103 protein-coding genes and 3 tRNA genes (2 of these 106 running past the window's edge) are annotated in these 115,343 nt (G+C 61.8%); 44 read left to right on the forward strand and 62 right to left on the reverse strand.

The window, feature by feature from the left end; all coding sequences use genetic code 11:
- From serS to GQ59_RS20465, 10 genes are all read right to left on the reverse strand, one after another.
- Positions 1-1,072: the 5' portion of a serine--tRNA ligase gene (serS, locus tag GQ59_RS20420; protein WP_037084542.1), read on the reverse strand. The gene continues 212 nt to the left of window position 1, outside the view; the window shows 1,072 of its 1,284 coding nt (coding positions 1-1,072); the start codon lies at positions 1,070-1,072; the stop codon falls past the left edge of the window.
- Between the two features lie 55 nt (positions 1,073-1,127).
- Complete coding sequence (tatC, locus tag GQ59_RS20425; protein WP_037084544.1) at positions 1,128-1,952, reverse strand: twin-arginine translocase subunit TatC; 825 nt, start codon at positions 1,950-1,952, stop codon at positions 1,128-1,130.
- On the reverse strand, positions 1,949-2,662 hold the full coding sequence (gene tatB / locus GQ59_RS20430; RefSeq protein WP_084683235.1) for a Sec-independent protein translocase protein TatB: 714 nt from the start codon (positions 2,660-2,662) through the stop codon (positions 1,949-1,951). Before tatB ends, tatC begins: the two co-directional genes overlap by 4 nt.
- A gap of 33 nt (positions 2,663-2,695) precedes the next feature.
- Positions 2,696-2,920: a twin-arginine translocase TatA/TatE family subunit gene (locus GQ59_RS20435; RefSeq protein WP_037084545.1), complete on the reverse strand. Its 225-nt coding sequence runs from the start codon at positions 2,918-2,920 to the stop codon at positions 2,696-2,698.
- 467 nt (positions 2,921-3,387) lie between these two features.
- Entirely contained in the window at positions 3,388-4,074 is a 687-nt protein-coding gene (gene scpB / locus GQ59_RS20440; RefSeq protein WP_084683245.1) for an SMC-Scp complex subunit ScpB, read from the reverse strand.
- 26 nt (positions 4,075-4,100) lie between these two features.
- The gene (locus tag GQ59_RS20445; RefSeq protein WP_174459629.1) at positions 4,101-4,919 is read right to left on the reverse strand and encodes a segregation and condensation protein A; all 819 of its coding nucleotides are present in this window, start codon (positions 4,917-4,919) and stop codon (positions 4,101-4,103) included.
- A gap of 60 nt (positions 4,920-4,979) precedes the next feature.
- Positions 4,980-5,996 carry a beta-N-acetylhexosaminidase gene (nagZ, locus tag GQ59_RS20450; protein WP_037084551.1) on the reverse strand — a complete coding sequence of 339 codons (1,017 nt, stop codon included), beginning with the start codon at positions 5,994-5,996 and terminating at the stop codon, positions 4,980-4,982.
- Between the two features lie 80 nt (positions 5,997-6,076).
- Complete coding sequence (locus tag GQ59_RS20455) at positions 6,077-9,244, reverse strand: SPOR domain-containing protein (protein ID WP_037084552.1); 3,168 nt, start codon at positions 9,242-9,244, stop codon at positions 6,077-6,079.
- Positions 9,245-9,310: 66 nt separating this feature from the next.
- Positions 9,311-11,068, reverse strand: coding sequence for an arginine--tRNA ligase (gene argS / locus GQ59_RS20460; RefSeq protein ID WP_037084553.1), 1,758 nt, complete (start codon positions 11,066-11,068; stop codon positions 9,311-9,313).
- A 62-nt stretch (positions 11,069-11,130) separates the two neighbouring features.
- A complete protein-coding gene (locus GQ59_RS20465; protein ID WP_037084554.1) occupies positions 11,131-12,348 on the reverse strand; it encodes a deoxyguanosinetriphosphate triphosphohydrolase in 1,218 nt (405 codons plus the stop codon).
- A 136-nt stretch (positions 12,349-12,484) separates the two neighbouring features.
- Here GQ59_RS20465 and erpA point away from each other — a divergent pair, with 136 nt between their 5' ends.
- Both erpA and xth read left to right on the forward strand, forming a co-directional pair.
- Positions 12,485-12,814: an iron-sulfur cluster insertion protein ErpA gene (erpA, locus tag GQ59_RS20470; protein ID WP_037084555.1), complete on the forward strand. Its 330-nt coding sequence runs from the start codon at positions 12,485-12,487 to the stop codon at positions 12,812-12,814.
- Between the two features lie 82 nt (positions 12,815-12,896).
- Positions 12,897-13,685: an exodeoxyribonuclease III gene (gene xth, locus GQ59_RS20475; protein ID WP_037084556.1), complete on the forward strand. Its 789-nt coding sequence runs from the start codon at positions 12,897-12,899 to the stop codon at positions 13,683-13,685.
- A 27-nt stretch (positions 13,686-13,712) separates the two neighbouring features.
- On the opposite strand, the gene exoR is transcribed toward xth, so the two are convergent.
- The 7 genes from exoR to GQ59_RS20510 form a co-directional block, all read right to left on the reverse strand.
- Entirely contained in the window at positions 13,713-14,507 is a 795-nt protein-coding gene (gene exoR, locus GQ59_RS20480; protein ID WP_037084558.1) for an exopolysaccharide production regulator ExoR, read from the reverse strand.
- Positions 14,508-14,987: 480 nt separating this feature from the next.
- Positions 14,988-16,232, reverse strand: coding sequence for an OmpP1/FadL family transporter (locus tag GQ59_RS20485; RefSeq protein WP_037084560.1), 1,245 nt, complete (start codon positions 16,230-16,232; stop codon positions 14,988-14,990).
- A gap of 363 nt (positions 16,233-16,595) precedes the next feature.
- A complete protein-coding gene (locus GQ59_RS20490) occupies positions 16,596-19,427 on the reverse strand; it encodes a valine--tRNA ligase (RefSeq protein ID WP_037084562.1) in 2,832 nt (943 codons plus the stop codon).
- Positions 19,428-19,547: 120 nt separating this feature from the next.
- Positions 19,548-20,456: a DUF2497 domain-containing protein gene (locus tag GQ59_RS20495; RefSeq protein ID WP_037084565.1), complete on the reverse strand. Its 909-nt coding sequence runs from the start codon at positions 20,454-20,456 to the stop codon at positions 19,548-19,550.
- 269 nt (positions 20,457-20,725) lie between these two features.
- Positions 20,726-21,379, reverse strand: coding sequence for a protein-L-isoaspartate O-methyltransferase family protein (locus GQ59_RS20500; RefSeq protein ID WP_174459628.1), 654 nt, complete (start codon positions 21,377-21,379; stop codon positions 20,726-20,728).
- Positions 21,380-21,531: 152 nt separating this feature from the next.
- Entirely contained in the window at positions 21,532-21,729 is a 198-nt protein-coding gene (locus GQ59_RS20505; RefSeq protein WP_037084568.1) for a hypothetical protein, read from the reverse strand.
- A gap of 171 nt (positions 21,730-21,900) precedes the next feature.
- Positions 21,901-21,974, reverse strand: a tRNA-Cys gene (locus tag GQ59_RS20510).
- Positions 21,975-22,239: 265 nt separating this feature from the next.
- Here GQ59_RS20510 and GQ59_RS31335 point away from each other — a divergent pair.
- Entirely contained in the window at positions 22,240-22,500 is a 261-nt protein-coding gene (locus GQ59_RS31335; protein WP_244448021.1) for a DUF982 domain-containing protein, read from the forward strand.
- A 314-nt stretch (positions 22,501-22,814) separates the two neighbouring features.
- On the opposite strand, the gene GQ59_RS20515 is transcribed toward GQ59_RS31335, so the two are convergent.
- Positions 22,815-23,099, reverse strand: a complete 285-nt coding sequence (locus tag GQ59_RS20515) for a hypothetical protein (RefSeq protein WP_037084570.1) — start codon at positions 23,097-23,099, stop codon at positions 22,815-22,817.
- Between the two features lie 425 nt (positions 23,100-23,524).
- On the opposite strand from GQ59_RS20515, the gene GQ59_RS20520 reads away from it, so the two are divergent.
- Positions 23,525-24,166 carry an exopolysaccharide biosynthesis protein gene (locus GQ59_RS20520; RefSeq protein WP_244448013.1) on the forward strand — a complete coding sequence of 214 codons (642 nt, stop codon included), beginning with the start codon at positions 23,525-23,527 and terminating at the stop codon, positions 24,164-24,166.
- A gap of 12 nt (positions 24,167-24,178) precedes the next feature.
- On the opposite strand, the gene GQ59_RS20525 is transcribed toward GQ59_RS20520, so the two are convergent.
- Positions 24,179-24,433 (reverse strand): hypothetical protein, encoded by a 255-nt coding sequence (locus GQ59_RS20525; RefSeq protein ID WP_244448022.1) that lies wholly within the window; start codon positions 24,431-24,433, stop codon positions 24,179-24,181.
- Positions 24,434-24,625: 192 nt separating this feature from the next.
- Here GQ59_RS20525 and GQ59_RS20530 point away from each other — a divergent pair.
- A tRNA-Asn gene (locus GQ59_RS20530) sits at positions 24,626-24,700 on the forward strand.
- A gap of 289 nt (positions 24,701-24,989) precedes the next feature.
- Here the strand turns inward: GQ59_RS20530 and GQ59_RS20535 are convergent.
- The 3 genes from GQ59_RS20535 to GQ59_RS20545 are packed head-to-tail and all read right to left on the reverse strand — an operon-like array spanning position 24,990 to position 28,834.
- Positions 24,990-26,093, reverse strand: coding sequence for an amidohydrolase family protein (locus GQ59_RS20535; protein WP_037084576.1), 1,104 nt, complete (start codon positions 26,091-26,093; stop codon positions 24,990-24,992).
- 5 nt (positions 26,094-26,098) lie between these two features.
- A complete protein-coding gene (locus GQ59_RS20540; RefSeq protein WP_037084746.1) occupies positions 26,099-27,151 on the reverse strand; it encodes an amidohydrolase family protein in 1,053 nt (350 codons plus the stop codon).
- A 54-nt stretch (positions 27,152-27,205) separates the two neighbouring features.
- Positions 27,206-28,834 carry a GMC family oxidoreductase gene (locus tag GQ59_RS20545; protein WP_037084578.1) on the reverse strand — a complete coding sequence of 543 codons (1,629 nt, stop codon included), beginning with the start codon at positions 28,832-28,834 and terminating at the stop codon, positions 27,206-27,208.
- Positions 28,835-29,161: 327 nt separating this feature from the next.
- On the opposite strand from GQ59_RS20545, the gene GQ59_RS20550 reads away from it, so the two are divergent.
- Positions 29,162-30,751 (forward strand): ABC transporter substrate-binding protein, encoded by a 1,590-nt coding sequence (locus tag GQ59_RS20550; RefSeq protein WP_051904096.1) that lies wholly within the window; start codon positions 29,162-29,164, stop codon positions 30,749-30,751.
- Between the two features lie 82 nt (positions 30,752-30,833).
- Here GQ59_RS20550 and GQ59_RS20555 read toward each other — a convergent pair whose 3' ends face one another.
- The 11 genes from GQ59_RS20555 to GQ59_RS20605 all read right to left on the reverse strand — a co-directional run bounded on the left by GQ59_RS20555 (position 30,834) and on the right by GQ59_RS20605 (position 42,774).
- Positions 30,834-31,745: an ABC transporter permease gene (locus GQ59_RS20555; RefSeq protein WP_037084579.1), complete on the reverse strand. Its 912-nt coding sequence runs from the start codon at positions 31,743-31,745 to the stop codon at positions 30,834-30,836.
- On the reverse strand, positions 31,742-32,662 hold the full coding sequence (locus GQ59_RS20560) for an ABC transporter permease (RefSeq protein ID WP_244448014.1): 921 nt from the start codon (positions 32,660-32,662) through the stop codon (positions 31,742-31,744). Before GQ59_RS20560 ends, GQ59_RS20555 begins: the two co-directional genes overlap by 4 nt.
- A 215-nt stretch (positions 32,663-32,877) precedes the next feature.
- Positions 32,878-34,443: an ABC transporter substrate-binding protein gene (locus GQ59_RS20565; RefSeq protein ID WP_084683238.1), complete on the reverse strand. Its 1,566-nt coding sequence runs from the start codon at positions 34,441-34,443 to the stop codon at positions 32,878-32,880.
- Between the two features lie 40 nt (positions 34,444-34,483).
- On the reverse strand, positions 34,484-35,551 hold the full coding sequence (locus GQ59_RS20570) for an ABC transporter ATP-binding protein (RefSeq protein ID WP_037084582.1): 1,068 nt from the start codon (positions 35,549-35,551) through the stop codon (positions 34,484-34,486).
- Positions 35,548-36,579, reverse strand: a complete 1,032-nt coding sequence (locus tag GQ59_RS20575) for an ABC transporter ATP-binding protein (RefSeq protein WP_037084584.1) — start codon at positions 36,577-36,579, stop codon at positions 35,548-35,550. Before GQ59_RS20575 ends, GQ59_RS20570 begins: the two co-directional genes overlap by 4 nt.
- Positions 36,580-36,789: 210 nt before the next feature.
- Complete coding sequence (locus tag GQ59_RS20580; RefSeq protein ID WP_037084586.1) at positions 36,790-37,614, reverse strand: inositol monophosphatase family protein; 825 nt, start codon at positions 37,612-37,614, stop codon at positions 36,790-36,792.
- Entirely contained in the window at positions 37,611-38,438 is an 828-nt protein-coding gene (locus GQ59_RS20585; RefSeq protein WP_037084751.1) for a glycerophosphodiester phosphodiesterase family protein, read from the reverse strand. The genes GQ59_RS20580 and GQ59_RS20585 overlap by 4 nt, the downstream gene beginning before the upstream one ends.
- 38 nt (positions 38,439-38,476) lie before the next feature.
- Complete coding sequence (locus GQ59_RS20590) at positions 38,477-39,583, reverse strand: ABC transporter ATP-binding protein (RefSeq protein WP_037084588.1); 1,107 nt, start codon at positions 39,581-39,583, stop codon at positions 38,477-38,479.
- A gap of 2 nt (positions 39,584-39,585) precedes the next feature.
- Complete coding sequence (locus tag GQ59_RS20595; protein ID WP_037084590.1) at positions 39,586-40,503, reverse strand: ABC transporter permease subunit; 918 nt, start codon at positions 40,501-40,503, stop codon at positions 39,586-39,588.
- 3 nt (positions 40,504-40,506) lie between these two features.
- On the reverse strand, positions 40,507-41,397 hold the full coding sequence (locus tag GQ59_RS20600) for a carbohydrate ABC transporter permease (RefSeq protein WP_037084591.1): 891 nt from the start codon (positions 41,395-41,397) through the stop codon (positions 40,507-40,509).
- A gap of 69 nt (positions 41,398-41,466) precedes the next feature.
- Complete coding sequence (locus tag GQ59_RS20605; protein ID WP_037084753.1) at positions 41,467-42,774, reverse strand: extracellular solute-binding protein; 1,308 nt, start codon at positions 42,772-42,774, stop codon at positions 41,467-41,469.
- Positions 42,775-42,984: 210 nt separating this feature from the next.
- Between GQ59_RS20605 and GQ59_RS20610 the strand changes: the two genes are divergently transcribed.
- On the forward strand, positions 42,985-44,139 hold the full coding sequence (locus GQ59_RS20610; protein ID WP_037084592.1) for an ROK family transcriptional regulator: 1,155 nt from the start codon (positions 42,985-42,987) through the stop codon (positions 44,137-44,139).
- Positions 44,140-44,153: 14 nt separating this feature from the next.
- Here GQ59_RS20610 and recQ read toward each other — a convergent pair whose 3' ends face one another.
- Entirely contained in the window at positions 44,154-46,013 is a 1,860-nt protein-coding gene (recQ, locus tag GQ59_RS20615; RefSeq protein WP_037084593.1) for a DNA helicase RecQ, read from the reverse strand.
- A 217-nt stretch (positions 46,014-46,230) separates the two neighbouring features.
- Here recQ and GQ59_RS20620 point away from each other — a divergent pair, with 217 nt between their 5' ends.
- Entirely contained in the window at positions 46,231-47,376 is a 1,146-nt protein-coding gene (locus GQ59_RS20620) for an NAD(P)-binding domain-containing protein (protein WP_201772429.1), read from the forward strand.
- 6 nt (positions 47,377-47,382) lie between these two features.
- Here the strand turns inward: GQ59_RS20620 and GQ59_RS20625 are convergent, their stop codons facing one another.
- The 8 genes from GQ59_RS20625 to GQ59_RS20660 form a co-directional block, all read right to left on the reverse strand.
- Complete coding sequence (locus GQ59_RS20625) at positions 47,383-47,766, reverse strand: DUF983 domain-containing protein (protein WP_051904107.1); 384 nt, start codon at positions 47,764-47,766, stop codon at positions 47,383-47,385.
- A 128-nt stretch (positions 47,767-47,894) separates the two neighbouring features.
- Positions 47,895-49,298 (reverse strand): aminotransferase-like domain-containing protein, encoded by a 1,404-nt coding sequence (locus GQ59_RS20630; protein ID WP_037084594.1) that lies wholly within the window; start codon positions 49,296-49,298, stop codon positions 47,895-47,897.
- Positions 49,299-49,448: 150 nt separating this feature from the next.
- Positions 49,449-49,850, reverse strand: coding sequence for a monovalent cation/H(+) antiporter subunit G (mnhG, locus tag GQ59_RS20635; RefSeq protein ID WP_051904098.1), 402 nt, complete (start codon positions 49,848-49,850; stop codon positions 49,449-49,451).
- Entirely contained in the window at positions 49,847-50,128 is a 282-nt protein-coding gene (locus tag GQ59_RS20640; protein ID WP_037084596.1) for a K+/H+ antiporter subunit F, read from the reverse strand. The genes mnhG and GQ59_RS20640 overlap by 4 nt, the downstream gene beginning before the upstream one ends.
- Complete coding sequence (locus GQ59_RS20645; RefSeq protein WP_037084759.1) at positions 50,125-50,601, reverse strand: Na+/H+ antiporter subunit E; 477 nt, start codon at positions 50,599-50,601, stop codon at positions 50,125-50,127. Before GQ59_RS20645 ends, GQ59_RS20640 begins: the two co-directional genes overlap by 4 nt.
- Positions 50,601-52,232 carry a monovalent cation/H+ antiporter subunit D gene (locus tag GQ59_RS20650; protein WP_037084597.1) on the reverse strand — a complete coding sequence of 544 codons (1,632 nt, stop codon included), beginning with the start codon at positions 52,230-52,232 and terminating at the stop codon, positions 50,601-50,603. The genes GQ59_RS20645 and GQ59_RS20650 overlap by 1 nt, the downstream gene beginning before the upstream one ends.
- Complete coding sequence (locus GQ59_RS20655; protein WP_037084598.1) at positions 52,229-52,567, reverse strand: Na+/H+ antiporter subunit C; 339 nt, start codon at positions 52,565-52,567, stop codon at positions 52,229-52,231. Before GQ59_RS20655 ends, GQ59_RS20650 begins: the two co-directional genes overlap by 4 nt.
- On the reverse strand, positions 52,567-55,488 hold the full coding sequence (locus tag GQ59_RS20660) for a monovalent cation/H+ antiporter subunit A (RefSeq protein WP_037084760.1): 2,922 nt from the start codon (positions 55,486-55,488) through the stop codon (positions 52,567-52,569). Before GQ59_RS20660 ends, GQ59_RS20655 begins: the two co-directional genes overlap by 1 nt.
- A gap of 91 nt (positions 55,489-55,579) precedes the next feature.
- Here GQ59_RS20660 and GQ59_RS20665 point away from each other — a divergent pair, with 91 nt between their 5' ends.
- Entirely contained in the window at positions 55,580-55,891 is a 312-nt protein-coding gene (locus GQ59_RS20665) for a helix-turn-helix domain-containing protein (protein ID WP_037084599.1), read from the forward strand.
- Positions 55,892-56,011: 120 nt separating this feature from the next.
- Here GQ59_RS20665 and GQ59_RS20670 read toward each other — a convergent pair whose 3' ends face one another.
- Positions 56,012-57,907, reverse strand: coding sequence for a bifunctional sugar phosphate isomerase/epimerase/4-hydroxyphenylpyruvate dioxygenase family protein (locus GQ59_RS20670; RefSeq protein WP_037084600.1), 1,896 nt, complete (start codon positions 57,905-57,907; stop codon positions 56,012-56,014).
- Positions 57,908-58,118: 211 nt separating this feature from the next.
- Complete coding sequence (locus GQ59_RS20675; protein ID WP_037084601.1) at positions 58,119-58,760, reverse strand: alpha/beta hydrolase family protein; 642 nt, start codon at positions 58,758-58,760, stop codon at positions 58,119-58,121.
- Between the two features lie 163 nt (positions 58,761-58,923).
- Between GQ59_RS20675 and GQ59_RS20680 the strand changes: the two genes are divergently transcribed.
- From GQ59_RS20680 to GQ59_RS20690, 3 genes are all read left to right on the forward strand, one after another.
- Entirely contained in the window at positions 58,924-59,625 is a 702-nt protein-coding gene (locus GQ59_RS20680) for a DUF899 family protein (protein WP_037084602.1), read from the forward strand.
- A gap of 85 nt (positions 59,626-59,710) precedes the next feature.
- A complete protein-coding gene (locus GQ59_RS20685) occupies positions 59,711-60,100 on the forward strand; it encodes a DUF1236 domain-containing protein (protein ID WP_037084603.1) in 390 nt (129 codons plus the stop codon).
- A 158-nt stretch (positions 60,101-60,258) separates the two neighbouring features.
- Positions 60,259-60,501, forward strand: a complete 243-nt coding sequence (locus GQ59_RS20690; protein WP_007772754.1) for a DUF982 domain-containing protein — start codon at positions 60,259-60,261, stop codon at positions 60,499-60,501.
- 27 nt (positions 60,502-60,528) lie between these two features.
- Here the strand turns inward: GQ59_RS20690 and GQ59_RS20695 are convergent, their stop codons facing one another.
- Positions 60,529-61,170, reverse strand: a complete 642-nt coding sequence (locus tag GQ59_RS20695) for a ChrR family anti-sigma-E factor (RefSeq protein WP_037084604.1) — start codon at positions 61,168-61,170, stop codon at positions 60,529-60,531.
- 342 nt (positions 61,171-61,512) lie between these two features.
- On the opposite strand from GQ59_RS20695, the gene GQ59_RS20700 reads away from it, so the two are divergent.
- The 6 genes from GQ59_RS20700 to GQ59_RS20725 all read left to right on the forward strand — a co-directional run bounded on the left by GQ59_RS20700 (position 61,513) and on the right by GQ59_RS20725 (position 65,847).
- Positions 61,513-62,550, forward strand: coding sequence for a cysteine synthase A (locus GQ59_RS20700; protein WP_037084761.1), 1,038 nt, complete (start codon positions 61,513-61,515; stop codon positions 62,548-62,550).
- A gap of 23 nt (positions 62,551-62,573) precedes the next feature.
- Entirely contained in the window at positions 62,574-63,311 is a 738-nt protein-coding gene (locus GQ59_RS20705; RefSeq protein ID WP_037084606.1) for an alanyl-tRNA editing protein, read from the forward strand.
- A gap of 24 nt (positions 63,312-63,335) precedes the next feature.
- The gene (sseA, locus tag GQ59_RS20710; RefSeq protein ID WP_037084607.1) at positions 63,336-64,202 is read left to right on the forward strand and encodes a 3-mercaptopyruvate sulfurtransferase; all 867 of its coding nucleotides are present in this window, start codon (positions 63,336-63,338) and stop codon (positions 64,200-64,202) included.
- 5 nt (positions 64,203-64,207) lie between these two features.
- Complete coding sequence (locus GQ59_RS20715) at positions 64,208-64,765, forward strand: GNAT family N-acetyltransferase (protein WP_037084762.1); 558 nt, start codon at positions 64,208-64,210, stop codon at positions 64,763-64,765.
- Positions 64,765-65,235: a hypothetical protein gene (locus tag GQ59_RS20720; RefSeq protein WP_037084608.1), complete on the forward strand. Its 471-nt coding sequence runs from the start codon at positions 64,765-64,767 to the stop codon at positions 65,233-65,235. The genes GQ59_RS20715 and GQ59_RS20720 overlap by 1 nt, the downstream gene beginning before the upstream one ends.
- Before the next feature lie 108 nt (positions 65,236-65,343).
- On the forward strand, positions 65,344-65,847 hold the full coding sequence (locus GQ59_RS20725) for a DUF1203 domain-containing protein (RefSeq protein WP_037084610.1): 504 nt from the start codon (positions 65,344-65,346) through the stop codon (positions 65,845-65,847).
- A 67-nt stretch (positions 65,848-65,914) separates the two neighbouring features.
- Here the strand turns inward: GQ59_RS20725 and GQ59_RS20730 are convergent, their stop codons facing one another.
- Positions 65,915-66,601 carry a PadR family transcriptional regulator gene (locus GQ59_RS20730; RefSeq protein ID WP_051904099.1) on the reverse strand — a complete coding sequence of 229 codons (687 nt, stop codon included), beginning with the start codon at positions 66,599-66,601 and terminating at the stop codon, positions 65,915-65,917.
- 182 nt (positions 66,602-66,783) lie between these two features.
- Positions 66,784-67,902, reverse strand: a complete 1,119-nt coding sequence (ald, locus tag GQ59_RS20735) for an alanine dehydrogenase (protein ID WP_007760804.1) — start codon at positions 67,900-67,902, stop codon at positions 66,784-66,786.
- A 154-nt stretch (positions 67,903-68,056) separates the two neighbouring features.
- Between ald and GQ59_RS20740 the strand changes: the two genes are divergently transcribed.
- The 6 genes from GQ59_RS20740 (at position 68,057) to GQ59_RS20765 (ending at position 74,293) form a co-directional block, all read left to right on the forward strand.
- The gene (locus GQ59_RS20740) at positions 68,057-68,518 is read left to right on the forward strand and encodes an Lrp/AsnC family transcriptional regulator (RefSeq protein WP_037084612.1); all 462 of its coding nucleotides are present in this window, start codon (positions 68,057-68,059) and stop codon (positions 68,516-68,518) included.
- Positions 68,519-68,610: 92 nt separating this feature from the next.
- Complete coding sequence (locus tag GQ59_RS20745) at positions 68,611-68,940, forward strand: PilZ domain-containing protein (RefSeq protein WP_037084613.1); 330 nt, start codon at positions 68,611-68,613, stop codon at positions 68,938-68,940.
- Between the two features lie 377 nt (positions 68,941-69,317).
- Positions 69,318-70,865 (forward strand): sensor histidine kinase, encoded by a 1,548-nt coding sequence (locus tag GQ59_RS30695; protein ID WP_051904100.1) that lies wholly within the window; start codon positions 69,318-69,320, stop codon positions 70,863-70,865.
- Positions 70,862-71,230: a response regulator gene (locus GQ59_RS20755; RefSeq protein ID WP_037084614.1), complete on the forward strand. Its 369-nt coding sequence runs from the start codon at positions 70,862-70,864 to the stop codon at positions 71,228-71,230. Before GQ59_RS30695 ends, GQ59_RS20755 begins: the two co-directional genes overlap by 4 nt.
- 158 nt (positions 71,231-71,388) lie before the next feature.
- A complete protein-coding gene (locus GQ59_RS20760) occupies positions 71,389-73,377 on the forward strand; it encodes a bifunctional 2',3'-cyclic-nucleotide 2'-phosphodiesterase/3'-nucleotidase (RefSeq protein ID WP_037084616.1) in 1,989 nt (662 codons plus the stop codon).
- Between the two features lie 79 nt (positions 73,378-73,456).
- A complete protein-coding gene (locus GQ59_RS20765; protein WP_037084617.1) occupies positions 73,457-74,293 on the forward strand; it encodes a PhzF family phenazine biosynthesis protein in 837 nt (278 codons plus the stop codon).
- A gap of 89 nt (positions 74,294-74,382) precedes the next feature.
- Here the strand turns inward: GQ59_RS20765 and GQ59_RS20770 are convergent, their stop codons facing one another.
- A complete protein-coding gene (locus GQ59_RS20770; protein ID WP_037084618.1) occupies positions 74,383-74,943 on the reverse strand; it encodes a DUF2087 domain-containing protein in 561 nt (186 codons plus the stop codon).
- 300 nt (positions 74,944-75,243) lie between these two features.
- On the opposite strand from GQ59_RS20770, the gene GQ59_RS20775 reads away from it, so the two are divergent.
- Positions 75,244-76,272, forward strand: a complete 1,029-nt coding sequence (locus GQ59_RS20775) for a CorA family divalent cation transporter (protein WP_037084620.1) — start codon at positions 75,244-75,246, stop codon at positions 76,270-76,272.
- Positions 76,273-76,308: 36 nt separating this feature from the next.
- On the opposite strand, the gene GQ59_RS20780 is transcribed toward GQ59_RS20775, so the two are convergent.
- On the reverse strand, positions 76,309-77,277 hold the full coding sequence (locus GQ59_RS20780; protein WP_037084766.1) for a LysR family transcriptional regulator: 969 nt from the start codon (positions 77,275-77,277) through the stop codon (positions 76,309-76,311).
- Between the two features lie 162 nt (positions 77,278-77,439).
- Here GQ59_RS20780 and GQ59_RS20785 point away from each other — a divergent pair, with 162 nt between their 5' ends.
- On the forward strand, positions 77,440-78,057 hold the full coding sequence (locus tag GQ59_RS20785) for an FMN-dependent NADH-azoreductase (RefSeq protein WP_037084621.1): 618 nt from the start codon (positions 77,440-77,442) through the stop codon (positions 78,055-78,057).
- Here GQ59_RS20785 and GQ59_RS20790 read toward each other — a convergent pair.
- The 3 genes from GQ59_RS20790 to GQ59_RS20800 all read right to left on the reverse strand — a co-directional run bounded on the left by GQ59_RS20790 (position 78,054) and on the right by GQ59_RS20800 (position 83,070).
- Positions 78,054-79,337: a GGDEF domain-containing protein gene (locus GQ59_RS20790; protein ID WP_037084623.1), complete on the reverse strand. Its 1,284-nt coding sequence runs from the start codon at positions 79,335-79,337 to the stop codon at positions 78,054-78,056. The two genes, GQ59_RS20785 and GQ59_RS20790, sit on opposite strands and share 4 nt — an antisense overlap.
- 85 nt (positions 79,338-79,422) lie before the next feature.
- Positions 79,423-82,614, reverse strand: coding sequence for an ammonium transporter (gene amt / locus GQ59_RS20795; RefSeq protein WP_037084624.1), 3,192 nt, complete (start codon positions 82,612-82,614; stop codon positions 79,423-79,425).
- Positions 82,615-82,746: 132 nt separating this feature from the next.
- Positions 82,747-83,070, reverse strand: a complete 324-nt coding sequence (locus GQ59_RS20800; RefSeq protein ID WP_037084625.1) for an HlyU family transcriptional regulator — start codon at positions 83,068-83,070, stop codon at positions 82,747-82,749.
- A 104-nt stretch (positions 83,071-83,174) separates the two neighbouring features.
- Here GQ59_RS20800 and GQ59_RS20805 point away from each other — a divergent pair, with 104 nt between their 5' ends.
- Together GQ59_RS20805 and GQ59_RS20810 are read left to right on the forward strand one after the other, a co-directional pair.
- Positions 83,175-84,191, forward strand: a complete 1,017-nt coding sequence (locus GQ59_RS20805) for a glycerophosphodiester phosphodiesterase family protein (protein ID WP_051904101.1) — start codon at positions 83,175-83,177, stop codon at positions 84,189-84,191.
- Positions 84,192-84,270: 79 nt separating this feature from the next.
- A complete protein-coding gene (locus GQ59_RS20810; RefSeq protein ID WP_051904102.1) occupies positions 84,271-85,263 on the forward strand; it encodes an alpha/beta hydrolase in 993 nt (330 codons plus the stop codon).
- Here GQ59_RS20810 and ilvA read toward each other — a convergent pair.
- Positions 85,256-86,521, reverse strand: a complete 1,266-nt coding sequence (ilvA, locus tag GQ59_RS20815) for a threonine ammonia-lyase (RefSeq protein ID WP_051904109.1) — start codon at positions 86,519-86,521, stop codon at positions 85,256-85,258. The two genes, GQ59_RS20810 and ilvA, sit on opposite strands and share 8 nt — an antisense overlap.
- Before the next feature lie 132 nt (positions 86,522-86,653).
- Here ilvA and GQ59_RS20820 point away from each other — a divergent pair, with 132 nt between their 5' ends.
- A complete protein-coding gene (locus tag GQ59_RS20820; RefSeq protein ID WP_037084627.1) occupies positions 86,654-88,108 on the forward strand; it encodes a TrkH family potassium uptake protein in 1,455 nt (484 codons plus the stop codon).
- On the opposite strand, the gene GQ59_RS20825 is transcribed toward GQ59_RS20820, so the two are convergent.
- From GQ59_RS20825 to wrbA, 3 genes are all read right to left on the reverse strand, one after another.
- Positions 88,105-88,752, reverse strand: coding sequence for a metallophosphoesterase family protein (locus GQ59_RS20825; RefSeq protein ID WP_037084628.1), 648 nt, complete (start codon positions 88,750-88,752; stop codon positions 88,105-88,107). The two genes, GQ59_RS20820 and GQ59_RS20825, sit on opposite strands and share 4 nt — an antisense overlap.
- Before the next feature lie 67 nt (positions 88,753-88,819).
- Positions 88,820-88,905, reverse strand: a tRNA-Leu gene (locus tag GQ59_RS20830).
- Positions 88,906-89,065: 160 nt separating this feature from the next.
- Positions 89,066-89,665 carry an NAD(P)H:quinone oxidoreductase type IV gene (gene wrbA / locus GQ59_RS20835; protein WP_037084630.1) on the reverse strand — a complete coding sequence of 200 codons (600 nt, stop codon included), beginning with the start codon at positions 89,663-89,665 and terminating at the stop codon, positions 89,066-89,068.
- A gap of 246 nt (positions 89,666-89,911) precedes the next feature.
- On the opposite strand from wrbA, the gene GQ59_RS20840 reads away from it, so the two are divergent.
- From GQ59_RS20840 to GQ59_RS20890, 11 genes are all read left to right on the forward strand, one after another.
- Positions 89,912-90,697: a competence/damage-inducible protein A gene (locus tag GQ59_RS20840; RefSeq protein WP_037084632.1), complete on the forward strand. Its 786-nt coding sequence runs from the start codon at positions 89,912-89,914 to the stop codon at positions 90,695-90,697.
- Positions 90,698-90,821: 124 nt separating this feature from the next.
- Positions 90,822-91,661, forward strand: coding sequence for a universal stress protein (locus tag GQ59_RS20845; protein ID WP_037084634.1), 840 nt, complete (start codon positions 90,822-90,824; stop codon positions 91,659-91,661).
- Between the two features lie 78 nt (positions 91,662-91,739).
- Positions 91,740-92,237, forward strand: coding sequence for a xanthine phosphoribosyltransferase (gpt, locus tag GQ59_RS20850; RefSeq protein ID WP_037084771.1), 498 nt, complete (start codon positions 91,740-91,742; stop codon positions 92,235-92,237).
- Positions 92,238-92,635: 398 nt separating this feature from the next.
- Positions 92,636-94,483 carry a methyl-accepting chemotaxis protein gene (locus tag GQ59_RS20855; protein ID WP_084683240.1) on the forward strand — a complete coding sequence of 616 codons (1,848 nt, stop codon included), beginning with the start codon at positions 92,636-92,638 and terminating at the stop codon, positions 94,481-94,483.
- Positions 94,484-94,543: 60 nt separating this feature from the next.
- Entirely contained in the window at positions 94,544-95,125 is a 582-nt protein-coding gene (locus GQ59_RS20860; RefSeq protein ID WP_037084635.1) for a hypothetical protein, read from the forward strand.
- Between the two features lie 917 nt (positions 95,126-96,042).
- The gene (locus GQ59_RS20865) at positions 96,043-99,852 is read left to right on the forward strand and encodes a vitamin B12-dependent ribonucleotide reductase (RefSeq protein ID WP_037084637.1); all 3,810 of its coding nucleotides are present in this window, start codon (positions 96,043-96,045) and stop codon (positions 99,850-99,852) included.
- Between the two features lie 292 nt (positions 99,853-100,144).
- Positions 100,145-101,368: a nucleotidyltransferase domain-containing protein gene (locus GQ59_RS20870; protein ID WP_037084640.1), complete on the forward strand. Its 1,224-nt coding sequence runs from the start codon at positions 100,145-100,147 to the stop codon at positions 101,366-101,368.
- Complete coding sequence (locus tag GQ59_RS20875) at positions 101,365-103,080, forward strand: ThiF family adenylyltransferase (protein ID WP_037084641.1); 1,716 nt, start codon at positions 101,365-101,367, stop codon at positions 103,078-103,080. The genes GQ59_RS20870 and GQ59_RS20875 overlap by 4 nt, the downstream gene beginning before the upstream one ends.
- A gap of 11 nt (positions 103,081-103,091) precedes the next feature.
- On the forward strand, positions 103,092-103,544 hold the full coding sequence (locus tag GQ59_RS20880; RefSeq protein ID WP_037084643.1) for a Mov34/MPN/PAD-1 family protein: 453 nt from the start codon (positions 103,092-103,094) through the stop codon (positions 103,542-103,544).
- 6 nt (positions 103,545-103,550) lie between these two features.
- On the forward strand, positions 103,551-104,630 hold the full coding sequence (locus GQ59_RS20885) for an SAVED domain-containing protein (protein WP_051904103.1): 1,080 nt from the start codon (positions 103,551-103,553) through the stop codon (positions 104,628-104,630).
- 120 nt (positions 104,631-104,750) lie between these two features.
- Positions 104,751-105,683, forward strand: a complete 933-nt coding sequence (locus GQ59_RS20890) for an RpnC/YadD family protein (protein WP_037084644.1) — start codon at positions 104,751-104,753, stop codon at positions 105,681-105,683.
- A 1-nt stretch (position 105,684) separates the two neighbouring features.
- On the opposite strand, the gene GQ59_RS20895 is transcribed toward GQ59_RS20890, so the two are convergent.
- Genes GQ59_RS20895 through GQ59_RS20905 form a run of 3 tightly spaced genes read right to left on the reverse strand, consistent with a single transcriptional unit; the run spans position 105,685 to position 108,493 of the window.
- The gene (locus GQ59_RS20895) at positions 105,685-105,999 is read right to left on the reverse strand and encodes a hypothetical protein (protein WP_037084645.1); all 315 of its coding nucleotides are present in this window, start codon (positions 105,997-105,999) and stop codon (positions 105,685-105,687) included.
- Complete coding sequence (locus GQ59_RS20900; protein WP_037084646.1) at positions 105,996-107,867, reverse strand: AAA family ATPase; 1,872 nt, start codon at positions 107,865-107,867, stop codon at positions 105,996-105,998. The genes GQ59_RS20895 and GQ59_RS20900 overlap by 4 nt, the downstream gene beginning before the upstream one ends.
- An 11-nt stretch (positions 107,868-107,878) precedes the next feature.
- A complete protein-coding gene (locus tag GQ59_RS20905) occupies positions 107,879-108,493 on the reverse strand; it encodes a hypothetical protein (protein ID WP_244448015.1) in 615 nt (204 codons plus the stop codon).
- A 391-nt stretch (positions 108,494-108,884) separates the two neighbouring features.
- Between GQ59_RS20905 and GQ59_RS20910 the strand changes: the two genes are divergently transcribed.
- Positions 108,885-111,875, forward strand: coding sequence for a GTP pyrophosphokinase (locus tag GQ59_RS20910; RefSeq protein WP_037084648.1), 2,991 nt, complete (start codon positions 108,885-108,887; stop codon positions 111,873-111,875).
- A 140-nt stretch (positions 111,876-112,015) separates the two neighbouring features.
- Here GQ59_RS20910 and GQ59_RS31340 read toward each other — a convergent pair whose 3' ends face one another.
- Complete coding sequence (locus GQ59_RS31340) at positions 112,016-112,186, reverse strand: SDR family oxidoreductase (protein ID WP_244448016.1); 171 nt, start codon at positions 112,184-112,186, stop codon at positions 112,016-112,018.
- A 69-nt stretch (positions 112,187-112,255) separates the two neighbouring features.
- Here GQ59_RS31340 and GQ59_RS20915 point away from each other — a divergent pair, with 69 nt between their 5' ends.
- Positions 112,256-113,104 carry a pPIWI-associating nuclease domain-containing protein gene (locus GQ59_RS20915; RefSeq protein ID WP_037084649.1) on the forward strand — a complete coding sequence of 283 codons (849 nt, stop codon included), beginning with the start codon at positions 112,256-112,258 and terminating at the stop codon, positions 113,102-113,104.
- A 323-nt stretch (positions 113,105-113,427) separates the two neighbouring features.
- Here GQ59_RS20915 and GQ59_RS20920 read toward each other — a convergent pair whose 3' ends face one another.
- Positions 113,428-113,631 carry a hypothetical protein gene (locus GQ59_RS20920; protein ID WP_051904110.1) on the reverse strand — a complete coding sequence of 68 codons (204 nt, stop codon included), beginning with the start codon at positions 113,629-113,631 and terminating at the stop codon, positions 113,428-113,430.
- 219 nt (positions 113,632-113,850) lie between these two features.
- A complete protein-coding gene (locus GQ59_RS20925) occupies positions 113,851-114,042 on the reverse strand; it encodes a hypothetical protein (protein WP_037084651.1) in 192 nt (63 codons plus the stop codon).
- 101 nt (positions 114,043-114,143) lie between these two features.
- On the opposite strand from GQ59_RS20925, the gene GQ59_RS20930 reads away from it, so the two are divergent.
- Both GQ59_RS20930 and GQ59_RS20935 read left to right on the forward strand, forming a co-directional pair.
- The gene (locus GQ59_RS20930) at positions 114,144-114,701 is read left to right on the forward strand and encodes a type II toxin-antitoxin system VapC family toxin (protein WP_051904104.1); all 558 of its coding nucleotides are present in this window, start codon (positions 114,144-114,146) and stop codon (positions 114,699-114,701) included.
- A 344-nt stretch (positions 114,702-115,045) separates the two neighbouring features.
- Positions 115,046-115,343 carry the 5' end (the start) of a DNA cytosine methyltransferase gene (locus GQ59_RS20935; protein ID WP_037084652.1) on the forward strand. The gene runs 1,718 nt beyond the window's last position, so the window shows 298 of its 2,016 coding nt (coding positions 1-298); its start codon is at positions 115,046-115,048; its stop codon lies off the right edge, out of view.

Genomic DNA, 115,343 nt, shown 5'->3' on the forward strand with positions numbered 1-115,343 from the left:
CGCCGCAGACGGAGCAGGACGAGATTTCGCGGTAGGTATCCTGACCCGGCAGCCAGACCTCGATGTCATAAGTCTTGCGCGCGCCAAAACCCATGTCGCCGGTGCAGAGCGTCATGGTGCGGAAATGCAGGCCGAGGCGCTTCAGCATGTTCTCGGCGCATTCGGTCATCCGCTCGTGCTCCGCGATCGACGATTCCTGGTCGGTGATCGACACGAGTTCGCACTTCCAGAACTGGTGCTGGCGCAGCATGCCGCGGGTATCGCGGCCGGCGGAACCAGCTTCCGAACGGAAGGACGGCGTCAGTGCGGTGAAGCGCAGCGGCAGCTTTTCCTGCTCCAGAATTTCCCCGGAAACGAGGTTGGTAAGGGTCACTTCCGCCGTGGGGATGAGGTAACGGCCATCCGTCGTCTTGAAGAGGTCTTCCTCGAACTTCGGCAACTGGCCGGTGCCGTACATGGCGTCCCCCTTCACCATCAGCGGCGAAGAGACCTCGGTGTAGCCATGCTCGGTCGTGTGCATGTCGATCATGAACTGGCCGAGCGCCCGCTCAAGCCTGGCGAGCTGGCCAGTGAGAACGGTGAAACGCGAACCGGAGAGCTTGGTCGCGCGCTCGAAATCCATCATTCCGAGCGCTTCGCCGATCTCGTAGTGCTCCTTGGCAGCATGGTTCCAGCGCGGCTTTTCGCCGACGACATGCTTGACCACGTTGTCGTGCTCGTCCTTGCCGACCGGTACGTCGTCAAACGGAATGTTCGGGATGCGCGACAGGGCATCGTCGAGCGCTGCGACGGCGTCGCGCTCCTCCTGCTCGGCGACCGGCATTGTCTCCTTGATGGTCGCGACTTCGGCCTTCAGCCTTTCAGCGAGCTCGGAATTCTTCTGTCCGAGTGCAATACCGATCTCCTTGGAGGCGGCGTTGCGGCGGGACTGCATATCCTGAAGCTTCTGGATGACGGAACGGCGCTTGTCGTCCAGCGCCAGGAGGGTTGCCGCCATGGGCTCTGCGCCGCGCTTGTTGAGCGCCGCATCCAAAGCCCCTTCGTTTTCACGGATCCACTTGATATCGAGCATCTTGCCTTGCCTTTAGAGCGGAACGCCGCGGACTCGCAAAGCAGGCCGGAAGGCTTCAGGCCTTGTCCGTCTCCGCAACATCCGAAGGTTCCTGCTCCGAAAGCTTGTCCTCGGCACGTTTGCGCTCGACGAGTCGTGCGGCGTAGATGGAAATCTCGTAGAGAAGGATGGTCGGCAGTGCAAGACCGATCTGGGACATCGGATCTGGCGGTGTCAGCACGGCTGCGACCACGAATGCCAGCACGATCGCGTATTTGCGCTTCTCCCGCAGCCAGTCGCTGGAGAGGATGCCGACGCGTGCGAGCAGCGTGGTAACGACCGGAAGCTGGAACACCAGACCGAAAGACAGGACCAGCGTCATGATCAGGCTCAGATATTCCGAGACCCGCGGCAGAAGCGAAATGCCGACTTCACCTTCCGTCGGCGCCTGCTGCATGGCGAGGAAGAACCACATGACCATGGGAGTGAAGAAGAAATAGACCAGCGCGCCGCCCATCAGGAAGAGGACCGGCGAAGCGACCAGGAACGGCAGGAAGGCCGCCCGCTCGTTCTTGTAGAGGCCCGGCGCCACGAACTTGTAGATCTGCGAAGCGATCACCGGGAAGGCGATGACCAGCGCCCCGAACATCGCCACCTTCACCTGGGTGAAGAAGAATTCCTGTGGAGCGGTATAGATCAGCTCCGACTTGGAGAGATCGAGGCCGGCCCAGATGACAGCCCATTTATAGGGAACGACAAGCAGGTTGAAAAGCTGCTTGGCGAAGAAGAAACAGACGACGAACGCGATGAAAAATGCGCCGATCGACCACATCAGCCGGGTGCGCAGTTCCATCAGATGCTCGATGAGCGGCTGCGGCTTGTCTTCGATGTCACCGCTCATGCGTCGTCCTTCGGGGTATCAGCTTTTTTCGGCGTGCGCTTGCCGGCCGGAGCCTTGACGATCGCCTCATCCACAACCTGGGCAACGGGAGCCGGTTTCGCCGCCGCGCGACTGCGTTTCGGTTTTTCGACGACGGCGACCGGAACCTCGGCGGTCTCGACGGCGGGTTTTGCCTTTGCGGCGGTCTTGCGGACAGGCTTCTGCTTTTCCACGACGGTTGCTGCCGCTGCTGCCTCAGGCGAGGCAGGCGCGGATTGGGCCGGAGCCGGTACAGGCGCAGCTGTCGGGGATGCAGGCGCTGCCAGCGGGAAGTTTGCGGGAACCTCCGGAGCGGCCTCGACGCTCGACGTGCCCTCGACAGCTTGCCGGGCCTCGATATCGGTCTCGCTTACGGCCGGCGTCGGCATCTGCGTCGCCTTCTGCAGATCGGCGCGGATTTCCTGCCCCATCTGCCGGAGGGGATTGATCGCATCCCTCAGCGCGTTTGTCGGGTTCAGCCGCTGCGCATCCGAAATCGTCTTGCGCACGTCGTCGAGTTCCGATTCCTTCAGCGCCTCGTCGAATTGCGAGCGGAATTCCCCGGCCATCTTGCGCAGATTGGTCGTCATCTTGCCAAAGGCCCTGAGCATGGGCGGCAAATCCTTCGGACCAACCACGACGATCAGCACGATCGCAATGACGAGAAGCTCGGTCCAGCCGATATCAAACATTCAACGAGGCTCCTGGAACCCGCCACTCGGACATTACGACCGGGTGGTTTCCTTGGCCTCTTCAGCCTTGAGATCAACGGTCTTCGTCGTGGTCGTCGCGCCGTTCGCCTCCGGGGCGTCCTCGTCGCTCATGCCCTTCTTGAAGCTCTTGATGCCCTTGGCGAAATCGCCCATCAGTTCCGGAATCTTGCCGCGTCCGAAGAGAACGAGCACGATGACCAGAACGATCAGCCAATGCCACACACTGAAAGAACCCATAAGTCCAACTCCATTAGTACCGTTTCATCGATGTAAGCTCTTTATGATGCTTTTTCAAACACCAAAATGTCGTCAGTGGACACCTTATCGCGACGTCCTTAACCGTGGACGGCAACTCGTCGGCGCGGATCCGGCCACGGCCCGGCTGACTGGCCTAGCGAACCAAGAACGTCCGGGATTCCCAGGCCGCCGAGGGGATCGTCCCGACTGAGTCCCGCCGCAAGCTGGCTAACTTGGAGGCACGGCCGCATCGCCTCTTCGGCATCGTGGCCGACTGCGATCACCGTCGCGACGCTCTCTATCAGGGTCGCCGGCGTTTCGGCTCGGATAAGTTCCTGTAGCCGAGAAACGAGGCCGGAAAACGGCCCTTCCGTCAGAAAACCACCTGCCAAGGAGTCGACGTGACGCCGGAGAGCGCATGGCGTGACGGACAGACGCGCTCCTGGACCGCAACCGCTCCGGCGAAATCACTCTTCAGCTTCGCCGCCCGGCGTCAGGAGGCCAAGTTCCTCAAGATCGAGTTGCGTGATCGGGTCCTCGTCCTCGGAAAGATCGTCGACATTGAGCGGGACGGGTATCGCAAAGCCCGGCGGGATGCGGCCGGAAAGCAGACCGGCGCCCTTCAATTCTTCGAGACCGGGCAGATCGCGCAGCTCCTCCAGGCCGAAATGGTCGAGGAAATCGGGCGTCGTGGCGAGCGTCACCGGTCGTCCCGGGGTGCGGCGGCGGCCGCGGAAGCGGACCCAGCCCGCCTCCATCAGCACGTCCAGCGTGCCTCTGGACGTCTGTACCCCGCGAATCTCCTCGATCTCGGCGCGGGTGACGGGCTGGTGATAGGCAATGATGGCAAGCACTTCGAGTGCGGCGCGCGACAGCTTCTTCGTCTCATTGTCTTCCTGATGGATGACGAAGGAGAGATCGGCGGCGGTGCGGAAGGCCCAGCGATCGCCGCTGCGGATCAGGTTGACCCCGCGGGGGGCGTAGACCTCCGCCAGCCGCAGCATGACGGCGTTCACATTGGTGCCGCGCGGCAGGCGTTCGGCCAGAAACGTTTCAGAGACCGGCTCGGCCGAGGCGAAGACCAGCGCTTCCGCGATCCGCTCGACTTCCGCCGATGAGAAGGATGGGAGCTCCGCCTCTTCTTGCGCGGCGATCGGCGGATCGTCGTCCTCTTGCGGCGTCAATCAACGCCTCCCTTAGCGGGCTGTGGCGGAGCGGGCTGCTGCGGTCCGGTGCCCCTGCGCAGAAAGATCGGTTGGAACGCGCCGTCCTGGCGGATCTCGAGCTTGCCTTCGCGCACCAGTTCGAGCGACGCGGCAAAGGCGCTGGCGGTTGCCGTGACGCGATCCTCCGGCGGCAGATAGGGCAAGAGATAGTGCTGCAGCGCCGTCCAGTCGACGATCTCGCCGAGCATACGGGTCAGCAGCTCGCGGGCATCGACCAGCGACCAGACCTTGCGCCTCTCGATCGTCACCTGGGTGACGGCGGTGCGCTGGCGCAGGTTCGCATAGGCCGAGAGAAGATCGTAGAGCGTCGCATCATAAGCGGATTCAACGCGATGCGGGATATGTTCCGGCGCCCCGCGGGCAAAGACCTCGCGGCCGAGCCGATTGCGGTTGACCAGCCGGGTCGCCGACTCCCGCATCGCCTCGAGGCGCTTCAGGCGGAAAGCGAGCGTCGCCGCCAGTTCCTCGCCGCTCGGGCCGTCGTCGCCCTTGGCTTGCTGCGGAATGAGCAGCTTCGACTTGAGATAGGCGAGCCAGGCGGCCATGACGAGATAGTCGGCGGCAAGCTCGATGCGGACCCGCCGGGCGCTGTCGATGAACAATAGATATTGCTCGACCAGTGCCAGAACGGAGATGCGGGCGAGATCGACCTTCTGGGTGCGGGCCAGATGAAGCAGCAGGTCGAGCGGACCTTCGAAACCGCTGACATCGATGACGAGTGCCGGATCGTCCGTCGCACGTTCGGCGCCGGCATCCTGCCACAACTTGTCCATCGGAATGGCGTTTTGCGATGTCGTCGTTGCCATTCCCCAACCTCTTGCTGTCGACAGCCGTCAGGAAACGGCGAGAAGACCCTGGAACTCCGCGCGGACCGCCTCCTCGCTCAAGCCGTCGCCCCGGCCGAAGGCCGCTTCCACCGCCTTCGCACGCCGCAACGCTTCGCCGCCAAGCGGTATCGCTTCCTTCACGACGGCCTTCATTTCGTCCATCACGCCGTTGCAATGCAAGACAATATCGCAGCCGCCCCCAACGATTCTCGCCGCGCGCTCACCGATCGTGCCCTTCAGGGCGTTCATCGACGTGTCGTCGGACATCAGCAGCCCGTCGAAGCCGATATGGCCGCGGATGATTTCGTCGATCACCTTGCGCGAAATGGTCGCCGGCTCGTCCGGGTCGATGGCGGTGAAGACGATATGGGCGCTCATCGCCATCAGCTCGTCCTTCATGGCGACGAAAGGCAGGAAGTCATGCGCTTCCAGATCTGCGCGCGAGACGGTGACCACCGGCAGTTCGTGATGGCTGTCGGCCATGCCGCGGCCGTGGCCCGGCATGTGCTTCATGACCGGCAGCATGCCGCCCGCCTTGAGGCCGTCAGCGGCGGCCTGGCCCATTTCGGCAACCGTCTTCGGATCGAATCCATAGGCGCGATCGCCGATAACGTTGCTCGCCCCTTCGATCGGCACGTCGAGCACCGGCAGGCAATCGACGTTGATGCCGAATTTCATCAGGTCGAAGGCATGCAGGCGCGACATCAGCCAAGCCGCCCGCAGCCCCTTCTCGCGATCCTGCCGGTAAAGCTCGCCGAGCACGGCGGCCGAGGGATAACGCTCGATCATCGGCGGGCGGATGCGCTGGACGCGGCCCCCCTCCTGGTCGATCAGCACCGGGGCATCCGGCCGGCCGATGGCATCGCGCATGGACGCGACGAGATCGGAGATCTGCGCCGGCTCGACGCAATTGCGGGCAAACAGGATGAAGCCCCAGGGCCGTTCATCCCGGTAAAGCGCCACTTCGTCCGCGGTAAGGGTCGGGCCGCTGGAGCCCAGGATCATTGCTTTTGATTCGCTCATGGTCCGATCTTAGATCATTGGAGGGCCAACGAAAAACGGGGCGCCCAGGCGCCCCGCTCGATTTCTTCGGATTTCAGCCCTTACCGGCCGACCAGGCAGGTACCGCCGGCGGCGCGATAACGCTCGCAGAGCGCTACGGCTTCGTTCTTGCCGCCTGCCGGAATACGGACGCGGTAGAATGTGCCCTTGCCGGCGATCTCGGCGGGCTTGATATCGACACCCCGGCCGCCGATGACGCTGCCGAACTTGGCCGAGAGGCTCTGATAGGATTTCTGGGCTTCCGCCTGTGACGGCAGAGAGGCGATCTGGATCACATAGTCACCGGACCCCAGCGAAGCCACCTGGTTCGAGGCGGAACCCGTAGCGGCTGCCGCCGCCGGCTGGGCCGGTGCACGGACATTGCCCTGATCGGTAACGGCGGCGACCACATTGACCGGCTGCTCGGCCGGACGTGCGATCGGAACCGGAGCCTTGCCCGCAGGTGCAGAGGCCTGAACCGGAGCGACGGGCGCCGGAGCCTGCGCGGCGGGCGGGCTGGGAGCCACGGCCGGCTGGGCAGGAGCGGCTGCGACGGGCGGCGTGACCGGGTTCGTTCTCACCACGTTGACGTGTTCTGCTGGAGCGGCCGGATTGGCAGGTGCCGAGACCGGAAGGATACCGCCATTTCCGGCAGTCGAGTTGGCCGGCAGGGGTTGAGTCCGGGCCGGTGTCGCCGGCACGGAAGCCGGGATTTTCTCGGGGAAAGCAGCGGCCGTTTCAACCGGCTTTGCGCCGGCGGCCGGCAGCTTGGCAGTTTCCGGCGCCGCAAGCGCCGGTGCTGCAACTTCCTGCTCGACCAGCTTGCCGTCGGGGCGGACGATCATCGTCTTGACCTTGCGCGGCATGACGGTCACGGGCTGCTGCTCAGCAGCAGTATTGGTCTGCGCGGTGCGATCCTGCGGCAGGAGACGCGGATCCTCCGTCTCGCCAACATCGGTCGGCTCGATATCGTTCTCGCCTTCGAGCGGCAGCGTGTCGGGCATCAGGGTCTTCTGCACGACGTCGATAGGCTCCTCATTGGAGGAGATCAGGGTGCGCTGCTTCGGATCTTTCGGCGAAACGCCGGCGACGCGGTCGTAGACCGCCTTGTCCTGGTTCGGGACCGTCTTGCCGCCCGGATTTTCCGGCGCAATCTTGATCGGTTCGTTGTCTGCGGCAATGATGACCGGTTCGCCGCCCGACACGACACCCGACACGCCGCTGCCGAAGAACGCGTAGGCGCCGACACCTCCGAGGATCACAACCCCGGCAAGAACCAGCGGCACAGCCCAGCTGCGGACGGAACGGCGGGCGTTCTCGACAGTCGCGACATAGTCTGCGTCGGAATAATGCAGTTCCTCGTGCTCAGCGGCCGGCAGCGGCGTCGTCAGGCTGCGTCGGAAATCCTCTTCCAGAGCCCGCTCGAAATCGTCGAGATCCGTATAATTCGGCGAACGGGCGGCTTCGGCGGCGGCCTGTCGGCCTCTCGGCGCGATATCGATATCCGGCTTGCGTGCCGGCGACGGCTTGCCGGGCGCAGCCAGAAGCGTCGCAAGCTCGGCATCGATGTCGAGCTCGTAATCCGGACGATAGGCCGGCGGCTGTTCCGGCTCTTCTGCCGGTAGCGACGGTACGTCGAGTTCGGCGATCACCTCCACCTGGTCTTCCGAATCGGCAATCTGGGCCGGATCAAACGGCAGGTCGGCAATCGATTCCGGCTCTTCTACGATCTGCGTCGCCACGACTGGTGCCGCCGCAGCGGTGACGGGCGCAACGCGCGCCACCGGCGCCACGGAAGGAGCGGCAGCAGGTGCAGGTTCGGCTTTCACAGGGGCTGCCGCCGGAGACGGTGCCTGAACCGGATGTGCCTGCGCCTCTTCGACGACGATCTCGGCAAGATCGAGTTCGAGACCATCGAGCGCCAACTCGAATTCCTCGTCGGAGAACGGATCTGTCTCGTCCACAGACGAGACCTCGGCGACCGGCGATTTGGCAACCGGCGCATCGACAACAGAGGGTGCGGCCGGCGCGACAAATGCGGCGGCCTGCGTCACGGCCGGCTCGGGCTTCGCCACAGGCGTCGCGAGCGGCTGCCCGTTCGATATCGGCAGCGTATAGCGCTGGACGTCGTAGATTAGTTCGTCAAGCGCCGAGAACCGATCCTTTTGCGGCGCAGCGGCCGGTACGGCAGCGATCGGCGCAGCGGTGACCGGCTCAGGCTGCGGCTCCGTTGCTAAGACCTGCGGCCCGGCTGCCTGTGCCGGCTCGATATTCGGGCTCGGGATATCGTTCAGGACCGGCGGCTCGAAGGCATATTCGTTCGATGCAGGCGCGGTCACTTGAGAAGCGGTTACCGCCGCCTGTGCGGAGGCCGCAGAGACGTCTCGTGCCACGCTGAAATTGCTGAGCGGCATCCGGAAGCCGGGAATGTAGGCACCCTTGCCCCTCTCCGTCTTCGGCTCAAATTTCGCTTCGGGTTCCAATTTCGCTTCAGGCTCGAACGCGACCTCGGGCTCGGTGGCCGCCTCAGGTTCGAATGTCGCCTGAGGTTCGAACCGGACTTCCGGCTCGAATCGCGCTTCGGGCTCAAACGTACCTTCCGGCTCGAATGCCGCAACGGGCTCGGCCGCGATCGAGTTTTCCAGCTCCGCGGCGAGATCGAACTCCTCCGCCGGGTCCTCTACCGACGCGGCAGACGACATCGAGCCTGCAGCGGGGAAATCGGGCAGATCGAAAATGGGCTCCATGCGTGCGGCTTCGAAAGCCGGCTCGAATACCGGTTCCTCAGCAACGCTCCCGTCAACGGCATCAACCGCCCGCGGCGGTTCCTCGTCGCCGAAAAGGTCGGCGCGCTCGCTGACGACACTATCGGCCGACGGCAATACCTGCGGCACATCTACCGCGGCGGCTTCGGCCGGAACGAACTCCAGCTCCTCCGGTTCTACCGGCGGCGCGTCGAACGGCTGAGGGACATCGTCGAGAGCGATATCGTGAATGGGGTCGAGATGCGGGGCGTCATACCGTTCGAACTCCTGAAGAAGCTCGTCTTCGAGATTGAACGCCGGCTCCTGCCGCGCAGTCGATGAAGTATCGGCGGAAGATGATCCAGGCCTGGCAGCGACGGGGAGATCGTCGTAGCCTACGATGCGGGCGAGCTCAGCCAGCGGATCATCATCTGCAAAGAAGTCCGGTAAATCATTCCGGCTACGCGCAAGGTTGTTATCGGCCATTACCTCGTCCACTCACCTACATTACAACGCATATGCCAGTGCAATGTGGGGAAATGGTGGCGATATCTACCGCATTTCTTCCGGTGCCGCAGTGCCCGTGATCCCAAGTCCTGACTTCAAAACAGAGGCGACAGCATGCACCAGCCCAAGCCTGGCAATACTCAATTCTCGGTTTTTATCGTTAACAAAGCGTAATTCCGGTTGTTCTTTACCCTTATTCCAATGCGCATGGAAGAAACTTGCCAGATCATAGAGGTAAAAAGCAAGCCGATGAGGCTCCTGCGCCTGGGCCGCAGCCTCAATGATCCTGGGGTATTCCGCAAGTTTGGCGACCAGTTGCATCTCGTTCGGATCGCTGATCAGACTGCTCGAACCTTTTAGGTCGAGCGAATCGAAATCGAGACCGGGAAACGCTTCCTTTGCCTGCCGGAACACCGACGAGCAGCGCGCGTGGGCGTACTGCACGTAGAAGACAGGATTGTCCTTCGACTGTTCGGTCACCTTGGCGAAGTCGAAATCGAGCGGTTCCGAGCTCTTCCTGTAGAGCATCATGAAACGCACCGCGTCGCGGCCCACCTCGTCGACCACTTCGCGAAGCGTCACGAAGTTGCCGGAACGCTTCGACATCTTCACCGGCTCGCCGTTACGGTACAGCTTGACGAGCTGGCAAAGGAGCACGGTGAGCTTCGCCTTGCCGCCGGAGACGGCGCGCGCGACGGCTTCCAGGCGCTTGACGTAGCCGCCGTGGTCGGCGCCGAGCACATAGATCATCTCGTCGTAACCACGATCGAACTTGTCCTTGAAATAGGCAACGTCCGCCGCAAAGTAAGTATAGCTGCCGTCCGACTTGATCAGCGGCCGATCCATATCGTCCCCAACCTCGGTGGAGCGGAACAGCGTCTGCTCGCGGTCCTCCCAGTCTTCCGGCAACTGGCCCTTCGGCGGCGGCAGCGTGCCCTTGTAGACGTGCCCCTTGAAGGTGAGGTCGTTGATCGCCTGGCGGATGCGCTGTGCGCCATTAGCGTGCAATGCCCGCTCCGAGTAGAAGACGTCGTGATGGACGTTGAGCGCCTCGAGATCGTCGCGGATCAGCGCCATCATCGCGTCGATCGCGGTGTCCTTGACGATCGGCATCCAGGCGTCTTCCGGCATGTTGTGCAGCCGCGGACCGTATTCCTCCGCCAGGGCCTGCCCGACCGGCACGAGGTAGTCGCCCGGATAGAGGCCCGAAGGAATCTCGCCGATCGTCTCCCCGAGTGCCTCGCGGTAACGCAGGAAGACCGAGCGGGCCAGAACATCGATCTGGCTGCCGGCATCGTTGATGTAATATTCCTTTGTCACGTCGTAGCCGGCAAACTCCATCAGGTTCGCCAGCGCATCGCCCACGACAGCACCACGGCAATGGCCGACATGCATCGGGCCGGTCGGGTTGGCCGAGACGTATTCGACATTCGCTTTCTTCTCCGCACCGACCTTGGAGCGGCCGTAGTCCGTGCCTTCGGCAATGATCGATGCGAGCAGACGCTGCCAGTAAGGCGCACCAAGCCTGATGTTGATAAACCCGGGACCGGCCACCGAAACCTCGCTGACATCGGTATCCGAACGCAGCGCTTCAGCGATGATATCGGCAAGCGCACGCGGATTGGTGCCAAGCGGTTTTGCCAGAACCATGGCGGCATTGGTCGCCACATCGCCGTGGCTCTGGTCCCGCGGCGGTTCGACTGCGATACGGCCAAAATCAATCTCGCTTCGCTTTTCCTTGATGACATCAAGGGTTTCCAAAGCGTTCTTAATTCTTGTTTCGAAGTCGGCAAAAAGATTCATGTTCAATCATCCCCAAGACATGCCCGAGGACCCTTGCTGGCCAGTGTCATTGGTGGCGGTGCCTAGCGCAAATCCGGAGTCTGGTCAAACAGCTCGCCATGCGCCTTGATTGCGAACGTGTCTGTCATCCCGGCGAGATAATCGCCTACGTGACGCGCCCTCGCCGTCTCGCCGAGCCCGGCGATATGATTGACCCAATAGTGGCTGCGCATCAGCGACGGGTCGTTCATATAGGCGCCGAACAGGTCCGAGACGATCTGCGAGGCGCCGGCGCGGATGCGCATGATGTCGGGATGCCGGTAGATGCGCGAGAACAGGAGCTTCTTGATGCAGCGGTCTGTCTCGGCCATCTCCTGCGAGAACGTGGCGATGACATGCCCCGCGGCACGGACGTCTTCAGCGCTCTGCGGGTCCAACTTACCGAGATTGTGCTGCGCCACGTCGATCACGTCCTCGACCATGTGGGTGATCTGCCGGCGCATGATCTCATGGGCGAAACGGCTCGGCTCGAGATGCGGATAACGTGCCCTCACCTCCGCCATCAGCCTGGCGAGGAACGGGACCTCATCCAGCATCTCGAAGGTGAGCAGGCCGGAACGCAGCCCGTCGTCGATATCGTGGGTATTATAGGCGATGTCGTCGGCGATTGCGGCGACCTGGGCTTCAAGGCTGGCATAGCTCGCGAGCTCCAGATCATGCAGCTCGCAATAGTCGCGGATCGGCTGCGGCACGGGGCCACGGGTTCCCTCGCCGGTGGCGCTCAGGAGCGGACCATTGTGCTTGACCAGGCCTTCGAGGCTTTCCCAGGTGAGATTGAGACCGTCGAAATCCGCATATCGGCGTTCGAGCTTGGTGACGATGCGGAGAGACTGGGCGTTGTGGTCGAAACCGCCATAGGGCTTCAGCATCTCGTCCAGTGCATCTTCGCCGGTATGGCCGAACGGCGTGTGGCCGAAGTCGTGGACCAGCGCCACGCCTTCGGCGAGATCCTCGTCGAGCTTCAGGGCGCGGGCGAGCGCGCGGGCGATCTGCGCCACCTCGATCGTGTGGGTCAGCCGGGTGCGGTAGTGGTCGCCGTCGGGGCTGATGAACACCTGCGTCTTGTGCTTCAGCCGCCGGAATGCCGTGGTGTGGACGATGCGGTCGCGGTCGCGCTGGAATTCGGAGCGCGTCAGGCTGCCGTCCTCGGGAAACAGACGCCCGCGCGACGCCCAGGGGTTGGCGGCGTAGACCGCCCGTTCGCCACTGCCGAAACCCAGCGCCCTGGTATCGATCGTCATGCCGTCACCTGTTTGTTCATCCGCCGCCTGCCGCCCATTGACGTGCCGTTCACGTCTTCATACCTATAGTGAAGCTGTGCGCAATGCCGGTGACAGGAATCTCTCCGGGCCTTGAACCCGGCAGGAGGCGGATAATATGGAAACCAATGTAACTCTTTCAAATGCGGCGGCCAAGCGTATCGCCGAAATCGTCGGCAACGAAGCCGGCAAGCAAGCGCTGCGCGTCTCGGTCGAAGGCGGCGGCTGTTCGGGCTTCTCCTACAAGTTCGATCTCGCCGAAGCGCCCGGGGACGACGACGTGGTGATCGCCAACGGCGATGCCAAGGTGCTGATCGACAGCCTCTCGCTCGTCTACATGGCGGGCTCGGAGATCGACTTCGTCGACAACCTGCTCGGCCAGTCCTTCCAGATCAAGAACCCCAACGCGGTCGCCAGCTGCGGCTGCGGCACCAGCTTCTCGATCTGATAACCCTTCCTTCCACGCAGTTCGCCCTTCCCAACGGTTCCTCTTTCGCTAAAAGAGGAAGCGAACATGGAGGCAAGGGCCGATGAAGATCGCCACCTGGAACATCAACGGCGTCAAGGCGCGTATCGACAGCCTTCGCCAGTGGCTGACCGATTCCTCCCCGGACATCGTCTGCCTGCAGGAAATCAAGTCCGTCGACGAAACCTTCCCGCGGCTCGAGATCGAGGCGCTCGGCTATCATGTCGAGACCCACGGCCAGAAGGGGTTCAACGGCGTTGCATTGCTGTCGAAGAGCAAGCCGGACGAAGTGATGCGCGGCCTGCCGGGCGATGAGGGCGACGAACAGTCCCGTTACATCGAAGGCGTCTTTTCCGTTCCGGGCGCCGCGATCCGCGTTGCCTCCATCTACCTGCCGAACGGCAATCCGGCCGACGATCCGGTCAAGTACCCTTACAAGCTGGCCTGGATGGAACGGCTGCGCCTGCATGCGCAGAATTGCCTTCTCCTCGAAGAACCGCTTATTCTTGCCGGCGACTACAACGTCATTCCCGAGCCGCATGACTGCTTCGACCCGGCGGTCTGGGCGACGGACGCGCTTTTCCTGCCGCAGACACGCGCTGCCTTCCGCAGGCTCGAAAATCTCGGCCTCGTCGATGCGGTGCGGGCCACGACCGACGCTACCAAGCTCTATTCCTTCTGGGATTACCAGGCCGGCGCCTGGCAGAAGAACAACGGCATCCGCATCGACCATCTCCTGCTCTCGGCGGAGGCCGCCGACAGGCTGAAATCCACGGCGATCGAGAAACATGTCCGGGCCTGGGAAAAGCCTTCGGACCATGTGCCCGTCATCGGCATGTTCGATTTCGGCTGATCGCCCGAAGGATCGGCGAGGCGTCGGTTATTCGACGCCTCGGGCGAACTCCTGAGACAGGGCGACTGCACCGCGGCGATCCTCTTCGCCGACGACCGAAAATGCCTGCTCCTGCAATTGCTGCATCCAGACACATTCCTTGGCGGTGCACTTGTCGAGCGCCGCCGTCATGAAGGCGAGCCCCCGCACCGTCTGGCCTTCCTGGAAGAGGACATTGCCGAAAACCGACATGGCGCCCGGATGGCCGCTCTTGCGGGCCTGGTTCAGCCATTTCTTCGCCTGCTGGATATTGGCAGTACCGCCCTCGCCTGCGAGAATCATCCGGGCGAGCTGGAACTGGGCTTCCGCCACGCCGAATGTGGATGCCGCCTGGAAATAAAGTTGCCGTGCCTGCGAAAGATCAGGTTTCACCGGGCTGCCGGGAATGCCGCGGCGATAATAGTTGGCCAGCGACAGAAGCGCGTTGACGAAGAAACCCGTATCTTCCGAACCGGGCTCGACGCCCTGTGCCGCGATCTCGTTATAGATCTTGAAGGCCTCGAAATCGTCCTTCGCGACGCCGTCGCCGTAGGCGTACATATTGGCAAGCGCCCAGCGCGAACCGGTATGGCCCTTCTCGGCGGCATAACGGTAGGCCTCGACCGCATCTTCCTTCTGACCGTTCTTATAGGCCTTGAAGCCGAACTTGAAGAGATCGAACGGGCCGGACTCCTTCGTCACGCCCGACTTGATATCGAAGGCCGCCGCCGATCCCGCCAAAATCGAGGCGAGCGACGCTCCAAGAAGCAATACTCTCATGGATCCAAAACCAGACTTCGGCATGATTCAGTTTCTTTCACTCCGCGCGCGACGACCCGCCGCAGCGCGAGCATCGCTCGCTGCCGGAACAAGATTTGTCCGGGAATATCCCGCGCCTGCTCCTCCCGAGAGACGGATGAAACTGTAGCCGCCGTTTTCGGCAAGACTAGGACCCATAACCGCAGCGATTGCGGCAGGACAGGACGACATCAGAATCCGCCTGCCTGAGCGCAAAAAGCCCAGCTTTTCATAAAGAAACCCGCCCATGATACTCCAATTACGCGCCCCGCCCCCGCGTTCCGCGCCTGTTCTTCCTCTATCGCTGCTCCCCGTTTGTGGCGGGAAGTGGACAGAAACGCCCCTCTCAAGGCACCTGACAATAGTCTCGAAAAAGTGTTGCTAAATCGTCACAAGAGAAACGACGAGTCTGTTCCTCTTTGAATTAAAATTCGCCACAAAAAAGCCCGGTCGCAACCGGGCTTTCAAAGCTTCCATCAAGTGAAGTCAGAACTTGACCTTCAGAGACGTCGAGAGAGCAGCGACCAGATCGTCCCCAAACCGGTATGTTGCTTCGTCACCAGCGGCAACGCCGTCGATGGTCACGGCACCTGAACTGCCGCTGGTCAGGATGCCGAGCACGCCGGCCAGACGGATCTCGACGTTCTTGTTCGGCGAGTAGGCGACACCTGCGCCGACGGTCCAGGTATCCGTGAGGGTGCCAAAGCCCTGCGAAGTCCCGCGATCCCAGGTCAGGCTGACCGCGCCGCTCCACTGTTCGTTGAACTTGTGACCTACGCCGCCGGTAACCGTCCAGCCGTCCCGGTATCCGAGTTCAAGCGCGGTGACTTCCACGCCGCCGGCATTGTAGAAGGGGATTCGCTGCAAGACGCTCCAATTGGTCCATTTGACCGATCCGAACGCGAGCCAATCGGGAGCGACACCGGATTGCAGCTTGAGTTCGATAGCCTCCGGCATGGCGGTCGAGCCCTCGACCGGAATGATCGTGCCGGCACCCGGGACCAAACCACCCAGAGCCGCAGGGATATTGGTGAGGTCGACTTCGCCGGTGACGCTATCCAGTTTCACCTGACTATAGTACATCAGGCTGGCACGGAGCGCGTATTCCGGAATTTCGTAGGCCACACCTGCCCGCCAGCCCCAGCCGTCACCTTCAAGATCGAGGCGTCCCACACCCGAGCCCGTCATGCCTAGACCGGCGATAACTTCCGGCGCGACGACCAAGCGTTCCTTGAAACCGTCCATCTGGAGATAGTTGGTACCGCCGATGATACGCAAGTCGCCCGGACCAGCATCGAACTTGTAGGAGCAGGTCAGCGCGTAGTTGTCGCTGTTGATCTTTGTTTCGATGTTCTGGTTCGCCCCGGCCCAATTGGCGCCCGGGTTGGTATGAGCGCCATAGGGCTGCGAGTAGTCGACCAGGCAGTCGAACCCCTCGAAGCCGGCCTTGGCCCCGATACGCGGCGACCAGTAGTCTTCCGTCTCCTCCACCGAGCTGGAATACCCCAACGTGTTGAGCGCGCCATCCCCGGCGATTGTATCGGTGACGTTCTTGAGTTTCCTCTGGGGCATCACGAAGGTAGCCGTGGACTCGATCGCGACCGAAGACGGATCAAAAAGCAGATCGATATTGTATCCGCCCCGCTCGATGCCGCCTGCGAGCGCAGGCGACTGAAGGGTGCATCCAGCTACGAGAGCAAAGACGCCCCTTGAGATTAGTTTGCTTACCATAAATTCTCCCACTCCCTGGTAAGTGACCGAAATCACTCTAGATGGTTCGCTCTAATTGACAACTTTCGGCTGTCCGGGGCTTCGCGGCGCAAACGCTCTATAGATTTACGTAAGCAAACCAGGAACCGGGGCTTCGATGCCGATTTCGGCACAAAATTGCTCCTTCCACCTTAACCGGATCGTTAAAATTAGAATTTTATTATTTTAAGCCGGCTACCTGTGTCAATGTGGCAACAATGCGGCTTTCTGCAGGTGAGCAGTTGCACACATGCGACCCGAGACCCACAGCCGGTTGCGAAAAAGGAAATGCCGCCCGTTTCCGGCGCGGCACCCCTTATTTCCATTGATTCACGATGAAGATGGTCAGCCTGCTTCGCTGATGCGCAGAAGAGCAGTCTTCAGGTTCGCCATCTGAACTTCCAGTTCGGCAAAGCGCTCGCGCTCGGCAGCAACCACTTCGGGATCGGCATTGGCGACGAACTTCTCGTTGGCCAGCTTCTTGCCGATACGGTCCATCTCGGCCTCGGTCTTGCCAACCGCCTTCTCGATGCGCGCCTTTTCGGCCACGAGGTCGATCAGGTTGCCGAGCGGCAGGCAGGCGGTCGCCTCGCCGACGACGATCTGGGCGGAACCCTTGGGCGCCGCGTCGGCAAGCTCGATGGTTTCGACACGCGCAAGGCGGCGGACGGCCGCCTCGTGACGCCGCAGACGCGCCTGGGTCAGCTCGTTGGCACCGACGACGATCAGCGGTGCGACAGCCGATGGCGGCACGTTCATTTCGGCGCGGGCCGAGCGCAGACCGGTGACGAGATCAACCAGCCAGTTGATCTCTTCCGCAGCCGCCTGATCGGCGAATTCCGGCGCCGGCCAGTCGGCGTGGCAAAGCAGGCCGTCGCGGGTTTCGGTGTGGGCCCAGAGCTCTTCCGTCATGAACGGCATGAACGGATGCAGGAGCTTGTAGGTCTCTTCCAGCACGTAGGCCGCGCAGGCCTGGGCCTCTGCCTTGGCACCCTCGTCCTCGCTCGCGAAGATCGGCTTCAGAAGTTCCAGATACCAGTCGCAGACTTGGTTCCAGACGAAACGGTAGAGCGAACCGGCTGCCTCGTTGAACCGCTGGGTCTCGATGGCCTCCGTGACGTCGCGGATAGTCTCGGAGAGCTCCGTGAGGATCCAGCGGTTGACGGTGAGCTTCGTTGCCTCCGGCTGGAAGGCCGGATCGCGCTTGACGCCGTTCATCTCGGCAAAGCGGGTGGCATTCCAGAGCTTGGTGCCGAAATTGCGGTAACCGGCGATGCGGGCCGGATCGAGCTTCACGTCACGCCCCTGTGCCGCCATGATCGCCAGCGTGAAGCGCAACGCGTCGGCGCCGTATTCGTCGATCAGGTCGAGCGGATCGATGACGTTGCCCTTCGACTTCGACATCTTCTGACCGTTCTTGTCGCGAACGAGCGCGTGGACATAGACGGTGTGGAAGGGCTCGACCGGATTGCCATCCTCGTCCTTCATGAAATGAAGGCCCATCATCATCATGCGGGCAACCCAGAAGAAGATGATGTCGAAGCCGGTGACCAGGGTGCTGGTCGGATAATATTTCTCAAGTTCCCTGGTCTGGTCCGGCCAGCCAAGCGTCGAGAACGGCCATAGCGCCGAAGAGAACCAGGTGTCGAGCACGTCCTCATCGCGGGTCAGGATCTCGCCCGGTTTGAAATTCTCCAGGAGATCCTCGACAAGAGCCTTCATCGGCCCTTCGTGCGAAAGATAGTGCTGGATGGCGGCCTGCAGCGCCTCTTCCTCGGTCTTTTCGACAAACACCTGACCGTCGGGGCCGTACCACGCCGGGATCTGATGTCCCCACCAGAGCTGGCGCGATATGCACCAGGGCTGGATGTTCTCCATCCATTCGAAATAGGTCTTGTCCCAGTTCTTGGGCACGAACTTGGTGCGTCCTTCCTTGACGGAAGCGATCGCCGGCTGTGCCAGGGTGTGGGCGTCGACATACCATTGTTCGGTCAGCCTCGGCTCGATCGGCACGCCGCCACGATCGCCATGCGGCACCATGTGCTTGTGCGGCTCGACCTTGTCGAGCAGGCCTGCTTCCTCGAAGATCTCGACGACGATCTTGCGGGCCGTGAAACGATCCTGGCCTTCGAGCCGGTCCCAGGCGCCGTGAAGCGCAGCCGGATGGTCGAGTCCTTCAAGGAAATCCTCGTTGTCCTTGATGGTGATCGTACCGTCGATGTTCATGATGTTGATGGCGCGCAGCCCCGCCCGCTTGCCCACTTCGAAGTCGTTGAAGTCGTGCGCAGGGGTGATCTTGACCGCACCGGTGCCGGCCGTCGGATCGGCATAGTGGTCAGCGACGACCGGGATTCTGCGGCCGACGATCGGCAGGATGACGTGCTTGCCGACGATGGCCTTGTAGCGCTCATCCTCGGGGTTCACGGCAATGCCGGTATCGCCGAGCATGGTTTCCGGACGCGTGGTCGCGACGACGATATAGTCACGCGTCTCGAATTCGGTCGCATTGCCGTCTTCGTCGAATGCCACCGGATACTGGTAGATAACGCCTTCCTCAAGCGGATAGCGGAAGTGCCAAAGATTGCCGTTAACCTCGTGCTGCTCGACTTCGAGGTCGGAGATCGCAGTCAGCAGCTTCGGATCCCAGTTGACGAGGCGCTTGTCCTTGTAAATTAGGCCCTGCTTGTAGAGCGTGACGAAGACTTCCAGGACAGCAGCCGACAGGCCCTCGTCCATGGTGAACCGTTCGCGCGACCAGTCGCAGGAGGCGCCGAGGCGCTTCAACTGATTGAAGATCAGGCCGCCGGATTCCTCTTTCCATTCCCAGACCCGGTCAATGAAAGCCTCGCGGCCCATTTCGCGGCGGCCCGGAAGCTGGCGTTCCATCAACTGACGCTCGACGACCATCTGGGTGGCGATGCCAGCATGGTCCATGCCCGGCTGCCACAGCACGTCCTTTCCGCGCATCCGCTCGAACCGGATCATGATGTCCTGCAGCGTGTTGTTGAGCGCGTGGCCCATATGCAGCGAACCGGTCACATTCGGCGGCGGGATCACGATCGTGAAGGTTTCCGCGCCCGGCTTGGCGTTGGCGCCGGCGCGGAAAGCGTCGGCCTCGTCCCAGGCCTTGGCGATCCTCGGTTCTACTTCTGCGGAATCATAGGTCTTTTCGAGCATTTCCTGACCCGTTTTTGTTCTTTGAGAGCTATCGGGGTGTAAATAGGATGGGGTGTTCCAAGTCAATAAAAAAGCCGCCCCGTCGCCGGAGCGGCCGTCTTGGTCGACCTCAAGAACGGTTTAGCGGCGCGTGCCCCGAGATACGCGTTCGATTTCCTCGCGCACCAGGCGCTCGACCAGCGTCGGCAGATTGTCGTCCAGCCATTCCTGCAACATCGGGCGCAGCATGTCGCCGGCCATGTCTTCGAGCGAACGGCGTTCCATGCCGTTGAACACCGAGGCGAGCTCGCTGAAGGACTTTGCGACCTGGGCGCCGGCTTCGGCGGACAGAAGGTTCGCGGTCTCCTCGATCTTCGCCGGCAGGCTGCGCGGGGCCGGTTCTGCGGCGAGTTTCGGTTCTGTTTTCGGTTCGATTCTCGGTTCGGGCCGCACCGGTGCTTCGGCCCTGTGCGGAGCCGACAGCGGCGGGTCGAAGACCGGCATCATGACACGCTGGACCGGCTCCGGCTGCGGCGCGACCGGCTGCGAAACCGGAGCGGCCTGGGCGACCGGTTCGCGGAATTCGGGCATGCGCGGCATCTGGCGAATCTGAGCCGGCTCCTCCTGGCGCGCCGCCGGTGCGGGTGAGGACGGCGTTTGCGCGGAAGAGGCAACCGCCGACGGGGCCGGCACAGTCGAAGCGGCCGAAAGGCGCACGGGCCCGGTCTCCTGCTGGCGGGTGGAAGCGGCCCGGACCCTTGCGGCGACGTCTGCGAGCGACAGGGTACGATCCTGCTGTGCGGTCTGGCCCGACGATCCCGTCGCGTAGCTCATCGGCTCGCTGCGCGACGGCGCGCCGCGATCATTGGCAGCCATATCGGGAACAAAGCTCGTCTCTTCGACGTCTTCGATCTCATCGTCGCCATAGACCGGGGGAAGCTGGCCGCTGAGCGCGTTCTCGGCATTCGGCTCATTGCTTTCAATGATCCGGCGAATGGACGCCAAGATTTCTTCCATGGAGGGTTCACGCGCTACATTTGGCTGAGCCATTTTCATCCCCGCTGTTACCGGCACTCGAATCGGCCCCGTGGAGGGTGAACCGAATCGACGTTACTCTAAGGTGTTGGGGGGGCTGGAAACAATGACAAGTGCCCCAGGCCTCCTACCGATACACAGTTTTGTTGGCGTTGTGAATCCCGTAAGTCACAGTTGCCGGAAACAAGTGACAGTGGCGTGAAACAAACGGATGGCGCCGCCGGAAACGACAAAGGGGCCGCAAGGCCCCTTCCCGTTCATGGTGTTCGGACCGCGCCGGTCGATCAGAACACGAATTCCCTCGCCTTGCGGAAGCCCGGCAGTTGCTTCACCGACGCATTGAAATAGGCGCTTTCGGAGATGGAACCCTGTTCCTTCACCAGCACCTTCGCCTGGGCGGCATTGCCATAGCCGACGACAGCGACCAGCCGTCCGCCATCGCGCAGCTGTTCCAGAAGCGCGGCAGGCACTTCCTCGACGGCGCCGTTGACGAAGATGAGGTCATAGGGCGCCTCGGCGGCATAACCATTCTCGAGCTCGCCGGTAACGACCGCGACATTGTCGTAGCCGAGCGAGGAGAGCGTCGCGGTTGCCTGCGAGGCCAGCGCCTCATCCGCCTCCAGAGAGACGACGGAGCCGGCGATCAGCGACAGGACGGCGGTCGCATAACCGCTGCCGGTGCCGATTTCGAGCACGACGTCGTCCTTGGTGATTGCGGCAAGCTGCAGAAGCTTGGCAAGCGGAGAGGCCTCCATCAGATACCGACCAGGGGCGACCTCGATATCGGCATCAATATAGGCGAGCGATTTTGCCTTGGCCGGCACGAAGGCTTCGCGCGGAACATTGTAGAAGGCCCGCAGAACCGAATGCGACGTGACATCGGTGGTGCGGATCTGATTTTCGACCATCTTCGTCCGTGCTGCTTCGAAATCCATCATCTCAGTCGTCCCAAATCACCCGGCGATGCGCCGGTCTACGCATGACCGTCTTACTGAGGGCAAGACATGCTTTCAAGACACTGGCCGCTTTCGAAGCAAAAAAGCGCAGGAGACCGCGTCCCCCTCCTCACGCTCTACTGTGGAAGCCCGGCTCAGGCGTAGGCCGGCGGCGCTTCTTCCAGCTTGCGGATGGTCACATAGTCCCGGCCATAGGAAGAGCGCAGGCTGTGGTCCTTGTCGAAGGCAGACTGCTCGGGGGAGGTCAGCGGGAACATGCCGTCGCAGAATGTACCGGTGCCGTCGACCTCGTTGGCTGCCTGACGGTGTACGTTGATTATTCTGGTGATCATGGCGCCTTCCTCCGTTCCACCCCATAATTGCTGAGCGGGCCTTTCTGTTCCGAGCCTAGGAGGAGAAGGTTAAAAATTAACCATGTTGCAGCGCACACAAAAATGCGTGGTAAATGCTTGGTATCAAAGCATGTTTGGATTTGAGAAACAGGTCCGGGAAGAAGGCGGAAATGGAGGCCTCGCCGAGAATCGAACTCGGGTGCAAGGATTTGCAGTCCTCTGCGTCACCACTCCGCCACGAGGCCGTCCGAACGCATAAAGAGCGAGTGGTGTCGGGCGTTTAGAACGAATCGAATAACGGCGCAAGCGGGTTTGGCCCGTTTGTCATTTTTTTCCTGCATGAGGCGGGGAAGGCCGCAGCCGGCACGTCGATAATTGCATCCCAGCCCCGCACCTGGCTTCGCTGCGCCCTCGGGATGACACCCAACCCGGTTTCATAAAAAATTCACCAAACCCGCGGAACCCAATCCTTTTGGATGAGTTTCCTACGCCGCAATGCAAGGTGTAGACATGACGAGTAACGTAACTGAAGCAGATGAAGCCGTGTGGAGTTCCCCGGTCAGAGTACGCATTGGATACGGTTTCCCAGAAACCATCCGCGGGCCGAAAGAGGCCTTGGAATACCTCAATTGGCGCTGGCCGGTGCGCGAAGGGACCTATTACATCAAGGCCCTGAAGGAATGCGCCGCCTGCCTGCAGCGCAAGCTCCCCCTGGAAAAGGTGCGGGAAACCTTCGTTCTCGCCAGCATCGAGGCAAAGATGCTGAACTGACCCCGATCCTTCCAATGTCGAGCGGTTCCGCCATGAGGCGGAGCCTGTAGCTCCGATCATAGCCGGAAAGGGTTTGTTAAGCTTTCTTACCGGGACGTTCGTTAAAGGATTTTCCTTAAAACGGCAGGCGACGGCGATGTTGTCGTCTTTTATCCTTGTGAGAAGGATCGCCATGACGGCGATGATCCAGTATGAAACTCAGTGTTTCTGACGCCCTGGCGGCGTGCGCGACCGTTGGTTCGCTTTCCAGCATCCTGTATGTGGGGCATCTTTTCATGACCCTGTTTTAACGCCGGCGGATCATCCGGCGGCGCTTACGCTGGCCAGTAGAAGTCGGATCGATAATCAGCCGGGATGTCGGCCAATCTGGCGATGGCTTCGGCCACGAAACCGATCTGCATGGCCAGATAACGGATTTCGCGCGGCACAGGTATGCCGGTCAATCTTTCGCGATTGCGCCAGGTCTCGTACCCGGTCGACCGGATCCTCCGTTCGGCCTCGCGAAGCACGTCGTCGCGGGTCGGCATATCGCCCTCGGCCAGATCGGCAGGCTTCGCCACGCAGGTCGCAAGCCCGCCTTCGATCACTCTCAGACCCATGTTCACCCTCGTCTTCAATCCCGGGAGCAATCCTAGTGATTCGGGGAGAGATGCGCCAGAGTCTCTAAGGCAACACTAAAGTAGCGATGGCCCGGCGACTGTGCTAAAATGACGTCGTTGCCGGTGGGGGAGCATCGGGCGGCGAACATGCGGTGGAGGAGACCGTAATGCAGTATCTGGAATTCATCACCACGCTCAATCCGGTGGTACTGGCGATCCTCGCGATCGTGCTGGCCTGCGGGGCGTACGATTATTGGGCGCAGTCTCGATAACGGCCGATAGCGGCCCGCAGGACTGCGCGGCCTTTTGATTTCCATGGGACGCCGGCCGTTCACGTTTCCGGCAGGTTTTGGCTCGCGCCTTTGCGAGGACACCGTTTGTTGATATCCATGCCGCTCAATTGAAGCGGAATGGAGAAACGAAGAGTGAGCGCAAGCATCGAGTTCGACGATACCTCAACCTCGCTGAGCGGCACGCTGCGGCAGCTTATTGACGGCATCACGGGTCAGTCGGTGACGCTGCGCCAATTGATGGACGCGGTCGGCGAACAGGGCCTGCTGCTCATCTGCGCCGTCGCCTCCCTGCCCTTCCTCCTCCCCGTATCTATCCCCGGCGTCAGCACCGTGTTCGGGGCGGCGATCATCCTGATCAGCCTGGCTATCACCGCCAACCGGCTCCCCTGGTTGCCGAAGAAAATCCTCGACCGTGAGCTCGATACGAAGAAACTGCTGCCGGCGCTGGAAAAAGGTGTCAGCATCGTCTCGCGCCTCGACCGGTTCCTGAAGCCGCGAATCTCCGCCTTGACCACCGGTCGGCTCGTCAACCGGGTAAACGGCCTGGCGATCGCGGCCGGCGGCGTACTCCTGATGTTTCCGCTGGGCCTGGTGCCCTTCTCCAATACGCTGCCGGCGATCGCGATCCTGCTTCTGTCGACCGGCATGATCCAGCGCGACGGGCTGATCGTGCTCGGGGGCTACCTCTTCAACATCGTGACGGTGATCTATTTCGCCGTGCTTGCCTACCTGGCGTTCAGCGCCGGCCAGGGAATCGCGTCGATGTTCGTCTGACTGGGGGGAGCCTTATCGCTGCTCGGCCTTGCGCGCCCGCCGCCTTGCCCACCAGAGCCCGATACGGCGCCGCTGACGCCGCACGAAGGGCAGGTCGTGTGAAAGCACCAGGAAGCCGAGCGGCACCATCCAGAAGCCGAGAATCGGCAGGAAACCGAGCACACCCCCGAAAATCAGGCCGACACCGACGACGACTCGGCCGATCCGCGAGCGCGGCATGGGAATCTGCACGCTTCCGAGCGCCAGCTTGCCGCTTTGCGGGTCCATTCCAAATCGCTTCGGCTTCCGTTCACCTGCCACTCTCGATTATCCTCATCGGTTAAAAGCCTATCTTTGCCTGGGAAATGGGGCTTTACCGGGGATAAAACAATCAAGTTCGTTTTTTTTGCAAAAACCGCTTGGCAAAACGACAAAGCATTTGTATTACCCGCCGCACACGCCGCGACCCTTCGCGGATGATCCCTGGTAGCTCAGCGGTAGAGCATTCGACTGTTAATCGACAGGTCGCCGGTTCGAATCCGGCCCGGGGAGCCATTTTCAACAAAAGCGCGCTTTTTGGCGCGCTTTTGTTGTTTCAGGCCCGAAGAATTGCGACCTCCACTCCCCGTCGTTGCCATGGTGGTCGGCGCGGCGTCGGCGTCCGGACCTCGACGGATGTCGTGATTCCAGGCCTTCAAGTCTCCCATAGTTTAAAGGCGGCATGGGCGTCATCGACGGAGATCCTGAAGACCTCCGCGCGATAGGTCCCCTCGCCGGGCCTCCGCCGTGTTCCAGTGGGGGCGAGCTGCCGGGCGCTTTTCCGGGATGGGGTTCTCTGCCGAGCCTATTTCAGACCGAACAATTCTACCGCATTGTCGCGGAAGATCGCGGAGCGCTCGGCTGGTGTCAGCGGCACCTTGAAGGCGAAGCGCGGATCGTCGAAATCCCAGTGCGGATAGTCGGTCGAGAACATCAGCCGGTCGGTGCCGATCCAGCGCAGGATGTCGAGGAGGTGCCGGTTGTTCTCCGGCTCCTCGATCGGCTGGGTCGTGTACCAGAAGTTCTCGCGCACATATTCGGACGGCTTGCGCTTTACATGCGGAACCTCGTCGCGCATGCGCTTCCACTCCCGGTCAAGCCGCCAGACGAGCGACGGCAGCCAGGAGAAGCCGCCTTCGACGAGCACGATCTTCAGTTTCGGGAAATGCTCGAACACGCCTTCTAGGATCATGCTGGAGAGCACGGTCTGGAGGCTGTTGGAAGCTGCGTAGTGCTCCTCCAGATAAAACGAACTCCAACCGGACGGCGTGTTCGGGCGGTAGCCGAAGGCGCTGGTATGGAGCCCGATCGGCAGGCCGTAATGCTCGGCCGCCTCGTAGATAGGCCAATAGCGACGACGGCCGCAGGGCTCCAGCGTGCGCGGCGGCATGGCGATCTGCACGAAGCGGCGGTCCGTGACGCGCCGGTCGATCTCGGCGACCGATTCCCTCGCATCCTCCTGCGAGATGCAGATGGAGGCTTTCAGCCGCGGCTCCGGCCCCGCAAACTTGTCGATCTGCCAGTCGTTCAGGGCCGCGCAGAGCGCTGCGCCGAGTTCCTGGTTGAAGGCCATGCTGCCGGCCGCGAGCGGCTGCAGGATGCCGTAGTCGATATTGCACTGGTCCAGCAATTGTTCCCGCAGGAAGGCAAGGTCCGACGCCGGTGGGCCACCGTTCGGGGGCCAGGAATCGCGGCGCATGCCGTTGCCCGGCGTCATGCGCGGATAGGGCAGCGTGCCGAGCAAGGGGTTTGCCGTGCGCACTGCGAAATCCCGCACATGCGTTTTCCAGCGTTCGGGGAGATAGTCGAGCAACTGATCCGGCCGAGAGAAAGCCGGATGCACATCGCAATCCACCACGCCCTGCATCTGTGACTTTTCGGAGCTACGTTCGAGTACGGGAGTTTCCATGGGGATCAGCCTCCAAATCTCGGATAGGTGGCGAGAACGTTGTCGCGAAGGATCTTGTTCACCCTGGCTTCCGCCAGGCCCTCGGGCAGCACGTCCAGCCCCTCAAAATGCCAATGCGGATAGTCCGAGGAAAACAGCAGCATATCATCGCTGAGCAAATGGTCGAGCGTCTTGGCGACGTCCTCGACGTCGTCAGGGCCGTCGAAGGGCTGCGACGTCATGCGGATATGCCGGCGGATGATGTCGGCCGGCGCGTCCTTGACCCACGGCACCTCGATGCGGGTGCCGCGCCAATCCTTGCTCATCCGCCACATCAGCGCCGGCATCCAGGTGACGCCGGATTCGATCATCACCGCCTTCAGCTTCGGATATTTGACGAAGACGCCCTCGGAAATCAGACTCGCGACCTGGGTGGAGAAACCCTGCGGCTGCACCACATGGTCCTCGATCAGGAAGGAATGGAAACCGCTATGGCTGGGTGCGTGGCGGAAACTCGATCCTGCATGAATGCCGATCGGCAGACCATGTTTCTCGGCCGCCTCGTAGATCGGCCAGTAGGTGCGGCGGCCGAGCGGAAGCTCGGTCATCGCAAGCGTCAGGACCTGCACGAAACGCTTGTCGTCCGCCCGGCGCTCGATCTCCTCGACCGCCGCCTCGACATTCTGGAACGGCACCAGCATCGATGCCCTCAGCCGGCTGTCGCGGCTCAGCCATTTGTCGGCAAGCCAGTCGTTGGTGGCGCGGCATATGGCGGCTGCAAGGTAGGGATCGAACAGGGCGTGGGCGCCGGAAACCACGTTGAGGATGGCGCCTTCGAGGCCGAGCGGATCGAGCAGGTTCTTCTGCATCTGCGCAAGCGGATCGCCGCTCCATGCCCAATCCGGCCGCATATAGGGACGCGTGCGCTCAGGGTAGCCCATCAGTTCCAGCACATCGACTTCGCGCGAGGTGACGATCTCCTGCCAGTAGTCGTCGAGATAGGGAATGAGGTCGGCGCGACGCGGTGTCGGCGGGTGGACGTCGCAATCGATCGCCCCGGCGGTTTCCAATCTAGCCATTTTCGTGAACGTCTCGCTCATTGTTGATCGATGAATTACCGTCGGACATCCGCCTCATGCGGCCTGCGCCCCCAGTCTTTCCTCGCGGATGAAATCCGCAGCTTTTTCCGCGATCATCACAGTCGGGGCCTGGGTATTGCCGGAGACGATGGTGGGCATGATCGAAGCATCGACGACGCGCAGGCCGGTAATGCCATGCACCCGCAGCCGATCATCGACCACCGCCATGCGGTCGCGGCCCATCTTGCAGGTGCCGACGGGATGGAAGGTGGTATTGAGGGTCCGGCGCGCATAGTCGAGCATGTCGTCGTGGGACTGCACGGCTGCGGTCGGTGCAATTTCCTCGGGCTCGAAACGCGCCATGGCAGGGCTTGCAGCGATGCGCCGGACGGCCTCGATCGACCGTATCAGGATTTCGCGGTCGGCCTCCTCCTTCAGGAAATTGTGCAGGATACGAGGCTGGGCGGAAGGGTCGCTCACCGCGACATGGCAATGGCCGCGACTTTCCGGCCGCAGGATGCAGGCCGACGATGTAATGCCGGGAAACGGATGCATGGCGCCGCCGAAACTCGGTGAGGTGGAGCCGGAAACGTGGATCTGGATTTCCGGCGCCGGCGCATCCGGCGTGGTCTTGAGGAAAGCGCCCAATAGCGTCGGCGAACCGCCGAGCGGCCCGCGCTTGGTCGCGAGGTACTGCATGCCGAGCAGCATCCGGCCAAGCCGCGTGCCGGCGCGGGTATTGAGCGTATGGGTATTGTGAAGACGGTGCTGCACCCGGATATGCCAGTGGTCCTGCAGGTTTTCGCCGACGCCGGGCAATGCGTGCAACACTTCTATTCCGGCGCCCGCAAGCACGTCCGGCGCACCGACGCCGGAGCGTTCGAGGATGGCCGGCGAGCTATAGGCTCCGGCCGACAGAATGACTTCCCGCCCCGCCTTCACCTCACGGGCCTGACCGTCGAGGCTGAACACGACGCCGCTCGCCCGTTTGCCGTCGAAGGTCACCCGATCGACCAGGGCGCCGGTGACGACCGTCAGGTTGCGGCGGTTGCGGACCGGCTCCAGAAAAGCGCGGGCGGTGGAGTGGCGCACGCCGTTCTTGATGGTGGCGACGAAGAAGGCCACGCCTTCATTGTCGCCGGAATTGTAGTCGCTGGCGGCGGGAATGCCCTGTTCGATTGCCGCCCGGCGATAGGCTTCCAGGGCCTCCCACCGCACATTGGGATCGGAAACCGCCCATTCGCCCTCCGTGCCGTGAGCCTCCTCACCGGCGCGATGGAAGGTTTCGGAGCGCTTGAAATAGGGCAGCACGCTTTCCCAGGACCAGCCGCGATTGCCGAGCTGCGCCCACTGGTCGTAGTCGTAGGCATGGCCGCGCACATAGATGAGGCCATTGATGGCCGAACTGCCCCCGAGCATTTTTCCGCGGGGCAAGGCAAGCTGGCGTCCGTTGAGGTAAGGTTCGGGCTCGCCCTTGTAGAGCCAGTCATATTGAGGCCTGCCGATGAGATAGGCGAGACCGAGCGGCATGTCGACATAGAAGCCTCGCCCCTCGCCGCCGCCCTCGATCATCAGCACGTCGACCGTCGGGTCAGCCGACAGCCGGTTGGCCAGAACGCAGCCTGCCGTACCGCCGCCCACGACGACGTAATCGTAGGTACGGGATTGCTCGAACGCACCCATGGTCTCTCCTCCTCTGTCCGCAACAGGCAACCGCGCGCCCCGCGTTTACGGCGCCGAACGGGCACCGGAAAAGCGAAGGACACAACGGCTGCACAATCACAGCCTCCCGTATAATCATGGCATAGGCGCCGGTTGTAAGGAAGTCGTGTTGCAGCAAAAACCGAATGCAAAAGTATACATCGACATCCTCCTGCTGTAGGTTTCCCCTACGGCAGGTTGCCGCAATTCGGGAGGAGGAAGCCGAATCGCGGGCGTGATGTATGCATGATCAGGCCTGCCGGCAGGAGTTTGTTTCATCAGTTTGTTTCATTGGGGAGGAGCCCAGAGATGAGCAAGACGAAGGACGGCGTGCCGTCTGTCATCCATAACAGCAGGATCAACCGGAGAACGCTTCTGGCGTCAGCTGCTGCGCTGGGAGGCGCAATGCTTTTGCCCGGGCAGGTGTTCGCCCAGGCATCGACGCCCAAACCGGGCGGCACCTTGCGCATCGCCATGCCATTCAACCCGGCCGCACTCGATCCGATGACCGGACGCAACGTGCCGGACTTCAACGCGCTTTATGCGCTGTTCGACGCGCTGATCGCCTTCGACCCGGCGACGCTCGAGCTGAAGCCGATGCTGGCCAAGGACTGGAGCTTCACCGATCCGACGACGCTGGTGCTCAACCTCATCGACGGCGTGAAATTCCATGACGGCACCCCGTTCAACGCCGAGGCCGTGAAATTCAACCTCGACCGCTTCATGAGCGACCCGCGCTCGAACGTGAAGTCGGACCTCGTTTCGGTCGCGTCGGTAGCGGTCAGCGGCCCGAGCCAGGTGACGATCAAGCTGAAGCGGCCGAACTATTCGCTGCCGACCATCCTGACCGGCCGTGTCGGCTGCATCGTCTCGCCCGCTTCCATCAAGGCCGCCGCCGACGGCAATGTCGACCGCAATCCCGTCGGCACCGGACCGTTCAAGTTCGCGGAGTGGCGCGACAACGACCTGATCCGCGTCGAGAAGAACCCGAACTACTGGCAGCCGGGCCTTCCCTATCTCGACGGCATCAACTTCCGCATCATCAACGAGCTGAACACCGCCGCCCGCACGGTCACCGCCGGCGAAACCGATCTCGCGCTCAACATGGCCGCGCAGCAGATCGCCACCGCCCGCCGCGTGCAGGATCTCACCGCCGAAGCCAATCCTTCGATGATCTTCTTCACCCTGATGATGAATTTCGCCAAGCCGCCGCTCAATGATATCCGGGTCCGGCAGGCAATGAACTACGCCATCAACCGCACCGAACTGAACCAGGTTCTGATGCTTGGCCTCGGCGAGCCGACTTCGACCATGTTCCCCAAGGATTTCTGGGCGGTGGATGCCGGAACGGCCCAGTTCTACCAGCACGATCCGGAAAAGGCGCGCAAACTGCTGGCCGAGGCCGGATATCCGAAGGGTCTGGAAGTCGAAACCTGGAGCTGGCCGGACCAGACGTCGGTTCAGCGCCTGGAAGTGGTCGGCAACCAGCTCGAGCAGGTCGGCATTCGCCTCAAGGTCACGCCCTCGCCTCCTCAGGTGGTGAACCAGGCCTTCTATATCGAAGGCAAGGGCGCGATGATCCTCAATCCGCAGGGTGGCTGGCTCGATCCGAGCCAGACCTACGAGCGGCTGTTCGGCGCGACCGGCCAGTTCAATGCGGGCAAAATAGAAGACCCGCAGTTCCGCAAGCTGCTGGATGCGACCGGCACCTCGGCCGATGCCGGCAAACGCAAGGAAGCCTTTGCCGCGCTCCAGCGCTTCGTCGTGGAACAGGCGCTGCATCTGCCGCTGGTGACCTCGGCCGCCATGTCGATCCGCAACAAGAAGGTCAAGGATTTCCGGTACGACCGGCTGCACTCGCCGCGGTTCCACCGCGTCTGGCTCGACCAGACCGCGTGATCCGCTCGCCGGTCACCAGACAAAGAAACAGCCCGGCCGCAAGGCCGGGCTGTTCTGCATCTGAGCTATCGGAAACGCCGACTTACCGACGCTTGATGGTCGGATCGAGAAGCACGCGGATCGACTCGCCGAGCGTGTTGAAGGCGAGCGCCGTGAACAGGATGGCGAAACCCGGCGCATACATCTGCTCGGGCGCCACCTCGACATAGTGGTAGGCGCGCGCAAGCATGCCGCCCCAGCTTGATTCAGGCGGCTGGACGCCGAGCGACAGGAAGCTCAATCCGGCTTCCGCCAGAAGCGCCACGGCCAGCATCAGGGTCACCTCGACGATCACGGGCTGGATCGCATTGGGCAGGATATGGCGCAGGATCAGATGCAGGCGTGACGCGCCGAAGCCGACGGCCGCCTCGACATAGAGCGCGTTCTTCACCACCAGCGTCTGCGCCCGCATCGTGCGGGCAAGCACCGGCGCGAAGGCAAAGCCGACGGCGATCATCGCATTGGTGAGACCGATGCCGAGCGCACCGGTAACGGCGACGGCCAACACGAGCGGCGGAAAGGCCAGCACGCCGTCGATGATGCGGCTGCCGACCTGGTCGATCCAGCCGCCGACAAAACCGATGAAGACACCGAGCGGCACGCCGATCGCCACGCCGATGCCGACGGCGAGGCTTGCGGCATAGAGCGCGTTATAGGAACCGTATATCAGCCGGCTCAGCGTATCGCGGCCAAGGTCGTCGGTGCCGAGCCAGTGTGCGCCACTCGGCGGCGCCAGAAGGTCCATCAGGTTCTGCTTGTTCGGCGCATAGGGCACGATCAGCGGCGCGAAGATCGCCGCCAGAACCAGAACAGAGAGATAGGCAAGGCTGATCAGCGCACGCTTGTCGCCCCACAGCCAGGCCCAGAAGCGGAAGCGGACGGGGGGCGGAAGGGTCGCCTTGGCCGCCGGCGCGGCAGCCGATTGGGTCATCGCGGTCATGTTGGTATCGGTCATGTGGAAGCCGCCACTCTGGGATCGAAAGTCGCGTTGAGCACGTCGACCAGGAGATTGGTAAGGATCACCACGAGCACCAGCACGAGCGCCACGCCCTGCACCACCGGGAAATCCTTGTTGAGCGCCGAATAGCTGATCAGGTTGCCGACTCCGGGGATCGCGAAGACCGCCTCGATGATGACGGCGCTGGAAAACAGCCGATTCACCTGCAGGCCGGCAATGGTCAGCATCGTCGCCGCCACGTTGCGCAGCCCGTGCTTCCACAGGATGGCGCCGGAACCGAGCCCCTTGGCGCGCAGCGTGCGGATATATTGCGAGCCCAGCACTTCGAGTAGCGCGCTGCGGACCTGCCTTGCCAGAACGGCGACCACCCCGGTCGAAAGCGCTACCGCCGGAAGGGTCGCGTAATAGAGCGCCTCCAGCGGCTTTTCGAAGACGGATACCGCGCCGGTTGCCGGGAACCAGCGATAACCGAGCGAAAACAGCGTCACCAGAATGATACCGAGCCAGAAATTGGGAACCGCGACACCGAGCGAAGCGACGCTGGTGATGATCTTGTCGAGGGTGGTGCCCTGGCGCGTCGCGGCAAGAATGCCGAGCGGAATGCCGAGTGCCGCGCCGAGAACCAGCGCGTAAAGAACCAGCAGGACCGTGTGCGGCAGGCGCGAGAGGATCAGCCGCAGAACGGATTCGTTCGAGAACAGCGAATGGCCGAGATCGCCCTGCAGGGCATTTCCGAGCCAGAAGAAATATTGCACCAGCATCGGCCGGTCGAATCCGTAGATCTGGCGGATTTCCGCAATGCGTTCCGCCGTCGCATAGTCGCCCGCGATCATCATGGCCGGGTCTCCGGGCATCATGTAGACGAGCGAAAACACTACGAACGTGGCCACGATCATTACGGGCACGAGTTGCATGAGCCTCTGCGCAACCATCCCGGGGACGCCGTACATCATCGATACTCCGTCAATCCGCAATTGACGCCGGCCGTTTCAACAGCCCGCGAAAGGAACACCGGATGCGCAGAACCACTGCCTTCCGATGCGGGGGAGTGGCACGGGCGAAGCCGCACCGCTCCGGTTTCCCGGCGATCCCCGACACGACGGTCGCATCGGGATATCGGTCGCCAGCCTCAGGCCTCCATCCACACCTTGTGGAAGCGCGGGCGCTGCAGCAGGCTGAAATTGAAGCCGTGCACCTTCGGCGTACGGATGATGATGCCGGCGGACGAGAACTGCGGCAGGTGCAGCGCGTTTTCCAGCACGAAACGCTGCATCTTGAAGAGCACGTCCTTGCGCTTGGCTTTGTCGAACGTGCTCATCGACGCATCCATCAGTTCGCGATAACCCGGCAGTTCGATCTTGGCGGCGTTGCGATAGGCCGTCGCCGAGAACTGACGGTCGTAGGCGGTTGCCGGATCCGGAAGACCGCCGGTCGGGGTCATCAGCATCTGACCCTTTTTCTCGGTGAGGAAGTATTGCATCGTCTGCGCCGGCTGTGCCGGAGTGACCTTCAGCCGGATGCCGGCTTCGGCAAGCTGGGCGCTGAGGACTTCCTGGCGCTGCACCGCCGCCTGGTCGGCCCAGGTGAAGGTGGCGATCTCGATGCCGTTGCCGAAACCCGCATCCTTCAGCAGAGACTTCGCGCGATCGAGGTCCTTGGTGTAGAAATTCTCGGTCGCGGGATCGTTGGCCCAGAAGCCCGACGGGAACATGCTGCAATGCCCGCCGCCGAGGCCGCCCCACAGGACCTGATTGAGCACCGGCCGGTCGAGCGCCCAGTTCATGGCCTGCCGAACGCGAACGTCCTTCAACGGCCCCTCGCCGTAATTCAGGAAGGCCGTGTAATAGATCATCGACGGCGTCGCTTCGGCGACCAGCTTCGGGTCGCGCTTGGCCACCGCCATCTGCTGCGCGCTCATGTTGAGGACGATATCGGATTCACCGGCGGTCACCGTGCGGACCGCCGTATTGAACTCGTTGACGATACGCATGTCGACGCCGTCGAGGTAGGGCTTGTCACCCCAGTAGTTGGCGTTTTTCACGACCTTGATCAGGGTGTTGTCCTGCCATTCGACGAATTTGAACGGCCCGGTGCCGACCGGCGCGCGGTCGACGTTGCCGCCGGCCGCGGCCTTGACCGAAGCTGGCGACACGATGAGGCCGGCGCGGTCGGTGAGGATCGCAGGCAGGGTGGCATCCGGATATTTCAGCTTCAGCGAAACCTGAAAGGGGCCGGTGGCCTCGACCTTGTCGACGACGGCAAGATCCGATTTCACGTTCGAGCGGTCGTAGGTGCTGCAGCGCTGCAGGTGGAAGACCACCGCCTCGGCATTGAACGGCGTGCCGTCATGGAACTCGACGCCCTGGCGCAGTTCGAGAACCAGCGTGGTGGGGTCGGTGAATTTCCACGACGTCGCCAGCATCGGCTGCAGTTCGAGCGTCTGCGGATCAAAGCCGATCAACGCGTCGAACATCAGGAGAAGGGCATTGAAATCGGGATTGTTGCGGCCCGTCAGCGGGTCTAATGCCGCCGGGTTGAACGGCATGACGGCTCTCAGGGTCCCGCCGGATCTTGGCTGTGGGGCCTGAGCACGCGCCATTGCCGGCAAGATGGCCAGGCCGCCTGCGGCGACCGTTCCGGCCAACAGCGAACGACGGGTAATATCCGGTATCTTTCCAAATAGATTTGTGGTCACGTCTTCTCCTCCATCATCCATGACCGGCCGTGCTCGGCCGCTATGTCATTGCATTCGTGGCAGATGCGGCATGGTCGGCGCCGTTCCCCCCGGCCAGGCCAAGACCATTCCTCTCCTTTTCGCCCAGCATCTCCTCGGCGAAATGGCATGCGACATGCCGCCCGGGCAGCAATTCGCGCTGCCGGGGTTCCTGCGTGCGACATATGTCGCGCACCCGCGGACAGCGCGTGTGGAAACGGCAGCCGCTCGGCGGCGCGATGGCGCTCGGTATCTCGCCCTGCAGGATGATCCTCTGCCGGGCATCGGCAGCCGTCGGGTCGATCTCCGGTTCGGCCGAGCGCAGCGCCTCCGTATAGGGATGCAGCGGCGTTTCGATCACGGCGTGGGCGGGGCCGACCTCGACGATCTTGCCGAAATACATGACGGCCACGCGGTCGCTGATATGGCTGACCACCCGAAGATCATGGCTGATGAAGACGTAGGTGAGGCCGAACTGCTCCTGCAGGCGGGCGAAAAGGTTGAGCATGTCGGCCTGGATCGATACGTCGAGCGCCGCCACCACCTCGTCGCAGACGATCACGTTCGGATCGAGCATCAGCGCACGGGCGATATTGGCGCGCTGCTTCTGACCGCCGGAAATCTCATGCGGATAGCGATTGGCCATCTCAGCCGCCAGCGACACCCGGTCCAGCATCGCGAACGCCTTTTCGCGCCGCTCGGCTCTCGTCCCCTCGCCCGCTATGTTCAAGGGTTCGCAGATGCTCTGGAGGATGGTCATGCGCGGATCGAAGGCCGCATTCGGATCCTGCGAAACGATCTGATACTTGCGCCGGTGGCGGTTGAGCTCGGGGCGGGAAAACCTGAACGGGTCGATACCGTCATGCAGAACCCCGCCACCGCTTGGGCTGAGCAAGCCGACCAGACAACGTCCGAGCGTCGATTTTCCGGAACCGGATTCGCCGATCACCCCGAAGATCTCGCCCCTGCGGACGCTGAAGCTGACCCCGTCGACGGCGCGGATCAGCGAGCCCCGCCGCGGATTGCCGAATGTGACATGCAGATCATCGACATCAAGCGCCGACTGCTCGGAAGGAGCGCTCAAACTCATGCTCCAACCCCTCTCAATGCGAGTTCTTCCCAGCGATTGCAGCGCACTTCCCTGCGATCGAGATCGTCGATGCCCTCGTTCTCGATGTTTTGAGGCAATTCGCAGGGCTGCATGGAATAGGAACAGCGCGGCCCGAAGCGACAGCCCTTCGGCATGTGACGCAGCGACGGAACGCGGCCGGCGATCGAGGGCAGAGTGCCGCGCGCACGGTTGCTGTCGGGGATGGAATGCAGGAGCCCGGCCGTATACGGGTGGCGGGGACCAGCGATGACGTCCCTTACGGGCCCGCCCTCGACGACCTGCCCTGCATACATTGTGACCATCCGATGACAGCTCTGCGCGACCAGTCCGAGATTGTGGGTAATGAACATGATGGCCGTGCCGGTGCGGTCGGCAAGACCTAAAAGCAGGTCCATGATCTGCGCCTGGATGGTTACGTCGAGAGCCGTGGTCGGCTCGTCGGCGATGAGCAGGCGCGGTTCGCAGACCAGCGCCATGGCGATCATCACCCGCTGGCGCATGCCGCCCGAAAGGTTCATCGGGTAAAGCGTGGCGACGTGGCGCGGCGATGCGATGCCGACCGAATCCAGCGCCGCGATGGCGCGTTCCGCAGCCTCCCGGCGGTCGAGCTTGAAATGCCGCTGAAGGGTTTCCTCGATCTGGTAACCCACGGTGAACACGGGGTCGAGGGCGCTCATCGGCTCCTGAAAAATCATGCTGATGTGCCGGCCGCGAATGCGATTCATCTGCGATTCGGAACAGGCGACGAGGTTCTGTCCGCCGAACAGGATCTTGCCGCCAAGGCGAGAATCGCGCGGCGGCAGGAGCCGGAGAATGGAGAGGGCGGTCATCGACTTGCCGCAGCCACTCTCGCCGACGACGCCGAGAATCTCCTTCGGCTTCACCGAAAGCGAAACATTGTTGAGGACTTCGACCCAACCCGATTGGTCACGCAGTGACAATGTCAGGTTCTGGATATCCAGAAGCGTGTCCGGGCCGGCCATCGTGGTCTCGGCAAGCTGCTGCATCCGGCCCTGATCCTCCTATCAGTCCGCTGCCCGCTTGATCAATATGTGACATGCGGGCGGCTGCTACGCATTCTCCTCACCACGCCCAGGCCCCGTCAGGGATCCTGATACGCGATATAGACTCCTCCCGAGAGCCTCATCGTGTATACATTACACGTCACGATGGCGAAAGCCAGAATGAAAATTGTCGTCCTTCAGAAGCCTGGGCCGTCAACCCAGGCTTTCGCGGATCGCCTCCCAGCTGGCCGCATCGGGCGCCAACAGCAGCCGCCCCTGCGTCATCGCGGGCCGATAGGTCTCTCCGCTCAGAAGGCCGCTATGACCGCCGGCTTCGCGGTGGATCAGTTCGCCGGCGGCATGGTCCCAGGGCTTCATGTCGGCATTCAGCGAGAAGCTCATCGCTCCGGTCGCCACCATCCGGTATTCGAAGGCGGAGCATCGCCATGCGGTGGTGCGGCCGAAGCGCAGGACCCGCGGCGCAAACGCCGCCTGCTCCTCAGCCGAGAACATATGCAGCGGCACGAAGCCGCTCATCTCGCCGACAGGAACCGCCGCGGCAACTCTCAGGCGGGTGCGTGCGCCGTCGCGGGCGATATGCCAGGCCCCCTCGCCCGGCCGGGCCACAAGAAAATCGCCGGTCAGCGGATAATGGATCAGCCCGGCGACGGTTTCTCCGCCGGAAACGATCGCCACGATCATGCCGAACAGCGGGACGCCATGGGCGAAATTCCATGTGCCGTCGACGGGATCGATGATCGCCGCAAGTTCGGCATCCGCCAGACGGTCGAGCAGCGTCGGATCGGCGGAGACCGCCTCCTCGCCGACGATCAGCGCATCGGGAAAATGCGCGGAAAGTGCTGCGGAAAGCCGGCGTTCCGCACCCAGATCGGCATCGGTGACGATGTCGTCCGGGGCAGTCTTGGCGCGAATGCCATCTGCGGTCACGCCAAGGAAACGGGGTAGAACCTCTGCCTCCCCCGCCTGGCGCATATCCTCCATCAGGGACTGGAGCACGGCCTCGGAAATGATCTTCATGCCTGGCGGGCCTTTATGTAGGATTTCAATGCGGCGGGCTGGTCCGTCTGGATAACGCTGATGCCCGCGTCCATCAACCGACCCCAGATCAGATCGGGATTGGCAAGAGCGGCACTGTCCGTCCATTCGCCGCTGCCCGGCTGGTCGAGCGTGTTGACCCACAGCGCCATACGGGCCCTCGCGAAAGCCTCGCGATGGTGGGCGATCGTTTCGAGACTGTCGAAGCGGATTTCGCACATGAAGGGCGACAGGTTGGCGAGAACCGCAAGCGAGTCGCCGATGTTTTCGGCGGTGAAGCGCGCCATGCCCATGAACGGCACGCCGTCGATGTTCTGGTCGCGCACCCAGTGGACATCCGCTAGGCTGTGGACCTTGGTCTTGAGATCGACGCCGGCGTGGGCGCCCATCTCGCGGGCGCAGGCGGCGACTTCCGAGAAAAGCCCGCGGTCCTTGAGATCGAGATCGGCGAAGATGCGGCCGCGCATGATCTCCAGCGCCTGTTTCAGGGTCGGAATGGGCTGGTCGCTGAAAGCACGGCCTTCGCCGCCATCGTCCTCGCGCAGCATGATCGCCTGCAGTTCCGCCATGGTGAAAGTCTCGGCATCGCGGTCGATGCCGGCCATGCGTTCCAGCGTATCGTCATGCATCAGGAAAAGCTGGCCGTCGGCGCTCTTGCGCACGTCGAGTTCGACGATCTCGCAGCCGATCGCGATGGCGTTTTCGATGGCCGCCAGGCTGTTTTCCGGCGCGCCATGCCAGGCGCCGCGATGGGCAACGACGGCGCAGCTGCGTGCCGGATCGGCGATGAAGTCTTTGTAGTTCATGAGGGTTTCTTTCATAAGGCGCTTTTGGCGCCGGGCTTTCATTGGGCGCCGAAGGCACCGGGTATGGCCCGGCCCGTCGCTGCATCGAAGAGATGCAGTCGCGAGGTCGGGAAGTTCAGGAGAAGTTCGAGCCGGTCGGCGATATCGGCACCGAAGGGCGTCGCGATGCGGACGATCGAGCCGCCGAGATCGACCGCCAGTACCGAATGGGAACCGAGATCCTCGCGGAACCGGAGAGCCGCCTTGACCGCATGGCCATCCGCCTTGCCGTCCACGACGATATCCTCGGGCCGGATGCCAAGCTGATAGGCGCCGGTCAGCGGGGCGTTCGCCACCACCTGGCCGTCGGCGAGCCTCAGCGCCGATCCGTCTCCGGTCACGGGCAAAATATTCATCGGTGGTGCACCGATGAACTTGGCAACGAAGACCGAGGCCGGATGGTGGTAGATCGCCTTCGGCGTATCGAACTGCTCGATGCGGCCCTTGTTGAGAATCAGGATGCGGTCGGCGAGCGTCATCGCCTCCACCTGATCGTGAGTGACGAAGACCGTGGTGGCGCCGATGCGGCGGTGCAGGTCGGCAAGCTCGATGCGCATGTCGTGCCTGAGCTGGGCATCGAGGTTGGACAGCGGCTCGTCGAACAGCAGCACGCCCGGCTCTCGCACGATGGCGCGGCCGATCGCGACGCGCTGGCGCTGGCCGCCGGAAAGCTGTCCCGGCTTGCGATGCAGATAGTCTGCAAGGCCGAGCATTTTTGCGACCGCCGCGACCCGCTCGGCGCGCTCCGCCTTCGCCATGCCGGCAACCTTGAGACTGTAGGCCATGTTCTCGAACACGCTCATATGCGGATAAAGCGCATAGTTCTGGAACACCATGGCACAGCCGCGATGTTTCGGTTCGAGGTCCTGAACCTCGCGAGCGCCGATGAGGATCTTGCCGCCGCTCACCCGTTCGAGCCCGGCGATCATCTGCAGAAGGGTGGATTTGCCGCAACCGGACGGACCGAGCACGACGGTGAATTCGCCGGCCTTGAGCTCGACATCCATCGGCGGGATAACCACCGTCTGGGGATCATAGGCCTTGGTCAGGCCTTTGACCGTGATGCTCGCAGCGGCGGCGCGGATGGCTGTATCGATGGCGTTCATCGCTATTTCTCCGAAAGCACGAGGCCCTGCACCAGATACCGCTGCAAGAGCGCGATCATCAGGAGGGGCACGAGGGAAACGATCACGGCGCCCGCCATGATCATCGGGAAGTCGGGCACGGTGCCTTCGGCATCCGGAACGAGACGAGCGAGCCCCACCACCGCCGTCTGCATGTCCGGCGTCGAAGCCCCGACAAGCGGCCACAGGTATTGCGTCCAGCCGCTCAAGAAGGTCAGCACGAAGAGTGCAGCGAAACTGGTGCGCGACAGCGGCAGCAGGATATCGAACATGAAGCGGATGGGGCCCGCACCATCCATTCGGGCCGCCTTGAACAGATCCGTCGGCAGCGTGCGGAAGAATTGGCGGAAGAGGAAGGTCCCCGTACCATGGGCAACGAGCGGCGCGATCAGGCCGAAGTGGGTGTTGAGCACGCTCCATTCCAGATGGACGGGTGCTCCGAATACCTGTGCGACCAGCCCATTGAGGCCGGTGACGTCAAGCAGCGCGTTGAGCGGGGAGAAAATGTTCGACGCCACCTGATAGGTGGTGATGACGCGGATTTCCAGCGGCAGCATGATCGTCGCGAGGATCAGAGCAAAGGCGAAGCCTGCCCATCGGACACGGAAATAGACGATCGCATAGGCCGAGAGAAACGACAGGATACAGGTCGCCGCCGCATTGCCGAGCGCCACCAGAAGGCTGTTGAGCATCTGGATCGGGATGCGGGTCTCGGTAAAGACGCGCGCCATATTGGCAAGAAGCTGGTCACCCGGATACCACGCAAGTCCGTTGCGCAGCATGAATTCATAGGAATGCGAGGCCGTGGTGAGCGTCAGGTAGAGTGGTCCGGAAATATAGACCATGCCTATGAGCAGGATGATGCTCGCGGTAATATTGAGGGAACGCGCGTTCTCAATCATGGTTCACCGCTCGTAGTTGATGCGCCGGCCCAGGAACAGGAACTGGGCAGCAGTGAGAAGGATGACGAAGACCATCAGGATCGCGGTCTGGGTGGAGGCGCCTGACAGATCGTAGCCGCTGAAACCGTCCACATAGATCTTGTAGACGAGCAGCGTGGTCGCACCGCCCGGACCGCCCTTGGTGATCGTGTCGATCAGTGCGAAGGCGGAGGTGACGCTTTCGGTGAATTCCAGCACCAGCGTCAGGAAGAGCTGCGGCATGATCAGCGGCAGCTGCACGTCGAAGATCCGCCGCCATGGCCCTGCCCCGTCCATCGCCGCGGCCTGGTGCATGGTGCGCGGGATCGACTGCAGGCCGGCCAGCAGAATGACGAAGTTGAATGGAATGCCGCCCCAGACATGCGCGGCGATCAGTGTGATGAACGCGTCCAGTCCGTCCAATCCGGGCGCCCAGATACCGGGAGAAATGCTGTTGAGCGGCGCCAGGATGCCAACGAACGGATTGAAGATAAAGGCGAAAACGACACCGATCGAGGCCCCGGCCACGCCCTTCGGCCAGACCAGCACGTTGCGCGCCGGCAGCGACAGGCGGATCTTCCGGTCGGCGGCGACCGCGAGGATCAGGGGGATCAGCACGGCGAGCGACGACGCGGTCACCATGAAGATGATGGTGCGCCAGCCCGCCTGCCAGAATTCCCGGTCGGACAGGACACGGGCGAAGTTGTCGAAGCCGACGAACATCGAACCGCCGCCGAACGGCTGCTCGAGAAAGAAGGACCAGTAGAAGGCCTGAAAGATCGGCACGTAGAAGAAAAGGACGATCAGCAGCATGAACGGCGCGACCAAGAGGATCGGCAGCCAGCGATTGCTGAAGAGTGTGGATTCGGAGGTCATGGGAAAAGCCCGCAATGAGGGACAAGCACGGACGGGACTTGCGTCCCGTCCGCCCGGATCAGGTTTGGATCAAGGCAGCTTGACGCCCTTGTAGGTCTGCTCGAAGCGGCGCAGCAGCTCGTCGCCACGCTTCTTGGCTTTGTCGAGCGAGACCTGCATGGTCTGCTGGCCGCCATACGCCTTCTGGGTCTCTTCCACGAAGATTTCGCGGAACTGCACGTAGAAGCCGAGGCGAATGCCGCGGCTGTCTGCGGTCGGCGGCTGGTTCATCGATTCGATACCGATGGCGGCGGTCGCGTATTTCGCAGCCTTCGCATCGCCGCTCTTGTTGATCGCCTCGAGCACGTCGTTGGTGACGGGCACATAGCCGGTCGCCGCGGTGAAGGCCATCTGCTGTTCCGGCTTGCGCAGGAAGTCGAGAAAGGCCTTGGCGCCTTCGACCTGAGCCTGGTCATGGCCCTTCATGACATAGATCGAAGCGCCGCCGACCAGCGTGTTGTGGCGCTCGTAACCCTTGTACATCGGTGCCATGTTGACGGTAAGCTGGTACTTGCCGTCGAAAGCCTTGGTAGAGGCGGCGTAGGAGCCGGACGAGCCTTCCATCATGGCGCATTCGCCGGCGTTGAAGGCTGCGGTGTAGTTCCCGGCCTTGGTATCGGCATTGAGCTTGACCAAGCCTTCCTTGCGCCAGTCGACCAGGTTCTGGAGGTGCTTGGCGACGAAGGTGGTGTTGAAGACATATTCGGCGTCGAGGCCATCATAACCGTTGTGCTTGGACGCGATCGGCAGGCCGTGGCGGGCGGAGAACTGCTCCAGCACGCGCCAGGTATCGCCATCGGTGACGAACGGGCATGCATGGCCGCCGGCCTTCAGCTTGCGGGCCGCATCGATCACCTCTTCCCAGGTGGTCGGGGTCTGGGTGATGCCGGCTTTCTCGAGCTCGGTCTTGTTCGTGTAGAACAGCAGCGTCGAGGCGTTGTAAGGCTGCGCGAAAAGCTTGCCGCCGGACGTTTCGTAATAGGCACGGGCACCGGCGATATAGCTGTCCCACTTGACGTCGGGCAGGATTTCCTGGACCGGCACGACGGCGTTGGACAGCATCAGGTCGAGCGTGCCCGCGTCGAAGAACTGGATCAGCACCGGGTGGTTCTTGGCGCGATAGGCGGCGATCGCCTTCTGCATCGACACTTCGTAGCTGCCCTGGCCGACGCAGTTGACCTTGTGCTGGGTCTGTGCGGCGTTGAAGGCGTCGCACTGGGCCTTGATCGCGGTTTCGACAGGACCGGTATTGCCGTACCAGAATTCGATATTGGCGGCCTGCGCGGAACACGCGCCCGCCATCAGAGCGGCCGCGGCCGCCAGAATGGAAATCTTCATCATTGCCCTCGCCTGTTGGGATCGGCCGAGTGAGCTCGGCATCGGAACGACGGGATTACTACTCTTTACGTGTAACAATTAAATGACGGTCAGAAACCCTTGTCGCGAAAGGGATATCCAGCTACACAAGGAAAAACGCGAGGTCGGCGGCGGTATGCAACCGTGATTATTACACCTCTCTAGTAATTGTGAGCGACGGAGGTGTATCCGGTGGCGTATTTTCCCGAGGCTCTGATCCCGCCGCAATTCCTGCGCGCAGGCGAAAGCGGCGTCGTCTCGCCGAACGAGCGCAACCTGCTCAAGCTCATCTGGCGTTATCCCGGCCTTTCCCGGTCCGAAGTGACGGCCCATACCGATCTCACCCAGCAATCCGTCTACCGGATCATCGACCAACTCACGGAGCGCGGCATTGTCTCGCTCGGCTCTCCGAAACCGGGCGTCGGCCGCGGGCAACCGAGCCCGACGCTCAGGCTCGACGGTCGATACGCCTATTCCTGCGGGATCTCGGTCAATACCGATGTCATCGGTATCTGCCTGATGGACCTTGCCGGGAATGTTCTGGCTGAAAGCAGCGTGACGCTGCGCGGGCATACGATGACGCAATCCCTCGATCTCGTCAGAGAACGGCTCGTGGAAGCGCAGAAACTCAACGACCTATCCCCGGAGGCCCTTTTCGGCATCGGCTTCGCGATAGCGGGCTTTCATGTCGGCGGGACCCGCTATAACGCACCCCTTCCGCTCCATGAATGGTCGCTGATCGAACTCGGTCCGCTGCTGGCGGAATTTTTCGGCAGGCCGGTCTGGGTACACAACGGCGCCAATACCGGCGCAATCGCCGAGTCCATGTTCGGAGCCGGCCGCTACGTCAAGCACTTCGCCTATCTGAGCTTCAACTACGGTTTCGGCGGCGGGCTGGTCAGCGACGGTGAATTGCTGCTGGGCGGCAACGGCAATGCAGGCGAATTTTCGGGCATCTACGACCAAGAAGAAAACCAGCGGCGACCGGCGCTACAGCTGCTCATCGAGCGGCTCGTTCGCAACGGCGTCGATGTCCCCTCCATCACTTACATGCGCCAGCATTTCGACCCGCAATGGCCAGGCGTCGCCGAATGGGTGGCCGAAATCACGCCGGCCTACAACCGCCTGGTCAATGCCATCTCGGCGATCTTCGATCCCCAGGCGATCGTCTTCGGCGGGCAGGTGCCGGCGGACCTGGCGCAAATGATGATCGACCGGACGGAGATTTTCGGACGCCCTCGCTACGGCGTACCCCGCCCCAGACCCAAGCTGATCATCTCGGAGATCGCCAGCGACGCATCGGCGATGGGAGCTGCGGTCACTCCTTTCCACTCGACGTTCTACTGATACCTGGTTGCGGCCTATCTCTCGTGCGCCCGGATCACCGCCAGGAAAGCGTCGCCATACCGCTCGAGCTTCGACTGTCCGACACCGGAAATGCCGAGCAGCGAGTCGCGGCTTGTCGGGCGGGCGGTCGCAAACGCGACCAGCGTCGTATCCGGAAAGACGACATAGGGCGGCACAGCAAGCTCCTTGGCGATCGCCAGGCGGGCGACGCGCAGCGCCTCGAAGAGTTCGGCATCCGACCCTTCCAGCGCAGATCTTGCGTTTGCCGCACTCGGCGACGCGCTTCGCGACGCCTTGCCCGTCGTCGGGCGGTCCTTGCGGAAGCGCACCTCGCGTTCGCGCTTGAAGACGGGGCGGGCCTCCGGCTCCAGCTTCAGAGCGCCGAAGGCAGCATGATCGACGCTGACAAGGCCGGCGGCCAGCAATTGACGGTAGACGGACTGCCAGGTCTTTGACGGGATGTCCTTGCCGACACCGAAGACCGGCATGTCGGCATGGCCGAAGCGGGTGGTCTTTTCATTGCGGTTTCCGAGCAGCACGTCGATCAGGTGGCCCGTCCCGAAACGTTCGCCGGTCCGGTAGATCGCCGCCAGCGCCTTGATGGCGGCCTCGGTACCGTCCCAGGTTTCGACGGGTTTAAGGCAGGTGTCGCAATTGCCGCATTGGCCGCCATGCGCCTCGCCGAAATGCGCCAGGATCGCCTGTCTTCGGCAGCCCGGCGTCTCGCAGATGCCGAGCAGCGCATTGAGCTTGGCGCGCTCGACCCGCTTCACGTCGTTGCCCGAAGTGCCCTCGTCGATCATCCGGCCGCGCTGGATGACATCGGCCATGCCATAGGCCATCCAGACGTCGGACGGCAGGCCGTCGCGACCGGCTCGGCCGGTCTCCTGGTAATAGGCCTCGACGGAACCGGGCAGATCGAGATGGGCGACATAGCGCACGTTCGGCTTGTCGATGCCCATGCCGAAGGCGACGGTGGCAACGAGGCAAAGGTCCTCTTCCTTGAGGAAGGCGTCCTGGTTGGCATCGCGCATGCTGCGGTCCATGCCGGCATGATAGGCAAGCGCGCGAATACCCTGCCCGTTCAGCCATTCTGCCGTATCCTCGACCTTGGCGCGCGACAGGCAATAGACGATACCGCTCGACCCCTTGTGGCGGGACAGGAAACGCAGGAGTTGCTGGCGCGGCTGGTCTCGTTCGACGATCTCGTAGGCGATGTTGGGCCGGTCGAAAGAGGTGGTGAAGACCTCGGCGGAACGCAGCGCAAGCTTGTCGATGATGTCTTCGCGGGTATGCGGATCGGCCGTTGCCGTCAGCGCCATGCGCGGCACGCCCGGATAATGCTCGGCGAGATGGCCGAGCTCGCGATATTCCGGGCGGAAGTCGTGGCCCCATTGCGAGACGCAGTGTGCCTCGTCGATCGCAAACAGCGCGATCTTCGCATTGCCGATCATCTCCTTGAAGGCCGGCGTGACGATGCGCTCGGGCGTCACATAGAGAAGATCGAGATCGCCGTTGGCGATCGCCCGGCGGACATCGACGAATTCTTCGCGCGTCAGCGAGGAATTGAGGGCGGCTGCCCGCACGCCGAGCTGCTTCAGCGCCTCCACCTGGTCGCGCATCAGCGCGATCAGCGGCGAAACGACGATGCCGACGCCATCGCGGCAGAGGGCGGGGATCTGGAAGCAGAGCGACTTGCCGGCGCCGGTCGGAAACAGCACCACGGCATCGCCGCCCGACACGACCTGTTGGACGACTGCAGCCTGCTTGCCCCGGAACGACGAATAACCGTAGACGCGTTTCAGCACATCGAGCGGGTTTTTCGTGCCATCGTTGTCGAACAGGGGATCGAGGCGGTTTTGGGTCGGCTGCATGGAATCGCTTTCATGAGAGAACCCGGACTATGGCACAGGTCCAGCGTCCGTCGCGAGTGTATGCGACATTGAGCTTAGATAAGCATGGTATGGATGAAACCTCATCCAACCATACCGCTGCCACTTCTGCTTGCAAGCCATGCAGCTTGAAGCGCCTTTCGCGGACGTATAAGCCTCCTCTACCTATTCCCGCCCTTCAATCGTATCGATATCCAGCATGGCCGCAGATTCCGACACAGATCAACACACCGATGCCGAACCCGGTCGTGCCCGCGTGGCGATCAAGGTGGATATCGTCGTGGTCGGCGCCGGCCAGGCGGGGCTGTCCTCGGCCTATCACCTGCGCAAGCTCGGCCTTGCGCCGGACAAGGATTTCGTGGTCTTCGACCAGTCTCCGGAGCCTGGCGGCGCCTGGCAATTTCGCTGGCCTTCTCTGACGCTGGCCACCGCCAATCGTGTCCACGACCTCCCCGGAATGCGGTTCGAGGAGGTGGTCGATACTTCAGCCAACCTGGTCAAGGCGTCGGTCGCCGTGCCCCAGTATTTCGCGGCTTATGAGCGCGCCTTCAATCTGCACGTCCGTCGTCCCGTCAAGGTCACGGTCGTCTGCAACCGGGGAGAGCGACTGAGGGTGGAAACCGACCGAGGCGCCTTCTCGGCGCGGGGACTGATCAACGCCACCGGCACATGGGAATCGCCTTACATTCCCGACTATCCCGGCGCCGACCGCTTCCATGGACGACAGCTTCATACGCGGGATTATCGCACCGCCGAGGAATTTTCCGGCCAGCATGTCGTCGTGGTCGGCGGCGGGATTTCGGCCATCCAGCTGCTCGACGAGATCTCCCGCGTCACCTCGACCACCTGGGTGACGCGACGGGAGCCGCAATTCAGCGACGAGCCGTTCACGCCGGAGGCGGGACATGCTGCTGTGGCTTTGGTGGAAGACCGTGTCCGCCAAGGCCTTCCGCCGGGTTCGGTGGTTTCGGTGACCGGCCTGCCTGTTACGCCGGCGATCCAGGCCGCGCGCGAACGGGGCGCACTGAAAAGGCTGCCGATGTTTTCCGAAATCACCGAACACGGGATATGCTGGGCCGACGGATCCGAGCAGCGAGCCGACGTGATCCTCTGGTGCACGGGTTTTCGCAGTTCGCTCGATCACCTCGCCCCGCTGCAACTGCGCGAGGCGAGCGGTGGCATCCTGATGGCCGGCCGGCTGGCGACGCAGGTCGCCAGGGACCCGCGCATTCACCTGGTCGGCTACGGCCCATCCGCTTCGACGATCGGGGCGAACCGGGCGGGTGGCGCAGCCGCGCGGGAATTGAAAGCCTTCCTCGACGCTCCAGTCAATCGCAGTCAATGATGCGACCTAGCCGGCGCGTCTCACCAGCTTTCCTTCTTCCGCCTTGTAGAAATACTGGCTCGCCACCAGCCAACCCTTCAGCGGCCGAAGCGGCGGGATGCAGGTCAGAAGCATGAAGGGCAATGTCACCAGCAGGTGAACCCACCAGGCCGGTTGGTACTGCACTTCCAGCCAGACGCCGAGAAGCACGCTCGGCACGCAGGCAAAGCACATCACGAAGAAAGCCGGGCCGTCAGCGGGGTCGGCGAAGGAATAATCCAGCCCGCAGGCTTCGCACTTCGGGCTGAGCGTCAGGAAGCCGTTGAACAGATGCCCCTGACCACAACGCGGGCAGCGCCCGCGAATACCGGTCTGCATCGGAGGGAGAGGAGGCCATTCGTGATCCATGATCATTGTCCTTGGGAGAAAAGCGATCAAATCGTTCATTGATTGCATTCATTATATAGATTGATGCATTCAATTGGTCGATTAGCCAGAATGCCGCAGGCATTCCGGCCACGGATCGCAGAGAGGAAAGATCAGAAGAAGGAGCCGGCCATTTCGGGCGAGCTTTCCAGCGCATGGCCCATGAATTCCAGGGCGGCCTTGAGTGCCGGCCGCTGGATGGGGCCACCGAGGCATACGCGTACCGCCTCAGGAGCCGGCCCGTCGACGGTGAAGGCATCGCTCGCCACGACGCCGATGCCGGCGGAACGCATGTGGCTGCCGAATGTCGAGCGGGTCCAGCCCTGTGCCAACGGCAGCCAGATGTTGAAGCTGAGCGGGTCGCTGCGATAGCTGCCCTTCGGCAGTATGTGTGTGACCAGCGCCTGGCGGGCCATCGCTTCGGTCCTGACGAAGTGCAGGATGTTGTCGGCCGTGCCATCCTCGATCCAACGGGTAGCGAGCGCTGCAGACAGCGGTGATGCCATGACGTTGTTGGCGCGCATGGCGCTGACGAAGGGCCACGCGGCCCTGGTATCCGGGGCGACGACATAGGCCAGCCTGAGGCCGGCACCCAGCGATTTGGAAAGCCCGCCGATATGCCAGGTCAGGTCCGGCGCTATCGCCGCCAGCGGTGCCGGGGCGCGCAGAGGAATGAAGCCGTAGGCATCGTCCTCGACGATCGACACGCCATATTTTCGCGCCACGGCGCAGATCTCCTCGCGACGCCGTTGCGGAACCGTCAGCGTCATCGGGTTCTGCAGGATCGGATTGAGATAGAGCGCCTTCGGCTTTTGCTTCTCGCAGGCCTCGGCAAAGGCTGCCGGCAGAATGCCCTCGTCGTCCATCGGCAGGCCGACAAGGGTCAATCGCAGTTGCGCGGCGATCGAGCGTATACCGGGATAGGTGATGTTCTCCGACAGCACCGTCTCGCCCGGCTTTGCCAGCATGCCGAAGATCGCCAGCAGCGCCGGATGCGCGCCGGGAGCAAGGAATATACGCTCCTGCGAGGGAACCAGGCCACGCCGGCCGAGCCAAACCGCCGCCGCCTCCTTGTCGACCCCGGCACCGCCGAAACTCTGATAACGCAGCAGAGGCACGAGGTTGGTGGCGACTGCGGTTAGCCCACCTTGCATCCGGGCAATCAGTTCCGAATCGTCCGGCTCCGGCGGCATGTTCATGGAAAAATCGACGATCGAGGCCCGGCGTGGATCGGGCGCGGCGTCGGAGACGAAACCCCGGCGCTCCTTGTCGACACCGCCGGTCACGAAGGTGCCGCGCCCCACATGCGAACTGACCAGCCCACGTTTCTGGGCTTCCAGATAGCCGCGCGCCACGGTGGTGAAATCGACGTTGAGCACCTTGGCCAGTTCGCGCTGCGGCGGCAAGCGATCGCCGATTACGAGGTTGCCGCTCCGCAAATCCATCTCGATGATGTCGGCGATCGCCATGTAGCGCGGGGAGCGGCTGCGGGTCAGGTCTGGCTTCCAGGTCTTCATCCGTGACGTCCGATAGTTAGTCCTGGATTGACTGTATATTGTTGCTCGGCGAGTCTGTCATCAGGAAAAAAGCGGGCAACGTGCCGCAGCCTGCAGACCAGAGATGCGTGGACGATAGGCGCCCATCTTCGCCGACCAATTGAAGGCGCCCTACCCCCTCCGGGGATCGCTCTCCCCCAGAAACTCCCTGGCGGGCTGGCTCCTGTTCGGCTTGTCCGGAACATTGCCGTTGCCTTCCGCGCGGTCACGGTGAAGGGCTGCGCGCGCCAGCAGCATGAAGGTAATCGGCGTGGTCACCGTGACGAAGATGCCGATCAGGATCTCGTGGAATACGAGGCGCCCCGAGGAGACGGTGAAGAAGATCATCGAGGCCAGCATGATGCCGCCGATCCCCCAGCTTGTGCCGAGCGTCGGCGCATGGATGCGCTCGTAGAAGGTCGGCAGGCGCAGGAAGCCGATCGCGCCGATCAGCGCCAGGCCGGAACCGACCAGCAGAAAAAACGCGACCGCGATGGCTGCCCAGACGGGCATGTCGGCGGCAGACTGCATCATTCGATCACCTCCCCGCGCATCAGGAATTTCGCGAGCGCCACGGTCGCCACGAAGCCCAGCATGCCCATGACCAACGCCGCCTCGAAATAGATCACCCTGCCGGTGCCGATGCCGAAGGTCACCAGCAGCAGCATGGCGTTGATGTAGAGCGTATCGAGGCCGATGATGCGGTCCTGCGCCCTTGGGCCCCGGAACATCCGCACCGAAGCGATCGCCATCGCCGCCGCCAGCATCAGCTGGGCGAGCGAGACCGCGCTGAAGAGAATGATGGCGCTCATGCGAAAATCTCCATCAGCAGCTTCTCATATCTGTTCTTGATCGTGTTGCGCCATTCCGCCTCGTTGTCCAGATCGAGGATATGCAGCAACACCGTCTTGTCGTTTGAATCATACTCCAGCCAGGCCGATCCCGGCGTGCTGGTCAGCACGACGGCCAGAACCGCGATTGCCGTATGGTTCTCGATATCCAGCTCCACGGTCAGGAAGCCGGGATTGTGGCTGCGGCGACCGGCTTTGAGGATAATGAGCGCGACGGCGATGTTCGATTTGACGATATCGTAGAGTACGATCCCGAACAGTTTCGGCAGCAGGTACCATTTGCCGAGCTGCGGCTTGTCCGGACGCAGCGATGCCATTGCCCAAGAAGCGAACACGGCCACCAGGATGCCGAGCACGAGATGGCCGGGCGTGAAGCCGTTGAGCAGCAGCCACATCAGGACCAGCGACAGGGTGAGCAGCGGATAGGGTAGCATCATTTGCCCCCTGCCTCGGCCGACGCGGCGCCGTCGTAGTCAGGGATAGGCGCCGCATTGCGTACGGCGTCGATATAGATCCTCGGGTTGCTGAGGCTGCGGATCGTCGTGTCCATGTACCGCATCGCCGGTCCGGCCTGGACGGTAAGCGCCAGCGTCAGGAAAAGCAGGAACATCACCGGCACGATCTCGATGACGAGGACGCGCGGCACGGTTCCTTCGAGCGAGCTCCAGAAGGTGCGGATGCCGGCGCGGGTCATGGAAATCAGCGCGGCGATACCGGAGAGAATGACAAGTATAACCAGAACCCAGACGGTCGCCGTCGGTGGCACGCCGATCGCGCCCGTGCCCATCATCGCCGACAGCATGGCGAACTTGGCGACGAAGCCGGAGAGTGGCGGCAGGCCGGACAGCAGGATGCCGCAGGCGGCAAAGCAGATGCCGAGGATCGCCATCGTGCCCGGCATGGTGACGCCGTCCCCCTCTTCCGGCTCGTCCTCGTCCGCGTCGCCATAGGCTTCCATTGTCACCGCAAGGACGATCGCACCGGCATCCTGGCCGCGTTCGACCAGTTCGATCAGCATGAAGAAGGCGCTGATCGTCAAGGTCGAGCTGACGAGATAGAGCAGAGCGCCGGACGAGATCGCCCCGTCATTGATGCCGAGCACCATCAGCAGCGTGCCCGACGACACCAGAACCGAGAAACCCGCAAGCCGTCCGAGCGCCTGCGACGCCAGCACGCCGATCGTTCCGAACATGATGGTCGCGATGCCGCCGTAAAGGAGCACATCCGCGCCAAAACCGGCGGACGGCCCGTCGCCGAAGAGCAGCATGGTGAGCCGCAGGATGATGTAGATGCCGAGCTTGCTCATGATCGCGAAGATGCCGGCAACCGGAGCGGATGCCGCGCTATAGGCGGTCGGCAGCCAGAAGCAGAGCGGCCACATGCCGGCCTTGATGAGGAAGGCGATGCCGAGCACGCCGGCGCCCGCCTCCATCAGCATCCGCCGGTCCGGCTCGATATCGGGAATGCGGGCGGCCAGATCCGCCATGTTGAGCGTGCCGGCAGTGCCGTAGATCAGGCTGACGCCGATCAGGAACAGAAGCGCTGCGGCCAGGTTGACAGCGATATAGTGCATGCCCGCCTTGACGCGCAGCGGGCCGGAGCCGTGGAGCAGCAGGCCGTAGGATGACGCCAGCATCACCTCGAAGAAAACGAAGAGGTTGAACAGGTCGCCGGTCAGGAAGGCGCCGTTCAGCCCGACCAGCAGAAGCTGGAACATGGTGTGGAAATGCGCGCCCACCGCATGCCAGCGGGCCAGCGAGTAGACCAGTGCGGCGACCGAGAGCAACGCCGTCAGGAGCAGCATCAGCGCCGACAACGCATCGAGAACCAGCACGATGCCGAACGGCGCGGCCCAGTTTCCGAGAAGATAGACGCCTTCGAAATCGTTCGGGCCGCTTTCGATCCGCAGAAGCGCGAGCGAGACCGCAACGAGGATCAGCGTCGAGGCGAGGCTGATCATCGCCTTTACGACGCGCTGGCGCTCGTCAAAGAACAGCAGGAGTGCGGCGACGACCAGAGGCACGAGGATCGGCGCGATAATGAGATGATGGGTCCAGCCACTCACTTCGGGTCGTTCCTCCCGTCGACATGGTCGGTGCCCGTCAGACCCCGGGAGGCGAGCAGCACGACGAGGAACAGCGCGGTCGTCGCAAACCCGATGACGATAGCCGTCAGAACAAGCGCCTGCGGCACCGGATCGGCGAGCGTCGAGGTGGAAACGCCATCGACGAGGATCGGCGGAACATTGGTCTTCACCCCGCCGACGCCGAAGATGAACAGGTTGACCGCGTAGGAGAGAAGCGAAAGGCCGACGATGACCTGATAGGTGCGCGGACGCAGGATGAGCCAGACCCCGCAGCCCGTCATCACGCCGATCGCGGTGGCAAGAACGAGTTCCATCAGCCCTCCTCCGTCTTGGCCGCATCGATCGCCCGCAGGCGGTTGATGCGGATCGACTGGTGCGCCAGCGCCACGAGGATGAGGACCGTGGAACCGACCACCAGCGAAAACACGCCGAGATCGAAGAGCAGTGCGGTGGCGGCCGGCATCTTGCCGATCAGCGGCAGCTCGACATACTGGAAATGCGAGGTCAGGAACGGGTAGCCGAAGAACCAGGCGCCGATACCCGTCGCCGACGCGGTGAGTATGCCCGCCCCCATCCAGCGCAGCGGCAGGATGCGCAGACGATCCTCCGCCCAGCGCGTGCCGCCGGCCAGATATTGCAGCAGGAAGGCAATCGACAGCGTCAGCCCGGCCGAAAAACCGCCACCCGGCATGTCGTGACCGCGCATGAAGATATAGACGGCGAAGGTGATGATCACCGGGAAGAGCCAGGTCATGATCACGGAGGGGACGAGCAGGTAGTCGCGCACCGTATCGCCGGCCGAACGCTCTGGGCGATCCTCGTCAAAGCTGTTCTGTATCCGCTGCTGTTCCGGCAGGTCCATGCTGTCGTCGGCGGGGCGGAAGCGGCGAAGCAGCGCGAAGACGGTCAGCGCCACGACGCCGAGCACCGCGATCTCGCCGAGCGTATCGAAGCCGCGGAAATCCACCAGGATGACGTTGACGACATTGCGCCCGCCGCCTTCGGAATAGGCGTTTTCGAGGAAATAGTTGGCGATCGTGTCCGGCACCGGCATGGTCATCACGGCATAGGCGATGAAGGACATGCCGATGCCGCAGACGACGGCAAGCGCCAGATCCCGGAAGCGGCGGAAGCGCGCCCGGAGGCTGATCGCCTCGACCAGTCCCTCCGTTCGCTTCGGTAGCCAGCGCAGGCCGAGAAGAATGAGGACGGTGGTGACGATCTCGACGAGAAGCTGGGTGATCGCCAGATCCGGCGCCGAGAGCCAGACGAAGGTGATGCAGACGATCAGCCCGACGCCGCCGAGCATGACGAGGGCCGCCAGGCGATGATACTTGGCGAGATAGGCGGTAGCGAAGGCAAGGCAGATGCCGAGCAGCCAGATCGCCGCGAAGGCCGGATCGATGCCGGAAAAGACGATTTCGCGAGTCTCGAAACCGGAGAGGTAGAGCGGCAGCAACCCCGCCAGAAAACCGGTCGCCACCACCCAGCGAAGCTGCGGCTGCAGATTGCGGGTGCCGAAGCGCCGTTCGAGCGTGCGGGCCCAGCGCCAGGACACTTCCACGAGAACCCGCTCGAAGATGCGCTGGCCCTTCAGGTTGCGCAGGATCGGTGGGCCGTCCTCGCAGGTCGCGAGATATTTCCGGAGCGAGAGATAGAGCAGCGTGCCGCCGACGAGTGCGATGGTACTCATGATCAGAGGCAGGTTAACGCCGTGCCAGATGGACAGGCTATATTCCGGGGTCTCCGGACCCAGCACGCTGACGACGGCGGTATGCAGGAAAGGCCCGATCGAAATCGCCGGAATGATGCCGACGATCAGGCAGGCGACGACCAGAAGCTCGATCGGAAAACGCATCCAGCGCGGCGGCTCATGCGGCTTCGGCTTGGGCAGATCCGTCGGCGGCGGGCCGAAGAACACCGTGTGGATGAAGCGCAGCGAATAGGCGACGCTGAAGGCGCTGGCGAGCGTCGCCACATAGGGCAGGATGCGGTCGAGAATGGAATCCGCATGGGTTTCGACCGCCTCGGCGAAGAACATTTCCTTCGACAGGAAGCCGTTGAGCAGAGGAACGCCAGCCATGGCGGCACTCGCCACCATGGCCAGCGTGCCCGTGATGGGCAGATACCGGAAAAGCCCGCTCAATCGTCGCATGTCGCGCGTGCCGGTCTCGTGATCGATAATGCCGGCCGCCATGAACAGGGATGCCTTGAACGTCGCATGGTTGACCATGTGAAAGATCGCCGCGACGGTAGCGAGCGGACTTCCGAGGCTCAAAAGCGTGGTGATGAGGCCGAGATGGCTGATCGTCGAATAGGCGAGCAGGCCCTTCAGGTCCTGCTGGAACATCGCGAAATAGGCACCGAGTACCAGCGTGATGATGCCGGCCAGACCGACCAGGTAGAACCATTCATAGGTACCGGAGAGCACCGGCCAGAAGCGCACCAGCAGGAAGACGCCCGCCTTCACCATGGTCGCCGAATGCAGGAAGGCGGAAACGGGGGTCGGGGCCGCCATGGCATTGGGCAGCCAGAAATGGAACGGGAACTGGGCGCTCTTGGTCAGGGCGCCGAGCAGGATGAAGACCAGCGCCGGCACATAGAGGGAATGGCCGCGGATGACGTCGCCGGCGGCGAGGATCTTGTCGAGGTCGTAGCTGCCGACGATGTTACCGAGCAGCAGCAGCCCGATCAGCAGGCAGAAACCACCGATGCCGGTGATCGTCAATGCCATGCGGGCGCCGTCGCGGGCCGCGGCGCTGTTGTGCCAGTAGCTGATCAGCAGAAAGGAAAAGATGCTGGTCAGCTCCCAGAACACCGACAGCAGAATGACGTTGCCTGAGATGACGATGCCGAGCATCGCGCCCATGAAGGCGAGCAGGAAGGAGAAGAAGCGCGGAACCGGATCGTCTTCCGACATGTAGTAGCGGGCGTAAACGACGACCAGGAAGCCGATGCCGGTGATCAGCATGGAGAACAGCCATGCGAAACCATCCATGCGAAGGGTGAAGTTCAGACCGAGCTGCGGCAGCCAGGTACCCTCGAAGCGAAGCACGGCACTGTCGGTGACGCTCGGATAGAAGGCCGCGACGATCAGCAAGGACAAAAAAGCTGTGGAGCCGGCAACCCAGGACGGCAGGATGCGCGAACGCGTTCGCAGCAGCGATACAGAGACCAGGCTTCCGAAAAAGGGCAGGACCAGCAGGAAAAGAAGAAGATATGGTCCTGACGTTATCCCAATGCTCCGGCCTTTCCATGTGCTGCGCTTCGCCCAGCGCCTAATGCGAAGATGCTTCCGAATGCCCCATCTAGCAATCGAATCCAAATTGCCATATATGAGAGATATTGACCAATATGGGCAGTTTGGTGAGATGGGTCAAGCCGCAAAGAACGCGATTTTAACGCCGGCCTTGTGTCGCGCCGCCCGGGGGTTTCTGGATTGGACGCAGACCGATCTCGCCGACCGGTCGGGCGTGTCGCGCAGCACTATCCGTGATTACGAAGGCAGCCGGCACGACCTTCATCGCGCGACCGAAGCGCAATTGCGCCTCGCCTTCGAAGAGGGCGGCGTCGCCTTCGTCCATATGGAAGGCGGCCATTTCGGCGTCTGTCCGAGAGCCGTCCAGACACCGCAATAGGTCGAGCGAGCGCGGCTCCAACCCCGCATCACCAGGTGGTGACCGAGCCGTCGCGGCGCTTGAGGTGCGGAACGCCTCCACAATTGGCGCGCCGTGCCACAAAGAATCCGAAGGCGCCGTTTAAATCCTCGGCATGCCTTCAGGGCGAAGCGCCCTCTTCAGCGCCGCGATCCGGAAGATGGCGTTCGGGGCGCCGTAGCCGCGATAACCGCGCCGTTCGACGATCTCGAAGAAGAAGCCCTCGCCATAGGTCATGCTGTAAAGCTGGAAATATTCGCCGTGCTCGTCGCGGTCGTAGAGAATGTTCTCTTCCTTCAGCCGCTCCGAAAGCTCCGCATCGAGGCCGAAGCGGGCTTCGACGTCGCCGTAGTAGTTGGGCGAGATGGCAAGCGGCTTGAAACCGTTCTTGCGTAGCGCCGCGGCCGTCGCAAAGATGTCGTCGGTCTGAAAGGCGAGATGCTGGACGCCGGATCCGAATTTTTCGGCGATGAAATGACCGGCGAGCGTGCGGCGGTTCTCGGCACCGTTCAAGGTAATCCGCAGCGTGCCGGAGGTGTTTTCGACCACCTGGCTGCGTATCACGCCGGCCGGATCGATGATGTCGACCATCGGCGTCTTCTGCGTCTCGAAGATCGAGGTGTAGAAAAGCAGCCAGGTCAGCATTTCCTCGTAGGCGACCGTCTGGGCGATATGATCGACATGCCCGAGATGCGCCGGCGCCACCTCGGCTTCTCCCTCTTCGCTGACAGGCTGGAAATCGATCTCGGAAAAACGGCCGAGATTGCTCTTGTCGTCGATCAGGTAGACGAGCCCGCCGCCAACGCCGCGGATCGCCGGTATATCCACCTCCCCCGCTGCCACCTGCTGCCGGAACGGTTCAGCCCCGAGCGCCACGGCCCGTTCGAACGCCTGCCCCGCATCCTCGACGACCAGAGCCATCGCATAGGCAGAGGTGCCGTGGACGGCAAACGAGGCGTTGGCAAATCCCTTCTCGTCGGTATTGACGAGGAGACGGATATCTCCCTGGCTGTAGAGGCTGACCTTCTTCGACTTGTGCACGGCCGTCCTGCGGAAACCGAGGGTTCGAAGGATCGCGGCAAGATCGGCCGCATCCTTTTCGTCGGAAGAGAATTCCACGAAACCGACACCTTTGACCGCCGCACGGTCCGGCATGTCGCGAACCGTCAGGCCCGATGCACTCGGGCTGCGCCGCACCTGGTCGCCGAGATAGATCAGCGAGCGATGGCCGTCATCGGCAATCGCGCGGCTCGAGCCGCCGCGGAACTGGTCGTTGAAGATCTCCAGCGAGAAATAACCATCGTAACCGGTCTCGGCGATTGCGGTGGTAAAGGCCGTTACCGGCAGATCGCCCTCGCCCGGCATGTTGCGGAAATGCCGTGACCAGTAGAGCAGGTCCATGTCGATCAGCGGCGCATCGGCAAGCTGGACGATGAAGATCTTGTCCTTCGGGATGGAACGGATCGAATTGATGTCGATCTTGCGCGACAGGGTGTGAAAGCTGTCGAGGATCAGCCCGATATTCGGATGGTCGGCACGCCGCACGATCTCCCAGGCATCGCGGTGGTCGTTGATATGCCGGCCCCAGGCGAGCGCCTCGTAACCCACCTTCAACCCGCGCCTGGCGGCCCGTTCCCCGAGTTCGTGGAAATCGGCCGCCGCCCGGTCGATGCCGCCGAGCGAGACCGGCGAGACGTTGGAGCAGACGAGCACGAGGTCGGTGCCAAGTTCCTGCATGACGTCGAACTTGCGTTCGGCACGATCGAAGGTGCGGCTCCGGTGCGAGGGGGGCATGCCCTCGAAATCGCGGAACGGCTGGAACAGCGTGATCTCCAGGCCATGATCGCGGACCATTTTCCCGACATCGGCGGGGCTGCCGTCGAAGGCGAGGAAATCGTTCTCGAAGATTTCCACCCCATCGAAACCAGCCTTGGCTATCGCTTCCAGCTTCTCGGGCAGCTCTCCGCTAATCGAAACCGTGGCTATCGACGTTTTCATGCGCTCCCTCCCATTTCCTCGGAACGTGACCGAAGAGGCTCCTCAGATGCACCAGCGAGCGACCTCCCGCTTCGAGCCGGCATCAGCGAAACCATTTTGTACTAAATAGTTCGTAACATCAAATGGGAAGTTTGTGATCTTGCGATAGCCAGCCTGGGCGACAGCATTCAAACGCACCCAGGAGCCGCTGATGTCGGGGCTTGGGCCGCATTCACGGCTTTAACCGTGCACTCCAGGCCAGCACTGTTTCCGCCATCGTCGCCAGATGGTCGGCGGCTGAAAATCCGGAGATCGTCTTGCGCGGCTTCAGGTCGTGGTCGCCATCTTCCAGCCAGAGGATTTCGATGGCTTTCGAGAGTTCATAGCCGGATACTTCTTCGCGGGTGCCGAATTCATCACGGGTTCCCTGGCAGATCAGCGCCGGGGTTCTGAGCCCCTTGAGATGTTGGGTTCGGAGCTGCTCCGGCTTTTCCGGAGGGTGGAACGGATAGCCAAGGCACAACAAGCCGACGATCCTGTCTTCCGTGTAAAGTTCGTCGGCGATCATGCTCGCCACCCGGCCGCCCATCGACTTGCCGCCGATGATCAGCGGTCCCTTCGCACCGAGTTCGGCGATCGCCGCCTTGTATTCGGGATTGAGCGTCTCGGCCCGCGGCGGCGGTTTGCGGTCGCCGGAGGTCCGCCGTCCCGCCATGTAGCCGAACTCGAAACGGGCCACGCGAAACCCCTTGTCCGACAGGGCTTTCGCCGCAGCCGTCATCGATGCGGAATCCATCGGCGCGCCGGCGCCATGCGCCAGCAGGATCGTGACGCGTGCGTCTTCCGGCCCCTCGATCAAAAATCGCCCTGACATCTTGCTCCCTCAATTCAGGTTCACTTTTCACATGCGCCCGTCGGACCACACCGTTGGCGCACGTCCTTTGTATGGGCGAGCCATGGCCGCCCGCACTTTGGCGACTATATCAACGAGAGCAAGGCCAAGTCTCCTGCCCAGCCATTACAGATGGAGGAATGTCATGGACATGCAGAGCCTCACACCAGCAGTCGAACTTGCCAGAAAGAACGGCGTGCACTTCCCCAACGAAAGCGCCGCCTACAGGGAGGCGCGGAACGCGCTTCTCGCCGAGGAAATCGAACTCCGCCGCCATATCGAGCGCGTCGCCGAGCAGCGACGCCATCTGCCGCCGGGCGGGCATGTGCCGAAGAACTACACGTTCGAGGGCGTGAACGGCCCTATTTCGTTCGAAGAGCTGTTCGCGGACAAGGAAACGCTGGTCATCTACAGCTACATGTTCGGCCCGGAGCGCGAGCGGCCCTGTCCGATGTGCACCTCGCTGCTTTCCTCCTGGGACGGCGAGGTCCCCGACATCCAGCAGCGCGTCGCGTTCGCGGTCGTCGCACGCTCGCCGCTGCAGCGCCTGACCGATTTCAAGCGCGAGCGGGGCTGGCACCACCTGCCGCTCTATTCGGATACGAGCGGCGAGTTCAGCCGGGATTACCATGCGCTCGGCAAGGACGGCAGCGATGACGCGGCCTTCAACGTGTTCACCCGCCGGGATGGAACGATGAGGCATTTCTGGAGCGGCGAGATGGGCGGGGCGACCGCCGATCCGGGCCAGGATCCGCGCGGCGCACCCGATCTGATGCCGATCTGGACGATCCTTGATTCGACCCCGGAAGGCCGGGCGCCGCATTGGTATCCCAAGCTGTCCTACTAGGACTTAAGTCCTGCGCGCCCATCGCGGCGGAACGAAAAATGATGTCGCCACGTTCTCCGGCCACTTCAATCGAAAGGAAGTGACCATGAAAAAGCTCATCATTCTCTCCGCGACAGTCGGCCTCCTCGCGACCGGCGCAATGGCCCAGCAGAGCACGGTCAACGGCGCCGTGGGCGGTGCTGTTACCGGCGCAATCGTTGGTGGTCCGGTCGGCGCTGCCGTGGGCGGCGTGGTTGGCGCGGTCGCCGGTACGGCGATCGATCCGCCGCCGGAACGTGTCATCACCTATGTGCGCCAGCAGCCGGTACAACAGTCCGTGGTGGTGCAGGAACGCGTCGTCATTGGCCAGCCGATCCCGCGGCAGGTGGTTCTCACCCCTATCCCGGAATCGCCGACCTATGCCTATGCGGTCGTCAACCAGCAGCGCGTGATTGTCGATCCGCGCACCCACACTGTGGTGCAGGTCGTCGAATAATCGCCTTCCAAATTGGCTGACCGAAAGCCGTCGTACCGAGAGGTACGACGGCTTGTTTTCGGGAATCGACTGCCCGACAGCAAATTTTTTTAAATCGCGCGGAACCAAATTCCGGCTGGATCGTTTTTTAAGGTTGGTATCCAGGGAGGACACGAAAGATGCCGCAAGCAAGTTGGCAAAAACCGGTGCGCGTCGCCTTCGGGCAGCTTGGGACTGAGGTCATCAACGGACCGTTCGAGGCGCTGGCCTTGTTGACGGATCGCTGGCCGGACATGCGCGGGCCGCACTTTGTCAAGGCGCGCAGCGTCTGCCGGGCAGCGCTCGACGGACGCAGGTCGCCGGAAGAAGCACGTCAGCAATTCGAAGAAGCTGTCAGCGAAGCGCAATTGCATCTGAACTGAACGAACGCCGGCAATCGCCGGCATGGTTCAGAGACCGACGATATCGCCGAAAAGCCGGAGGGTGGAGCCGGAAAGAGCGATCGGCGCGAACAGCACGGAAAAACAGAGACACGGCCCGCGCTCGCCCGCGATCGGCCGATGGTCCAGCATTTCGTCCGCAATCGAAACATCACCCTTGCCGAAATTGCCGCGATGGTCGTGAAATTCGCCATCCAGCACCAGGGTCAGTTCAAGCCCCTGATGGCCGTGCTGGGGCAGCGCCCTTCCCGGTCGTACCCATAAAAAGCTCGTCTCGAGATCCTTCGACCTTTCGATGACGTGATGGCGCAGTCCCGGGAGTTTCGTTTTCCATCGGATGTCGGGAAGATCCGTGCCCGCATAGGCCCGCAGCGACGCGGGAAATCTCGATTTTTCGAAGATCCTGGCAGGTGGCTCCGCTGGCGCGGCAGAGGCGAAAATCTCAGCCAACCGGTGCTCGCGGGCCGACAATGCCACGGGCGGGCTGACATGCAGGGTCTCACCGGCAAAGCCCTCCATGAGACCGGCCAGTCTCGCGGCTGACGCCTGCATTTCCAGATGCGAACCGACGAGAACGTGAGCCGGCTCCGGAAGCGAGCCGGACACGTAATGCGCGATCAGAAGATCCAGCCGTTCAAGGTTCTGTAGCATGTCCAAAATGCCAACTTTATGCAAAAATCCGGTCAAAGCGAGGTCAATGCGTCGCCTGAAACGATTTCGTCCCCTGCTTCAACTGTACGTCTATACGCATGGCGAGAAATTTGGATTACTACTTCCAATATAATAAGGCCGATTTTTTTAAGGGCTTGTCGATACATTAGAGGACGGCACTTCGACCCCTCCTTCTTCCGCCCTTGGCAACCGCAGATCCGGCCGCGGAAAGACGGATTTTACGGTGGCAGAGCCTTTCCGGAAACAGAATTTCTTGCCTCCGGGTCCTTGTCCGCCGAAAAGACCCTGTTTACATGTGCGATGAACAAGAAGGCACCCCCGATGACCTCCCATTCCTCCGTCCTCGACGTGATCGGCAACACGCCCCTCATCCGGCTGAACGGCGCTTCCGAAGCGACCGGCTGCGAAATCCTCGGCAAGGCGGAGTTCCTGAACCCCGGCCAATCGGTGAAGGATCGGGCGGCGCTCTACATCATCCGCGACGCTGAAAAGAAAGGGCTCCTGCGCCCCGGCGGCGTGATCGTCGAGGGCACGGCCGGCAATACCGGCATCGGGCTCACCCTTGTCGCCAAGGCGCTCGGCTATCGCACCGTCATCGTCATTCCGGAAACCCAGAGCCAGGAAAAGAAGGACGCGCTGAAGCTGCTTGGTGCCGAACTGGTCGAGGTTCCCGCCGTCCCTTACAAGAACCCGAACAATTACGTGAAAATCTCCGGCCGCCTTGCCGAGGAGCTCGCCAAGACCGAGCCGGCGGGTGCCATCTGGGCGAACCAGTTCGACAACATCGCCAATCGGGAAGCGCATATCCAGACCACGGCGCCTGAGATCTTCGAGCAGACCGGCGGCAAGGTCGACGGCTTCATCTGCGCGGTCGGCTCGGGCGGCACGCTTGCGGGCGTCGCCATCGGGCTGAAGGCCAAAAATCCCGATATCAAGATCGGCATCGCCGATCCGGAAGGTGCCGCCCTTTATGAATTCTACGCCCATGGCGAGTTCAAGTCGGAAGGCAATTCGATCACCGAGGGCATCGGCCAGGGCCGCATCACCGCCAATCTCGAAGGTTTCAAACCCGACTTTGCTTACAAGATCCCGGATTCCGAAGCGCTGCCCTACATCTTCGATCTCGTCGAACACGAAGGCCTCTGCCTCGGCGGCTCGACCGGCATCAATATCGCCGGCGCCGTCCGGCTTGCCCGGGATCTCGGTCCCGGCCACACGATCGTGACGGTGCTCTGCGACTACGGCAATCGCTATCAGTCCAAACTCTTCAACCCGGATTTCCTGAAATCCAAGGGCCTCCCGGTGCCGGCCTGGCTGACGCAGAAACGGCAGATCGACATTCCCTTCCAGACGGTCTGATACATTTAAGAACAGAGTGACTTATGCCCGTTGAAGCCCTCTACCGCGACGATTTCTATCTATCGACAGCAGAAGCGGTGGTGACGGCCATCCACGACGACGGCGGCATCGAGCTGGATCGCACCTGTTTCTATGCGGCATCCGGCGGCCAGCCGGGCGATACCGGCTTTCTCGAACGCGCCGACGGCACGAAAATCCAGCTCGGTCAGACTAGACACGGCGCCACCAAGGATATCGTCCTCCACGTGCCCTTGGAAGGCGAAGCCCAGCCGCTGGTCGGCGAAAATCTGGTCATGCATATCGACTGGCAGCGCCGCTACAAGCTGATGCGCATGCACACCGCCTGCCATCTTCTCTCCGTCGTCTGCCAGTATCCGATCACCGGGGCCGCCGTCGGCGAAGAGGAATCGCGCGTCGATTTCGACATGGCCGACACGATCGACAGGCAAGACGTCACCGCGAAACTCATGGAGCTCGTCGGCCAGAACCATCCCGTCTACGTACAGTGGATCACCGACGAGGAGCTTGCCGCCAATCCGGGCATCGTCAAGTCGAAGAATGTCCGCCCGCCGATGGGGCTCGGCCGCGTCAGCCTCGTCTGCATAGGCGAAAATTCCAGCGTTGACAGCCAGCCCTGCGGCGGCACACATGTCTCCGAAACGCAGGAGGTCGGGGCGATTCATATCGCCAAGATCGAGAAGAAGGGCAAGGAAAACCGCCGGTTCCGCATCCGGTTCGGCGAGCCCGACGCAGAGGCCTGATACAGGGTCCAAAGGAGATTTGACATGAGTGAAACCAGCCGTTTCGTCGTTTCGTCCGAGTGGCTTCACAACGAGCTCGGCAGTCCCGACCTCAAGATTCTCGACGCGTCCTTCTACCTGCCGGCACAGAACCGCGATGCCGACGCCGAATACGCGGCCGGGCACATTCCCGGCGCCATCCGTTTCGACCACGACAAGGTCGCCGACCACTCGACCGGCCTGCCGCACATGGTGCCGGCGCCGGACGTGTTTGCCGAGGCCATCGGCCGGATGGGCATCAGCGAAAACGACCGGGTCGTGATCTATGACGGCCCCGGCATCTTCTCCTCTCCGCGCGCTTGGTGGCTGTTCCGGATCATGGGCGCAAGCCAGGTCTTCGTGCTCGACGGCGGCATCGACGGCTGGAAAGCCGAAGGCCGGCCGCTCGAAACGACCATCCCCTCGCCCGAGCCTGTCACCTTCACCCCCAATTTCCGGGTCGACAAGGTGATCGACTTGCAGACCATGCTGTCGATCGTCAGCGACGGCACGCGCCAGATCGCCGATGCGCGACCGGCCGGTCGTTTTGCAGGCACCGATCCCGAACCTCGCGCCGGCATGCGCTCCGGCCATATGCCGGGAGCGGCCAGCCTTCCGTCCGGCACATTCTCGGTCAATGGCAAGCTGCGTCCGCTGGCGGAGCTGCAAAAGGCGATCGAGGATGCCGGCATCGATTTCGGCCAGCCGGTGGTGACGACCTGCGGCTCGGGCATCACGGCCGCCATCATCACGCTGGCGCTCGAATCCCTCGGCCATGAGGACAACGCGCTTTACGATGGCTCATGGACCGAATGGGGCAGCCGTCAGGATACGCCCGTCGTCACGGGTCCGCCCGCGCCGAAAGCGGCGTGAGCGACATGGCCAAGAAGCCCGCTCCGCTCAAAGCCCATGTCACCAGCCTGGAAATGACCGCACCGCCGAAAACGAGCCTGGCGGTGCCGGTGAATATCCAGACGGCGATCATTCGCGCGCCCGAAATCCCGCTTCATTACTACCGCTATCTCTATCGGCAGGTGGGAAAACGCTGGCACTGGTACAAGCGGCTGCGCATGAGTGACGAGGAGCTTGCGGCCACTATCCATAATCCGCGCACCTCCGTCACGGTACTTTACGTCAACGGCGCGCCGGCCGGTTTTTTCGAGCTGTTCAGGGAAAGCGACGACGTCACCGAGCTCTCCTATTTCGGGCTGTTCGAGCGGGCGATCGGGCTCGGCATCGGCAAGTGGTTCCTGCTCCAGGCGCTCTATGCCGCCTGGCAGGACAATCCGCAGAAGGTGACCGTCACCACCAATACGCTCGATCATCCGCGCGCCCTGCAGCTCTACCAGATGATGGGGTTCTCGCCGGTTTCGACCTATGAAGCGCTGGTTCCGCCGATGACGGATGCCGAGCTCCTGAAAGCGCTCGACGGCTGATGTCGAAATTTTCACCCAAGGCGATGCTGATCGCTTTGGTGGTGATGATGCTCGTCGTCGTCCTGCTATTTGTCTCCTGGTGGGTCATCAGGATCGCGCTCTACGCTCCGCAAACCGTCAGCGTCGACCGGGTCGAAGTGCTGTGCTCGAAGCGGCCTCCGCGACGGCAGATACCCTTCATAACACCAGCGCGGCAATGGAGCTCGGATTGCGGCGCGTTGTGGCGGCAGTTCGGCCGGTCCCACGTATCCGAACACACGTTCATTTCCTTTGTCTACACCTCCCCCGCCGACAACAAGAGCTATCGCGGAACGCTGCAGCGGAGTTGGAACGACCAGAACCAGCCCGTCCGAACGGGCGACCGGATCGAGATCGAAGCATCACGGCTGATGGCTGAGACCGTTACCGACTGGTCGAGCCCCAGCATCGCCGCCGAAAACGTGATCCGCACGCCGGCAGCGGTTAAATGATACCTGTGCGCCAGCGCGGTACATTTGAATCGGTGCAGCCGGCAAGTATCGGGTGGCGGGGAGTAACCGGCGGAGTCATCTCTTGTGCAACACGAACAGGAGAGAGCCATGACCATCGCCTTCATCGCCATGCCCGCCGCCGATGCCGAGCACCTCTGGCACGGTGGCGCCGACGCCTACGGACGCCAGCCGGAAACGATGACCTCCGACGGCCCCGGTTATCCCTGCCGCCATTGCCTCAAGAATATCGATGCCGGCGAGGAGTTGCTGGTTATCGCCTACCGGCCCTTCCCGGAACTGCAACCCTATGCGGAAACCGGCCCGATCTTCCTGCACAGGCAGCCTTGCCGGCGTTACGCGGCGGAAGAGGTTCTGCCGCCCATGCTGTCGAGCACGGACTATATCGTGCGCGGCTACGGACCGGACGACCGGATCGTCTATGGCAGCGGCGCGGTGACGCCGACCGAGAGGATCGCCTCGCGCGCCGCAGAACTGCTGGCCCGCGCCGACATCGCCTATGTGCATGTCCGCTCGGCCCGCAACAATTGCTACCAGTGCCGGATCGACAAGGTTGATGTGCCGGCGTTCGCGGACACGGCTCTGGCGATCTGAAACGCGAAGGCGCGCCGTTCTGCCGATGCGGCGCGCCATCATTTTCGTTCTCAAGCCTGCTTGGGCCTCAGTTCTGGGTATTGTCGCCCCGCTCGTCGTCGCGCTCGAGGTTTTCGGCGAAATCGAGCAGCAGCCTGACGATCTCGCCGCCCTTCCTTTCGTCACCTTCGAGCTTGCGGGCGATCACCTCGCGAAGGTTGAGCATGGCGGAATCGACGCTGCGCGGCAGCGAAGGGCCGCTATCGCGGCCGCGCTCGTGGCGTTCCTGCCGCTGCTTGATGCGCTCGGCGAGTTGCGACAGCCGGTCGAGGATCGTCGCGGCAAAGCTGCGGTTCTCGTCGAGATATTTGCTGCCCTCGTCGGTGATCGCATAACGCTTCTTGTTGCCGTCCGCTTCGGCGACCACGTAGCCTGCCTCTTCGAGATAGGTCAGCGTCGGGTAGATGACGCCGGGGCTCGGCGCGTAGAAGCCGTAGGTGAGATCCTCGATATGCTTGATGATCTCGTAGCCGTGGCGCGGCTCCTTCTCGATCAGCGCCAATACGACGAGGCGCAAGTCACCCTGCATCAGGAACCGGCCGATACGGCCATCGCCCTCGTCGCCGAAACCACGGCCGCCGCCGGGACCGCCCCGGCCACCGCGCCCAAATCCTCCGCCAAACGGGCCGCCGCGCGCAGCGAACACTTCCTCAAAGCCCTTGCGGCCGCCGCGTTCAGCGCAGCCATTGCGTCCATCGACCCTGTGTTTGAACATTTTTGTCTCCTTAGACTGTCTTTCGATATATCTAAAGATAATGCCATCAGAGCCTCCGTCAATCACTTAGATATATCTAAATCATATCTGATTGATTTTGAAGACAGAAAAACGCCGGACGCGAAGCGCCCGGCGTCTCTCCAACCCCTGAATGATGGCTAGGCGGCCCTTCAGCTCTTCTGTTACGCCACGCTGAGAAGGCTTTCCGGCGCGAAGGCCTCGTAGCCGAGCGCTTCTGCGACCGGCTTGTTGGTCACCCGGCCTCTGTGGACGTTCAGCCCGTTGCGCAGGTGGCGGTCTTCGGCGATCGCCCGCAGGCCACGGTCGGCCAGCGCCAGCCCGTGCTGCAGCGTCGCATTGTTCAGCGCATGCGCAGACGTCACCGGCACCGCGCCCGGCATGTTGGCCACGCAATAATGGACGATACCGTCGACCTCGTAGGTCGGTTCGGAATGGGTCGTGGCATGCGAGGTCTCGAAGCAGCCGCCCTGGTCGATCGCGACATCGACCATGACCGCGCCCTGCTTCATACCCGACAGCATTTCGCGGCTGACCAGTTTTGGAGCCGCAGCGCCCGGAATGAGGACGGCGCCAATGATCAGGTCGGCAGAGAAGACTTCCTCTTCCACCGCGTCGATCGTCGAATAACGGGTATGGACGCGGCCGTTGAAGATGTCGTCGAGCTGGCGAAGACGCGGCAGCGACCGGTCGATGATCGAGACGTCGGCACCGAGGCCGGCGGCCATCCGGGCCGCATGCAGGCCGACGACGCCGCCGCCGATAACGGCGACCTTGGCCGGCAGTACGCCGGGCACGCCGCCGAGCAGGATGCCTCGGCCGCCATTGGCCTTCTGAAGCGCGGTCGCTCCAGCCTGGATCGCCAGGCGACCGGCGACTTCCGACATCGGAGCCAAGAGCGGCAACCCGCCGCGCTCATCGGTCACGGTCTCGTAGGCGATGGCGGTGACGCCGGAGGCGAGCAGACCCTTGGTCTGTTCCGGATCGGGCGCGAGATGGAGATAGGTATAGAGAAGCTGGCCGTCGCGGAGCTGCACCCATTCGGAGGGCTGCGGTTCCTTGACCTTGACGACCATGTCGGATTTTTCGAAGATTTCCTTGGCCGAACCGACGATCCTGGCTCCGGCTGCCGCATAGGCGCCGTCATCCGCGCCGATGCCGGCGCCTGCCTTGGTTTCGATCAGCACCTCGTGGCCATGAGCCACATATTCACGTACCGCGCCGGGGGTAAGCCCTACGCGATATTCATGGTTTTTGATTTCCTTCGGGCATCCGACACGCATACAGCGTTCCTCTCAGGTTGTGGCTTTCGCCGGTTGATGTTCCCAACCCAAGCAAACCAGAGAATCGCGCGAATGTCCTTGCGAAGACGAATTGCAGAATATCGTATTTTCGTAGATAATTGCGTGAATTGAGAACATTTCGAAGGATCTGCGAATGAGCACCATGGATGCCATTGATCTTGCGATCTTGCGGACCCTGCAGCAGGAAGGCCGGATCTCCAATGCGGAGCTTGCCGAGCGGGTCGGGCTGTCGCCGTCGGCCTGTTCGCGGCGCCTCGACATCCTCGAGAAGAGCGGCACGATCAGCGGCTATCACGCCCGCCTTTCCAACAAGGCGCTCGACTACAAGATGATGGTGATCGTCCACATCTCGCTGTCCGGCCAGTTCGCCAAGACGCTCACGGAATTCGAAGCGGCAGTCAAACTCTGTCCCAACGTCCTGGTCTGTTACCTGATGTCGGGCGAATACGACTACATCCTCCGGGTCGCGGCAAAGGATCTCGAGGACTACGAGCGCATCCATCGCGACTGGCTGTCGGCGCTGCCGCATGTGGTGAAGATCAATTCGAGCTTTGCTCTGCGCGAGATCATCGACAAGCCGAATGTGGGACTGTGATTGGGATCGCTCGACTTTTACGGATCGTCCTAAAGGGATTTCAAGGCGCGGCGTGTATCGTCCGCGCCTTGAGGAAGAACGAGGGATAGAGCATGCTCAACGGACGAATGAAGACCCGCAGCGCAGAGCGCAAGAAGACCCGCATCATGGGGACGGTCAAATATTTCAATCAAGCCGTTGAAGGCCGCGTCACCGACCTATCGCCGACCGGCATGGCGCTCGACCTCGGCGGACGCACCTTGCATGCCGCCGACGGCAGCCCGGTCCGGATCGAAAGCGAAGAACTCGGCATCCTGGAAGGCACCGTCAAATGGCGCCGCAGCGGCCGGCTCGGTGTACAGTTCAGCATCAACAGCAATGCGGTGGCGCAGGTATCGTCCTATTTCCGCTTCTTCCACAGAGAAGTTCCAGCCTCGCGCTGAGGCGGGCGGGCTCAATTTCGCTTCAGCTCAAACTCAACTTATTGGCGCCTCACGAATCATTGCCATGCATAATTGAAAATAATGTAAAGGCGGCGGCCAACCGAAATATCAAGTGTCGGGTGGCGCTTGCCGATTATTTACTACTTGCCGTTGAATCGATAAGTGATAAAATCCTAATCTAACCGGAGCCGGCGAAACTAAAACCGCCCTCGTCAAGAGTAGCGGCTGTTCAAGCGTCCACGACTTTCCCGCCTGTATTGAGCCGACAGCCACGGCGCACAGGCAAAACCAAGGATGCTTAGATGGTTGCTGTTCCCTTTAACTTGCCTTCTCCTACATCGCGGCCGCCGCGCCGGCTGGTTGCGCTTGTCACATGCTTGGCAATCGCCCTCCTGGCACTGGGCGCACTTCTGGCGCAGTCCGACGAACCGAGCCGTCCGGCCGTCACTGCGGGCGAGGCGGTCGTCCTCCTGGCGCTCGCGACCGCGTTGTTCGCAGCATCCATATGGGCACAACGAAGGATACAGCGCGATATCGACGCGAAATTCTACCGGCTCGAGCGGTTCATGCAGGCATTCGGGCAGACGCAGGGCATGTTGCGCAGCCTCGACGGCAGGATCGTATTCTGGGGGATCGGCGCGGAGCGCCTTTACGGTTATTCCGAGAAGGAAGCCCTGGGAAAGGACGGCGTCGAACTCCTGCACACCCGCTGCCCGACCTCTCTCGAAGAAATTAAATCGGCCCTCGCTCGCGACGGCGAATGGCAGGGTGAGCTTACGCGTCGCCATAAGGACGGCAGGGAGATCCACATCATCAGCAAATGGTCGCAGAACCGCAGCGAAGCGGGGGAACCGGAAGTCACGATCGAAGTCAGCAATGATATCACCTCCATCAAGCAGGCCGAACGGCAGCTCCATCAGACCAACGCCCTGCTGCGCACCATCCTGGAAACCGCGCCGGGACTGATCTACGCCAAGGACATGGAGGGCCGCATCATCCTGGCGAATGCCACGACGCTCGACCTGATCGGCAGGCCATGGTCCGATGTCGAGGGCCGCACGGACATGGAATTCCTGGGCAGCAAAAGCCAGGCCGGGGCCGTCATGGCCAACGACCGCCGGATCATGGATCAGGCGAGAACCGAAGAATTCGAAGAGGTCATCAGCCACGAGGGCCACCATCCGCGGATATGGTCGTCGACCAAAGCCCCCTTGCGCGATGCCGATGGCAAAGTCATCGGCCTGGTCGGCGTCTCGGTCGAGATCACCGAGAGAAAACGGATCGAAGAGCGGCTGCAGCTCATGGTCAACGAGTTGAACCACCGCGTCAAAAACACGCTTGCGACCGTCAAGGCCATCGCCTCCCAGACCCTGCGGGGCGGCGATCCGATCGTGCGCCAGAACCTGGAGCGGCGCCTTATGGCACTGGCCGCCGCCCATGACGTGCTCACCCGCGAAAACTGGGAGGGGGCTGATATCGACGACGTGGTCACCGGAGCTCTGGCCCCGTTCGGCGAGGGCGGCGAGGACTATCGCTTCGCCGTCTCCGGGCCGTCCCTTCGGCTGCGGCCGCGGGCGGCGCTCGCGCTTGCCATGGGTCTGCACGAATTGACGACCAACGCCCTGAAATACGGCGCGCTCTCGACGCATAACGGCCAGGTCGCGATCAACTGGCAGATTGTCGAGGGTGCCAAACCTTTGCTGCGATTGACATGGACGGAAAGCGGCGGCCCGCCGGTGGTTGCGCCGTCGAGGCGAGGGTTCGGCGTCAGGCTGATCGAGCGCAGCCTTGCCCAGGATCTCGGCGGCAAAGCATCGGTGATATTCGACCAGCCTGCCGGGATCATCGGCACGATGGAAGCCCCGCTCGCCGACGTCGCCGTACCGGCGGTGGCGACGCCATTCGTGCAGATGGGTGCAAGGTGAACGACACCCATATCTTCGCCGGAATTCGCGTCCTCATCATCGAAGACGAGGCGCTTGTCTCGATGATGCTCGAAGAGTTCCTGGAACAGATGGGCTGCCGGACGATGGCGACGGCCTCGCGGCTCGACGAGGCGATCAATAAGGCCTGGTCGCTTCCGCTGGACATGGCCCTGTTGGATGTGAACCTTGCCGGCGAAGCCAGCTTTCCAGTCGCCGAAATCCTTACCGCGCGGGACATTCCCTTCATTTTCGTGACCGGATACGGACCGCTCGGCCTGCCGGCCGACATGCGCCATATCCCCGTCCTTCCCAAGCCTTTCCAGATGGCGCAGCTCGTCGACGCCATGCGAATGGCGGCCTATTGACGCCCGGCCTTTGCACCTCGCGTGGGTGGCAGCCAGGACGGACAAAATCATCCATGTTCGTCTCCCACAACGCTTCAGAATCCGCTTGGAGATACAATCCACGCGGGTCAATATGGCGCCGAATTGTCGCTTATCTGTCCGTTCCAAGGAGGCTGCCCATGTCGTCGCTCAACGATCTTCATCCGATCACCCGCCGTTCGCTGCTTGGAGGCATTGCCGCCTCGTCGGCGCTTGTCATGCTGCACCCGTTTGCCGCCCGTGCGGCCGGCAACCAGGCGCATCTGCGCATCATGGAAACGACCGATATCCACGTCCACGTCTTCCCCTACGATTATTACGCCGACAAGCCGAACGACACGCTCGGCCTTGCCCGCACCGCCTCGATCATCGACGCGATCCGCGCCGAAGCCGGCAATTCCATGCTGATCGACAATGGCGACTTCCTGCAGGGCAATCCCATGGGCGACTACATGGCCTACGAGCGCGGCATGAAGGACGGCGACAAGCACCCGGTCATCAAGGCGATGAACGTGCTCGGCTACGATGCCGGCACGCTCGGCAACCACGAATTCAACTACGGCCTCGATTTCCTGTTCAAGGTTCTGGCCGGTTCCGGCTTTCCGTATGTCTGCGCCAACCTCACCAAGGGCCAGCTCGCCTCCGACGCCAAGAAGGACGAGCTTTTCCTGAAACCCTACGTGATCGTCGAAAAGCAGATCCGTGACGGTTCGGGCGCGACGAGCCCGGTCAAGGTCGGCTTTATCGGCTTCGTGCCGCCGCAGATCATGACATGGGACGCAAAGAACCTCGAAGGCAAAGCGCAGACCCGAGACATCGTCGACGCGGCCAAAGCCTGGGTGCCGGTCATGAAGGAGGAAGGCGCCGACATCGTCATCGCCCTCTCCCATTCCGGCATCGACGGTGGCGGACAGAGCGACCGGATGGAAAACGCCTCGCTCTATCTCGCCGGCATTCAGGGCATCGATGCGATCTTCACCGGCCACCAGCATCTGGTCTTCCCGGGCACCAAGGATTTCGACGGCATTGTCGGCGCCGACACCAAGAAGGGCAAGCTGATGGGCAAGCCGGCGGTCATGGGCGGCTTCTGGGGCTCGCATATGGGGCTGATCGACCTGCTGCTCGAAAAGGACGGCAAGAGCTGGAAGATCGTCGATTCCACGTCCGAAGCACGGCCGATCTACCACCGCGACGAGGCCCGCAAGATCGTCGCCGACGTCAAGGACAAGCCGGAAGTCATCGCCGCCGCCAAGGAAGAGCACGAGGCCACGCTTGCCTACGTGCGCCGCGCGGTCGGCAAGAGTTCGGCGCCGCTCTATTCCTACTTCGCGCTGGTCGCAGACGACCCCTCGGTACAGATCGTTTCCAATGCCCAGACCTGGTACATCAAGGACATGCTGAAGGAGGGCCAGTACAAGGACATTCCCGTGCTCTCGGCCGCAGCGCCCTTCAAGGCAGGCGGCCGCGGCGGCGCCGAATATTTCACGGATGTCCCGGCAGGCGACATCGCCATCAAGAACGTCGCCGACCTCTATCTCTATCCGAACACGGTGCAGGCGGTGCTGATCACGGGAGCGCAGGTCAAGAACTGGCTCGAAATGTCGGCCGGCATGTTCAACCAGGTGCAGGCCGGCGCGAAAGACGCGCCTCTCCTCAACAATGACTTCCCGTCCTACAATTACGACGTCATCGACGGGGTGACCTACCAGATCGACCTGTCGCAGCCGACCCGCTTCGACAAGGACGGCAAGCTGATCAATGCGAACGCCAACCGCATCGTCGATCTCAAGTACAACGGCAAGCCGATCGATCCGGCCCAGAAATTCGTGGTGGCAACCAACAACTACCGTGCCGGCGGCGGCGGCAAGTTCCCGGAAATCGCCGGCGACAAGGTGATCTTCGTGGCGCCCGACACCAACCGCGACGTGATCGTGCGCTATATCGTCGAACAGGGCACGATCAACCCGTCCGCCGATGCCAACTGGTCCTTCAAGCCCCTGCCCGGCACAAGCGCCATCTTCGAAACCGGCCCCAAGGCCCGCCAGTACGCGACCGCGGTCAAGGGTGCCAAGATCGAGGACGCCGGCGACGGCGAGAACGGCTTCGCCAAGTTCCGGCTGGTGCTGTAACGGCCGATATCACCTTTCGGCGACATCCGGACGGCAGCCTTGGCTGCCGTCTTTCATTTCAACCGCATGAGACAAGGCAATGCCAAAATTCTCCTTCCAGCAGGTCGACGTCTTCTCCAGCCAGCCGATGCGCGGCAATCCGCTTGCCGTGGTGATCGGCGCCGATGGACTGAGCGAGGCGCAGATGCAGTCCTTCGCCAACTGGACCAATCTCAGCGAAACGACATTCCTGCTCCAGCCGACCGATCCGAAGGCCAGCTACCGGGTCAGGATTTTCACACCGTCTCAGGAACTGCCCTTCGCCGGCCATCCGACGCTCGGCAGCGCGCATGTCTGGCTCTCGCAGCAACAGACGTCACCGGCCGGCGATATCGTGCAGGAATGCGGCGCGGGCCTCGTCCGCATCCGCCGTGACGGTAATCGGCTTGCGTTTGCGGCGCCGCCGCTTACGCGCAGCGGCCCGGTGGATCCGGCGCTGGTGGAGCGGATCGCCAGGGCGCTCAGCCTGCCCGCCAACCTGATTGAGGATTCCAGCTGGTGCGAGAACGGCCCGGACTGGATCGGCGTGCGCCTGCCCTCGCGCGCCGATGTGCTGGCGGTCAAGCCGGACTATTCCGCTCTTGCCGGCACCCGCGTCGGGCTCGTTGGACGCTTCGATCCCGATCTTGACGGCAGGGACACGCAATTCGAGGTGCGTGCCTTTACCCGCAACGGCTATGAGGATCCGGTTACCGGCAGTCTTAACGCCGGCCTTGCCCAATGGCTGATCGGATCCGGTGTCGCGCCGGAAAGCTACGTCGCGGCCCAGGGCACCGTGCTTGGCCGCGCCGGCCGGGTATATGTCGACAAAATCGGCGACGATATCTGGATCGGTGGAGACGTGGTCGCATGCATTCAGGGTGCGCTGGAACTCTGATCCTGTCGGAGATGCCATCGGCAGGGAAAGCCCCGACCGATGGCTCACGATTGCGATTTGGACCGGTTCCCGAATTGGCCGACTGACGGTTATGCCGCCGCTGCCCGGGCGAGACCGATCCGCGACAGCAGCAGGTTCAATTCCGCCGGCGGCTTCTGCTCGATACGGCGGTATTCCCGGCCGTCGCGGGTGCGCTGGACGAGACCGAAATCGAAGAGATCGCGGCGCAACATCGCCGCGTCGCCGAACAGGTGCAGTGTGTTCAGCAGATCGCTGATCTGGCGCTCGGTGAATTCCCGGCCTGCCGGTATCTTCGACCAGAGGAACCAGAGGCAGATTTCCTGCTGCCCGCGCTTGGCGGGCCAGCGCACCAGCCTGCCCTCCTCGTCGAAATGGCGAGCTGTCTTCAGCACCCGCGCCTCATCGGGCGCCGGCATGTCGTCCAGCACCGGGCGCCACTCAGCGATGACGTCGGCCGTTTTGGCGGCAGCCCGAAAATGCTGGTAGTTTCGGAAACCCGCTGCGCGCGTCAGGAGATTGAGCATCTCCAGATGGCTTGGCTTGTGATCGAACCTGAGGATTTCGCTGCGAAGGGACTTGGCGAAAACCGAAAGGTCGGCGATCTCCATGGGAAAGATGGATCTTGGCATGTCTTATCCTTAAACGTGCCATTCCCTGAAAATCAGGGTGTCGCTGGTCGCCGGCTTGTCGACTCGAGCACGGGATAAGTGCTGATCATCTTCGTCTGTGCAGGTTTAGCTTCCCTTTCGGGACGGCGACGCCTCGGTGAACTGCAGACCGTGGGGCCGTTATAGCAGAGGTCCAAATGTCGTCAACTCGCAGCCGGCGCGCTCCGGTCGTTCCGCCGTTGTTGAGGGAATGCTTACCCTTCGCGGGCATCGTATTTGCTGGTAGAATCGATCCGAAATCGGCGGGGAGGACGCGCACGGATGCTCGAAAAGGCAAAGACCCCGGTAAGCTACGGAGACGAGCCCGGCCTGCGCTTCGCCCTTGTCCTCGACGGGCACGGCGGCTGCAGGACGATGAACATGGCCGAGGCCTGCAGCTGGAAGCCGGGAGACGGTCTTGTCTGGCTGCATTTCGAGCGCGATCATCCGGCAACGGCGGACTGGATAAACACCAGTGGCGGCTTCGATCCGCTGGTGGCGGAGGCTCTTCTTGCAGAGGATTCCCGCCCGCGCGTCGAGCCCCTGGGTGACGGGCTGCTGATCATCCTGCGCGGCGTCTGCGCCGCTCCGCCGGAAGAAGCAGAAAAAAACTCCGACGAGATCGACCTCGTCCCTCTGCATATCTGGGTGGACGAACACCGGCTGGTGACATTGCGCGACAGCGGCCACTATATAACGGCACTGCGCGATATCCGGCGGGCGCTCGACAACGACAAGGGTCCCCGGCAGGCAGGAGAACTGCTGGCACTCGTCAGCGACAAGCTCGTCCGCGATCTGGAGCCGGTGCTCGACGACATGGACGAAGAGGTCGACGAACTCGACGAGCTGATTTTCAAGGGAGAAGCGAGCGAGGTGCGCCTGAGGCTCAAGCTGCTGCGTCGCCGCGCCGTGCAGCTACGCCGCTATCTCGCGCCGCAACGCGACGCGCTCAACAGGATCGAGCACGACGACGCGCCATGGCTCAGAGAGCGGGACAAGCTCCGCTTCCGCGAGGTCATCGACAAACTGATGCGGTTCATCGAATATCTCGACGCGATCCGCGACCGCACCGGCATCCTCCATGACGACCTTTCGACGGTCATCGGCGAGCGGATCGCGCGCAATTCCAACCGACTTGCCGCGCTGGCGGCCCTTCTCCTGCCCCCGAGCGTCGTCGCCGGCCTCTTCGGCATGAATGTCGGCGGCATTCCGGGCGTCAACGAGACCTGGGCTTTCCTGATCATCGTTGCGCTTGTCATCGTTATTTCCGCCGGCACGCTGTGGATCCTCAAGCGCATCGAGTGGCTTTGACCCCCGCTTCGATGCGTCCGGGCACAAACGCTTCGGCTATTCGGCGGCTTGAGGGATCCCTTCCCGAGGCTCGATACCGAGCATCTGCTTGAAGTCGTCATGACTTGGGCAGGTCGAAAGCCTGCGCTCCATGGCCTCGACCAGCCACTGGCCCGCAGGCCCCAGCGGGTTTGCTGCCTTTCGCATGGCATAGAGCGGGTATTGGCTCTGCTCGTAGGCCTGGAGTTCGAGCGCAACGAGCGTTCCGTCCATGATATCCCTTCCTGCGACCGAAGCCGGCAGGCCGCCCCAGCCAAGGCCACCCTTGATCAGCTGGTGCTTCGTGGCGATGTCGCTGACGCGCCATGTCTTGTAGGACAGAACATTGAAATCGCGGCCCTTCGTCAGGCCGGACGTATCCGTCACGACCATCTGGACTTCCTCGCGCACGTCCGCGAGCGTCAGAGGCCGACCGAGTTTTGCAAGCGGATGTTCGGCGGCGGCGACCGGAATCATGAAGGAATAGCCGATCTTCTCCATCACCACCGAATCCTCCTGCCGAAGGATCGATCCGCCTATACCGATATCGGCCTTGCCGGAAATGACCATCTCCATGACCATGCCGAGCTCGCCGACATTGAGGTTGAGCGCCACGCTCGGGAATCTCTCCCGGAACTCACGCAGCTCCGCCACAACGGCATCCGACGGCACCATCACGCTCAGCGCCACCGACAGTTCCGCCTCCAGCCCCTGCTTGATGCTCTTCGCCCGGGCGCGCATCACCTGGAGGTCCGCGACGATGCGCCGGGCGTCGGTCAGCAGCGCCTTGCCCGCTTCGGTCAGCTTCGGCTGGCGGGCGCCGCTGCGCTCGAAAAGCGCCACTTCCAGCTGGGTTTCAAGATTACCGATCGTATAGCTGACCACCGATTGCGCCCGGTTCAGCACCCGCGAGGCTGCGGAAAAGCTGCCCGTCTCGGCAACCGCCAGAAACACTTGCAACTGATCGAGTGTGGGATTGGCATCCATGGTCGTCATCCAGATTTTCGATAGATAGCTTCGATATTATCTCAGTTTTATCGATGAGCGTCCACGCCTATCTATTCCCTCGAGCACAGCGGATCCACCCGCTCTCCAATCCTTCTGCGGGCCCAAGACCGCAGATAAGATCTCCAGACAAGGAAAAAAAGCATGTCCTCCATCCTCCTCGTCACTTCCAGCCCGCGCGGCGACGACTCGCTGTCCAGCAAGGTGGCCCATGACCTCGCCAACGAACTGAGCGCCCGCGACAACGGTACGTCGGTTGTCCATCGCGATCTCGGTGCCAACCCGATCCCGCATCTCGACAGCGTCACCACGTCCGCCATCCGCAAGCCGGCGGCCGACCGCACCCCGGCAGAAGCTGCCGCCGCCGACTATTCCGACAAGCTGGTCGCCGAACTGCTGGCTGCCGACACCGTGGTCATCGCCACCGGCCTCATCAACTTCAACATCTATTCGACGCTGAAAAGCTGGATCGACAACGTCGCCCGCGCCGGCCAGACGTTCCGCTACACGGCTGAAGGCCCGGAAGGCCTCGCCAAGGGCAAGAAGGTCTATATCGTGCTTGCATCCGGCGGCGTCTATTCCCAGGGCCCGGCCACCGGCATGAACCATGCCGTCCCCTACCTGACGACCGTCCTCGGCTTCCTGGGCATGACGGATGTGGAAGTCATCTATGTCGAAGGCGTCGCTTTCGGCCCCGAAGCTGCTGAAAAGGCGGTCGCCAGCGCCCAGCAGCGTAACCGGCAGCTCGCTCTCGCCGCTTAAGCCGTCCCTGCGCCTGACGGGACGAGCCTGCCAAGACGGCCGTGGACGTTGTCCCGGCCGTCATTTTTTGCGCGGTAGAGCCGCTCGTCGGCACGCCCGAGCAGCGTATCGAGTGCGTGTCCGTCTTCCGGAGCCGTGGCCACGCCGATCGAGACGGTGACGCATTGGCCGTCGGGACGAATGACCGAACGGCAGATGGCGGTCCGCAGGCGTTCAGCGATCATCAAGGCGCTGTCGTGGTCGGTATCGGGCAGGATCAGCACGAATTCCTCACCGCCGAAACGGGAGAGATGGTCGCTCGGGCGGGAGCCGGCCTGCAGGCATACGGCAACTTCCTTCAGCACCTCATCACCCTTCAGATGGCCGAAGAGGTCATTGACCTGCTTGAAATGATCCGCGTCGACGATGATGAGGCTGAGCCCTTTTCCCCGGTCGAGACAGCGGTGAATGAGCTTCGGAACATCTGCCTCGAGGCGCCCGCGGTCGAAAAGACCGGTCAGCCCGTCGACCCCGCTCTTGGCAAGCAGCGCCTGATAACGCTCGCGAAACGTCAGGTCGTTGAAGATATCGGTGATCTCGCGCGTCGATCTGGCGAGCCGCGGGATCTGCTCAATCTTGAGATAGACGGCAAACAGCAGCGAATAGAGCACAACGGACAGCAGCTTGGCATACCAGCCGCCGAAGAAGACCGAAGGCGGCGCCCCGAAGAGGATGTTCAGCCCCGAATAAAAGCCGATCTGGTCGAAGGTCAGGACAGCTGCGCCGCTGATCGCGAAACGCAGCACGACATTGTTGCCCAGAACCCGGCCCAGCCGTTCGTAGAGCAGGATGATGCCGATCGCGTCGACATAGAGAAGCGCCGTGCCCCACACCATCAGCCAGCCCATCTCGCTCAAGAACGCCATGTCGGCGGGGCGGCCGCCCGGCAGTGCCACGACTTCGTGCGCCTGGAGGATCTGAGCGATGCCAACCGTCAGGAGATTGCCCAGGAAAAGCCCGTAGATCGGCTGGCGAACGACTGCCGCATCCTCCTTCAGGTAGAGGAGCAGGATCATCATCAGCTTGCCGGCAAAAAAGACCGAGGAGCCTGGCGAAACGGTGCCGAACGGAAGATCGATGTAGAAGACCGCGGCGAGGTAGGTCTCCATGAAATGCATGACGCCGAGTGCGGCCAGGAACACCCCGAGGCCGAGTTGACGACGGAAATGCAGGAACGCCGTCATGACAGAAAAGTAGATCACCGCTTCCACAAGGAAGAGGGCTAGATTGAACGCTTGCATTTCGATCCGCTTCCACCCCCTGCAGGTGCTATACCGCTGTAACGGCTATCGTTTTACGTGCTCCAACCCATGCGGATTATGGCCATTATGCATGACTATGCAATAACGGCTGGTGGGTTTCCCCTTCGAACGCGGGGTAATCCTGGATCTCCGGCAGCTTCTTCGGCACGTTACGGAGCTGAGTGGCGATCGCCGGATCGATTTCGCGCGTGATCTCGCTGACTTTCCGGGGCTTGCCGAGAAGATACCCCTGCAGCTCGTCGCAGCCTGCATGCGCGAGGAACAGTGCCTGCTCGGTCGTTTCGACGCCTTCCGCGACGATCTTCATGCCGAGACCCGTGCCAAGGTCTATGATCGTGCGCACGATGATCTGCGCATTGTCGACCAGGTTCAGGTTGTTGACGAAGCTGCGGTCGATCTTGATCGTGTCGAACGGGTAACGGCTGAGATAGCTCAGAGACGAATATCCCGTGCCGAAATCGTCGAGCGCGATGTGGAAACCCATGCGCTTCAGATCGTTGAGGATCTGCACGGCGCGCTTGTCATCCTCGATTAGCACGCTTTCGGTGATCTCGAGCTCGATCCGGTGCGGATCGGCGCCGGTGCGCTTCAGCAGGTCGGCAAGATCGGCGACGAAATCCGCGTGACGAAACTGCAGCGGGCTGACGTTGACGCTGATATGGCCGTCGAGGTCGTCGAGGATTCTGCAGGCCTCGGCGAGCACCCAGGCGCCGAGCCGGATGATCTTGCCGGAAGCTTCCGCGACCGGAATGAAATCGCCCGGGCTGATCATGCCGCGTTTCGGATGGAACCAGCGCAGCAGGGCCTCGTGGCCGATGATGAGGCCGCTTTCCGCCTCGACACGCGGCTGCAGGTAGAGCTCGAACTCGCCCCGCTGCAGGGCGATTTCCAGATCGACTTCCAGCGCCCGGCGCTTTTCGATCAGTTCGTTCATGCCGGGCCTGAACATGCGGCAGGCGTTCCGGCCGGCATTCTTGGCATGATAGAGCGCAACGTCGGCGCTGCCGATCAGCGCGTCCATGTCCCCCGCGTTTTCGAGGCACAGCGCGCCGCCGATGCTGACGCTGATATTGACCTGCTCGCCGTGGCCGATATCGATCGGGTTGGCCATCGCGGCGAGCAGCCGATCGCCGAATTTCTCCAGTTCCTCGGTATCGGACGTATGGGCGATGATGACGGCGAATTCGTCGCCGCCGAGCCGGGCGACGATGTTGTCCGGGCCTGCCTCGGCCGCAAGCCGGACGGCGGTTTCGCGGATCACGGCGTCGCCCGCCTGATGGCCGTGGATGTCGTTGATGTCCTTGAAGCGGTCGAGATCGACCATCAGGACGCCGCATCCCGTGCCGCTTCGAGCCGCGTCCACCAGCTCGGTCAGCCGCTCGGAAAACAGCACACGGTTCGGCAGGCCGGTCAGCGGATCGTGGAGAGCGAGGTAGCGCATGCGGCTCTCCGCCAGCTTGCGCTCCCTGAGGTCGACGAGGCAGCCGATACGGGCTTTCTCCCCGCGGTAGAGGATGTCGCGGCCCCGCGCCTCGACGGGAATCTCCCCGCCGTCCGCCAGCCTCACGCGGATCTCGTGGCTGTTGTCGTCGTTGAGTTTCATCATGTCGACGACGCGGATCGTCTCGCCGTCCTGCAGAAAATCGAATGCGGACCGGCCGATGATCTCGACAAGGGGGAGGCCGATCATCTTGCCGAGCTGTTCGTTGCCGTCGACGATGACCCCGTCCCGGTGGATCAGGATCGCCTCGAACGTCGCGTTCGCAAGCGCTGCGACGCGCTCTGATTCCTCGTTGTCGCGCCGGAGCTCGATCAGCTCTCCGCGGCTGCGCTCCTCCTCCTCGATATTGTCCATCAGCCGGTTGAAGAGGGCGGTCAGCTTTTCGGCCTCATCGCCCTTGACCATCGGAAGGCGCTTGCGCAGGTCGGCATTGCCGCCGAGAAGATCGGTCAGCGCATCCTCGACATGACCGACGCCGAGGCGGGTCGCGTGTTCGGCAAGGTTCAGCCCGTCCTCTTCGTCCCTTGCAGAAACGCGGATGCGCATCAGCCGGTTCGCCGTCCAGAAAAAGGCGTAGCCGAGCCCGAAGGACCAGTAGAAATTGACGCCGACGCCGACCAGCTGCACATGCAGCTGCGCCAGCCTGCCGCCGGCCGGAAGCTGATCGACCGGCGCGAGAAGTGCCAGAAGCAGGGTTCCGGTGACGCCGGCAAAGGCATGCACGCCGATGGCGCCGACAGCGTCGTCGATCTTGAGCGTTCTCTCGATGAAGGCATTGCCGAAGATCGCCACCGCGCCGCCGATCGCCCCGACCATCAGGGCGCTTGCCGGGTCGAGGATATGGCAGCCGGCGGTGACCGCAACGAGCCCGCCGAGCATGCCGGAATTCGATTTTTCCGGAAGGATGACGCCGTCCTGGTAGAAGCCGATGACATAACCGACGCAGGTACCCATGCCGCCGGCCAGAACCGTGTTCATGATGATCGACGCCACCTGGTCGGTAACGCCGAGCGTCGAACCGCCGTTGAAGCCGATCCAGCCGATGAAGAGCAGCAGCGCGCCGGTGGTCGAGAGCACGGGGCTATGGCCGGCGATCCTGACCGGCGTTCCGTCGGCATTGAACTTGCCGATGCGCGGGCCGATAACCATGCAGGCCGCGAGTGCCACCCAGCCGCCGGTCGAATGAACGACCGTGGAGCCCGCGAAATCGACGAAACCCATCTGCGACAGGAAGGCCGAGGCATTCGGGAACAGCGCCGAGCCCCAGGCCCAGTGCACGAAGACCGGATAGATCAGCCCCGACATGAACAGCGAGCCGAACACATAGGCCGCCAGCTTCATGCGCTCGGCAACGGCGCCCGACACGATCGTCGCGGCGGTGCCGCAGAACATGACCTGGAAGACGAAAAAGGCCGACTGCCAGCTGTCGAGACCGCGCAGGAAATAGAACTCGCTCTGCGTCCCGAACAGGAATCCGTTCGAACGGCCGAAGGCGATCATGAAGCCGACCGCGGCGAACGCGACGACGCCGAAGACAAAATCGAGAAGGTTCTTCTGCGCCACGTTGATCGAATTCTTCGATCGTACCATGCCGGCTTCGAGCAGAAGGAAGCCGACCTGCATCATCATCACCAGTCCGGCGGCGACAAGCACCCATGTCATGTCCAGCCGGGAATTGTGCGAAAGGAGATCGTCCGCGAAGGCAAAGCCCGGGACAAGGCCGACGGAAAGTCCGCAGCAGCCAATAAAAAGCATAAAATATGACCAGCGAGATCGCATTAAAAAGTCGACCGCAGAAAGACATCGGAACAGATGCCTCAAGCTATCGCTAATGCTTTAATTTTGAGTGTGGCCTGCAATTTTTGCGATCACGATGCGGAACGCATGTCACGCCGAGCGCGACTTCTCCCCATCGGAAAACAGCGAGGGACCATTCTGGTCGATGATCTGCTGAGCCTTGCGGACGGTATATTCAACCGCGTCGTCCATGGAGGTGAAGACGTCGGCGCGGACGAAATTGCGCACCAGGGTCTCGCCGTCCACGTCCTTTTCGATACGTCCGGCCAGCCGGAACTGCGAGCCTTCGCGGATCGGCGCGGGATGGATGATGCAGCCGCCATGCTCGACAGGCTTGGCGGAAGCGGCAGGTGCCTCGGCCGATTTGCCGCCACCGGAGAACATCGAAAAAATATTGGACAGAAACGAAGCCATGGCGGCTGCCTAGCACATTCCTGCGCAGGCAGGAAGCAGGGGAGCCAAGGAAAAGTCACGGTCCGACGTCTCATATCCAGCCGCACAGTTGGGAGCCTGACCGCATGAAATGGAAGATCGCCGCAGCATTCCTCCTCACCGTCATTGCCGCGCTTTGGATCGGCAATACCTCCCTGCTCTCCCGCTTTCCGAACGACAAGCCGCTCAGGATCATTGCCCATCGCGGTCAGCATCAGCTTTTCGATGCCACCGAAATCGAGACCGACACCTGCACCGCGAGCCTGATGTTGCCGCCGACGCATGCCTATCTGGAAAACACCGTGGCAGGCATGCAGGCCGCCTTCGATGCCGGCGCCGACGTCGTCGAACTCGACGTGCATCTCACGCCGGACAAGCAGTTCGCCGTTTTCCACGACTGGACGCTCGATTGCCGCACCGAGGGCAAGGGCGTCACGGAACAGACGCCAATGCAGGTCCTGAAGACATTCGACATCGGCTACGGCTACACCGCCGACGGCGGCCGGACCTTTCCGTTCCGAGGCCAGGGCAAGGGCCTGATGCCGACTTTGCCGGAAGTCTTCACCGCCCTGCCGGAGGGTCGTTTCCTGATCAACTTCAAGAGCCGCCGCACCGAGGAAGGCGACGCTCTGGCCACGCTTCTCAAGACCGACCCTGCTGCGCGGGCATCGACGTTCGGCGTTTATGGCGGAAACGAGCCGACCGAAAAAGCGGTGACACTTGTCCCCGGCCTTCCCGGCTATTCCAACCGCACGGCCAAATCCTGCCTCCTCAACTATCTGGCGCTTGGCTGGAGCGGTCATGTGCCGGAGGCCTGCCGCAACACCCTCGTCCCGGTCCCCGCCAATCTTGCCTTCCTGCTCTGGGGCTGGCCGCAGTGTTTCTACAACCGGATGCAGGCGGCCGGTTCGGATGTCGTGCTGATCGGCCCGTTCGAGGCCGGCGATGCCGGATCTTCCGGCATAGACGACCGCGACACCTGGGACATGGTGCCTTCAGGCTTTCCGGGCCTCGTCTGGACCAATGTCATCGAGAAGGCCCGGCTCGAGGTGGAGCGTCGTGGCTTCTGCACCCTGCCCTCCAGGCCGCATATCTGCAACTAGAGCGACGATCTGCGGCCGATGGACTTCCCGCCGTCACGAAGCCCGCCTATCATCTTCCTCGGTTCGGAGGGAGTGCCGGATGCGGAGGAGATTTCTGTCATGGCGGACGGCCATTTATGTCTGCGCGATCCTGATCACCTCCTTCGGAGTGATGCTGATGTCCGGCCCGCGCATGCCCGCTGACGGGTTTCCCGCTTTCGACAAGGCCCGCCTCGGCGTGGATGTCGACGCCTATCTCGCCGCCGGCGAAAGCCGCTATCCCGACATCCGCCCGGGTGCCACCAAACGTATCGTCTGGGCCGATCCTGCGACAAAGGCAAAGACGTCCTTCGCGATCGTCTACCTGCACGGCTTCTCGGCTTCGGCCGAGGAGATTCGCCCCCTGCCCGACCGCGTCGCGGCGGCGCTCGGCGCCAATCTCTATTTCACCCGGCTCGCCGGCCACGGCCGCAGCGGCGACGCCATGGGCGAAGCAAGCCTCGAAGACTGGCTGGCGGACTTTTCCGAAAGTGTCGCGATCGGCGAAGCGGTCGGCAATCGCGTCATCGTCATCGGCACCTCGACCGGCGCCTCGCTTGCGACGTTGGCGCTTGCCGATCCGAAGATCGCATCGCGCATCTCGGCGGCCGTGTTCGTATCGCCGAACTACGGCATCAACAGCTTTGCCGCATTTCTGCTGACGACACCGGTCGCGCCGCAGCTTTCAAGACTGCTGCTAGGCGAAAGCCGCGGCTTCACGCCCTATAGCGACCGTCATGCCGCTCACTGGACGACCCGCTATCCGACAAAAGCGCTGCTCCCGATGGCCGCACTCGTGAAGCTCTCGGTCGAGAGCCCCGTCGAGCAGATCAAGACGCCGGCGCTATTCCTCTATTCCTCGCTCGACCAGGTCATCCGGCCCGACAAGGTGCGCGCGGTCGCAGCTCGCTGGGGCGGGCCTCACACGCTTTTCGATATCGGCCAGACCGGCGATCCCGGCAATCACGTGATTGCCGGCGACATCGGCTCGCCGACGACCACCACACCGCTGGTCGAGCGGACGTTGGCCTGGCTGCAGACCGTGCTCAGATGACGAGGTTTGCCAGGATCTCGTTCTCGGTAATGTCCTGGTAGCCCATGCCGGCGGCTTCGAAGCGTTCGAGCAGGCCGGCGAAATTCTCCGGTCTTGCGGTTTCGATGCCGATCAGGATCGAGCCGAAATTGCGCGCCGATTTCTTCAGATACTCGAACCGGGCGATATCGTCTTCCGGCCCAAGCAGGTTGAGGAAATCGCGCAGTGCGCCCGGGCGCTGGGCAAGCCGCAGCACGAAGTATTTTTTGAGGCCGGAATAGCGCATGGCGCGTTCCTTGACGTCGGGCAGGCGCTCGAAATCGAAATTGCCGCCCGAGACAACGCAGACCACCGTCTTGCCGGCCAGTTTTTCCCGTCCGAGCATCTCCAGCGCCGTGATCGACAGGGCGCCCGCCGGCTCCAGCACGACACCCTCGACGTTGAGCATCTCGGTGATCGTCACGCAGATGGCATTTTCCGGCACCAGCAGGACCTGATCCGGCGAAAAGTCCTTCAGGGCTTCGAAATTCAGGTCGCCGATCCGCGCCACCGCCGCCCCGTCGACGAAATTGTCGAGCTTGGCGAGCGTGATCGGTTCGCCCGCCTCGAGGCTCTTCTTCAGGCTCGGCGCGCCTTCAGGTTCGGTGAAGAGAAAGTCTTCCCGCTTGACGATGTCCTTCAGGTAGCCGGTGGTCCCGGAGGAAAGCCCGCCGCCGCCGACCGGCAGGATCACGAGGTCGGGCTTCACGCCTTCCGGCAACTGCTCAACCAGTTCGGCCGCAACGGTCGCCTGGCCTTCGATGATGTCGGCGTCGTCGAAAGGCGGCACCATGACGCCGCCGATCTCTTCCACATGGGCGCGGGCCGCCGCATAGCACTGGTCGAAAATGTCGCCGATCAACCGGATGGTGATGAAAGGCCCGCCGAACATGCGGGTCTTGTCGATCTTCTGCTGCGGCGTCGTCACCGGCATGAAGACCACGCCCGGTACCTCGAAATGACGGCATACGAAGGCGAACCCCTGCGCGTGATTGCCGGCCGAGGCGCAGACGAAAGTCTTGCCTTTTGCGCCTGAGGCAATCGCCTTGCGCAGGAAGTTGAAGGCGCCGCGGATCTTGTAGGAGCGGACCGGAGACAGATCCTCGCGCTTCAGCCAGATTTCGGCGCCGTAGCGGCGGCTGAGGTGCTCGTTCATCTGCAGCGGCGTTTCGGGGAAGATCTCCCGCATCGCCACTCTCGCTTCGTCCACGCCCACTTTCGTCACGCCTGCCTTGGTCATGCCCGCCTTGGTCACGTCTGCCTCGGTCACATCGGCCATCCATTGAATTTCCAGAATGGTCCCGCTATGCCATAGGCTTACGGCTGAGACAAAGCTTCTTTCAGTTGCCGCGAACTTCGGGACAACCATTTTTTGAACGCCAATCTTCTTCGGTCGGTCATCTACATGACGGCGCTCTGCGCGCTCTACCTCTCGCTCGCCATGTTCCTGCCGGCGATGGTGGACCTTTATTACGGGCATCGCGACTGGCAGGTCTTCGCGATGTCCGGCTTCATGGTCGGCGGACTTGCGGCGGCAGCGGCGCTCGCGACCCATGGCCCACCGCCGGTCTTCAACAAGCGGCTGGGTTTCCTGCTGGTCAACGTGTTGTGGGCGATGTTTTCGGTAGTGGGCGCCATCCCGCTCTTCCTTGCCGAACACGAACTCTCGTTTGCACAGGCGCTGTTCGAATCGATCTCCGGCATCACCACCACGGGCTCGACCGTCATCGTCGGGCTGGACATCATGCCGCCCGGCATCCTGCTCTGGCGCTCGCTGCTCTGCTGGCTCGGCGGCATCGGAATCGTCGGCCTCGGCCTCTTCGTGCTGCCGTTCCTCAAAGTCGGTGGCGCCTCGATCTTCAAGCTCGAATCGTCGGAGACCAACGACAAGCCGTTCGCCCGGCTTGCGAGTTTCACCCGGGCCTTCCTGATCGTCTACGTGCTGCTGACGCTTGCCTGCACTGTCGCATACGATCTTGCCGGCATGGACCATTTCGATGCGCTGAACCATGCGATGACGACGATCGCGACGGCCGGTTTCTCGACGCACGACATGTCTTTTGGCTATTTCGACAGCAAGGCGATCTTGCTGGTCGGCACCCTGTTCCTCGCGATCTGCAGCCTGCCGTTTTCGGTGCTGATCCTGCTTGCCGTGCGCGGCCGGCTGGATACGCTGCGCGATCCGCAAATCCTGGTTTTCCTCGGTTATCTCTGCATCATCTCGGTCGGCGTTGCGGTCTACCATCACCTGAGGAATGGCGTCGAACTCGACGACGCGCTGATCCATTCGTTCTTCAACATGACCTCGATCCTGTCGACGGGCGGCTTTGCGAGCGACGACTACACGCTCTGGGGACCGTTCGCGGTGCTCGTCGCCTTCTTTGCAACCTTCATGGGTGGCTGCTCCGGTTCGACGGCCGGCGGCATCAAGGCCTATCGTTTCGTGGTGATGGTCAACGTCATCCGCGCCGGGCTGAACAAGCTCATCTATCCGAACGCGATCTATCCCGTACGTTACGGCAGCCTGACGGTGGATGCCGAGACGCAGCGCGCGGTCTTCCTGTTCGTCAGCCTCTACATTTTCCTCTGGGTCGTCGGCAGCATCGGCATCGCGCTGTTCGGCTACGACGTCCTGACCGCCACGTCCTCGGTGATCACCGCGCTGTCGAATGTCGGTCCCGGCATCGGCCCGATCGTCGGCCCCGTCGGCAACTTTTCCACGATCAGCGATCCGGCGCTCTATCTACTGTCGCTGATGATGCTGCTCGGGCGTCTCGAAATCCTGACCGTCCTTGTCCTGCTGACGCCGGTCTTCTGGCGGCACTAGCCAGGCACGCGCAGGAATTCGACCGGCCCGCCCGGTTCGTCGTCGTCGAAGACGGCGCAGGTCAGCTCGCCGCCGAACACGCAGCCGCTGTCGATATTGGTGCGGTTGCCGATCGTCTGCGGATTGCCGGGAAGCGGCGTATGGCCGTGGCAGAGATGCCGGCCCCAGAATTCGCCGTCCTCGTCGCTTGCAAATCGCTTCCAGATCAGGTCGCGCTCCCGCTGCCCCTCGAGCGGCAGAGTCTCGTCGACGCCGGCATGCACGAAGATCCGGTGCTCGTCGACAAGGATCAAGGGACGATGCGCGCACCATGACAGCACCACGGGCGGCACGTAGCGGTCGAAGGAAACCATCGTCTCACGGCCGCCATTGTCGAGCCAGACGATCTCGTCGTGCCCACGGTTCTGGTGGGCGCGGACCATCATGTCCTCATGATTGCCCTTGAGCGCCGTCCACCGCCACCCTTCCTTGCGCGGCCCCGCCATGACGAGGTCGAGCACGCCCCTGCTCTTCGGCCCGCGATCGATATAATCGCCGATGAACACCACGTGCCCTGAAGGCGCGTGATCCTCCACCTGCCCGAGCATTACCTTCAGCTGCGCCAGGCAGCCGTGGATGTCGCCGATGGCAAAGGTAAAGCCCAAAGCACGCCTCCATCAAAATGGATATCAAACGGTCTTCATCGCAAACGGTTGCAGGCAGGGGCAGGCTTGGTGCGGACGGCGGGGATCGAACCCGCATGACCAAAGGCCGAGAGATTTTAAGTCTCTTGCGTCTACCAGTTTCGCCACGTCCGCATGGGCGTCCTGTTTCTTGAACTTGCGCGACGCCGTCAAGCACCGAAATTGCGGAAGCGGTTCGCCTGTTGCTAAAAAAAGCAAGACGGTCGGATGAGCGGAATGCAAAAAGGGCGCGGAGAATTTCTCGCCGCGCCCTTCAGAAATTATAGCAGTTCAATCAGCCAGCGAGCTTGGCGGCCAGCTTGGCGACGTGGGCGCCCTGGAACCTGGCACCTTCGAGTTCGATTTCCGAAGGCTGGCGCGAACCGTCGCCGTTGGTGATCGTGCTGGCGCCGTAGGGCGAGCCGCCCTTGACTTCTTCGGTGCCCATCTGGCCCGCAAAGGCATAAGGCAGGCCGACAACCGCCATGCCCTGATGCAGGAAGGTCGGAATGAAGCCGAGAATGGTCGATTCCTGGCCGCCGTGCTGGGTTGCCGACGAGGTGAACATCGAGCCGATCTTGCCGACCAGCTTGCCCTGTGCCCAGAGGCCGCCGGTCTGATCCCAGAAGTTGCGCATCTGCGAGGCGACCGTGCCGAAGCGGGTGCCGGCGCCGACGATGATTGCGTCGTATTCGGTGAGTTCCTCGACGGTTGCGACCGGAGCCTGCTGGTCCATTTTGTAATAAGAGGCCTTGGCGACCTCTTCCGGAACCAGTTCCGGAACACGCTTGACCGTCACGTCGGCGCCTGCCGACTTTGCGCCTTCCGCAACGGCATAGGCCATCTTTTCGATGTGGCCGTAAGCGGAATAATAAAGCACGAGAACCTTTGCCATGATCTTCTCCATTCCATGTGATGTGTGAACAAGGCCGTCTGCGGCCAGAACCAGACCCACATGTAACGGCTCCACGAGTGAGCGACAGCCCTTGCGAGGTCTACGCACTGTTCAGCATTCGGAGACGATATTTCGCTTGCGGATCATAAATTCGTAACAGACGAGGTTTCTGCATCCGTCACGACAAAATCGCTTCTGCCTCGAAAAGTTTGGGCTTAGGAGTGAGGCAATCACGGAGGAATATCCATGTCTGAAGCGTCGCAACCATCCTTGATCGTCACCGCTGCCATGCTCGCCATCGGCGACGAGCTGCTGTCCGGCCGGACCAAGGACAAGAATATCGGCCACCTCGCCGATCTGCTGACGCTTTCAGGCATCGACCTCAAGGAAGTGCGGATCGTCGCCGACGAGGAGGATGCGATCGTCGAGGCGCTGAATGCGCTGCGCGGCCGTTACGACTACGTCTTCACCTCGGGCGGCATCGGCCCGACCCATGACGACATCACGGCCGACGCGATCTCGAAGGCCTTCGGCGTGCCCTGCATCCACGATCCCGACGCGATGAAACTGCTTGCCGACATGTACAAGCGGCGGGAGATGGAATTCACCGAGGCCCGTCAGCGCATGGCCCGCATGCCCGAGGGCTCCAGGCATATCGCAAACCCGGTTTCGACCGCCCCGGGCTTCATCATCGGCAACGTCTATGTGATGGCGGGCGTGCCGCAGGTTTTCCAGGCGATGGTCGACAACGTGCTTCCGATGCTGCGCTCGGGCGCAAAAATGCTGTCGCGGGCGCTGCCCTGCCCCTATGGCGAAGGCGATATCGGCACGCTGCTGTCGGCCGTGCAGAAGGCGCATCCTCAGACCAGCATCGGCTCCTATCCGAAATATGACGGGCAGCGATTCTCGACCGAAATCGTCGTGCGCGCCCGCGACCCGCAGGTTCTCGATGCGGCCGCGCAAGCCGTGGCGGAGATGATCGCCGGCATCGACCGCGCCAAGATCGCCACCAATCCGACAGCCGACGCCTGACCCGGGGCACTCTGCCTTACCCTCTCTCGGCGGCCACTCCTTGACCGGGATCAACGTGCGACACACGTAATTATATGAGACTGGCTCCCAATCCCGCAGAGCCAGTTGATGAGGAGATGCAGCCATGGCCTACAAGACCATTCTAGCGGTTCTCGACACACCTCAAAACGCCGGGCCGATCACGGATTACGGGATCGCGCTCGCCGAACGTTTCTCCGCCCACCTGATCGGCGTCCACGCAGAAACGCTGGCCGCCGTGCCGCTGATTGCGCCGATGGAAATTCCGGATCCCTCCGCAGTGCAGATCCTGCAGGACGCGGCGCAGAAGGAGACGGCGGAGGTGGAGCGGATCTTCAGGCAACGATCGTCCCGCGAGGGACTTTCCATCGAGTGGCGCAGCTTCATGTCGTCGGCGGGCTACGGCTCCCATTCGGTCATGGATACCGCCCGTTCCGTCGATCTGATCGTTGCGAGCCAGAGCGATCCGGCGCATGCCGATCACCGCGCCGATCTCGAGACTTTCCTCTTCGACAGCGGCCGGCCGATGCTGCTCGTCCCCTATACGTTGAAGGTGCCGCAACCGATCAAGCGGGTGATGATCGCCTGGAACGGTTCGCGCGAGGCGGCGCGGGCAACCTTCGATTCGATGCCGTTCCTCAAAGGCGCGGACAGCGTCGAGGTGTTTTGCGTGGATCCGAGCGACCGCGGCGGCCAGACGCCTGAAATGGCAGGCGCCGAGATCGCGACCACCCTTGCCCGGCACGGGATCAACGTGACGCTGTCGACGCAGGGAAAGAGCGGCGTTTCTGCGGCAGCGGCGATCGAGAACCATCTGTCGGAAGGCAGCGTCGACCTTCTGGTGATGGGCGGCTACGGCCATTCGCGCTGGTGGGAAATGCTGTTCGGCGGCGTGACACGCAGCCTGCTTGATTCGATGACGGCGCTGACTTTGCTTTCCCGCTGACAAATCCTTGCGTCTTCGGGCGAATTGCCGCTATTAGCGAGAGCCAACAACATGCTTTCGCTAATGGTGGCCAGCCTCATGTCTCTTCCCGAAAAAGCCTTCCCCGTTTCCTGGGATCAATTCCATCGTGACGCCCGGGCGCTTGCCTGGCGTCTCGCAAGCCTCAAGCGGGATTTCCGCGCCATCGTCTGTATCACCCGCGGCGGCCTGGTGCCGGCGGCGATCATTTCGCGCGAACTCAATATCCGCCTCATCGAGACGGTCTGCATCGCCTCCTACCATGACTACGTCAACCAGGGTGAAATGAACCTGCTCAAGGGAATCACGCCCGAACTGATGGTCGATGAAGGCGCCGGCGTCCTGGTCATCGACGACCTGACCGATACCGGCAAGACGGCATCGGAAGTGCGCACCATGCTGCCGAAGGCGCATTTTGCCTGCGTCTATGCCAAACCTTCAGGCGTGCCAATGATCGACACTTTCGTCACGGAAGTCAGCCAGGACACCTGGATCTACTTCCCCTGGGACATGGGCTTCACCTATCAGGAGCCGATTGCCAAGGCGGACCGCAGCTAAGGTCTACAACCCTAACGTTTCGGGCGGGGCGCGACGACGTGGCGTCATCCCCGCGAGAACACGTCCTGCGGCCAGCCGCGAAATCCGTGCCTTTCGGCGTCGTGAAGGCGCGCGGAGGACTTCCGTGTGCCCTGAATTTGGCATTCGTCAAGGAACTCGCATCGAGGTTTCGTCCCAGGCGCTATATTTCTGCTGCCTGATGCCGCTTTCCTTATGAGGGTGCGCTAATTTTATTTTTTCTTCATATAAAGAAGGAACACTGTCGTCCGTAGGCTTTGCCTGACAATGGCGGCACGGGCATGATGCCTGTCGTGTGACACTCTCAGCGTACGATGTCCGAGTTCAATCCGCGAGGCTGGGGTCCCCCCCGGTCGCGTCTGCATGACATCGAGGCCCGCATGCGTGATTTTCTGAATAGGATGCCGCTGACCACAAAACTGGCGGCGCTTATCGTTGCGGTCAATATTTGTGGCGTTTCCGCCTTGGCCACCTATACATGGATATCGGAAACGCGCTTGCTGATCAGCACGGCGACGGCACAGTGGTCGCGCGGCGCCGAGCAGTTCGCGTCGGTTGCGGCCGGCGGCGTGAAGTGGGGCAAGGTCAATGCGGTGCGGGAAGCCTATGCTCTGCAGCGCGACAACCCTACCCTCGACCTCGTCCAGTTCGCCGCGTTCAACGCCGAGCTCGCGCCGGTCGACATCTGGGCACGCGAAGGCGTGGCAGGCGTCCTGTCTTCCGCCGAACTGGCGCAGGCGATCGGCCAGAAACCCGACAGCACGGTTGTCGATACGACGCTGGCTTCCAGAGGTCTGGTCGGGATCGTTGTGCCCCTGCCCGCAGACAAATCCGGCAAGGTCACGGGCTATCTCTTCACTGCCTGGTCGGTAGAGAAGATCCTCGCCACGGCGCAGCAGGAAGTGCTGAACACCCTGCTTATCCAATTGCTCGTCATCACCGTTGCGGTCACAGCCTTCCTCTTGGCCATGCGCCGGCTTGTGGGACGCCCTGTTCGGAACCTCAGTGCGCGCATCATCGCCTTGCAGACCGGCGACCTCACCTCCCCGGTCGACTACCAGCGCAATGGCGACGAGATCGGCGTGCTCTCCCGCGCGCTGGAAGTGTTCCGCGGCGAGGCTATTGCGAAGGTCGAAGAAGAGCGTATCGCGGCGGAGCAGCGCCAGTCGCTTGACGAGGAGCGCGCCCGGAATTCGAGGATCACCGAGGAAACCAGCAACACCCAACGGGCCGTCATGGCACAGCTCGGACAGGCGCTGGAAAGGCTGGCCGGAGGCGACTTTTCGATTCATCTCGATGGTCTCGGGCCGGATTTCGAAAAACTGCAGCAGGACTTCAACAACATGGTCGAGGCGGTTGCCGCCGCCCTGACGGAGATCAAGGAAGCGTCCCACCAAGTGGAAGATCGCTCCAGCGAGCTTGCCGGCGCCGCCGACCAGCTGGCTCAGCGCACTGAACGACAGGCCGCCGCTCTCCAGGAGACCGCCGCCTCCCTTGGCCAGGTCACAACAACGGTCAGAACCTCTTCACAGAAGGCGGAGAGCGCCGGGCACCTCGTCGAGGAGACGAAGAAAGGCGCCCATTCCTCGGCAACCGTCGTGCGCAATGCGATCGGGGCGATGGACCGGATCCAGGCCTCGTCCAGCCAGATCGGCCACATCATCGGCGTTATCGACGAGATCGCCTTCCAGACCAATCTCCTGGCGCTGAATGCCGGCGTCGAGGCCGCTCGCGCGGGCGAGGCCGGCAAGGGTTTTGCAGTCGTAGCTCAGGAAGTGCGTGAACTGGCGCAGAGATCTGCCAATGCAGCTAAGGAAATAAAGGTTCTGATCACCAGCTCCAATCAGGAGGTCGCGGCAGGCGTCGGGCTTGTCAACGACACGGGCGATGCCCTTCTCCAGATCGGCAACCAGATCAACCGCATCAGCGACAGCATCGTGTCGATCGTCCAGTCCTATCGGGAACAGGCCACGGGCCTGCAGGAGATCAACACCGCGATCAACCAGATGGATCAGGCGACCCAGCAGAATGCCGCGATGGTGGAGGAAACCAATGCGGCCTGCCAGGAACTGCTCTCTCAAGGCCGTCTGCTGCTGAGTTCGGCCAGCAGCTTCACTGTCGGGAAAACAGCCGGAAATGGCGCCGGAGCCCATTCCGAATCGGAGAGGCATCACTCTCTCTCCGACAAAAGAGCCGGCTTTGCCGCTCCGTTCAGACAAGCGTCCTGAAGACGCCTCTGCAGCGGCATGACCTCATAAACGTCAGTAACCTATGGAAGGGAAACACCCATGCATAAGATCATCGTCATGCTCCTTCTCGGCAGCATCGTATCCGCGCTGCCGCTTGGCACGGCTCAGGCCGAGGAGGCCCACGTCGCGCCGGTGACCGAATATGTCACCGCTAAAGTAAAACCCTGGCTCACCGACGCGGTGATCATTTCGGCGATCAAGGCCCAGAATGCCACCAATGCCAAGCTGAGCGACGCCGATATCCTGGCGCTCGACAAGAAATGGCGCGCCGAAGTCGACAGTTCCAGTCGCGCGACGATCGACAGCGTGCTGAACAACGCCTTGTCGAAACTTCTCGTCGAAAAGAAGGAAAAGTCCGAAGGGGCGATTACGGAAATCTTCATCATGGACGCCAAGGGCCTCAATGTCGGCCAGAGCGACATAACCTCCGATTATTGGCAGGGCGATGAGGCAAAATTCAAGAAATCCTTCGGTGCCGGCAAGAATGCGCTCTTCGTCGACGAGGTTGAAAAGGACGAATCGTCCCAGACGCTGCAGTCGCAGGCAAGCGTGACGATTTCCGATGAGAGCGGAACGCCGATCGGCGCCGTGACGATCGGGATCAACGTCGATTCCCTCTGAGCCGGGCGAATATCCCTGGCGCTGCGGCATCGCTGCCGCAGCGCTAAGGGAAAAGATAAGCGAAGCCCCAACGGGCTCGCCGATGAAGAACCTGTTCGGCACACATCCACGCCTTTTCGGATGGCTTGGCGCCAGCTATCGTCCCGACGCACTGGAAGTCAGTTGGGACCACTGGGCCTCTTTTCCGCGGGGACAGGGCTTCATCAGGAGCCGAGTGCCGGCGGCTGATTCTTTCCGGCCCCTTTTCAAAAATCTCGGTGCTTGTCACGGGCCTGCCGGTTAAAAAACCGTGCGGGCTTATCTATTAGTGGTAGCCACAGATTCTTGAACTGTCTCGATATGGTACGGCCGAACCCCCAAAACCCTGCCGAACCGGGCTTCCGGCACCTGCCGCCGCTCACGAAATATTTCTGCGCCTCGTAACGCAAGTTTCAGGCTATCCGCGCAACTGCCTGAGAATCCTCGGCTATTTCTTAGTCCCCGTTATCCACAGCCGCGAACCACAATATCTTGTGGTTATAAAAGCGTTGCAATCTACGCCTTGACGAATCTCTCGGCTCGTTCGACAGTGTTCCTTACGTTGCGGCGGCGACTGGACCGGAATTAACGAGGCCGGTTCTTCTTCGAGTTTGACGGGAAAGATCTTGCAGTCCGGCTATGAGGGGCGGGCTGCTATCAGGGTCGCCGTGCGTGCTCGATTTTCCGCTCCGGAACAACGGCTGGGACTGGCGGAAAGATTCTGTTAATACTATATGTAGTAGTGTTGCAGCCGTTATCACCACAACATACAGGTTGGCATCTACGGATGATCACCTGGGACGGGAAACATTCAACCGGCTGCGCGCGTCGAACGTGTGGGCTGGAGCGGCACATCTGCGCTCTTCAATCGGGCGCCAACTGACGAGGGATTTAAGGCAATGCGCATCGAACGTCGTTTCACCAAGCCGGAGACAGGCGCCTACGGGGAAATCGAATTCCGCAAGGGGATCAGCGAGATCCGCAATCCGGACGGCTCGATCGTCTTCCGGCTTGCCGACATCGACGTGCCGGCGCAGTTCTCCCAGGTTGCGACGGACGTTCTGGCGCAGAAGTATTTCCGCAAGGCCGGCGTTCCCAAGATCCTGAAGAAGATCGAAGAGAATGACGTCCCCTCCTTCCTGTGGCGCTCTGTAGCTGACACGGAAGCGATGAAGGCTTTGCCGAAGGAAGAGCAGTACGGTTCCGAAACCGATGCCCGCCAGGTTTTCTCCCGCCTTGCCGGCACCTGGACCTACTGGGGCTGGAAGGGCGGCTATTTCACGTCCGAAGAAGATGCTGCCGCCTTCATGGACGAGCTTGCCTACATGCTCGCCACCCAGCGCGTCGCGCCGAACTCCCCGCAGTGGTTCAACACCGGCCTGCATTGGGCCTATGGCATCGACGGCCCCGGCCAGGGCCATTTCTATGTCGACCCCTTCACCGGCAAGCTCACCAAGTCGAAGTCTGCCTATGAGCATCCGCAGCCGCATGCCTGCTTCATCCAGTCGGTCGAGGACGACCTCGTCAACGAAGGCGGCATCATGGACCTGTGGGTCCGCGAGGCGCGCCTGTTCAAATACGGCTCCGGCACCGGCTCCAACTTCTCGATGCTGCGCGGCGCAGGCGAAAAGCTCTCCGGCGGCGGCCGTTCCTCCGGCCTGATGAGCTTCCTCAAGATCGGTGACCGCGCCGCCGGCGCCATCAAGTCGGGCGGCACCACCCGCCGTGCGGCCAAGATGGTCGTCGTCGACATCGACCATCCGGATATCGAGGAATACATCAACTGGAAGGTCAAGGAAGAGCAGAAGGTGGCGGCCCTCGTCACCGGCTCCAAGATCGTCTCCAAGCACCTGAAGGCCATCATGAAGGCCTGCCTCAACTGCGAAGGCGGCAGCGGCGACGATTGCTTCGACCCGCTCAAGAACCCCGCCCTCAAGCGCGAGATCAAGGCCGCCAAGAAGGACCAGGTTCCGGAAAACTATATCGGCCGCGTCATCCAGTTCGCCCGCCAGGGCTACAAGGACCTGGAATTCAAGACCTATGACACGGACTGGGATTCGGAAGCCTATCTCACCGTCTCCGGCCAGAACTCCAACAACTCCGTCTCGCTGAAGGACGATTTTCTGCGCGCCGTCGAGCAGGATGGGGACTGGAACCTCACCGCCCGCAAGGACGGAAGGGTGATGAAGACGCTGAAGGCCAAGGACCTCTGGGAACAGATCTCCTACGCCGCCTGGGCGTCCGCCGATCCGGGCATCCATTTCAACTCGACGATGAACGACTGGCACACGTCGCCGGCCGGCGGCCCGATCCGCGGCTCGAACCCGTGCTCGGAATACATGTTCCTCGACGACACGGCCTGCAACCTCGCCTCCATGAACCTGCTGCAGTTCAAGGACAAGACGACCGCCCGCATCAACATCGCCGACTACGAACATGCCACCCGCCTGTGGACCGTCGTGCTCGAAATCTCGGTGATGATGGCGCAGTTCCCGTCGCGCCAGATCGCCGAGCTTTCCTACCAGTACCGTACGCTCGGCCTCGGCTACGCCAATATCGGCGGTCTCCTGATGTCGACCGGCATCGCCTATGACTCTCCGGAAGGCCGCGCCATCGCCGGCTCGCTGACGGCGATCATGACCGGCGTTTCCTACGCCACCTCGGCTGAAATGGCCTCCGAGCTCGGCCCCTTCCCGAACTTCGCCCCGAACCGCGACAGCATGCTGCGGGTCATCCGCAACCATCGCCGCGCCGCCTATGGCGAGACCTCCGGCTACGAGCAGCTGTCGGTCAACCCGGTGGCGCTGATCCATTCGGAAAACCCGGACCAGGATCTGGTCGCCCATGCCAAGGCCGCCTGGGACAAGGCGCTCACGCTTGGCGAACAGCACGGCTACCGCAACGCGCAGGTCTCGGTCATCGCCCCGACCGGCACGATCGGCCTCGTGATGGATTGCGACACGACCGGTATCGAGCCCGACTTCGCGCTCGTCAAGTTCAAGAAGCTCGCCGGCGGCGGCTACTGGAAGATCATCAACCGCGCCGTCCCGGAAGCGCTGCGCACGCTCGGTTATTCGGAAAGCCAGATCGCCGAGATCGAGGCCTATGCGGTCGGCCACGGCAACCTCAACCAGGCTCCGGGCATCAACCCCGGCTCGCTGAAGGCCAAGGGCTTCACCGACGAGAAGATCGAGGCCGTCAACGGCGCGCTGAAGGCCGCCTTCGACATCAAGTTCGTCTTCAACCAGTGGACGCTTGGCGCCGACTTCCTCAAGGGCACGCTGAAGGTCAGCGACGAACAGCTCGCCGACATGAGCTTCAACCTGCTCGAACATATCGGTTTCTCGAAGAAGGACATCGAAGCCGCCAACATCCATGTCTGCGGGGCGATGACGCTGGAAGGCGCGCCCTTCCTGAAGGCCGAACATCTGCCGGTCTTCGATTGCGCCAATCCCTGCGGCAAGATCGGCAAGCGTTATCTCTCGGTCGAAAGCCATATCCGCATGATGGCGGCCGCCCAGCCGTTCATCTCGGGTGCGATCTCCAAGACGATCAACATGCCGAACGACGCGACCGTCGAGGATTGCGGTTCCGCCTACATGCTGTCCTGGAAGCTCGGCCTGAAAGCCAACGCGCTTTACCGCGACGGCTCGAAGCTCTCCCAGCCGCTCAACTCGTCGCTGATTGCCGACGACGACGCGGAAGATGCCGTCGAGGAACTGCTGGCCCAGCCGGCAGCCGCCCAGGCCGTGACGATCACCGAAAAGATCGTCGAGCGGATCATCGAAAAGGTCGTCCGCAGCCAGGAAAAGCTCCCCGGCCGCCGCAAGGGTTATACCCAGAAGGCGAAGATCGGCGGACACACGATCTTCCTGCGCACCGGCGAATACGACGACGGCCGCCTCGGCGAAATCTTCCTCGACATGAACAAGGAAGGTTCGGCGCTGCGCGCCTTCATCAACAACTTCGCGATCTCCGTCTCGCTCGGCCTGCAGTATGGCGTGCCGCTCGAGGAATATGTCGACGCGTTCACCTTCACCAAGTTCGAACCGGCCGGCATCGTCACGGGCAATGACGCGATCAAGAACGCCACATCGATCCTCGACTACGTGTTCCGCGAACTGGCGATCTCCTATCTCGGCCGCCACGACCTCGCGCATGTCGATACGTCGGACTTCTCCAACACCGCGCTCGGCCGCGGCGTCTCGGAAGGCAAGGCGGATGTGGTCTCCAAGGGCCTGACCCGCGGCTACAAGCCGACGCTCGTCTCCGGCACCGGCAGCGACCGCCCGGCCGACATCAAGGGTGCGGCAACCGCCGCCCCTGCCCGCGCCTCGGCCGGCACCAACGTCACCGCCTTTGCCGGTGCCGCCGCCCGCAAGCTGGAACCGACGGTTGCCATCTCCACCTCCGAAATCGTCTCCTTCAAGCGGGACTACGAGGAGCGCGCCAAGGAACTCGCCGAAGAGATCGTCGAGGAACTGGCCGAAGAACAGGCAGCCACCACGGCCCTCTTCTCCGACAAGGCCGCCGACGAGGCCGCGACCGCGAAGACCGAAGCCAAGAAGGTCGAAAACGAACGCCGCATGCGCTCCATTGCTCAAGGGTATACGGGCAACATGTGCGGCGAGTGCCAGAACTTCACCATGGTCCGGAACGGGACTTGCGAGAAGTGCGACACGTGCGGTGCCACCAGCGGGTGCAGCTGATTAATGCAGGAATAAGTGTGTGGATAGGGTGAACTGAAATAGCACGAACAGTAATACTCGGAGTCACGAAACCCACTACTGAAAAGTCACGAAAGATCGTGTTTCGTTTCCGCAAGTGACATCAAATGTGCAGAAGTTTTGGAAAAAACTCAACAATTCTGCGCTTTTAGAATGAACAGCTAGCCTTCCAGGCGGACCAGTCCGCCTGGAAGTAGTCAAAGGAACAAAACACGAAACAAACGCGCGGGTTGGAATCATCTAAAAGTTCACGCGTACGAGCGAGGTCGAAGTCATGAACGTGCATGTCAATACGATCGAAGCATTTCTGGAAGCGTTGATCGCAGAACTCGAAATTCCCGAGCATCGATACGATCAGGCCGATCGAAGCTTCAAGTCGTTCGGCGACTGGCTTCATCGTGAAGGAAGTTCGGTCCGTCACTTCGACCCTCAGGTCTACTGCCAAGGATCGTTCAGGCTTGGAACGGCGATCCGACCGCTGACGGAAGACGAGGAGTACGACGTCGACTCGGTCTGCGAATTCCGTCTTCTGACCAAGCAGCACCTCTCGCCATTCGCGTTGAAGCAACTGCTCGGGGCAGAGGTGAAAGCCTATCACGACGCCCAGAACATGACGAAGCCGGTCCGCGAAGGAAATCGCTGCTGGATCCTCGACTATGCCGACGGCGCCCAGTTCCACATGGACATCGTCCCCGCCATCCCGAACGGCGTGGAACAGAAGCGACGGCTCGACGCGATCTTGCACGACGCCCGATGGTCGGAGACGGCCATCTCGATCACCGACCGGCGTCTTCCGAACTACATGGAGAAGACGGAATACTGGCCCCGTTCGAATCCCAAAGGGTTTTCGAGCTGGTTCGCCTCTCGACAGTCGGAAGTCCTCATTCGCCGTAAGCGGGCGAAGGTCGAGGCCCTCAATCGGCAGGGGTTCCGCGCGAGTGTCGAAGACATGCCAGACTTCAAGGTGAAGACGCCTCTGCAGTCGGCGATCATGATCCTTAAACGGCACCGCGACAACATGTTTGCAAGGGAGCCGGACGTCCGTCCGATCTCGGTGATCATCACCACCTTGGCCGCGCATGCCTACGAGGGCCAGGAGACGATATCGGGCGCGCTATTCGCGATCCTGCAGGGGATGGATCAGTTCATCCAGCACGACGGCCAGAAGTACGTCATCGCCAACCCGACCGACCCCTACGAGAACTTTGCCGACAAATGGCAGGCGGAGCCTGAGAAGGCGGAGGCATTTTTCAGATGGCTCCGCACCGCCCGTGCCGATTTCAACGCGGCCGCTCAGGCGGTTTCCTTCCAAGAAATGGCGGACGCCCTCACACCCAGGATGGGCTACCGGCTTTCGACGAAGGCGGTGGACCGTCTTACGGGTGGCAATCGTCTTCTCCGTGCTGCAAGCGGAGCTTCGGCCGGCGCGGCGGCAACGACAGCGCCAAGCTTTGCGAATGCCGCCCGACAGCCTACCAAGCCGCAGGGGTACGCATGATCTGGTGGCTGGCCGACGAGTCGCGGGCGCGCCTGGAAAAGGCTGCGCTCGTCGCTCTCCAAGAGGAGCACGACTGGCTGACAAGCGTGCGCGTTCGCTTTCTCGACAACCTTCAGCTCTGCGTCGACGTCGAGGTCGCGCACGGTGGGGAGAAGTTCCCGCTTGCCGTCATCTACCCGATCAACTTCCCGGACACTCCCCCGATCGTCATGCCCCACGGCGAACGTCGGCTCTCGGAACACCAGTACGGGGCCGGCGGCGAGCTTTGCCTCCAGTGGCGACCGGACAATTGGGACGCGACGGTCACCGGCGCGATAATGGTCGAGAGCGCGTTTGGGCTCATCGCCGCCGAGCGCACGCCGGACGGAAGGACGGGCGCCGTCCTTTCGGACCACCGGACTTCGCTTGCGGCGGAGCTTCGGTTCGAAACCTGGCGTCTCATGGTGCCGGAAGGCGCCTGGGCTTCGCTCGACGGACGCCTTTCCGAGATGGTCGTCAAGATCTCTCTGTCGACGACCGCAAGGCGTATAAACCGCGTGGCGCATCTGACGGCGATAGGGGCGCCTGGCAACGAACTTTGGATTTCGCCACAACCGAAGCTCAAAAACGCAGGAACGCGGACCGGTTATCTGCTGCGGACACGGCAGGACATGAGCGCTCTGGCACAACATGGTGGGGGCGAGATCGACGATCTGGCGAAGCTGGTTCCGGATCTCGCGCCGCTGCTCGGTAAGCAGGAGCTTCCTTTTCTGATCGTCCTGGAAGAAAGCGGTCGCCACACGGCCTACGACGTCCAGTGGAGCATAAACAACCTGCCGCTTCTGATCCCTTATCGGATCATCGAGGAAGGCGAGCTCGCGAAGCGGTCTGCCTCCAATAGGGACGCGATATCAACCAGGCACGTGGCGATCGTCGGCTGTGGCTCGATCGGGTCCAAGATCGCGGCGTCGCTCGCCCGATCGGGCGTGCGCAAGTTCCTGCTCGTCGACGAAGACGTTTTCCTTACGGGCAACCTTGTGCGCAACGAACTCGACGCTCTGGCCATCGGATGGCACAAGGTCGACGCCCTCGCCGACAGGATTCAGCAGATCGTAGCGGATGCCGACGTCGTGACTCGCAAGGTCGCGCTTGGTGGCCAGACTTCCGCCATCGCCATGGATACCACCATCGAGCTGATCGGAGACTGCGACCTTATTATCGATGCCACCGCGCATCCTGCGTCGTTCAATCTTTGCGCCGGCACGTCGAAGCGAAATCGCAAGCCGATGGTCTGGGCCGAGGTGTTCGGCGGAGGCATTGGTGGAATCGTTGCTAGAGTCCGGCCCGAAACCGATCCGCCGCCTCTGGAAGCTCGGAACCAGATTACGACGTGGTGCGAGGACCACAACAAGCCTTGGGAAGCCGCCTCGAAAGGTCGCTACGAGGCGAACCCGGACGAAGGGCCGCCCTTCATCGCCGACGACGCCGACGTGGCCGTCATCGCGGCTCATGCTACGCGCTTCGCGATCGATATTCTCGAAGGCGGCGAGACGGCGTTCCCTTCCTCGGCCTATGCCATCGGCTTGAAGAAGGCGTGGATATTCGAAGCTCCGTTCGACACATGGCCTATCGACCTTCGCAGCTCGGGCACATGGGAGGTCGACACAGGTTCGGCATCAAGCGACGTCATCGGCGGACTCATGGCGGAGCTCGTCGGCGGAGACGCCCAGTGACAGTTCAACTGATGCTTCCTCGACCCATCCGCCTCAGGATGATGGGCGCCCTCGCGCGCGCGGAGCAGCGCGAAATCGGCGGCGTCCTGATGGCTCGCCAGATCGAACCGGGCATCTTCGAGATTGTCGATTTCTCGGTCGACGAGGTTTCCGGGGAGCGGGCTCATTTCGTCCGCGACCACGATTACCACAACAAGTTCCTCGAGGCGTTCTTCGAGAAGACTGGACGAGACTACGAGACCTACAACTACGTTGGCGAATGGCACTCGCATCCGCGTCTTCCAATTCTTCCAAGCATTACGGATCTGGAATCCATGGAAGGACTCGTGAACGGGGAGCGCGACATCCCTTTCGCCGTGCTTCTCATCGTCCGCTCCGACGTCCCGTCCGAATTCATTGCGACGTCGACCTTCCACCAACGCGGGGCGGCTCCGACACCCGTACAAATCAGAGCGGAGAACTGAGTAAGCATGTACCGAGAAACTGCGGATTGGGCCTTTCGCGAATTCATAAAATACCTGTTCAGACCGAAAGGATTCGAGGTCAGGGTTGCGGCCTTGTGCATTCCGGTTCTTGTAGCGCTGCTCGGCGGAAACTGGCTCGTTAAGGCAACCGTACGCGGCGACTACTCCTTTGAATTCGGCTCGACCAACATCATTCCGGACTGGGCTCAGTGGTCCCTGGTGTCGATCTTCGTCGCGGTCTTCGTTTTCTGTTTCGTCATCGGATGGAAGCGTTTCACCCGCGAGAACGAAATCCGGAACCGGAAGAAGGTCATCGTCATCGAAGGCCGCGGCCTACGCGAGGATGATGGCACTCCGCTCACGGCGGCGGTCCCGTCCGACATCGTCGGCCACCGGCTCGGGGTCTCCCTGGATCTTCGTCAGAAGAGAGACGGCGTGATAATCGACGCAGATGCGCTCCTGCCCGAGGTCGATGCCGCGCGCCGGATGGTTCAGCAGTATGCGCGACAGAATGACCGGCAGGACGTCATTCTGGTCTACGGCGGCCTAACGCCGGTGCCGATGACCTTCCTAACGGGCGTTGTCTTCGATGACGAAGGCAGCATCGTCGTGATGGACTGGGACAGGACTCGCGAGTCCTGGCGGGTCCTGGACAGCCGTGACGACGGTCAGCGTTTCATTGTCACCGGCGTCGGCGCCGTGAAGGATTCGCCGGAAGTCGTGCTTGCCGTTTCCGCCTCCTATCAGGTCAGAGACGAGAACATCGACACGACGTTCAAACTTCCGGTGGTCCGCATGTCGCTTCCGGCATTGGACTCATCCCACTGGTCTCAGGCGAAGCAGAGTGCGCTCGCGCAGCAGCTTCTCGATACGGCGAAGGTTCTTGAGGCGAAGGGAGTCGCCACCATCCATCTCCTTCTGGCCTGCCAGAACAGCGTCGCCTTCAATCTCGGTCGGCGATACGACAAGCGCAATCTGCCCGGCGTCGTCGTCTATCAGTATGAGGCGAACGGCGAGAAGAAATTTCCTTGGGGTGTTCGCATGCCCGTCGCTGGCATTGCGACGCCGTCGATTGTCAGGACATAGCGGAAGAAGCCGTTAGCACGCTTTTCGGTCGCAAAGATAAAATTGGGACGAATTCACGAACGAAAATTAGCAAATGATCGAGTAAACGCCGCGCAAACGGCCGATTTGAAGAGAATTTGTGTGGTTAACCTAGTCCGAATTCGCGAGAGCAAAATCTCGAAGTACGATATTACGCTGAAAAAACTGATCTCATTAGACAATGCGCGATTGCGAGATATTCTTGAACTACCGCGAGGTGGTTTTCTCTTAAGAGAGCAATTCCCTGACTGGGATGAGCTTCGATCTGACACTCTCTATTATCGTTCGCAGAACATTTACCACGTCGAATTTCAGACCGAAAATAGCTCTGAAATGCCGCTTCGCATGTTCGACTATTTCGGTCGAATCCAAACGCATTGGAAAAATGCTTTGGGGCGACCTCTCAAGGAAATTTTTCAACAGGTGCTCTACATCGGCAGCGACAATCTGACGATGAGCGCAATCTTCCAACGCGGCAGAACAACGCACGAATTCGACCTCAAGGATTTGAAGCGCTTTTCGGAGAAGTGGTTTGGAGTACTCGAGCGAAGTCCAAACCCTGAAGACTGGATACTAGGATCGTTGACTGCACAAGATCTCGGCGAAGCTTACTGGCTCGACCTTGCCGAGAGGATTGTGAGCCATATTCAACAGACCGCTCCACCAGCGACTGACTTACCGGCACTGTTGATCATTGCTGCCGTCCTGCGCAAAGTGGATCCACGCCTTCAGGAAGAGATTGAAAAAATGGTTAGGATCAATATCGGAAGCAGCCGTGTCCTCCGTCAGATTTATGACGAGGGAAGCCGAGAATTTGCACTCAAACAAATGCTGCGCGTCGTAGAAATCGGTTTGGAGCAAAAAGGCTTCTTCATAACGGCAGAGCAGGCCGCATTTATATCGGAATTCAGTTTTGATGACGTTTCCCAATTAAATTTTCTTGCGATCGCGGGATCGGACGAAGAGATTGAAAATTTCATCACGCCCCCCAGTCCGGATGATGATGAGCACACCCGACCGAGACAGCTTGAGTAGTTTATAGTCTGAAGCGTCCCTTCGCGACGACCTCTCCCAAGGTCGGCCCCTTTTCCAATACGATGTCTACTAAATCATCCACGGCGATCACGCAGACCAGCCCACCTTCCGTTTCGATGATCGCCGGCCGCCCCTCGGATGCAGACGTCGTCAAAATGAAGAGCCGATGCCGCGCTTCGCGAAGTCGGAGCGGAATTCCTCCAGCCTCAAGGATTGCCTTCTCCACGAGCATTCGCCCTTCCGGAGTCCCGCGTTCCTTCAGGCTTCGCACGACCAGCCTCCAGTCGACCTCCGGTGTCGAATTCCCTTCCGTCATTTCGACCTCTCCCGGATGATGCGCCTGACGTCGTCGCCTTCGACGATAGCCTTCGCGACAAGGATGTCGGCAATCTGTTCGACGGCCGCGCGGAATCGCGTGACGATCTCGCGACTTCGCTCCATCTCACGAGCGAGGAGACGCTCCACCCGTGCCGCGACGACGTGATTGGTTTGACGAACGCGGTCCCGCTGCTCGGGGGATTTCAAATTGAAGTAGGCAAGGCTTTCTCCCATGCCGAGCTGGACTTCCAACCTGGTGGCGAGGTCGCTCGCCTTGTGGAGATCCGCGCCTTCGCCCGCCCCGGCGCCTTCGAAAGTTGTCCCGAGGATGACCTCCTCCGCCGCCCTGCCCCCGAGAGTCATTGCGATCTGGTCGAGATACCCCTGCCTGTCCATAAGGGCATCGTCTTCGAACTGAAAGTGAGCGAAGCCCAGCGGGTGCGAGGCATGCGCCTCCCACGGGACGGCTACGGTTTGCAGGAAGCCAACCCCTAGTCGAACTCCAACGACAGCGTGTCCGGCCTCGTGAATGGCGACCATCCGACGCTCGCCGCCGGCGATCCTCTTCGGCACGGGAAGCACCGCCAGGACGTCGTCGATGGAGACCGCCCGCCCGGCCTGTCGGGCGGCTCTCTTGGCGTCTCGGCCAGTCTTCTCGAAATGTGCTCCCGTGAACCCGGCGGTCGCGGCGGCTAGAGCTTCGACTTCGCTTTCGGACAATTGGTCGCCGAAGTACAGGCGCGATAGACGCTTGCGCTCTTGACTGTCCGGAAGGGAGATCACGATATGCTTGTCGAGACGACCCGGTCGTCGCAGGGCGGCGTCGATCATGTCGGGGTAGTTCGTCGCTCCGATAACGCAGACGCCCTCAAGCCTTTCATGGCCGTCGATCAATTCGAGCAAGGAATTGATCACCTGAGCCCAGTATGTCTCGTGCTCGGTTCCGACAAGCCGGGTTCGATCGCCAATTCCGTCGCATTCGTCAATGAAGAGGATGCTAGGCTTATGGAGGATGGCTTCTTCGAAGTTTTGTCGCATCGCCTTCAGCGTGCCATCGAGATGAGACGCCGCCTGCCATCTCGCGACCGAGGTCGCCACGAGGTGGGCGCCGCAGGTCCGCGCCAGCACGCCTGCGAACATCGTCTTCCCCGTTCCCGGCGGCCCACTCAGCAGCAACCCTCGATCAACCTCCGACCAGCGGAGGTTTCCTTCCCTCCATGCGCGAATGTCCCTGGCGAGAGACATCCCCCAGCTCTTCGCTTCTCCATACCCGACAAGGTCTTCGAGCCGAGGTCCGGCGGCCGAGGTTTTTTCGCCCTGCTCGACTTCTACTAACCGGCCCAGCACCGTCGATGCCGGCCTTTTCGCCCGGAAGGCCGCGAATACGTCGGACAAGGAGTGGTCCAGCATAGTTCTTGCCTCCGCCAACTCGATATTTTGATCGGCGAACTGTTTCGCAGCCGAGACAAGATGGAATGGGCTAACCGGGCCGACGTCCACAACGCGATCGGCGGCCAAAGCGATGTCTCTGGGCAACGCGTATCCAGACGGCCAGATAATCAGGAGCGAGGGCTTGGTTTTCAGGTCGTCACGAATGCTCTGCGCATCAGGTCCGCCTCTGCTGCTGAACTTTGGAAACGCGACCCCGAACATGCTCAGAGCTTCGACCGAGCGAACGAGGACGCTCGCGGCGGCGACATTCTCTAGGAAGTCAGAACCGGCGGGGAGCCGGAGAGCTATCACGACTTGGCGGCCGTTCTCCACCTTCTTGAAGGCACCGCCTAGTCTAGCGGCCGTTTTGAGGGCGAAGCCGTAGGCAACGCGCTCCAACGTCACCGTTCGGCGGATTTGATGAGGGTTTGTCATGCCGCCCTCCCTCAACGCTGAACGCGGCGGATCACGGTCTCGGGACCGATCATCGCTTCGTCGAGGTCGAGAACGACCATCCGGTGCAGCACCATCCAGGACACGCCGGTCATCGGCTGGACTTCTCGGAACACGCCCAGGCATTCTGCTACCGTCAAGGAGCCGGCTTCTTCAAGCGCAGAAAGCATCCTGATCCTGTCGTTAAGCGGGGTCCTGCAGGTCGCGTAACGAAGCATGTCGCGGGCGTTTGCCAAGCGATAGCCGCGTTCGATCTCCTTGCGTGCGACGCCGCGATAACGCAGGCCGGCTAGTGCGGCGCCTTCGATAATTTCCGGATGTTGTTCGACCTCGACGGCGTCCAAGAAAATTCTGGTCCCGCCTTCGTAGTCCACCAGGAAATCCGGCACATGGGGTCCGAATTCTGTTTTGAACTCGATCGGAAGGCAGAGCCACGCGACGACGTCGGGGTCCACGTCCAGAACGCACCCGAGATCACGGGCAGCGCGCGATCGGAACATAGGGTCTGCAGAGCAGCGGACGGTGCCTCTGGGATAAAAAAGTTGGGATGATGCTTTTTCATAGGCAGCATACAGGGCCGACGGCATTTCGACATGCGAATGGCTCATCATGAACATCCTCGAATACGAAAAACGATGCATGTGCCGCCTCGGAGCGGCCTGCCGTTCAACCTATTCGTGATATTCGACGGAGCTGGATCATGGAGAACAAAATATGAACAAATTTCCAAGAGTCAACTAGACTTCAGTGATTTTCTGAGTCGTGACCATTTCGGACAATACGCGTCTTTCACCATATTCGTGCCGAGCACGACAGACGTGCTTCAGGGCCGTTCGTCCTTGATGCCCTATTCTCGAACCGGCCCTGCCGCGACGCCAATCGGATCGGCAAGAGAGCGACAAGCTCGCCAAAGTTGTGAGCAAGTATCGTTGTCCTGATCGTGGAGATGGCGTCCAGCTCTATGGAACGGTATCAAAGACAGAAAACCGGGGTGTCGCGATGAACTTCGACGATTACGAGCGCTCAGAATTTAACCGGTACCAGGCCTTCGCCGATACCGTAAGGCAAGTTCTCGAAAGCGCGATTGTCGCGGAGGACGGTCTTCCTCGGCCGCAATCGATCCAGGCTCGAGCGAAGACGCCCGGCAGTCTCCGCAAGCGTCTTCAGGAGACCGGCAATCTCGACGCTCCGGACATCGCTTCCTTGCGCCGGGACCTCGCGGGTGTACGGTTAATTTTCTATACAAACGGCGACGTGAACCGCTTCATCAATTCCAGCGTCGTGTTCGACAATTTCGACGTCGATCGGAACGCCACCAAGATACACCATCCCGTTGAGGAGAATGGCGAGGTCCGGTACCAGGCGATCCACTACACCGTTTCATTGAATGCAGCTCGCCTAGCCCTGCCGGAGTACCGAGCGTTCGCGGGATTGCGCTGCGAGGTTCAGATACAGACAATCCTGATCCACGCCTGGGCGGAGACGTCGCACGACATCGTCTACAAGGCCGATGCTCGCGAGGGCTTCGGGAACGAAGCCCTTGAACAGATCAGAAAGCGGTTCAACCGCATCATGGACAAGTATCTGGTTCCGGCAGGTTACGAGTTTCAGCGCGTGCAGCAGGACTACGAGCGCCTTGTAGCCGGCAAGCAATTGTTCGATCAGAACGTTCTCGAATCCCTGAAGAAGGCTGAAGACAACAACCAGCGCTACGAACTCCTTCGGTCGCTCGCAGACGATCTTCTTCCTCTATATGACGATGTTCCATCGATCCTCCCGGAAGTTCTGGAGGCGATCGTCGAGGCCAGCGAAAAAGCCCGAACCACGTCGACGAAGCCGATTGACGGAACGTTCGGGTCGTTCGCCGGGTATGACGCCGAACAGATCGTCGATGCGGTGATCGACCTTATCGCAGCCCACAAGTACGCGGCGGTCGAACAGTCGTTCCTTGCGTTGAGGCGAATCTTTCCTCAGGAAGCCGACGAGCGACGTCGAAAACGCATCATAGAAATCGTCGGCCAACTGGCCGGCTATCACCTTGGAGTTTGGGAGCAAGTCGGGCCGGAAGTTCAATACCGGCTGGCGGAAGTTGTTGGCGACCCCGCTCTCGTCGAGCGCGACGTACGCCCGATCGTCATCGAATTCTGGAAGAGCCTCCTCGACGCCGAAGCGACATCGAGCACATGGTCGGCGAACGCAGTTTCGCTGAACTCCGGAGAGGTGCCGGTGAACGAGGTTCGCGAACTCCGACAGCGCGCGATTTCCGCGCTGTTCACGATGTACGAAAGCGCCGAGACCGATGGCGACCGGCGCGAGATTTTTTATGCCCTGGATAACGCCACGCGATCTGGTCGGAACGGCCCGAGTGCCGAATTTATGCGCGAGAGCCTCGCGGATCATCTGCAGATCATCAAGTTCTTCAGCGAGCGAGCCGAAGACATGTCTTACGAGCTGCGTGAGACGATCGAGCACGCGGCGCTCTACTCCTACTACCGAGCGTCCGAACTCGTCGCAGCAGAGAACGCCCCCTTCGGATGCAAAGCTCAGGCGGCGGCCCTGAGAGAGGGAATCCTCGAACTGCGGGAACGATTGAACAACGACGGGACATACTCCCGGTACAAGATCCTCGTAGGATTCGACGGCGTCATGCCGTGGCAGTGGGAAGACCGCGAATTCGATATTGAACGAGTCGAGACCTACAGAGACGAGCAGCTCGAATCCATGCTCGCCGAAGTGTCCGCGGAAACGCAGGGTTTGTGGCTTGTGTTTCTCGAGCGGTGCGCAGCCACCAAGTCGAACGACCTGGCGACCTTCCCGCGATTTGCAACGTTCCTTGAAAGATTGTCTCAGAGATCGCCAGACATCGGGGAGTTCGTCCTCGTGCATGCTTCCGACGACCTGCTCCGCTTTCTGGCCGCCTTTCTGAACGGTCTTTTCAAGGCCGGAGACCAGACGGTATATGGCCGGATACTCGACAGGTTCCTGCAGATGCACGGCCACCTCTGGCCGATCGCGGCGCACTGGCGAGTGTCCAAGCCCGATGACCCGCACACCCTGCTGCGGCTTCTGGGCCGAGCAATCGAGGATGACGATCGGCCGACTATCGCCGAATCCATGATATTCGCGATGCGAAACTTTCCAGAAGGAACGCCTTCCCACGAGGAGTTCTTCCGTCCCGCAATCCGACATCTGATCGATGCGAAGGATTCACGGTGGGTGCGCATTGCCTTCCTTCCGCACTCGACGCCCTTCTTTCAGGGCTTGGAGACCGTGGACGCGCTGCTCATTCTCGACAGCCTTCTTGAGGTTCCAGAAGTCGTCTACAATGTCGACCGCGTTCTTTCCCATGTAGCCGCCACACACCTCGACCTCGTCTGGGACTATTTCGGGCGTCGGCTCGAGCATCCTGGAAATAGTATCGAGGGGACGCGCTACGAAGCTGTGCCGCACCGGTTTCATCATCTCAACGCTCCGCTGGCGTCAGAGCCGGGACTCGCTACCGCGAAAGTTCGTGGATGGTTCGAGACGAATTCCAGATTGTTCAGCTATCGCGGAGGTCGTGTTCTGGCCGCGGCCTTCCCCACGATGACGGAAGCGTTCGCGGACGCGCTACTGGCGGAGATCGCGAAAGGTCGACCGGAGGACGCAAAATTCGTCGTCGCGGTGATGACGAACTACCACGGGGAAGAGACCACGCATGGCGTTCTAAAGGCGTTGCTCAGAACGTTTCCCGACGACGAGACGGTCGAAGACGGCGTGGCGCGAAGCATTCGCAACACCGGGGTTGTTCACGGTGAATTCGGCTTCGTCGAGACGCTTCGAGCGAAGAAGGCACTGATCCAACCGTGGTTGGAAGAAGGCGGCGCCGTCGGGAAGTTGGCCGCGGAACAGACCCGCTCCTTGGATCGCTCGATCCTCTCCGAAAAACGACACGCCGACGCCCGAAAGGCACTGCGCGAGATCGAATTCGACAATGACGACGACGAGTGACCGGCTTGATTGCTGATCAGGGCGGCTGGGTTGCCTTCTATTGGAATAAAAGCCAGCCGCCCGGTCCGCTATCGGGGGATTGGCATTCCGCCAAAATACTGGTTCGACCCCGTTGTCGGAAGTCGAACCAGTGTGGACGATTACATACCTGCGCCGCCGGCGACGATCAGAGCTTCGCCCGTGATCCAACCCGCTTCGTCCGATGCGATGAAGCTGACCGCGGACGCGATATCGCGAGGCTGGCCTAAGCGCCTCCTCCGTGCTCGCGAGCACGTCCTCTTTCCGAGCGTTCTCGGACCATAGATTGACAAGTTTACGGCAGCGAAACACGTATGGTTCAGCGACGATCAGCAGCACATCGAAGCGGCTTTGGAGGGACGATGACTGCAAGTACCAGGCTGTTGGGGCTCGCCGACCTCAAGATCGACGGCTTTTCGAAGGATGCACTGACCGCAGCGTCAATGGTTCTCGCTGACGGTAAAAATCCGCTCCGTCTTGTGTTCTTTTCCGTATCAATCAGGGTCCTGCTCGAACACATTATGGGGACTCTCGCTCCCAGCGACGACGTGGAGAGCTGCTCTTGGTACAGGAAGGAGCCGGAACGGGATGGGCCAGTTCGCGCTCAGCGAATTCAGTACTGGCTCCAAGGCGGCCTTACGGACGAATTTCTGTCGACCGAGCTCGGCTTCGATCCTCGGCCAATTCGCTCTCGTGTCCTGCGATCATTCAACCGGTTGAGCAAACACGTTCACGCTCGGCAGGGCACGCTGATCTCGGATCTCAATCTTCAGGACCAGGAAGTCGCACCGGTCGTTGACGACCTCGTCGATCTGTACACGGCTTACTTCGAATATCGCTCCGCCCTCATAGAACCCTTGGTCGAGTCTCTCGATGAAGAAGCGGTAGACGATCTCATGTCGGAAACGATCCAGTCTCTTGACGAAATCGCCACCCATCACGGAATCGAGGAGATCTACACCGAGAGTACGGAGGTAGTCGAAATCACGAGCGCATCGGTGCGCTACCGAGCGTCGGGATCGATCACTGTAAGCCTACAATGGGGATCGAATTCCGACGTGCGGCGTGGCGACGGAGCGGAAATGGACAAGAGCTTTCCATTCAGTTGCGATTTCGTAGTGCCTACCGAAGACCCACGGAACCTGACTCTTGCGGAGATCGTGTCCGGCGTGGACACGGATTCTTGGTGGAGCGGCTGGAACGACGAGTGACGAAATCCCCGGCGTGTCTCGTCCGTATCAAGCTCCACGTTCCTGGACGCCGAGGCATGACACAAACTCAATCCCTCCGTCGCTACCGACGGAAACTCACCCCTTTGAAACTGGGAAGGTACGGCCTCGTGACGAGCGCGCCGCTCTCGCCGGAGCCGTCCAAGGAGGCCGGGGTACCCGGTTCGGATCAAGCGGCGGCGTCGCACCGTCCCTGCGTCCCTTGCGCACTTTCAGGAACGATCGGATGCTGACTTCGTGCAATCCGAGGAGAGACATGAGCGGACGCGCCGAAACCACCGATGCAGTTATGCGTGCACCTCGACCTAGCCCTCTTGACGTTCCGCCTGCGGCCGCCAGCCACGCGTGAAACCCTTGCTCAAGCAGGCAGACGCCACCGCCAGTTCAGCCTGCAGGTGCGCGCAGTCTTCAAGAAGAGTCTGGATTGTAGCCCGATGGTCACCATCGTGCCATGCAAGCGCTTGGTCGACGGCGTCGGCAGCTTGGATGAGGTTCTTCTGGGCGAGCATGTTCATCACCTCCTGGAGACGCGCATCTGGTGCGTCGGCGTGGTGGGACAGGCTTTGTGGCGGGCGGGTTCATCTCGTCCGGTGCAGTGCAGCCAGACAAGCGTAGCGGACGGGATGAGTCGTTTCAACTTGGATAGATCAATAGGGCACTACCGGTGAAGATCTTTCTGCCCAATGCAGGGGCGTCGATTTCGGCGACCTCGATTGAAGTCCGAGGACTTACAGGACGTCGTCGTCTTCCAATGTTCCGGGAAGGACCGCCCACTCCGAAACAGGTTTCCTTACGCCCGGTCGGAACCGGACGATGAACATTCCATCGTGCTCCAGGACCGTCTGTGGGTTCGCCCGCGCCTCGTCGAGCAACGACTCAATGTCTTCCTCGGCTTCCTTACGGCTCCAGACTTTCGTCATGCGTCCGAATTCCTTGTATACCTGATTGGGCCACTCACATTGACGCCCGCGTCAATCTACTGTTTCTTCGCTCCGAGATCAAATCTGCCTTCGGATTGCATATGGCCAGCGTTGGAAACAGCATCACCGTGGGAAGGCCTCGGTTGCTACTGGACACCAACATCGTCAGCGCCCGAGCGCGGCGGAGACCGCCGGATGGGTTGCAGGCCTGGCTGCAGGCCGTTTCCCAGTTCGCCGACTTTTGTCTCTGCTTCCCGGTCATGATCGAAATCAAGCGCGGCCTCAGAATGGCCAACGACCCCATCGTAGCCGCGAGAGTGCGCGCCGTCATCGAGGATCTGGACAGGGCGGACTTCATATACTTCGGAATGGACAAGGCCATGGAGGGAATACTTTCCGAGATGATGGCCAACCGCAATCTCAGGCATTTCTGGCAGCCCCAGCCGAACAGCCGCACTGATCGCGTCAGTCACGACCTCATGATAGCGGCGACCTCGATCGCATACGACACCTGCATAATAACGACCGACAGCGACTACGAGGTCATCGACCGGTACCATCCCCTTCCCGGCGTCTACGATCCTATTCAAGGGAGGTGGCTCGTCGAACCCGCATACGCAATTGAACTACCGACGATCCATCCGACGCTTGGTTTGTAGTTCGATATACCGACACTCGATCCCGCAAGGTTGGGGTCGATGCCAACCGGCGCGTTGACGCCGTGAGCTGGCTAAGAGCGAAATGCTACGCAGCGCCGCGGTTCCGCGGACGAAAGGATCATAAGAGCGGAGACGGCCCCCGAATCCTCACCGAGCTCCGCCTCGAAGACGGAATAACAGAGGGCGAAGAGGAGCCGCTCGCGTCTCCTCGAATACATCGCGATTAGCGGAGCCAGCCCAACTAGACCAAAGACTTGGTTTACCAAGGACGTTTTCAATACGGCAATGGACTGCTGCTAGATGTCGCGAAAAGGCCGGGATACAGCACGCGGGGGGTTTTTAGGATGGCGGAGCACGAGGACGTCGAAGAGCGGACAGAACTCGGGGGCCTCGGTTCTGTCGAACCACATCTGCGACCCTACCGCGAGCGGGCTTCAGCCGCGTTTTACCGGATCATTGCGACCATCAAGCAACTACGTGAAAACCATCCCGATCTTTCCGATGGCTGGATCGCTAGCTGGCTGGAGCGGGAACTGGAAATTACGAAGGAAGAGGCCACGGCCCTCGCAAGAGTCGAAGCCCAACTCGGCCGGCATATAGACGTCCTGGAGAGTAACCGGGTTTCTGCGGCTGTGGTCTACG

It is taken from the genome of Neorhizobium vignae (assembly GCF_000732195.1).
Lineage (GTDB): Bacteria > Pseudomonadota > Alphaproteobacteria > Rhizobiales > Rhizobiaceae > Neorhizobium > Neorhizobium vignae.

Excerpts from the sequence above, each read along its gene's own strand:
- GQ59_RS20780 (WP_037084766.1), bottom strand. The coding sequence starts at position 77,277 with ATGGATGCCAATCCCACACTCGATCAGTTGCAAGTGTTTCTGGCGGTT.
- nagZ (WP_037084551.1), bottom strand. The coding sequence starts at position 5,996 with ATGAGCGAATCAAAAGCAATGATCCTGGGCTCCAGCGGCCCGACCCTT.
- GQ59_RS20775 (WP_037084620.1), top strand. The coding sequence starts at position 75,244 with ATGCTCGAAAAGGCAAAGACCCCGGTAAGCTACGGAGACGAGCCCGGC.
- GQ59_RS20910 (WP_037084648.1), top strand. The coding sequence starts at position 108,885 with ATGAACTTCGACGATTACGAGCGCTCAGAATTTAACCGGTACCAGGCC.
- GQ59_RS20745 (WP_037084613.1), top strand. The coding sequence starts at position 68,611 with ATGCTCAACGGACGAATGAAGACCCGCAGCGCAGAGCGCAAGAAGACC.
- GQ59_RS20600 (WP_037084591.1), bottom strand. The coding sequence starts at position 41,397 with ATGACCTCCGAATCCACACTCTTCAGCAATCGCTGGCTGCCGATCCTC.
- exoR (WP_037084558.1), bottom strand. The coding sequence starts at position 14,507 with ATGCCGAAGTCTGGTTTTGGATCCATGAGAGTATTGCTTCTTGGAGCG.
- GQ59_RS20720 (WP_037084608.1), top strand. The coding sequence starts at position 64,765 with ATGTCGAAATTTTCACCCAAGGCGATGCTGATCGCTTTGGTGGTGATG.
- GQ59_RS20760 (WP_037084616.1), top strand. The coding sequence starts at position 71,389 with ATGTCGTCGCTCAACGATCTTCATCCGATCACCCGCCGTTCGCTGCTT.
- GQ59_RS20585 (WP_037084751.1), bottom strand. The coding sequence starts at position 38,438 with ATGAACTACAAAGACTTCATCGCCGATCCGGCACGCAGCTGCGCCGTC.
- GQ59_RS20920 (WP_051904110.1), bottom strand. The coding sequence starts at position 113,631 with ATGCTCGCCCAGAAGAACCTCATCCAAGCTGCCGACGCCGTCGACCAA.
- wrbA (WP_037084630.1), bottom strand. The coding sequence starts at position 89,665 with ATGGCAAAGGTTCTCGTGCTTTATTATTCCGCTTACGGCCACATCGAA.
- GQ59_RS20800 (WP_037084625.1), bottom strand. The coding sequence starts at position 83,070 with ATGGCTTCGTTTCTGTCCAATATTTTTTCGATGTTCTCCGGTGGCGGC.
- GQ59_RS20620 (WP_201772429.1), top strand. The coding sequence starts at position 46,231 with ATGGCCGCAGATTCCGACACAGATCAACACACCGATGCCGAACCCGGT.
- GQ59_RS20500 (WP_174459628.1), bottom strand. The coding sequence starts at position 21,379 with ATGATGGATTTCGAAGCAGCACGGACGAAGATGGTCGAAAATCAGATC.
- GQ59_RS20785 (WP_037084621.1), top strand. The coding sequence starts at position 77,440 with ATGTCCTCCATCCTCCTCGTCACTTCCAGCCCGCGCGGCGACGACTCG.
- GQ59_RS20730 (WP_051904099.1), bottom strand. The coding sequence starts at position 66,601 with ATGTTCAAACACAGGGTCGATGGACGCAATGGCTGCGCTGAACGCGGC.
- amt (WP_037084624.1), bottom strand. The coding sequence starts at position 82,614 with ATGCTTTTTATTGGCTGCTGCGGACTTTCCGTCGGCCTTGTCCCGGGC.
- GQ59_RS20675 (WP_037084601.1), bottom strand. The coding sequence starts at position 58,760 with ATGTCAGGGCGATTTTTGATCGAGGGGCCGGAAGACGCACGCGTCACG.
- GQ59_RS20700 (WP_037084761.1), top strand. The coding sequence starts at position 61,513 with ATGACCTCCCATTCCTCCGTCCTCGACGTGATCGGCAACACGCCCCTC.
- xth (WP_037084556.1), top strand. The coding sequence starts at position 12,897 with ATGAAGATCGCCACCTGGAACATCAACGGCGTCAAGGCGCGTATCGAC.
- GQ59_RS20900 (WP_037084646.1), bottom strand. The coding sequence starts at position 107,867 with ATGACAAACCCTCATCAAATCCGCCGAACGGTGACGTTGGAGCGCGTT.
- GQ59_RS20645 (WP_037084759.1), bottom strand. The coding sequence starts at position 50,601 with ATGCTACCCTATCCGCTGCTCACCCTGTCGCTGGTCCTGATGTGGCTG.
- gpt (WP_037084771.1), top strand. The coding sequence starts at position 91,740 with ATGTCTCTTCCCGAAAAAGCCTTCCCCGTTTCCTGGGATCAATTCCAT.
- GQ59_RS20550 (WP_051904096.1), top strand. The coding sequence starts at position 29,162 with ATGAGCAAGACGAAGGACGGCGTGCCGTCTGTCATCCATAACAGCAGG.
- GQ59_RS20845 (WP_037084634.1), top strand. The coding sequence starts at position 90,822 with ATGGCCTACAAGACCATTCTAGCGGTTCTCGACACACCTCAAAACGCC.
- GQ59_RS20655 (WP_037084598.1), bottom strand. The coding sequence starts at position 52,567 with ATGGAACTCGTTCTTGCCACCGCGATCGGCGTGATGACGGGCTGCGGG.
- GQ59_RS20630 (WP_037084594.1), bottom strand. The coding sequence starts at position 49,298 with ATGAAGACCTGGAAGCCAGACCTGACCCGCAGCCGCTCCCCGCGCTAC.
- GQ59_RS20435 (WP_037084545.1), bottom strand. The coding sequence starts at position 2,920 with ATGGGTTCTTTCAGTGTGTGGCATTGGCTGATCGTTCTGGTCATCGTG.
- GQ59_RS20555 (WP_037084579.1), bottom strand. The coding sequence starts at position 31,745 with ATGACCGATACCAACATGACCGCGATGACCCAATCGGCTGCCGCGCCG.
- GQ59_RS20445 (WP_174459629.1), bottom strand. The coding sequence starts at position 4,919 with ATGGACAAGTTGTGGCAGGATGCCGGCGCCGAACGTGCGACGGACGAT.
- GQ59_RS20670 (WP_037084600.1), bottom strand. The coding sequence starts at position 57,907 with ATGAAAACGTCGATAGCCACGGTTTCGATTAGCGGAGAGCTGCCCGAG.
- GQ59_RS20870 (WP_037084640.1), top strand. The coding sequence starts at position 100,145 with ATGAACGTGCATGTCAATACGATCGAAGCATTTCTGGAAGCGTTGATC.
- GQ59_RS20805 (WP_051904101.1), top strand. The coding sequence starts at position 83,175 with ATGAAATGGAAGATCGCCGCAGCATTCCTCCTCACCGTCATTGCCGCG.
- erpA (WP_037084555.1), top strand. The coding sequence starts at position 12,485 with ATGGAAACCAATGTAACTCTTTCAAATGCGGCGGCCAAGCGTATCGCC.
- GQ59_RS20605 (WP_037084753.1), bottom strand. The coding sequence starts at position 42,774 with ATGAAGATTTCCATTCTGGCGGCCGCGGCCGCTCTGATGGCGGGCGCG.
- GQ59_RS20905 (WP_244448015.1), bottom strand. The coding sequence starts at position 108,493 with ATGAGCCATTCGCATGTCGAAATGCCGTCGGCCCTGTATGCTGCCTAT.
- GQ59_RS31335 (WP_244448021.1), top strand. The coding sequence starts at position 22,240 with ATGACGAGTAACGTAACTGAAGCAGATGAAGCCGTGTGGAGTTCCCCG.
- GQ59_RS20885 (WP_051904103.1), top strand. The coding sequence starts at position 103,551 with ATGTACCGAGAAACTGCGGATTGGGCCTTTCGCGAATTCATAAAATAC.
- GQ59_RS20915 (WP_037084649.1), top strand. The coding sequence starts at position 112,256 with ATGACTGCAAGTACCAGGCTGTTGGGGCTCGCCGACCTCAAGATCGAC.
- GQ59_RS20540 (WP_037084746.1), bottom strand. The coding sequence starts at position 27,151 with ATGGCTAGATTGGAAACCGCCGGGGCGATCGATTGCGACGTCCACCCG.
- GQ59_RS20575 (WP_037084584.1), bottom strand. The coding sequence starts at position 36,579 with ATGCAGCAGCTTGCCGAGACCACGATGGCCGGCCCGGACACGCTTCTG.
- GQ59_RS20680 (WP_037084602.1), top strand. The coding sequence starts at position 58,924 with ATGGACATGCAGAGCCTCACACCAGCAGTCGAACTTGCCAGAAAGAAC.
- ilvA (WP_051904109.1), bottom strand. The coding sequence starts at position 86,521 with ATGACCAAGGCAGGCGTGACGAAAGTGGGCGTGGACGAAGCGAGAGTG.
- GQ59_RS20640 (WP_037084596.1), bottom strand. The coding sequence starts at position 50,128 with ATGAGCGCCATCATTCTCTTCAGCGCGGTCTCGCTCGCCCAGCTGATG.
- GQ59_RS20880 (WP_037084643.1), top strand. The coding sequence starts at position 103,092 with ATGCTTCCTCGACCCATCCGCCTCAGGATGATGGGCGCCCTCGCGCGC.
- GQ59_RS20925 (WP_037084651.1), bottom strand. The coding sequence starts at position 114,042 with ATGACGAAAGTCTGGAGCCGTAAGGAAGCCGAGGAAGACATTGAGTCG.
- GQ59_RS20505 (WP_037084568.1), bottom strand. The coding sequence starts at position 21,729 with ATGATCACCAGAATAATCAACGTACACCGTCAGGCAGCCAACGAGGTC.
- GQ59_RS20930 (WP_051904104.1), top strand. The coding sequence starts at position 114,144 with ATGGCCAGCGTTGGAAACAGCATCACCGTGGGAAGGCCTCGGTTGCTA.
- GQ59_RS20705 (WP_037084606.1), top strand. The coding sequence starts at position 62,574 with ATGCCCGTTGAAGCCCTCTACCGCGACGATTTCTATCTATCGACAGCA.
- GQ59_RS20685 (WP_037084603.1), top strand. The coding sequence starts at position 59,711 with ATGAAAAAGCTCATCATTCTCTCCGCGACAGTCGGCCTCCTCGCGACC.
- GQ59_RS20840 (WP_037084632.1), top strand. The coding sequence starts at position 89,912 with ATGTCTGAAGCGTCGCAACCATCCTTGATCGTCACCGCTGCCATGCTC.
- GQ59_RS20580 (WP_037084586.1), bottom strand. The coding sequence starts at position 37,614 with ATGAAGATCATTTCCGAGGCCGTGCTCCAGTCCCTGATGGAGGATATG.
- GQ59_RS20770 (WP_037084618.1), bottom strand. The coding sequence starts at position 74,943 with ATGCCAAGATCCATCTTTCCCATGGAGATCGCCGACCTTTCGGTTTTC.
- GQ59_RS20690 (WP_007772754.1), top strand. The coding sequence starts at position 60,259 with ATGCCGCAAGCAAGTTGGCAAAAACCGGTGCGCGTCGCCTTCGGGCAG.
- GQ59_RS20695 (WP_037084604.1), bottom strand. The coding sequence starts at position 61,170 with ATGCTACAGAACCTTGAACGGCTGGATCTTCTGATCGCGCATTACGTG.
- GQ59_RS20875 (WP_037084641.1), top strand. The coding sequence starts at position 101,365 with ATGATCTGGTGGCTGGCCGACGAGTCGCGGGCGCGCCTGGAAAAGGCT.
- GQ59_RS20465 (WP_037084554.1), bottom strand. The coding sequence starts at position 12,348 with ATGACGATCGATACCAGGGCGCTGGGTTTCGGCAGTGGCGAACGGGCG.
- GQ59_RS20860 (WP_037084635.1), top strand. The coding sequence starts at position 94,544 with ATGCATAAGATCATCGTCATGCTCCTTCTCGGCAGCATCGTATCCGCG.
- GQ59_RS20590 (WP_037084588.1), bottom strand. The coding sequence starts at position 39,583 with ATGAACGCCATCGATACAGCCATCCGCGCCGCCGCTGCGAGCATCACG.
- GQ59_RS20810 (WP_051904102.1), top strand. The coding sequence starts at position 84,271 with ATGCGGAGGAGATTTCTGTCATGGCGGACGGCCATTTATGTCTGCGCG.
- GQ59_RS20855 (WP_084683240.1), top strand. The coding sequence starts at position 92,636 with ATGCGTGATTTTCTGAATAGGATGCCGCTGACCACAAAACTGGCGGCG.
- GQ59_RS20455 (WP_037084552.1), bottom strand. The coding sequence starts at position 9,244 with ATGGCCGATAACAACCTTGCGCGTAGCCGGAATGATTTACCGGACTTC.
- GQ59_RS20485 (WP_037084560.1), bottom strand. The coding sequence starts at position 16,232 with ATGGTAAGCAAACTAATCTCAAGGGGCGTCTTTGCTCTCGTAGCTGGA.
- GQ59_RS20715 (WP_037084762.1), top strand. The coding sequence starts at position 64,208 with ATGGCCAAGAAGCCCGCTCCGCTCAAAGCCCATGTCACCAGCCTGGAA.
- GQ59_RS20865 (WP_037084637.1), top strand. The coding sequence starts at position 96,043 with ATGCGCATCGAACGTCGTTTCACCAAGCCGGAGACAGGCGCCTACGGG.
- GQ59_RS20740 (WP_037084612.1), top strand. The coding sequence starts at position 68,057 with ATGAGCACCATGGATGCCATTGATCTTGCGATCTTGCGGACCCTGCAG.
- argS (WP_037084553.1), bottom strand. The coding sequence starts at position 11,068 with ATGAATCTTTTTGCCGACTTCGAAACAAGAATTAAGAACGCTTTGGAA.
- GQ59_RS20535 (WP_037084576.1), bottom strand. The coding sequence starts at position 26,093 with ATGGAAACTCCCGTACTCGAACGTAGCTCCGAAAAGTCACAGATGCAG.
- GQ59_RS20525 (WP_244448022.1), bottom strand. The coding sequence starts at position 24,433 with ATGGACCCGCAAAGCGGCAAGCTGGCGCTCGGAAGCGTGCAGATTCCC.
- GQ59_RS20595 (WP_037084590.1), bottom strand. The coding sequence starts at position 40,503 with ATGATTGAGAACGCGCGTTCCCTCAATATTACCGCGAGCATCATCCTG.
- recQ (WP_037084593.1), bottom strand. The coding sequence starts at position 46,013 with ATGCAGCCGACCCAAAACCGCCTCGATCCCCTGTTCGACAACGATGGC.
- mnhG (WP_051904098.1), bottom strand. The coding sequence starts at position 49,850 with ATGATGCAGTCTGCCGCCGACATGCCCGTCTGGGCAGCCATCGCGGTC.
- GQ59_RS20495 (WP_037084565.1), bottom strand. The coding sequence starts at position 20,456 with ATGGCTCAGCCAAATGTAGCGCGTGAACCCTCCATGGAAGAAATCTTG.
- GQ59_RS20765 (WP_037084617.1), top strand. The coding sequence starts at position 73,457 with ATGCCAAAATTCTCCTTCCAGCAGGTCGACGTCTTCTCCAGCCAGCCG.
- tatB (WP_084683235.1), bottom strand. The coding sequence starts at position 2,662 with ATGTTTGATATCGGCTGGACCGAGCTTCTCGTCATTGCGATCGTGCTG.
- GQ59_RS20570 (WP_037084582.1), bottom strand. The coding sequence starts at position 35,551 with ATGAGTTTGAGCGCTCCTTCCGAGCAGTCGGCGCTTGATGTCGATGAT.
- GQ59_RS20490 (WP_037084562.1), bottom strand. The coding sequence starts at position 19,427 with ATGCTCGAAAAGACCTATGATTCCGCAGAAGTAGAACCGAGGATCGCC.
- GQ59_RS20545 (WP_037084578.1), bottom strand. The coding sequence starts at position 28,834 with ATGGGTGCGTTCGAGCAATCCCGTACCTACGATTACGTCGTCGTGGGC.
- sseA (WP_037084607.1), top strand. The coding sequence starts at position 63,336 with ATGAGTGAAACCAGCCGTTTCGTCGTTTCGTCCGAGTGGCTTCACAAC.
- GQ59_RS20560 (WP_244448014.1), bottom strand. The coding sequence starts at position 32,662 with ATGCAACTCGTGCCCGTAATGATCGTGGCCACGTTCGTAGTGTTTTCG.
- GQ59_RS20790 (WP_037084623.1), bottom strand. The coding sequence starts at position 79,337 with ATGCAAGCGTTCAATCTAGCCCTCTTCCTTGTGGAAGCGGTGATCTAC.
- tatC (WP_037084544.1), bottom strand. The coding sequence starts at position 1,952 with ATGAGCGGTGACATCGAAGACAAGCCGCAGCCGCTCATCGAGCATCTG.
- ald (WP_007760804.1), bottom strand. The coding sequence starts at position 67,902 with ATGCGTGTCGGATGCCCGAAGGAAATCAAAAACCATGAATATCGCGTA.
- GQ59_RS20515 (WP_037084570.1), bottom strand. The coding sequence starts at position 23,099 with ATGGGTCTGAGAGTGATCGAAGGCGGGCTTGCGACCTGCGTGGCGAAG.
- GQ59_RS20725 (WP_037084610.1), top strand. The coding sequence starts at position 65,344 with ATGACCATCGCCTTCATCGCCATGCCCGCCGCCGATGCCGAGCACCTC.
- GQ59_RS20895 (WP_037084645.1), bottom strand. The coding sequence starts at position 105,999 with ATGACGGAAGGGAATTCGACACCGGAGGTCGACTGGAGGCTGGTCGTG.